This window comes from Candidatus Chryseopegocella kryptomonas (genome assembly GCF_001536065.1).
Taxonomy (GTDB): domain Bacteria; phylum Bacteroidota; class Ignavibacteria; order Kryptoniales; family Kryptoniaceae; genus Kryptonium; species Kryptonium kryptomonas.
Window position 1 is genome coordinate 1 of sequence record NZ_CZVW01000006.1, and the last position, 115,343, is coordinate 115,343.

General features: G+C 36.6%; 98 protein-coding genes and 2 tRNA genes (1 of these 100 running past the window's edge). 80 read left to right on the forward strand and 20 right to left on the reverse strand.

The features are described from left to right. The first annotated feature begins 470 nt into the window (after nucleotides 1–470). From AWW83_RS03395 to AWW83_RS03480, 18 genes are all read left to right on the forward strand, one after another. Nucleotides 471–2,582: a prolyl oligopeptidase family serine peptidase gene (locus AWW83_RS03395; RefSeq protein WP_092348530.1), complete on the forward strand. Its 2,112-nt coding sequence runs from the start codon at nucleotides 471–473 to the stop codon at nucleotides 2,580–2,582. Nucleotides 2,583–2,711: 129 nt separating this feature from the next. After that, complete coding sequence (gene radA / locus AWW83_RS03400; protein WP_092348784.1) at nucleotides 2,712–4,088, forward strand: DNA repair protein RadA; 1,377 nt, start codon at nucleotides 2,712–2,714, stop codon at nucleotides 4,086–4,088. Nucleotides 4,089–4,105: 17 nt separating this feature from the next. Continuing rightward, the gene (locus tag AWW83_RS03405; protein WP_143713875.1) at nucleotides 4,106–4,405 is read left to right on the forward strand and encodes a PQ-loop repeat-containing protein; all 300 of its coding nucleotides are present in this window, start codon (nucleotides 4,106–4,108) and stop codon (nucleotides 4,403–4,405) included. Beyond that, nucleotides 4,365–4,985, forward strand: a complete 621-nt coding sequence (gene rdgB / locus AWW83_RS03410; RefSeq protein ID WP_092348533.1) for an RdgB/HAM1 family non-canonical purine NTP pyrophosphatase — start codon at nucleotides 4,365–4,367, stop codon at nucleotides 4,983–4,985. The genes AWW83_RS03405 and rdgB overlap by 41 nt, the downstream gene beginning before the upstream one ends. Nucleotides 4,986–4,995: 10 nt before the next feature. Further along, nucleotides 4,996–6,291 (forward strand): glutamate-1-semialdehyde 2,1-aminomutase, encoded by a 1,296-nt coding sequence (hemL, locus tag AWW83_RS03415; RefSeq protein WP_092348535.1) that lies wholly within the window; start codon nucleotides 4,996–4,998, stop codon nucleotides 6,289–6,291. Between the two features lie 77 nt (nucleotides 6,292–6,368). Further along, on the forward strand, nucleotides 6,369–9,572 hold the full coding sequence (locus AWW83_RS03420; RefSeq protein ID WP_092348538.1) for a VPS10 domain-containing protein: 3,204 nt from the start codon (nucleotides 6,369–6,371) through the stop codon (nucleotides 9,570–9,572). Nucleotides 9,573–9,626: 54 nt separating this feature from the next. After that, nucleotides 9,627–11,696, forward strand: a complete 2,070-nt coding sequence (locus AWW83_RS03425; protein ID WP_092348541.1) for a TonB-dependent receptor family protein — start codon at nucleotides 9,627–9,629, stop codon at nucleotides 11,694–11,696. Nucleotides 11,697–11,772: 76 nt separating this feature from the next. Further along, a complete protein-coding gene (locus AWW83_RS03430; RefSeq protein WP_092348544.1) occupies nucleotides 11,773–12,783 on the forward strand; it encodes a TRAP transporter substrate-binding protein in 1,011 nt (336 codons plus the stop codon). Further along, nucleotides 12,783–13,268, forward strand: a complete 486-nt coding sequence (locus tag AWW83_RS03435; protein ID WP_092348547.1) for a TRAP transporter small permease — start codon at nucleotides 12,783–12,785, stop codon at nucleotides 13,266–13,268. Before AWW83_RS03430 ends, AWW83_RS03435 begins: the two co-directional genes overlap by 1 nt. Before the next feature lie 8 nt (nucleotides 13,269–13,276). Continuing rightward, nucleotides 13,277–14,542, forward strand: a complete 1,266-nt coding sequence (locus tag AWW83_RS03440) for a TRAP transporter large permease (RefSeq protein WP_092348550.1) — start codon at nucleotides 13,277–13,279, stop codon at nucleotides 14,540–14,542. A gap of 80 nt (nucleotides 14,543–14,622) precedes the next feature. After that, a tRNA-Ser gene (locus tag AWW83_RS03445) sits at nucleotides 14,623–14,706 on the forward strand. Nucleotides 14,707–14,816: 110 nt separating this feature from the next. Next, nucleotides 14,817–15,602 carry a DUF2249 domain-containing protein gene (locus AWW83_RS10175; protein WP_092348553.1) on the forward strand — a complete coding sequence of 262 codons (786 nt, stop codon included), beginning with the start codon at nucleotides 14,817–14,819 and terminating at the stop codon, nucleotides 15,600–15,602. An 11-nt stretch (nucleotides 15,603–15,613) separates the two neighbouring features. Then, the gene (locus AWW83_RS03455; RefSeq protein WP_092348556.1) at nucleotides 15,614–16,693 is read left to right on the forward strand and encodes a hypothetical protein; all 1,080 of its coding nucleotides are present in this window, start codon (nucleotides 15,614–15,616) and stop codon (nucleotides 16,691–16,693) included. A gap of 20 nt (nucleotides 16,694–16,713) precedes the next feature. Continuing rightward, the gene (locus AWW83_RS03460; protein WP_092348559.1) at nucleotides 16,714–18,117 is read left to right on the forward strand and encodes a hypothetical protein; all 1,404 of its coding nucleotides are present in this window, start codon (nucleotides 16,714–16,716) and stop codon (nucleotides 18,115–18,117) included. Between the two features lie 76 nt (nucleotides 18,118–18,193). Further along, nucleotides 18,194–21,853, forward strand: a complete 3,660-nt coding sequence (locus AWW83_RS03465) for a tetratricopeptide repeat protein (RefSeq protein WP_092348562.1) — start codon at nucleotides 18,194–18,196, stop codon at nucleotides 21,851–21,853. Between the two features lie 17 nt (nucleotides 21,854–21,870). After that, nucleotides 21,871–23,019, forward strand: coding sequence for a hypothetical protein (locus AWW83_RS03470; protein WP_092348565.1), 1,149 nt, complete (start codon nucleotides 21,871–21,873; stop codon nucleotides 23,017–23,019). A gap of 1 nt (nucleotide 23,020) precedes the next feature. Beyond that, nucleotides 23,021–24,043 carry a GTPase ObgE gene (gene obgE / locus AWW83_RS03475; protein WP_092348569.1) on the forward strand — a complete coding sequence of 341 codons (1,023 nt, stop codon included), beginning with the start codon at nucleotides 23,021–23,023 and terminating at the stop codon, nucleotides 24,041–24,043. Next, on the forward strand, nucleotides 24,036–25,178 hold the full coding sequence (locus AWW83_RS03480; protein WP_092348573.1) for a galactokinase: 1,143 nt from the start codon (nucleotides 24,036–24,038) through the stop codon (nucleotides 25,176–25,178). Before obgE ends, AWW83_RS03480 begins: the two co-directional genes overlap by 8 nt. A 1-nt stretch (nucleotide 25,179) precedes the next feature. On the opposite strand, the gene AWW83_RS03485 is transcribed toward AWW83_RS03480, so the two are convergent. From AWW83_RS03485 to AWW83_RS03500, 4 genes are all read right to left on the reverse strand, one after another. Continuing rightward, on the reverse strand, nucleotides 25,180–27,402 hold the full coding sequence (locus AWW83_RS03485) for a carbohydrate binding family 9 domain-containing protein (RefSeq protein ID WP_092348575.1): 2,223 nt from the start codon (nucleotides 27,400–27,402) through the stop codon (nucleotides 25,180–25,182). Nucleotides 27,403–27,528: 126 nt separating this feature from the next. Continuing rightward, on the reverse strand, nucleotides 27,529–29,697 hold the full coding sequence (locus AWW83_RS03490; protein ID WP_092348578.1) for a TonB-dependent receptor: 2,169 nt from the start codon (nucleotides 29,695–29,697) through the stop codon (nucleotides 27,529–27,531). A 67-nt stretch (nucleotides 29,698–29,764) separates the two neighbouring features. Beyond that, nucleotides 29,765–30,091 carry a hypothetical protein gene (locus tag AWW83_RS03495; RefSeq protein ID WP_092348581.1) on the reverse strand — a complete coding sequence of 109 codons (327 nt, stop codon included), beginning with the start codon at nucleotides 30,089–30,091 and terminating at the stop codon, nucleotides 29,765–29,767. Between the two features lie 63 nt (nucleotides 30,092–30,154). Beyond that, on the reverse strand, nucleotides 30,155–31,075 hold the full coding sequence (locus AWW83_RS03500) for an amidohydrolase family protein (RefSeq protein WP_092348584.1): 921 nt from the start codon (nucleotides 31,073–31,075) through the stop codon (nucleotides 30,155–30,157). Nucleotides 31,076–31,437: 362 nt separating this feature from the next. On the opposite strand from AWW83_RS03500, the gene AWW83_RS03505 reads away from it, so the two are divergent. The 3 genes from AWW83_RS03505 to AWW83_RS03515 all read left to right on the forward strand — a co-directional run bounded on the left by AWW83_RS03505 (nucleotide 31,438) and on the right by AWW83_RS03515 (nucleotide 34,684). Further along, nucleotides 31,438–31,857, forward strand: coding sequence for a hypothetical protein (locus tag AWW83_RS03505; RefSeq protein WP_092348587.1), 420 nt, complete (start codon nucleotides 31,438–31,440; stop codon nucleotides 31,855–31,857). Nucleotides 31,858–31,956: 99 nt separating this feature from the next. Then, a complete protein-coding gene (locus AWW83_RS03510) occupies nucleotides 31,957–33,573 on the forward strand; it encodes a hypothetical protein (RefSeq protein WP_143713877.1) in 1,617 nt (538 codons plus the stop codon). Then, nucleotides 33,521–34,684, forward strand: coding sequence for a T9SS type A sorting domain-containing protein (locus AWW83_RS03515; protein WP_092348593.1), 1,164 nt, complete (start codon nucleotides 33,521–33,523; stop codon nucleotides 34,682–34,684). Before AWW83_RS03510 ends, AWW83_RS03515 begins: the two co-directional genes overlap by 53 nt. Before the next feature lie 50 nt (nucleotides 34,685–34,734). On the opposite strand, the gene AWW83_RS10120 is transcribed toward AWW83_RS03515, so the two are convergent. The 3 genes from AWW83_RS10120 to AWW83_RS10215 are packed head-to-tail and all read right to left on the reverse strand — an operon-like array spanning nucleotide 34,735 to nucleotide 36,423. After that, complete coding sequence (locus AWW83_RS10120; RefSeq protein ID WP_268761451.1) at nucleotides 34,735–34,866, reverse strand: hypothetical protein; 132 nt, start codon at nucleotides 34,864–34,866, stop codon at nucleotides 34,735–34,737. Continuing rightward, a complete protein-coding gene (locus AWW83_RS03520) occupies nucleotides 34,866–36,296 on the reverse strand; it encodes an SLC5/6 family protein (RefSeq protein ID WP_234697235.1) in 1,431 nt (476 codons plus the stop codon). Before AWW83_RS03520 ends, AWW83_RS10120 begins: the two co-directional genes overlap by 1 nt. Further along, nucleotides 36,241–36,423: a hypothetical protein gene (locus AWW83_RS10215; protein WP_420021877.1), complete on the reverse strand. Its 183-nt coding sequence runs from the start codon at nucleotides 36,421–36,423 to the stop codon at nucleotides 36,241–36,243. The genes AWW83_RS03520 and AWW83_RS10215 overlap by 56 nt, the downstream gene beginning before the upstream one ends. Nucleotides 36,424–36,620: 197 nt before the next feature. Here AWW83_RS10215 and AWW83_RS03525 point away from each other — a divergent pair, with 197 nt between their 5' ends. The 8 genes from AWW83_RS03525 to AWW83_RS03560 all read left to right on the forward strand — a co-directional run bounded on the left by AWW83_RS03525 (nucleotide 36,621) and on the right by AWW83_RS03560 (nucleotide 45,343). Next, the gene (locus tag AWW83_RS03525; protein ID WP_092348596.1) at nucleotides 36,621–37,487 is read left to right on the forward strand and encodes a Cof-type HAD-IIB family hydrolase; all 867 of its coding nucleotides are present in this window, start codon (nucleotides 36,621–36,623) and stop codon (nucleotides 37,485–37,487) included. A gap of 3 nt (nucleotides 37,488–37,490) precedes the next feature. Beyond that, entirely contained in the window at nucleotides 37,491–39,824 is a 2,334-nt protein-coding gene (locus tag AWW83_RS03530) for an HD family phosphohydrolase (protein WP_092348599.1), read from the forward strand. Further along, nucleotides 39,811–40,764, forward strand: a complete 954-nt coding sequence (xerD, locus tag AWW83_RS03535; protein WP_092348602.1) for a site-specific tyrosine recombinase XerD — start codon at nucleotides 39,811–39,813, stop codon at nucleotides 40,762–40,764. The genes AWW83_RS03530 and xerD overlap by 14 nt, the downstream gene beginning before the upstream one ends. 21 nt (nucleotides 40,765–40,785) lie before the next feature. Further along, complete coding sequence (locus tag AWW83_RS03540; protein ID WP_092348605.1) at nucleotides 40,786–42,171, forward strand: M20/M25/M40 family metallo-hydrolase; 1,386 nt, start codon at nucleotides 40,786–40,788, stop codon at nucleotides 42,169–42,171. 125 nt (nucleotides 42,172–42,296) lie between these two features. After that, on the forward strand, nucleotides 42,297–42,710 hold the full coding sequence (gene speD, locus AWW83_RS03545) for an adenosylmethionine decarboxylase (RefSeq protein WP_092348787.1): 414 nt from the start codon (nucleotides 42,297–42,299) through the stop codon (nucleotides 42,708–42,710). Next, complete coding sequence (gene speE, locus AWW83_RS03550) at nucleotides 42,694–43,581, forward strand: polyamine aminopropyltransferase (RefSeq protein WP_268761452.1); 888 nt, start codon at nucleotides 42,694–42,696, stop codon at nucleotides 43,579–43,581. The genes speD and speE overlap by 17 nt, the downstream gene beginning before the upstream one ends. 15 nt (nucleotides 43,582–43,596) lie before the next feature. Then, nucleotides 43,597–43,917, forward strand: coding sequence for a hypothetical protein (locus AWW83_RS03555; RefSeq protein WP_092348608.1), 321 nt, complete (start codon nucleotides 43,597–43,599; stop codon nucleotides 43,915–43,917). Then, entirely contained in the window at nucleotides 43,895–45,343 is a 1,449-nt protein-coding gene (locus tag AWW83_RS03560; protein WP_092348611.1) for a DUF2851 family protein, read from the forward strand. Before AWW83_RS03555 ends, AWW83_RS03560 begins: the two co-directional genes overlap by 23 nt. 12 nt (nucleotides 45,344–45,355) lie before the next feature. Here the strand turns inward: AWW83_RS03560 and AWW83_RS03565 are convergent, their stop codons facing one another. From AWW83_RS03565 to AWW83_RS03575, 3 genes are read right to left on the reverse strand one after another with little or no spacing between them, the layout of a single operon-like run. Then, nucleotides 45,356–46,117, reverse strand: a complete 762-nt coding sequence (locus tag AWW83_RS03565; RefSeq protein WP_092348614.1) for an ABC transporter ATP-binding protein — start codon at nucleotides 46,115–46,117, stop codon at nucleotides 45,356–45,358. Continuing rightward, nucleotides 46,114–47,088 carry a fibronectin type III domain-containing protein gene (locus tag AWW83_RS03570; protein ID WP_092348617.1) on the reverse strand — a complete coding sequence of 325 codons (975 nt, stop codon included), beginning with the start codon at nucleotides 47,086–47,088 and terminating at the stop codon, nucleotides 46,114–46,116. Before AWW83_RS03570 ends, AWW83_RS03565 begins: the two co-directional genes overlap by 4 nt. After that, entirely contained in the window at nucleotides 47,085–48,281 is a 1,197-nt protein-coding gene (locus tag AWW83_RS03575) for a metallophosphoesterase (protein ID WP_143713878.1), read from the reverse strand. The genes AWW83_RS03570 and AWW83_RS03575 overlap by 4 nt, the downstream gene beginning before the upstream one ends. 138 nt (nucleotides 48,282–48,419) lie before the next feature. On the opposite strand from AWW83_RS03575, the gene AWW83_RS03580 reads away from it, so the two are divergent. Next, the gene (locus AWW83_RS03580; RefSeq protein WP_092348622.1) at nucleotides 48,420–49,259 is read left to right on the forward strand and encodes an inositol monophosphatase family protein; all 840 of its coding nucleotides are present in this window, start codon (nucleotides 48,420–48,422) and stop codon (nucleotides 49,257–49,259) included. Between the two features lie 5 nt (nucleotides 49,260–49,264). Here AWW83_RS03580 and AWW83_RS03585 read toward each other — a convergent pair whose 3' ends face one another. Continuing rightward, on the reverse strand, nucleotides 49,265–52,702 hold the full coding sequence (locus AWW83_RS03585) for a hypothetical protein (RefSeq protein ID WP_092348625.1): 3,438 nt from the start codon (nucleotides 52,700–52,702) through the stop codon (nucleotides 49,265–49,267). Between the two features lie 105 nt (nucleotides 52,703–52,807). Between AWW83_RS03585 and rfbB the strand changes: the two genes are divergently transcribed. From rfbB to mnmA, 6 genes are read left to right on the forward strand one after another with little or no spacing between them, the layout of a single operon-like run. Continuing rightward, nucleotides 52,808–53,830 carry a dTDP-glucose 4,6-dehydratase gene (rfbB, locus tag AWW83_RS03590; RefSeq protein WP_092348628.1) on the forward strand — a complete coding sequence of 341 codons (1,023 nt, stop codon included), beginning with the start codon at nucleotides 52,808–52,810 and terminating at the stop codon, nucleotides 53,828–53,830. A 15-nt stretch (nucleotides 53,831–53,845) separates the two neighbouring features. Further along, nucleotides 53,846–55,204: a nucleotide sugar dehydrogenase gene (locus AWW83_RS03595; protein ID WP_420021878.1), complete on the forward strand. Its 1,359-nt coding sequence runs from the start codon at nucleotides 53,846–53,848 to the stop codon at nucleotides 55,202–55,204. 6 nt (nucleotides 55,205–55,210) lie between these two features. Then, entirely contained in the window at nucleotides 55,211–56,884 is a 1,674-nt protein-coding gene (locus AWW83_RS03600) for an SLBB domain-containing protein (protein ID WP_092348634.1), read from the forward strand. Nucleotides 56,885–56,901: 17 nt separating this feature from the next. Continuing rightward, nucleotides 56,902–57,075 carry a hypothetical protein gene (locus AWW83_RS09950; protein WP_200753990.1) on the forward strand — a complete coding sequence of 58 codons (174 nt, stop codon included), beginning with the start codon at nucleotides 56,902–56,904 and terminating at the stop codon, nucleotides 57,073–57,075. Next, nucleotides 57,044–57,829, forward strand: a complete 786-nt coding sequence (locus tag AWW83_RS03605) for a DMT family transporter (protein WP_092348638.1) — start codon at nucleotides 57,044–57,046, stop codon at nucleotides 57,827–57,829. The genes AWW83_RS09950 and AWW83_RS03605 overlap by 32 nt, the downstream gene beginning before the upstream one ends. Before the next feature lie 45 nt (nucleotides 57,830–57,874). After that, complete coding sequence (gene mnmA / locus AWW83_RS03610) at nucleotides 57,875–58,981, forward strand: tRNA 2-thiouridine(34) synthase MnmA (protein WP_092348641.1); 1,107 nt, start codon at nucleotides 57,875–57,877, stop codon at nucleotides 58,979–58,981. Here the strand turns inward: mnmA and lptB are convergent. Continuing rightward, a complete protein-coding gene (gene lptB, locus AWW83_RS03615; RefSeq protein WP_092348644.1) occupies nucleotides 58,978–59,772 on the reverse strand; it encodes an LPS export ABC transporter ATP-binding protein in 795 nt (264 codons plus the stop codon). The two genes, mnmA and lptB, sit on opposite strands and share 4 nt — an antisense overlap. After that, nucleotides 59,741–61,018, reverse strand: coding sequence for an OstA-like protein (locus AWW83_RS03620; RefSeq protein ID WP_159421098.1), 1,278 nt, complete (start codon nucleotides 61,016–61,018; stop codon nucleotides 59,741–59,743). Before AWW83_RS03620 ends, lptB begins: the two co-directional genes overlap by 32 nt. Nucleotides 61,019–61,150: 132 nt before the next feature. Here AWW83_RS03620 and AWW83_RS03625 point away from each other — a divergent pair, with 132 nt between their 5' ends. The 32 genes from AWW83_RS03625 (at nucleotide 61,151) to rlmD (ending at nucleotide 92,981) form a co-directional block, all read left to right on the forward strand. Next, nucleotides 61,151–62,332 (forward strand): cytochrome-c peroxidase, encoded by a 1,182-nt coding sequence (locus tag AWW83_RS03625; protein WP_234697236.1) that lies wholly within the window; start codon nucleotides 61,151–61,153, stop codon nucleotides 62,330–62,332. Nucleotides 62,333–62,356: 24 nt separating this feature from the next. After that, nucleotides 62,357–63,508, forward strand: coding sequence for a metallophosphoesterase family protein (locus AWW83_RS03630; RefSeq protein WP_320409421.1), 1,152 nt, complete (start codon nucleotides 62,357–62,359; stop codon nucleotides 63,506–63,508). A gap of 27 nt (nucleotides 63,509–63,535) precedes the next feature. Continuing rightward, nucleotides 63,536–64,147 carry a c-type cytochrome gene (locus tag AWW83_RS09955; protein ID WP_200753989.1) on the forward strand — a complete coding sequence of 204 codons (612 nt, stop codon included), beginning with the start codon at nucleotides 63,536–63,538 and terminating at the stop codon, nucleotides 64,145–64,147. A 186-nt stretch (nucleotides 64,148–64,333) separates the two neighbouring features. Continuing rightward, nucleotides 64,334–64,915, forward strand: a complete 582-nt coding sequence (locus AWW83_RS03640) for a flagellar basal body-associated FliL family protein (RefSeq protein ID WP_092348653.1) — start codon at nucleotides 64,334–64,336, stop codon at nucleotides 64,913–64,915. Between the two features lie 11 nt (nucleotides 64,916–64,926). Then, nucleotides 64,927–65,919: a flagellar motor switch protein FliM gene (fliM, locus tag AWW83_RS03645; protein ID WP_092348655.1), complete on the forward strand. Its 993-nt coding sequence runs from the start codon at nucleotides 64,927–64,929 to the stop codon at nucleotides 65,917–65,919. A gap of 2 nt (nucleotides 65,920–65,921) precedes the next feature. After that, a complete protein-coding gene (gene fliN, locus AWW83_RS03650; RefSeq protein ID WP_092348658.1) occupies nucleotides 65,922–66,272 on the forward strand; it encodes a flagellar motor switch protein FliN in 351 nt (116 codons plus the stop codon). 1 nt (nucleotide 66,273) lies between these two features. After that, a complete protein-coding gene (gene fliO / locus AWW83_RS03655) occupies nucleotides 66,274–66,618 on the forward strand; it encodes a flagellar biosynthetic protein FliO (protein ID WP_092348661.1) in 345 nt (114 codons plus the stop codon). Further along, nucleotides 66,619–67,380 (forward strand): flagellar type III secretion system pore protein FliP, encoded by a 762-nt coding sequence (gene fliP, locus AWW83_RS03660; protein ID WP_092348664.1) that lies wholly within the window; start codon nucleotides 66,619–66,621, stop codon nucleotides 67,378–67,380. Nucleotides 67,381–67,404: 24 nt separating this feature from the next. Beyond that, entirely contained in the window at nucleotides 67,405–67,674 is a 270-nt protein-coding gene (fliQ, locus tag AWW83_RS03665) for a flagellar biosynthesis protein FliQ (protein ID WP_092348667.1), read from the forward strand. A 3-nt stretch (nucleotides 67,675–67,677) separates the two neighbouring features. Continuing rightward, nucleotides 67,678–68,451 carry a flagellar biosynthetic protein FliR gene (gene fliR, locus AWW83_RS03670; protein WP_092348669.1) on the forward strand — a complete coding sequence of 258 codons (774 nt, stop codon included), beginning with the start codon at nucleotides 67,678–67,680 and terminating at the stop codon, nucleotides 68,449–68,451. A 1-nt stretch (nucleotide 68,452) separates the two neighbouring features. After that, nucleotides 68,453–69,526 (forward strand): flagellar biosynthesis protein FlhB, encoded by a 1,074-nt coding sequence (gene flhB / locus AWW83_RS03675; protein ID WP_092348672.1) that lies wholly within the window; start codon nucleotides 68,453–68,455, stop codon nucleotides 69,524–69,526. Continuing rightward, nucleotides 69,526–71,580: a flagellar biosynthesis protein FlhA gene (flhA, locus tag AWW83_RS03680; protein WP_092348675.1), complete on the forward strand. Its 2,055-nt coding sequence runs from the start codon at nucleotides 69,526–69,528 to the stop codon at nucleotides 71,578–71,580. Before flhB ends, flhA begins: the two co-directional genes overlap by 1 nt. A gap of 130 nt (nucleotides 71,581–71,710) precedes the next feature. After that, complete coding sequence (locus tag AWW83_RS03685; protein WP_092348678.1) at nucleotides 71,711–72,709, forward strand: hypothetical protein; 999 nt, start codon at nucleotides 71,711–71,713, stop codon at nucleotides 72,707–72,709. Nucleotides 72,710–72,739: 30 nt separating this feature from the next. Next, a complete protein-coding gene (locus tag AWW83_RS03690) occupies nucleotides 72,740–73,504 on the forward strand; it encodes an RsmE family RNA methyltransferase (RefSeq protein ID WP_092348681.1) in 765 nt (254 codons plus the stop codon). Nucleotides 73,505–73,506: 2 nt separating this feature from the next. Continuing rightward, nucleotides 73,507–74,274 carry an ABC transporter ATP-binding protein gene (locus AWW83_RS03695; protein ID WP_159421099.1) on the forward strand — a complete coding sequence of 256 codons (768 nt, stop codon included), beginning with the start codon at nucleotides 73,507–73,509 and terminating at the stop codon, nucleotides 74,272–74,274. Nucleotides 74,275–74,286: 12 nt separating this feature from the next. Then, the gene (locus tag AWW83_RS03700; RefSeq protein WP_143713880.1) at nucleotides 74,287–75,858 is read left to right on the forward strand and encodes an aldehyde dehydrogenase family protein; all 1,572 of its coding nucleotides are present in this window, start codon (nucleotides 74,287–74,289) and stop codon (nucleotides 75,856–75,858) included. A 45-nt stretch (nucleotides 75,859–75,903) separates the two neighbouring features. Further along, nucleotides 75,904–77,610 carry a gamma-glutamyltransferase gene (ggt, locus tag AWW83_RS03705; protein ID WP_092348690.1) on the forward strand — a complete coding sequence of 569 codons (1,707 nt, stop codon included), beginning with the start codon at nucleotides 75,904–75,906 and terminating at the stop codon, nucleotides 77,608–77,610. Nucleotides 77,611–77,692: 82 nt separating this feature from the next. After that, a complete protein-coding gene (locus AWW83_RS03710) occupies nucleotides 77,693–78,100 on the forward strand; it encodes a hypothetical protein (RefSeq protein ID WP_092348692.1) in 408 nt (135 codons plus the stop codon). After that, nucleotides 78,101–78,856, forward strand: coding sequence for a potassium channel family protein (locus AWW83_RS03715; RefSeq protein WP_092348695.1), 756 nt, complete (start codon nucleotides 78,101–78,103; stop codon nucleotides 78,854–78,856). A gap of 19 nt (nucleotides 78,857–78,875) precedes the next feature. Then, nucleotides 78,876–79,547 carry a heavy metal response regulator transcription factor gene (locus AWW83_RS03720; protein ID WP_092348697.1) on the forward strand — a complete coding sequence of 224 codons (672 nt, stop codon included), beginning with the start codon at nucleotides 78,876–78,878 and terminating at the stop codon, nucleotides 79,545–79,547. Nucleotides 79,548–79,551: 4 nt separating this feature from the next. Next, entirely contained in the window at nucleotides 79,552–80,973 is a 1,422-nt protein-coding gene (locus AWW83_RS03725; protein ID WP_092348700.1) for a sensor histidine kinase, read from the forward strand. Nucleotides 80,974–81,083: 110 nt separating this feature from the next. Further along, complete coding sequence (locus tag AWW83_RS03730; protein ID WP_092348703.1) at nucleotides 81,084–81,581, forward strand: hypothetical protein; 498 nt, start codon at nucleotides 81,084–81,086, stop codon at nucleotides 81,579–81,581. 99 nt (nucleotides 81,582–81,680) lie between these two features. Further along, nucleotides 81,681–81,902, forward strand: a complete 222-nt coding sequence (locus tag AWW83_RS03735; RefSeq protein ID WP_092348706.1) for a hypothetical protein — start codon at nucleotides 81,681–81,683, stop codon at nucleotides 81,900–81,902. A gap of 253 nt (nucleotides 81,903–82,155) precedes the next feature. Beyond that, entirely contained in the window at nucleotides 82,156–82,629 is a 474-nt protein-coding gene (locus AWW83_RS03740; protein ID WP_092348709.1) for a ribosome maturation factor RimP, read from the forward strand. A 27-nt stretch (nucleotides 82,630–82,656) separates the two neighbouring features. Next, nucleotides 82,657–83,943, forward strand: coding sequence for a transcription termination factor NusA (nusA, locus tag AWW83_RS03745; RefSeq protein WP_092348712.1), 1,287 nt, complete (start codon nucleotides 82,657–82,659; stop codon nucleotides 83,941–83,943). Between the two features lie 6 nt (nucleotides 83,944–83,949). Beyond that, nucleotides 83,950–86,865: a translation initiation factor IF-2 gene (gene infB / locus AWW83_RS10180; protein WP_092348715.1), complete on the forward strand. Its 2,916-nt coding sequence runs from the start codon at nucleotides 83,950–83,952 to the stop codon at nucleotides 86,863–86,865. 31 nt (nucleotides 86,866–86,896) lie between these two features. Next, on the forward strand, nucleotides 86,897–87,292 hold the full coding sequence (gene rbfA, locus AWW83_RS03755) for a 30S ribosome-binding factor RbfA (protein ID WP_092348718.1): 396 nt from the start codon (nucleotides 86,897–86,899) through the stop codon (nucleotides 87,290–87,292). Next, nucleotides 87,261–87,971 (forward strand): tRNA pseudouridine(55) synthase TruB, encoded by a 711-nt coding sequence (truB, locus tag AWW83_RS03760; protein WP_092348721.1) that lies wholly within the window; start codon nucleotides 87,261–87,263, stop codon nucleotides 87,969–87,971. The genes rbfA and truB overlap by 32 nt, the downstream gene beginning before the upstream one ends. Beyond that, on the forward strand, nucleotides 87,940–88,899 hold the full coding sequence (locus tag AWW83_RS03765) for a bifunctional riboflavin kinase/FAD synthetase (protein ID WP_092348724.1): 960 nt from the start codon (nucleotides 87,940–87,942) through the stop codon (nucleotides 88,897–88,899). The genes truB and AWW83_RS03765 overlap by 32 nt, the downstream gene beginning before the upstream one ends. 19 nt (nucleotides 88,900–88,918) lie before the next feature. Next, nucleotides 88,919–89,188: a 30S ribosomal protein S15 gene (rpsO, locus tag AWW83_RS03770; RefSeq protein ID WP_092348727.1), complete on the forward strand. Its 270-nt coding sequence runs from the start codon at nucleotides 88,919–88,921 to the stop codon at nucleotides 89,186–89,188. 24 nt (nucleotides 89,189–89,212) lie between these two features. Next, entirely contained in the window at nucleotides 89,213–91,435 is a 2,223-nt protein-coding gene (locus AWW83_RS03775; protein WP_092348730.1) for a polyribonucleotide nucleotidyltransferase, read from the forward strand. 115 nt (nucleotides 91,436–91,550) lie between these two features. Next, nucleotides 91,551–92,981, forward strand: coding sequence for a 23S rRNA (uracil(1939)-C(5))-methyltransferase RlmD (gene rlmD, locus AWW83_RS03780; protein ID WP_092348733.1), 1,431 nt, complete (start codon nucleotides 91,551–91,553; stop codon nucleotides 92,979–92,981). Between the two features lie 44 nt (nucleotides 92,982–93,025). On the opposite strand, the gene AWW83_RS03785 is transcribed toward rlmD, so the two are convergent. Next, nucleotides 93,026–93,520 (reverse strand): Spy/CpxP family protein refolding chaperone, encoded by a 495-nt coding sequence (locus tag AWW83_RS03785; RefSeq protein WP_092348736.1) that lies wholly within the window; start codon nucleotides 93,518–93,520, stop codon nucleotides 93,026–93,028. An 81-nt stretch (nucleotides 93,521–93,601) separates the two neighbouring features. On the opposite strand from AWW83_RS03785, the gene AWW83_RS03790 reads away from it, so the two are divergent. From AWW83_RS03790 to AWW83_RS03830, 9 genes are all read left to right on the forward strand, one after another. Then, on the forward strand, nucleotides 93,602–94,858 hold the full coding sequence (locus AWW83_RS03790; RefSeq protein WP_092348739.1) for an amidohydrolase family protein: 1,257 nt from the start codon (nucleotides 93,602–93,604) through the stop codon (nucleotides 94,856–94,858). A 60-nt stretch (nucleotides 94,859–94,918) separates the two neighbouring features. Then, nucleotides 94,919–96,151, forward strand: a complete 1,233-nt coding sequence (gene thiI / locus AWW83_RS03795; protein WP_092348742.1) for a tRNA uracil 4-sulfurtransferase ThiI — start codon at nucleotides 94,919–94,921, stop codon at nucleotides 96,149–96,151. After that, nucleotides 96,099–97,235: a M23 family metallopeptidase gene (locus tag AWW83_RS03800; RefSeq protein ID WP_234697237.1), complete on the forward strand. Its 1,137-nt coding sequence runs from the start codon at nucleotides 96,099–96,101 to the stop codon at nucleotides 97,233–97,235. Before thiI ends, AWW83_RS03800 begins: the two co-directional genes overlap by 53 nt. Next, nucleotides 97,236–98,147 (forward strand): NAD(P)-dependent oxidoreductase, encoded by a 912-nt coding sequence (locus AWW83_RS03805; RefSeq protein WP_268761454.1) that lies wholly within the window; start codon nucleotides 97,236–97,238, stop codon nucleotides 98,145–98,147. A gap of 12 nt (nucleotides 98,148–98,159) precedes the next feature. Beyond that, nucleotides 98,160–99,194 carry a glycosyl hydrolase family 18 protein gene (locus AWW83_RS03810; protein ID WP_092348751.1) on the forward strand — a complete coding sequence of 345 codons (1,035 nt, stop codon included), beginning with the start codon at nucleotides 98,160–98,162 and terminating at the stop codon, nucleotides 99,192–99,194. A gap of 15 nt (nucleotides 99,195–99,209) precedes the next feature. Further along, nucleotides 99,210–101,225 carry a S9 family peptidase gene (locus AWW83_RS03815; protein ID WP_092348754.1) on the forward strand — a complete coding sequence of 672 codons (2,016 nt, stop codon included), beginning with the start codon at nucleotides 99,210–99,212 and terminating at the stop codon, nucleotides 101,223–101,225. Nucleotides 101,226–101,290: 65 nt separating this feature from the next. Next, complete coding sequence (locus AWW83_RS03820) at nucleotides 101,291–102,619, forward strand: M16 family metallopeptidase (protein ID WP_092348796.1); 1,329 nt, start codon at nucleotides 101,291–101,293, stop codon at nucleotides 102,617–102,619. Further along, nucleotides 102,616–104,109, forward strand: a complete 1,494-nt coding sequence (locus AWW83_RS03825) for a M16 family metallopeptidase (protein WP_092348757.1) — start codon at nucleotides 102,616–102,618, stop codon at nucleotides 104,107–104,109. Before AWW83_RS03820 ends, AWW83_RS03825 begins: the two co-directional genes overlap by 4 nt. Before the next feature lie 38 nt (nucleotides 104,110–104,147). Next, nucleotides 104,148–105,212, forward strand: a complete 1,065-nt coding sequence (locus tag AWW83_RS03830; protein WP_092348760.1) for a radical SAM protein — start codon at nucleotides 104,148–104,150, stop codon at nucleotides 105,210–105,212. Between the two features lie 4 nt (nucleotides 105,213–105,216). Here AWW83_RS03830 and AWW83_RS03835 read toward each other — a convergent pair. Next, nucleotides 105,217–105,291, reverse strand: a tRNA-Arg gene (locus AWW83_RS03835). 131 nt (nucleotides 105,292–105,422) lie between these two features. On the opposite strand from AWW83_RS03835, the gene AWW83_RS03840 reads away from it, so the two are divergent. From AWW83_RS03840 to ftsE, 3 genes are read left to right on the forward strand one after another with little or no spacing between them, the layout of a single operon-like run. Continuing rightward, nucleotides 105,423–106,748, forward strand: a complete 1,326-nt coding sequence (locus AWW83_RS03840) for a M24 family metallopeptidase (RefSeq protein WP_092348762.1) — start codon at nucleotides 105,423–105,425, stop codon at nucleotides 106,746–106,748. Next, complete coding sequence (locus tag AWW83_RS03845) at nucleotides 106,745–107,497, forward strand: class I SAM-dependent DNA methyltransferase (protein WP_092348765.1); 753 nt, start codon at nucleotides 106,745–106,747, stop codon at nucleotides 107,495–107,497. Before AWW83_RS03840 ends, AWW83_RS03845 begins: the two co-directional genes overlap by 4 nt. Further along, nucleotides 107,490–108,149, forward strand: coding sequence for a cell division ATP-binding protein FtsE (gene ftsE, locus AWW83_RS03850; RefSeq protein WP_092348768.1), 660 nt, complete (start codon nucleotides 107,490–107,492; stop codon nucleotides 108,147–108,149). Before AWW83_RS03845 ends, ftsE begins: the two co-directional genes overlap by 8 nt. 56 nt (nucleotides 108,150–108,205) lie before the next feature. Here ftsE and AWW83_RS03855 read toward each other — a convergent pair whose 3' ends face one another. From AWW83_RS03855 to AWW83_RS03875, 5 genes are all read right to left on the reverse strand, one after another. Continuing rightward, a complete protein-coding gene (locus AWW83_RS03855; protein WP_092348771.1) occupies nucleotides 108,206–109,507 on the reverse strand; it encodes a GAF domain-containing sensor histidine kinase in 1,302 nt (433 codons plus the stop codon). A 65-nt stretch (nucleotides 109,508–109,572) separates the two neighbouring features. Beyond that, entirely contained in the window at nucleotides 109,573–110,610 is a 1,038-nt protein-coding gene (locus tag AWW83_RS03860; RefSeq protein WP_092348773.1) for a tetratricopeptide repeat protein, read from the reverse strand. Nucleotides 110,611–110,866: 256 nt separating this feature from the next. Then, nucleotides 110,867–111,424, reverse strand: a complete 558-nt coding sequence (locus AWW83_RS03865) for a hypothetical protein (protein ID WP_092348776.1) — start codon at nucleotides 111,422–111,424, stop codon at nucleotides 110,867–110,869. Nucleotides 111,425–111,983: 559 nt separating this feature from the next. Next, a complete protein-coding gene (locus AWW83_RS03870; RefSeq protein WP_092348778.1) occupies nucleotides 111,984–113,399 on the reverse strand; it encodes a sigma-54 interaction domain-containing protein in 1,416 nt (471 codons plus the stop codon). Continuing rightward, nucleotides 113,392–115,343, reverse strand: partial view of a serine/threonine-protein kinase gene (locus AWW83_RS03875; RefSeq protein WP_092348781.1) — the 3' portion only. It continues 1,522 nt past the right edge of the window; 1,952 of the gene's 3,474 nt are visible here — the last part of the coding sequence; the start codon falls outside the window, past its right edge; its stop codon occupies nucleotides 113,392–113,394. Before AWW83_RS03875 ends, AWW83_RS03870 begins: the two co-directional genes overlap by 8 nt.

Genomic DNA, 115,343 nt, shown 5'->3' on the forward strand with positions numbered 1-115,343 from the left:
ATTAACAATCTCGCCTGCGCCTCTTGTATTAATCTTAAAGTAAATCATAACACCTGTAATATACAAGGGATTGAAACATAATAAACCTCGCCTATTCAACCGACAATGTAAAATTGTGTGAATTGAACCTGTGAGGGATTGAAACGATATACACTTGCGATTGAATCCGCAGGTGCTAATGTGTGTGAATTGAACCTGTGAGGGATTGAAACAATGAAACGGGAATTATTTTTAGTTCTCCGTTTAGTGTGAATTGAACCTGTGAGGGATTGAGATTTTATTAAACGATTTTAACTTCCACTACATTTCTCACGCTGAATTTTTCCTTTAATCTTAATTCCTGCCAATAAAATAAGATCGTTAGCAAAATCTCCCCACCAAACCAAATTGGAAATTCCTTGCATATCAAACTTGAATTTTTTAAGTTTCAAAACAGAGCGCAAAAATAAAAACAAAATTCTTCAAAAGCCATGGCGAAAAAACTTTTACTCCTAACTTTGCTCTTCACTGCGTTAACACTTTCACAAAAATTAAATTACCCACCGACGAAAACAGTTGATGTAGTTGATGATTATCACGGCGTTAAAGTCGCCGACCCGTATCGCTGGCTTGAAGATTTTGAATCGGAAGAGGTGAAACAATGGGTTGATGCTCAAAATAAAATCACATTTGATTTCGTTCGCTCCGTCCCGTTTTATGAAAAAATTAAATCAAGATTGACTGAACTGATGAATTATCCCAAATACTCCGTCCCTGTGAAAGCAGGAAGCAAATACTTTTTCTTCAAAAATGATGGATTGCAGAATCAATCCGTTCTTTATGTGAGAGATGGTTTGAGGGGAAAAGATATGCTTGTGGTTGATCCGAATAAATTCAGTGAAGATGGAACAGTTGCTTTGATGAACATTTCATATAGTAAAGATGGGAGATTTATCGCTTATGGTGTTTCCGTAAGTGGTAGCGATTGGCAAGAAATTAAAATAAAAGATGTTGTGACGGGAAAAGATTATGACGAAGTTTTAAAATGGTGTAAATTTTCAAGCATTGCGTGGTTGCCGAATAATTCGGGCTTTTATTACAATCGTTTCCCCGAACCCGGAACTGTTCCAAAAGGTGAGGAAAACAGCCACAATAAAGTTTATTTCCACAAACTTGGAACTCCACAATCAGAAGATAAACTCGTTTATGAAAGACCAGATGCAAAGGAGTTAAACTTTTATCCGAGAATTACAGAAGATGGGAAATATCTAATTTTAACTGTGACACACGGAACAAGTCCGAAAAATAGAATTTATTATCGTGAGTTAAACAGCGATGGCGATTTCATTCGTCTGCTTGATGAAGCGGATGCAAGTTATGATTTTGTCGGAAATAAAGGAAGCGTCTTTTACTTTGTTACAGATTTAAATGCCCCGAAATATAAAATCATTGCAATTGATGTTAAGAATCCGGATAGAAAGAACTGGAAAGATGTGATTGGTGAGGATAAAAAAGCAGTTATCGCAGATGCAAGAATAATTAACAATCAATTTGTCATCGTTTACACCGAAGATGTCAAACATAAAATTAAAATTTATTCGCTTGATGGAAAGTTTATTAAGGAGATTAAATTGCCGGAGGCGGGCAGTGTTTCAGGTCTATCCGGGAGGCAGGATGATAAAGAAATGTTTTTTGGCTTCACATCTTTTTTGCATCCGATGAATGTTTATAGATATGATTTTGAGACGGGGAAACTTGAATTATTTTTTGAAACGAAGTTGAAAGGATTTGATCCGAAGGATTATGAAGTGAAACAAGTTTTTTATGAGTCAAAAGATGGAGTTAAAGTTCCGATGTATATTGTTCATAAGCGAGGGATAAAACTTGATGGAAATAATCCTGCGTTGCTTTATGGTTATGGTGGATTTAACATAAGTATAATGCCATCGTTTTCGGCGGTGAGATTGCTCTGGCTTGAAATAGGCGGTGTTTATGCAGTGGCGAATTTAAGAGGTGGAAGTGAATACGGAGAAGAATGGCATCAGGCAGGAATGCTTGATAAAAAACAAAATGTGTTCAATGATTTTATCTCTGCTGGTGAATGGTTGATTAAAAACGGTTATACGAATTCAAAAAAACTTGTCATAAACGGGCGAAGTAACGGTGGATTGCTTGTTGCAGCGTGTATGGTTCAGAGACCAGATTTATACGGTGCGGTTGTTTGCGAAGTTCCGGTAATTGATATGTTAAGGTATCATAAATTTACAGTTGGGAGATATTGGATTCCGGAATATGGCAATGCGGAGGCAAATCCAGAACATTTCAAATTCTTATACGCATATTCACCGCTTCACAATGTTAAAAAAGGCGTTGTTTATCCACCGACAATAATCACGACTGCGGATCACGACGATAGAGTTGTCCCACTTCACGCATATAAATTTACTGCAACTTTGCAATCTGCGAACGCAGGGGATACGCCGATACTTTTGAGGGTTGAAACGAAAGCAGGGCACGGTGCTGGAAAACCAACATCAAAAATAATTGAGGAACAATCGGATATTTACGCTTTCGTTTTTAAGGTTCTGGGGATTAATTATTGATTTTATTATTTTGCCCCTCTCTGCTTTTTGCAGGGAGGGGTCATCAAAGCGGAAATTAAACTTGTTTAATTTCAAAAGCGGGGTTATATTTATTTGGTTTTCGCTGAAAATTTAAAATTCTTGTTTAAGATGGCAAAGCAAAAAACACAATTCGTATGTCAAAACTGCGGTTATATCTCGCTAAAGTGGATGGGGAGATGCCCTGAATGCAATGAATGGAACACAATGGTTGAGGAAATAATAATGCCAGAGGATAAAATTCAGGAGCAGATTTCACTTTTAAAGCCACCTGCAATAGCAGTTGACCTTGAAAAAGTTGATCTAAAAGAAGAAGAAAGGATAAAAACGGGGATAAATGAGTTTGATCGTGTTCTTGGTGGAGGTATCGTGCCAGGTTCGGTTGTCTTAATTGCGGGAGACCCAGGCGTTGGTAAATCAACTCTTATGACACAAATTGTTCCGGGGTTGAAAGGGAAAAAAGTTCTCTATGTTACTGGTGAAGAATCAGTAAAGCAATTGAAACTTAGAACGGAAAGATTAAATTTTCCAAAGTCATTCCAATCAAAAAATTTTCTCGTCCTTGCGGAGACAAATTTAAACCTTGTTATAAATGTGATTGAAGAGGTAAATCCTGATATAATCATAATTGATTCAATTCAAACGATGTACAGACCCGAGCTTGAAAGTGCTCCCGGAAGCGTGAGTCAGGTTCGTGAATGTGCATCTGTTCTTATGCAACTTGCGAAAAATACGGGTAAATCTATTCTTCTTGTCGGGCATGTGACGAAAGACGGTTTGATCGCGGGTCCAAAGGTTCTTGAACATATGGTTGATACTGTTTTGCAATTTGAGGGCGAAAGGCATCAGGCATATAGAATTTTGCGAGCTGTGAAAAATAGATTTGGCTCAACGAATGAGATTGGAATTTTTGAGATGACGACGGAAGGATTGAAAGAGGTAAAAAATCCATCTGAAATTTTTCTCTCTGAAAGAACTTTTGGAGTTTCGGGTTCATCGGTTGTTGCGTGTATTGAAGGGACAAGACCTCTTCTTGTTGAGGTTCAGGCGCTTGTTACCCCGGCAAGTTATGGAACTCCGCAGAGAACATCAATTGGTTTTGATTATCATCGCCTTTCTGTGCTTCTTGCTGTCCTTGAAAAGAAAGTTGGCGTTAGGTTAAGCGGAAATGATGTTTTTATAAAAATTGTGGGTGGATTGAGAATTGACGAACCTGCGATTGATCTTGGAGTTGTGACAGCAATAGTTTCAAGTTTGAAAGATATTCCTGTTGATTCTCAATCCGTAGTTGTTGGTGAAGTTGGTCTTGCGGGTGAAGTCAGATCGGTTACGCAAATAGAGAAAAGAATTCAAGAATCAGCAAAGCTTGGATTTAAAAAGATCATCATTCCGAAAAATAACACGCGTGGTTTAAAAATTGACGCAGAAATTGAAATCGTTGGCGTAAGAAAAGTAAATCAAGCACTTGAAGAACTTTTGAACATTTAAAACAAAAAAGGCAAACGATGAAAGAAGCTCTTGGTTTAATTGGGCTTATCGCAATTGTAATATGCTGGATTCCTCAAACTTATGAGTCCATAAAACGTGGTTATACGAATATGAACCTTTATTTCCTGCTAATATATTTCATTGGAAGTTTATCGCTGACAATTTATGCTATTGGAAATTTTGTTTTCTTCACGCTTAATTTTCTTGCATCAATTGGAAGTTTGATAAATTTATACTTCAAATTTTTCCCTCGTGTAAAAATAAATCCAGCTGAAAATGAAAATAGTCCTTGCAACGAGAAACAGGCACAAGGTTGAGGAGATAAAGCAAATTTTGAAAATTTATCTTCCGGATGAGATTTATTCAGGACTTGAAATTTTAAGCACTGCTGATTTCCCAGAAATTCCCGATATATACGAGGACGGTAAAACATACTATGAGAATGCTTCAAAGAAAGCAAGGATAGTTCATAAATTTACAGGTCTTCCCTCCGTTGCTGATGATAGCGGGATTGAGGTGGATTTTTTAAATGGGGAACCCGGCGTTATATCCGCAGTTTATGCCGGTGAAAATGCAACCGATGATGAAAACAACAGAAAACTTTTAAAACTTCTTGAAGGAGTTCCAATTGAAAATAGAACAGCTCGTTTTAGATGTGTGATTGTTTATGTTGATGGTGATGTTGAGAAAATTTTTGAAGGCGTGACCGAAGGTAAAGTTATATTTGAACCGCGCGGGGATGGTGGGTTTGGATATGATCCGCTCTTTGTTCCGGATGGATTTGATTTAACATTTGCGCAGATGCCAAAAGATTTGAAAAATAGGATAAGTCATAGAGCGAAAGCAATTAAAAAATTTGCGGAATTCATTTCGGAAATTTTGCAAAAACAAAATTGAGAAATTTTTGATGAAGACGGGCAAAAGCAAAAATCTTTATTCAAAGGCGTTAAGTTTAATGCCCGGGGGTGTGAATTCACCAGTCAGGGCTTTCAAGGCGGTTAATTCAAATCCATTGTTCATAGCAAAAGCGTCGGGTTCAAAGATATGGGATGTTGACGGGAATAAGTTTATTGACTATGTTATGTCTTGGGGTCCGCTTATACTTGGACATTCACATCCGGAGGTTATATCTGCTGTTAAAAATGCTTTGAAAAACGGAACAAGTTATGGCGCTCCAACGGAAATTGAAGTTAAAATGGCTGAATTGATCAAAAAGATGATTCCGTCAATTGAACTTGTTAGAATGGTTAACTCTGGGACGGAAGCGACGATGAGCGCAATTCGGCTTGCGAGAGCTTACACGGGAAAAAAGAAAATCATAAAATTTGAAGGTTGTTATCATGGTCATGCAGATAGTTTCCTTGTAAAAGCTGGTTCTGGCGCTACAACTCTTGGAATACCGAGCAGTCCCGGTGTCCCAAATGAACTCGCATCGCTTACTTTGAATGCAAAGTTTAATGATATTGAATCAGTTCAAAAACTTGTTGATGAAAATAAAAATGAAATTGCTTGCATAATTGTTGAGCCGGTTCCGGGGAATATGGGGGTTGTTTTGCCAAAAGATGATTTTTTGAAAAAGCTTCGTGAGATTTGTGATCGTGAAAATATAGTTTTGATTTTTGATGAAGTTATAACGGGATTTCGTCTTGCTCCCGGGGGTGCGCAAGAGTTATTTGGAGTTAAACCTGACTTGACAACGCTTGGGAAAATTATAGGTGGTGGATTTCCTGTTGGAGCTTATGGCGGGAAAAAAGAAATTATGCAATTAGTTGCACCATCAGGACCTGTTTATCAGGCAGGGACGCTTTCAGGAAATCCAATCGCAATGACTGCTGGATATACAACTTTGAAAATTTTATACGAAAAAAGAAAAACGATTTATAAACAACTTGATTCAAAAGCGAAGTATCTTGCCGAAAGATTCAGAGAAATTGCAGATAAAAATGGTGTAAAGGTTCGGGTCAATCAAATTGGCTCAATGATGACTATTTTCTTTTCGGATGGCGAAGTTTATGATTATGAGTCGGCTTTAAAATCGGACACAAAAAAATTTGCAAAATTTTTCAACCTTATGCTTAAAAATGGAGTTTATCTCCCGCCGTCGCAGTTTGAAGCGATGTTTTTGTCAACCGCACATACAGAGCAAGACATTGAAAAAACAATCAAAGCATTTGAGAAAGCGATCAAAGCTCTTTTAAGTTAATAGCCATTGGAACATTTCGCTTTCTTCATCTCGTCAAATTATTTTGAATTTATCACAAACAAAATCAAGGTGTTAAGATGAGAGTAAAAAATTTACTGTTTTTGTTTGGGTTTATTCTTCTTTTTTCATTTGTTTCATCTTTTGCGCAGAAAAAAACTGAGCCAGTAAAAGCGCAACCATTTAAATACGACACGAGTTTATATCGTGCTATGCAGTGGCGTGAGATTGGACCGTTTAGAGGTGGAAGGTCAATAGCAGTTGCAGGTCATCCTGAACAACCTTTGACTTATTATTTCGGTGCAACTGGCGGTGGTGTGTGGAAGACGGAAGATGGTGGCGCCACATGGGTAAATGTTTCAGATGGATTTTTAAAGTCAAGTTCTGTCGGTGCAATCGCAGTTGCTGAATCTGATCCAAATGTAATTTATATTGGAATGGGTGAGTCGTGTCTGAGAAACAATATAATCATTGGAGATGGGGTTTATAAATCCGAAGACGCTGGGAAGACATGGAAACATCTTGGACTTGCTGAAACGAAAGTTATATCAAAGATTCGCATTCATCCGAAAGATGAAAACATTGTTTATGTAGCTGCGCTTGGTAATCCATTTGCACCATCGCCAGAACGAGGTGTTTATAAATCAACAGATGGCGGTAAAACATGGAGAAAGGTTTTATACAAAGATGAAAAAACAGGAGCTGTTGATTTATCAATTGATCCAACGAATCCGAGAGTTATTTACGCTTCAATGTGGGAAGTTTATAGAAACTTTTGGACGCTTTCAAGTGGTGGTCCAGGAAGTGGGCTCTGGAAATCAACAGACGGTGGGGAAACATGGTTTGAAATTTCAAATAATCCGGGCTTTCCAAAAGGGATAAAAGGCAAAATTGGGGTTTCGGCATCACCTGCAAAACCTGGACTTGTCTGGGCTCTTGTTGAAGCGGAAAATGGTGGACTTTTCAAATCGGAAGATGGTGGCGCAACATGGAGAAAAGTTAACGACGACAAAAGGTTATGGGAAAGACCTTTTTATTATATGCATGTTTTCTCTGACCCGAAAAATCCAGATGTCGTTTATGTTTTAAATGTTCAATTTTTAAAGTCAATTGACGGAGGGAGAACTTTTACAACTGTGAGAACCCCGCACAGCGACCATCACGATTTGTGGATAAATCCGAAGGATCCAAATATAATGATTCACGCAAGCGATGGAGGAGCTTCTGTTACATTTAATGGGGGTTTAACATGGACCGAGCAAGATTATCCAACCGCACAATTTTACCATGTCACAATTGACAGTCAATTTCCATATTACATTTACGGGGCTCAACAGGACAACACAACTGTTGGAATTGCAAGTAGAACAACGGGTTTCGGAATAGATAGAACAGATTGGTTTCCTGTTGGTGGAGGCGAAAGTGGTTATATTGCAGTTAGACCAGATGATCCGAATATAGTTTATGCGGGAAGTTATGGTGGACTTTTAACAAGATTTGATAAAAGAACTCGTGAAATTAAAAACATAAGCGTTTGGCCAGAGACACCAATTGGAGCCGGAGCGAAAGACATAAAATATCGTTTCCAGTGGACTTATCCAATTGTTATTTCACCTCATGATCCAAATGTTTTATATGTTACGGGAAATCATGTTTTCCGAAGCACGGATGAGGGGATGACATGGGAAGTTATAAGCCCTGACTTAACAAGAAATGATACTTCAAAGATCGGTCCATCGGGTGGACCAATAACAAAAGACAACACGACGGCGGAGTATTATTGCACTATTTTTGCTTTCGCAGAATCTCCCGTCAAAAAGGGAGTTCTCTGGGCTGGCTCTGATGATGGGCTAATTCATGTTTCAACGGATAACGGGAAAACTTGGACAAATGTAACTCCGAAGGAATTACCAGAATGGAGTTTGATAAGCATAATTGAGCCATCGCCTTTTGACGCTGGGACAGCATATGTGGCTGCGACGAAATATAAACTTGGTGATTTTAAACCGTATATTTTCAAAACCACAGATTACGGGAAAACATGGAAAAAAATTGTGAATGGAATTCCAGATGGACACTTTACACGAGTTGTTCGCGCCGATCCGAATAGAAAGGGTTTGCTTTACGCTGGGACTGAATTCGGTATTTATGTATCTTTTGATGATGGCGAAAACTGGCAAACGCTTCAACTCAACCTTCCAATCACTCCAATTTATGATATTGCGGTTCATCCAAGAGAGAAAGATCTTGTCGTTGCAACGCATGGGCGTTCGTTTTGGGTTCTTGATGATTTAACACCGCTTTATCAGATAAACGATGAAGTTGCAAAGTCAGATGTTTATCTTTTCAAGCCTCGCGATACATACAGGATGCGCGGAGGTGGTGGTTTTAGGGTTCCAGGTGCAACAGTTGGGCAAAATCCGCCGAATGGCGTTATTGTTTATTATTATTTCAAAGAAAAACCCAAAGACGAAGTCAAACTTGAATTTTATGACGAAAAAGGAAACTTGATAAAATCATTTTCAAGCAAAGCCGAAAGACCGGAAGGAGAACAACCCCAACAGGAAGAATTCTTCATGTTTGGTGCAGGTCCTCGCGCTGAAAGAGTTCCCGTGGAAGCGGGGATGAACCGATTTGTCTGGGATATGCGCTATCCTGATGCTGAAAACTTAAAAGACATTCGTTTCTGGAGCTGGGGTGGGACGACAAGAGGACCTGTTGCAGTTCCCGGAAAATATCAAGTTAAACTCACAGTCGGTGGCAAAACATTAACACAATGGTTTGAAATTAAAAAAGACCCGAGGATAAAAACAACGGATGAAGAATTTAAAGAGCAATTTGAACTTTTGATCAAAATCAGAGATAAACTCAGCGAGGCAAATAAAACAGTTAACACGATAAGAGACATAGTTAAGCAAATTGACGAATTAACACAGAGATTAAAAGGCACACAAAACGATGAAAAAGTTAGAAAACTTGCGAAACCTTTGAGAGATAAACTTACATCAATTGAAAGCGAAATAACACAAAATAAAGCAAGAAGCTCACAAGACATTTTGAATCATCCTGTTAAATTAAATGGAAAACTTGCTGCACTTGCAAGTGCAGTCGCAAGCGCCGATTCCAAACCAACCAAACAAATGTATGATGTCTTTGATGACCTATCAAAACGACTTGATGTCCAACTTAACAAGTTTAAGGAAGTGATGGAAAGGGATATACCTGAATTTAATCGTGCAATTAAAGAACTTGACATTCCAGCGTTAATAATTGAGAAGAAATAAAACAACCGGGGGCTTATTGCCCCCGGCTAAATAAAAATAAATCCAGGAGTGGGGATGAGAAAACTGTCTCAAATTTTTTTGTTCTTTATTCTTTATCAATTTGTCCTCTCTCAACAAAACGACACAATAAAAACTTATTATCTCGGCGAAGTTGAGGTTACGGCTTATCGTGCTGGTGGAGAAGTTTTAAATCTTCCGATGTCAGTAAGTTTGCTTGATTTTTCTGATTTTGCTTTGAAAAGGAAGATGGATTTATCTGATGTGATGAATTTTGCTCCCGGCATTCTCGTTCAAAGCAGGTCGGGTGGAGGCGATGTAAGGTTGACAGTTCGTGGATTCGGCGCTCGTGGCTATGGAGATAAATCAAACGCAGGAACAATAAGAGGGATAAAACTTCTGGTTGATGGATTCCCGATAACAGAGCCAGATGGAAGAACATCAATTGATTTTGTTGATTTGCTTTCAACAGAGAGAATAGAGATAATGAGAACCAATGCTTCAGCTTTATTTGGAAATGCTTCGGGTGGAATTATAAATTTTGAAACTTTTGATGTGAGAAACTCATTTGCAGAAGCAATTGGTATGTATGGAAGTTTTGGACTTTGGCAAACTAATTTTAAAGTGGGTGTAAAGTTTGAAACAGGTGATGCAATTTTAACTGGGACAATTAAAAACTTTGACGGATGGCGTCAAAATAGCTCAAACCAGAAAAAACAAATATATTCAGTCATCAAGACAAGAATCGCAAAAGAAACACAACTTAAAATTATCACAGGCTTCGTTTCAAATCTTTTTTATATCCCTGGACCTTTGACCATTGAACAGTTTAATTCAAGCCCAGCACTTGCAAATCAAACTTACTTCAATCGCAAAGAGCGAAGATATAACAGAATTGGGAAAATTGGATTAAATTTGACATCACCGCTTGCAAAAAATCATATTTTTGATTTAAGGATTTTCTTTGAGCCGAAAGTTTTACAAAGATCAGAAAGGGGAACTTTCCGGGACTTCAATCGCTACTTTTTTGGTTCTGGATTTACCTATCAATTCTATGCTGATGAGATTCCGTTCAGACCTAAATTTATTTTAGGGTATGACGACTCTTATCAAGATGGAACGATTCTTTTTTACAATCTCAAAGATGGTGAAAGAGGTGATTCCTTGAGAACGAATAAAAGAGAAGGAGGTAGAACAGGTGGATTTGTCCTGAAACTTGAACTTAACCCTGTTAATAACTTTTCCATCTCTTTTGGAGGTAGATATGATTTCCACAATTACATAAGTGAGATTTACCCTGCGGGCATAAAACGAATCACGCAAAAAGATGTGTTAAGGATGAGCAAATTCACCCCGTATTTTTCTATGCTCTTTAAAGCTGGTGGAGATAATTCAGTTTACTTTACATTAAGCGGTGGAGTTGAAGCTCCTGCATTTAATGAGGTTGACCCACCACCGGAGTTAAAAGATGTTTCACTTAATCCGTTGCTCAAACCAATGTCGTCTCAAACATTTGAATTTGGCTGGAAAGGTGTCAAAGCATTCAAAAATTCTATTATGTCAAACTTGATTTATTCTGTCTCTTTTTTCAGAATTGATGTTAAAAATGAGATAGTCCCGTATAACAACGGAAGTTGGTTTTTCTCCGCTGGTGAATCAAGAAGATATGGAATTGAAATAAGTAATTCTGCTAAATTTTCAACATTTATTGATTTCACTTTTGTTTTGACTTATTTAAGCGCAAAATATCTTAGATATGAAAACGACCTTGGAAATCTTTCGGGTAAATTTGTCCCCGGCATTCCGCGACTTTGGGGAAGCGCAGGGTTGAAAATTAATTTAAAACCATTTGTAATAAATCCAGAGCTAATTTATGTCGGAAGATATTTTGCAGATGATTTAAACGAGCTTGAAATTTCACCTTATACACTTCTTAACATCTCGCTTGGTTCTGAATTTTCAATTTCAAGCATAAAAGCTTCCATAACTGCTGGGATTGAGAATTTGTTTAATAAAAAATATATTTCATCTGTTTTCATAAATCCCGAGAGGAAGCAACCATACGCTTATATTGAGCCGGGACTTCCAAGAAACTGGTTCATCAGTTTTTCATTTGTTTATTTTTGATCGGGGAATTTGATTTTTTGTGTTGCTCGTGTTAGATTAAACTTGTAAATTTTGAGAAAAAATAAAAAATGCAAAGATGAAGTTAATTGTAAAACTTTGTGGATTGCTTCTGTTTTTAAATTTTGCTCTCTCACAGGAATATCTCATAAAAGTTGCGACAATTGCACCTGATGGAAGCACATGGATAAATGTTCTTAAAGAATACGATGCACAAATAAGAAAAGAAAGCAAGGGACGAATCGGTTTCAAAATTTACGCCGGTGGTGTTGCTGGGGATGAAATTGATGTTTTGAAAAAAATTAGAATCGGACAATATCACGCTGGTGGATTCACAGGCGTTGGCATAGGTGAAATTGCTCCAAATTTGCGAATCCTTGATTCCCCTTTTCTGTTCAAAAATTATGATGAGGTTGATTACATATATCAAAAATTTAACGATGAATTTGAGAAGGAAATTGAAAAAGGTGGTTTCGTTTTGCTTGGATGGGCAGAAGTTGGATTCATATATACATTCACAAAAACACCAATTTATGGCGTTGATGATTTGAAGAAAATAAAAATGTGGGCGTGGCAGGGAGACCCAATCGCAGAAGCTGCTTACAAAGTCATCGGTGTAACCCCAGTTCCCCTTTCAATTACGGAAGTTTTAACATCCCTTCAAACCGGGATAATTGATGGAGTTTATGGTTCACCGCTTTCAATGCTTGCAACACAATGGTTCACAAGGGTTAAATACATGCACAATGTCCCGCTTTCCGATGCTTCCGGAGCGCTTCTTATTTCAAAAAGATATTTTGATTCGTTGCCAAAAGATTTACAGGAAATTTTATTGAGAAATGGCAGAAAATATATGCGTAAACTTGTTGAATTGAGCAGGGAGGAAAATAAAAAAGCGATAGAGGTGTTAAAGAAAAATGGCATCGTTATAACTGAGCCACCTTCAAAGAAATTACTTGATGAATATGATGAGATCGGAAAAAAGGCAAGGAGAATGCTCGTTGGAAAAGTTTTCAGTGAGGAGTGGTTGAATAAAATTGAAAAAGCACTTGAAGAATACCGTAAGACAAATCAAAAAGTGTCAAATTGATGAAACTTTTTGATGTAATTGACGAGGCGCTCGCAAAAATTGAAATGGTTTTGTTAACATTACTTCTTTCGTTGATGCTTTTGGTTGGATTTGTTCAGATTATCTTGAGAAATTTTTTTGAAACCGGTTTTTTATGGGCTGATCCATTTTTGAGATATACAGTGTTATGGCTTGCTTTTATAGGGGCTTCGCTTGCTACAAGAGAAGACAGACACATAAACATTGATGTTTTGACAAGATTTCTAACACCAAAATTAAAGAAGTTAACTTCTATACTCACAAGATTTTTTGCCCTCGCTATTTGTGTTATACTTTTAAAAGCATCTGTTAATTTCATAAGAATGGAGATTGAATTCCCTCAAGATGTTTTTCTTGGGATAAAGAACTGGCAGGTTGAAATAATTATCCCAATTGGTTTTAGTTTGATGAGTTTTAGATTCTTTGTGCGAATTTTGAAGTTATTGCTTATCAAAAATATTTTCTAAATTTTTAAATGCTTAATTTTATTCTGATACTTTTGTTCGTTCTTTTTGCGTTGTTTAGGACACCTTTATTTGCGGTTATATCGGCGATTGCGATTTTAAGTTTTTTAACGGCGCAGACGGACCTTTCGGCGATTATAATTGAAATGGTTCGGCTTGCGAATACCTCTACTTTAATTGCTATACCTCTTTTCACATTTGCTGGTTACATTCTTGCCGAAAGCAACACACCGAAGCGACTTGTTAATTTAACACAGGCGCTATTCGGCTGGATTCCGGGCGGACTTGCCATAGTTGTTCTCGTTTCATGCGCTGTTTTTACAGCTTTTACAGGTGCATCTGGAATCACAATCGTTGCTCTCGGTGGTCTTGTTTTTCCGGCGCTCATAAAAGGAAATTATTCGGAGAAATTCTCACTTGGGCTTGTGACAACATCTGGAAGTTTGGGACTTCTTTTCCCCCCGAGTTTGCCTCTGATTTTATATGCTCTTGTGGCTCAAGTTGATGTTGATAAATTGTTCATCGCTGGAATTATACCCGGGACATTGCTTATAGTTCTTCTTTCAATTTATAGCATTGCAAGAAATTATAAATCAGGCATAAAGATACAAAAATTTTCATTTAGAAATCTCTGGCGCGCGACAATTGATGCAATCTGGGAAATTCCGCTTCCGTTCATAATTATCGGTGGAATTTATGCTGGACTTTTTACGGTGATTGAGGCATCTGTTATAACTGCTGTTTATGTTTTGATAGTTGAGTTCTTCATTTATCGCGATTTGAATTTTAGAAAAGATTTGACAAGAATTATGAAGGAGAGTATGATTCTTGTCGGTGGAATTTTGATTATTCTTGCGTCTGCGCTTGGGTTGACAAGTTATCTCATTGACGCACAAGTTCCGATGAAAATTTTTGAATTCATTCAAAAGTATATTTCAAGCAAATATGCATTTTTACTTCTTTTAAACATTTTTCTTCTCGTTGTTGGTATGCTGATGGATATATTTTCAGCTATAATAGTTGTCGTCCCGATTATAACTCCGATTGCAATGAAATTTGGTGTTGACCCGGTGCACCTCGGCATAATTTTTCTTACGAATCTTGAGATTGGTTATCTTACGCCACCCGTCGGTTTGAATCTTTTCATTTCAAGTTTTAGATTTGAAAAACCGATAATAAAAATTTACACTTCAACGCTTCCATTTATATTTATTCTTCTCATAGCCCTTCTTCTTATAACCTATATCCCCGAAATTTCACTTTTTCTTGTTAAGTGAGAAAATATCTTGTTTGGGAAACTCTGTATGTAAAACTTGATTTTATTTCCCCGTTTTTATAAATTTATAATCGGAAAATTGGAGGGTTAGCCTAATTGGTAAGGCGGCGGTCTTGAAAACCGCTGGGCTTCGCGCCCTTGGGGGTTCGAGTCCCTCACCCTCCGCTTCACTTCCTACCTTAAATTTCATACTTTAATGTCTGATTTTTTTGACTTAAATCAATTTTTTACACCCGCAAATTTTTTATAATACAGAAAAAAAATCAAGGTTAAAAATGACAGCAACGCAGCAATTGAAAAAGGAACATCAAGCGATTCGCCTCGCTTTAATTTTTCTTGAAATGATAAGAATTCAAATTGAAAACAATAAAACAATTGATGTGGAAAAGATTGAGAAACTATTGGAATTTTTTAAAGTTTTTGTTGATAAATGTCATCATGGAAAAGAAGAAAACTTCCTTTTTCCAGAACTTGAGAAGGTAGGTATCCCAAAAGAGGAAGGACCAATTGGGGTGATGCTTACAGAACATCAATTTGGGCGGGATTATATCCGCATAATTGAGGAAAACTTACGAAGTTATAAAATGAACCCCGATGAAAATACAATTAAAAAAATTTCTGAAGCGATAAAAGGATATGTTGAACTTCTTGAACAGCACATCTACAAAGAAAACAATGTTTTGTTTGCAATGGCGGATATACATTTTTCCGAAAAATTACAAGAAGAATTGTTTGAAAAGTTTGAAGAGTTTGAGTTGAAAGAAATCGGTCCTGGGAAACACAATGAATTTCATCACATGCTTGATGAAATGAGGGATAATTTGCTTGGAAAAACCAAAATTCTTGATGTTCGCGAGATTCCGCCTGTTCAAAGGCATGGAATTATACTTAGCGAATTTGACAAATTAAACATCAACGAAAGTTTATTTCTGGTGAATGACCATGACCCAAAACCCCTTTATTATCAATTTCAAGCGGAAAAGGAAGGAAAATTTAACTGGGAATATCTGATTTCTGGACCGATAATGTGGGGTGTTAAGATAACAAAGACAAGTAATTAACAGGTGTTAAGATGGAAAGGAATATACTGCGTGGGTCAATGTTAATTGGAATTTTATCGTTTGTTTTAGCAGTTGTGCTGGGCGTTTGGCGTATCGCACTAACTCGGGGCTTTGAACTGCCTTCAATTCCAGATATATTTCCACCGCATGGAAATTTGATGGTTGGGGCTTTTCTTGGGACATTGATAATTTTTGAAAGAATGTTTGCTCTCCCCGTAAAATGGCTCCTCTGGGTTCCATATATTTGGGGATTATCTGCAATTGCAATTCATACAGATTTAATTTATTTCAAAGTTCTGAGCCTGCTTGCTCTTTTAGGTTGGGGAATTCACAGATTTATCGCATATAGAACATTTAAACATTTTGGAATTCCGCTTATTGAATTTTTATCGTATGTTGTTTTATCTGTTGCGTTGTTTAATCAAAATGGTCTTGCTGGAAGCGTTGAATCTGCGCTTGCTGGATTGTCATTTGCCATAGCTGTGATAGGTGTTGAGAGGATTGAGTTAACGCTAAGTTCGGAAAAGAAAAGTGCAAAAATTGTCTATGCTCTTTTGATAGTTTATCTTTTGGTTTTGGTTTTGAATTTATCTTTTTACAATCTCCCAATTCAAATTTTTGGTTTTATGTTAATTTTTGTTGCTTTGGGAATGATTTACAATGACCCGGTTGTGATTTCTGCTTTTAGAAGAAGCAGATTACCTCAAACACCTTTGCATAAATTTTCAAGAGAAACATTGTTTGTGGGATACTTTTGGCTTTTTCTTGGCGGATTGTTTTTGATTTTTTGGGATTTTATGCCGATGCAAAAAGATGTCGTTTATCATTCAATTGGGCTTGGTTTTATATTCACAATGATTTTATCACATGCGCCTGTTGTTCTTGGTTCAACTCTTTCAAAGATGCCGAAGAAATCACCATCGCGTTTTTTGTTTTATGCGTTTCAAAGCATGACATTGATAAGAATTTTAGCGGATATATTCGTTTCAAATTTTGTTGAGCTGTGGATGTGGTCTGGCTGGATAACGGGGACTTTACATTTTGTAATTTTCATAGCTTACATTTTAACAGTTTTGAAAAGTTTTAGCTAAATCAAGCAAATGGTTTTGTAATGAAGCAGATACATCAGGAGTTTGAAAAGGGATTTATCTGGTGGGCAATTGGAATTGCGGTCTTTGGTGGTTTTATGCTCGGGGGGCATATTGCGATGCAGATTGGATTTGATATGGGACTTCCACAAGCACTTGATGTATGGATTCAGGTTCACGGTCATCTTCAACTTGTTGGTTGGGCTGGATTGTTTATAATGGGAGTGAGTTTGCATTTCCTCCCAAGAATGGCAAGCGTTCCAGTTCAGAAGAGAAATACTTTGAAATTGATACTTTATCTTACTGTTTTGGGGCTTTTGCTCAGGGCAAATTTTGAGTTCTGGAAAGCGTATGTTGATGATGAAAATTTTGTAAAAGTTTTTGAATACGCTTCAAGGTTTGGAAACATCGTTGAGTTTGTTGGGATAATTTTTTATATCTTTGTTTTGTTGAAGACATTTCTAAAAGCGTCGGATTTTAAGAAGCGTGGCTTTGAAATTGTTAAACCATTTTTCATTCTCTTTTTGCTCGGTTGGTTGATATATTCGCTTGTTCAAGCATCAGCAGTTTTATTTGAAAGATACGAATGGATCGTATGGAATAAATGGAGCATTTGGGTTTTTATGAACTTTACACTTTTCCCGATTTCATTTGCCTTTTCAATTTTAAATTTTCCGCTTTACATACATCTTAAACCGCCAGCAAAGTCAATAAAGTATCTTGGATATGCTTATCTTATCTCTGTCTTAACACACGCATTTGCTTTGCTTCCAACTTGTGAAATAACGATGCCATTTGATTTTAATTTTACTGCGTTGATTGTTGATTTGCTTATCATCGCTTTGCTTTTTAATTCTGGAATAATTCAAAGGATATTCTTGCCTGATCTTGAACTTTCAAAATCGCCTTTCTGGAGGAGGGATAGAATTGAAGAAAAAGGTTCAAACTTGGAAAGAAAGCCGAGAAGAGGTTATTCTGACTATGGGGAATTTGGAAGGTTTGAACTTTTAATTTATTCTGCCTATGTGTGGCTTTTGATTGGTTTATTTCTTGACATTTTAGCACGGGTTTTTATGCTTGCTGGGCTTAACATTCATTACGGCGAAGATCCAGTGAGGCATTCTTTTTTTGCTGGATTTATAACTCTTTTAATTCTGGGAATGGCGCAAAGAATGTTGCCTGGATTTATGCACAAAAGTAAAATTGCAAACACAAAAATTGTATTCTGGACATTTATCCTCGGGAATGTGTCGGTTTTCTCAAGAGTTGTTCCGATGCTTGTCCCTCTTTATCTTTCAGGTTCAATGTGGATTTTTACAAAAATTATGCTTTATCTTTTCGGTGTATCTGGATTTATTGCGATTGCGTCAATAATTTTGCTTTATGTGAATCTGTGGAAAACTTTAAAAATGGGGGAGAATGTTTGATTGTCCTGCCTTTGAAATTGCTTAAAACTTGAATAAATGTTAAATTTTTTCAGAATCAAAACAAATCAAGATTGCTATGCGCAGGATTTTAAGCGTTTGGCTTGTTTTATCTTTGATTTTTACTTTTCTCGCACATTCGCAGGATACAAAAGAAAATGCGGAATTTAAACTTGCGATAAATTTATACAACGAGGGATTTTACGACCTTGCAATTTCACAGTTAAAAAAGTTTATTGACTCTTACCCAAATAGTCCACAAGTTGCGGAGGCACAATTTTATCTTGGCATGGCTTACTTTAAACTCCGAAAGTTTGAAGATGCGCAGATGGTGTTTCAAAATTTTGCTCTTTCAAAACCAACACATCCAAGGGCTGTTGAAGCGCTTTGGAAATCCGCAGAATGTTTCGTTGAAATGAAAAAATATAAAGACGCTGGCTCTGCCTTTGAAAGAGTTAAACTTTTTTACCCCAAAAATCAAATTGCTCCGAAGGCATTGATTGAATCAGCAAAATACTTTGAACTTGCTGACGATATTCAAAATGCGAAAAAAGTCCTTCTCTCATTGGTTCAAGAGTATCCTGATAATGAATACTTTTACACTGCACGATTTAAACTTGCCGACATCCTTGTTAAAGAAGGAAATCTTGAAAAAGCGTTGATTGAATACAGAAAGATCGCAAGTGAAGTTGAGGATAAAAATTTAAAATTCAGAGCATATCTTAACATTGCAAAAACTAATCTTGCGCTTGGAAAAAGCGAAGAAGCGGAGAAAACACTTCTTGAAATCACTTCGCAATCTGGTTTAAATTCCGAAATAATCGCTGAATCTTATTTTGAACTTGGGAAACTTTCCGCTGAATTTGGCGAATATGAAAATGCAATAAATTACACGCTCAAGGCAAAATCTTTTATAACGCAAAGTGATACAAACGAGAATTTAAAAATTTTAAAACAGAAAATTTCGCTTCAACTTGCAAACTATTACTTTAACACTGCGGATTATCAAAGTGCGATAAAACTTTACAATGAAATTTCAGATTCTATCTCCGAAACAAGTCCAGAGATATGGTTTAACACTGCGGTTGCATTTGACAAGATTTTGAATTATCGGAAGGCGAACGATCTTTATCAAAAAATCATTGATTCTGACACAAATTCATTGAGGCGTTCAAGGGCGATTTTAAATTTTGCCGAAAATTGCTCTCGCATTGGGGATTTTGGAAAGGCAGTTGATTTATACAAAATGTATCTTGCTTCTTATCCAACAAGTGAGTTAATTCCAGATATTCTGTTTCGGCTTGGGATTTTATACGAAGAAAAAATTGGCGATTATAAAAATGCAGTTTTTTATTACACTGACCTGATAAACCGCTTTCCAAAAAGTAAATATGTTGATGAGGCAATTTATCACATTGGATTATGTTATGAGAAACTTGGCGATGTTGACGATGCTATTTCAAGTTTTGAGACGCTGACGAAAAATTACAAATCTTCCGAACTATATGAAGATGCTCTTAACAAAATTGAAACATTGAAAAAATTTCACATTCAGCGAAAAGATGATTATGTTAATTCACTTATTGGTCTCGTTGCAGATATCCTTGTGGGTAAACCCAAAAATGAGTTAATTTTTAAACTTGCGGACATTTACAATTTCTATCTAAAAGATTATTCAAATGCGTTAAAATACTATGACCTTGCTTTGTCGCTTGGCGGGTTTGAGCCATCGGTGATTGCAAAAATTGGTTATGAAAAATCCGTTTGTGCTTATAATCTTTTTCTTGAAAATAAATTAAATTCTGACAGCGCAGTGAGCATAATCCGAGGTTTTGTGGATTTAAAAGATGGCGTTGAAGCAGATGAAATTGACAGCGCTGTTTTTTATCTTTTTAAAATTCAAGTTTCTGGATTAAGTCAAGATGGAAGACGGAAGATTGCGGAAGAATTCAGGACAAAGTATCCAAGTTCAAAATTTTTCGGTCTCTTCACAATTGAAGTTTTAAATTACTATTTTTCAAACGAAAACTGGAACGAAGTTATAAAAGTCGCAAATGAAAATTTCAACAAATTTAATCAGGAGCATATACCCGAGGTTTTGTTTAAGCGTGCGTATGCTTATTACAAAATCGGGGATAAACAGAAAGCGCTTTCGGATTTAAATTTACTTTTTGGGAAATATGCTCCATCCCAGTATGATGCGAGGGCGATGGATTTGCAGGCGCAAATTTTCAAAGAGTTGAAAAGTTATGTTGAAGCGATAAAAGTTTTGCGTGAAATTGAGAAAAATTATTTTTATGTCGGGCTTGCTGAAAATGTTAAGTTGAAAATTGCGGATATTTACTTTGAATCAGGCGATTATATAAAAGCGATAGATGAATACAAGAACTATCTCTCGCAGGATGAGTTGGTTCGTTTTGAAAGAGAGCCCGAAGTTGTCTTTAAAATTGCATCTTCTTACCACAAGCTTGGTGACTTTTCAAATGCAAAGAGATACTACAAAATTTATCTTTCAACTCCGAAGCCAGCTCCAGGTTTGACGCTTCAAGCAATTTTGCCACGCATAGGCGAGGTTTATTATGCGCTTGGGAACATTTATAAGTCTGAAGGTGTAGGTGAGAAAGCGGTTTATTATTTTGAAAGAGCGGGAAAATTCAGCACAACGCTTGGTAAGAAAGTAATCTTTGAAACCGCACAAATGCTTTTTGATGCCGAAAGATATGATGAGGCGTTGAAAAAATACAACGAAGCTTTAAGATATGCTCAAAGTGATAGCGATCGTGCTTTAATTCAGTCAAAAATTATAACTTGTTATTTCAGAATGAACGACATAGACAACGCAAACAAAGGTGTTAATTCATTTCAAAAAGCATTTTCAAAACTTGACATAAAAAATTATCTTGCGGAGTTTCAGATTGAGCTTGGGGGTTATTATTTCAGAGGTAGAAATTTTGAAAATGCGAGAAAAGTTTTCAATGAAGTGATAAAAAATTATCCCGATACAAAATTTTCCTACCTTGCTCAATACTGGCTTGCGAAGATTGAGGAGTATAACGGTAATGTTGAAACTGCTGTTAAGTTGCTTCTTGAACTTAACAAAAAACCGCTTGATAAAGACACAAGATTAAGAGTTAATCTCTCGCTTGGAAACATTTACTTCAAACTTGAAAAATATGACTCTGCGACGATTTATTACAGATTTGTAGTTGAGACAGCAGATGAGCCAAAAATTCTTCAATCTGCTATGAGCAATCTTCTTGAGTGTTATGATGAACTTGGTTATTATGAGCTTGCTATTGGGATTGCAAGAAGATACATTGAGAAGTTTCCAAACGCTGAAGATGTGATTGATAAAAAGATCAAAATTGGTGTGATGTATGAGATGCTTGGGAATTATGACCTTGCGCTTTCTTATTTTCAGAGTTTGCTTGAAGAAGCAGATAAAGACCTTGAAGCGGAGCTTCATTATTACATTGGCGAGGTTTTATATTACAAAGGTGAATATGAACAGGCGATCCTTGAGTTTTTGAAAGTTCCTTATCTTGTTACGAAGAAGACGAGAATTGACTGGACTGCGAACGCTTTTTACATGGCTGGACAATCTTATGAGAAGATGAAAAAATATGATCAAGCGATAAATATGTATCAGCAGATAATTGACAGACCTGGGATTGATCCTATTTTCAAAGCAGGAGCACAAAAAGAGATTGAGCGAGTTAGAGCGATTTTAAAACAATAAAAAATCTGGATTAAAAAATGTTTGAAACAGAGCTTCAAAATACGAAGCAAAAAATTTTTTCCCTTGCGTCGGGAAAGGAGCAAATTTCGCTTATGGAAATTTTAAGCTGGCAAATACCTCAAGCGGTGAAAGATTATTTCAATATCTTCGCCGAAAGAATTTTAAGCGAAGAAATTTTGAATGTTTTATATTCAAGAAGATTTGACCAAAATAATCCGGAGTTTGTTGAAGCCCGGAAGAAATTAACGAGTTCTCTTAAAAATGCGATTTTGTTCAACCGTTCCGAGTTTGAAAATGCTGTTGACAAGGCGGTTAGATTTGCGATAAACTTTGTGTTAAGACCTGAATGGACTCTTGCGAAGATAATTTTCAAAAATGATTCTGTAAAAACAAAAGAGCAAATACTTGAAGCGTTTGCAAATTTTAATGAGTATGCTTATTACAAAAAATTGATTGAAAAAATTTTCACAAAGTATCAATCCGAAGAGATCAAACTTGAAGTTTTTCAGCGACTGCTTCGCAAAATTGATGAAGAAGTGATGAGAAATGTTTCTATTGGAGATTTAATTTCAATTGTTGAGCCGGTGTATAACTTTTTCAAATTTGCGAATGACTCCGGGCTTGTCCCAGCAAGTGCACTTGTGATTTTCTTTAACGATAAAGGAGCCGAAAGCATAGTTAAAGAAATAGAACTTGAAAGAGACCTTCACGGAAGAGCTAAATTTTCTGTTTCCGATCTTGAGATAATTTTGAAACGGGTGCTTAAGGTTTCGGAAGTAGAAGAAAAAGCGGTAGAAGAAAAACCAGTTGAAGTTGAGCCAGAAGTTGAAAAACCTTTGGTGGTGAAAGAAGAGGCAAAGAAGGAAGAAATTAAAGAGGAAGTTGAAGAAAAAATTGAACCGCAATCTGAACCAAAAGTTAAACTTCCGGATTTAAATTCATTGCTTGATGAAAAGATGAGGGAGAAATTTGTTAGGAAGATTTTCAAGCGCGATGAAACGAGGTTTAATGAAGCGATAGAAAAACTTAACACAATTCCGACTTGGAAAGATGCATCGGCATTTATTGATTCAATTTTTGTTGAATTTGAAATTGACCCTTATTCAGATGAAGCAATTGAATTCACAGATTTTGTTTATAGAAGATATTCTACTTGGGTGAAGTGATATGCTTTTGATAGATTATGCGAAAATCTATGTTAAAGCAGGTGATGGTGGCAATGGTTGTGTGAGTTTCCGGCGGGAAAAATATGTCCCAAAAGGTGGTCCTGATGGTGGAGACGGTGGAAAGGGTGGAGATGTGATAATACGCGCGGATAGAAATCTTTCAACCTTGCTTGATTACAGATACAAAACATTTTACAGGGCTGAAAACGGCGGGCACGGAAGAGGAAAAAATCAACACGGCAAGGACGGTGAAGATGTCGTCTTACTTGTCCCGTGTGGAACGGTTGTAAAAGATGCCCAAACTGGCGAAATAATCGCAGACCTTGTGAATCACGGTGATGAAGTCATTGTCGCCCGTGGTGGAAAAGGTGGAAGAGGAAACGCACGATTCGCAACTCCGACAAATAGAGCGCCAAGATTTGCTGAAAAAGGTGAAAAGGGGGAGGAAAGGGAAATTGAGCTTGAACTTAAACTCATCGCTGATGTTGGTTTGGTTGGGTTTCCAAATGTTGGAAAATCAACCCTTATTTCAAAAATCTCAGCAGCAAAACCAAAAATTGCGGATTATCCATTCACCACGCTTCAACCAAATCTTGGAATTGTAAGATATGATGAGTTTAAAAGTTTTGTCGTTGCTGATATGCCGGGATTAATTGAAGGAGCTCACGCAGGCAAGGGGCTGGGGATACAATTTTTGAAGCATATTGAACGAACAAAATTGCTTGTGATTATGATTGAATGTGTAAGTCCCGATCCAATGAAAGATTATGAAACGCTTTTAAACGAAATGCGTCTATTTTCGCAGGTTTTGCTTGAAAAGCCACGCATAGTTGCAATTACAAAAATTGATCTTGCGGATAAAAGTTTGAGAAAAAAACTTGACAGAGTAAAATTTGAAGACAATATACCAATTGTAAAAATCTCTGCCATCACGGGTGAGGGTTTGAAAGAATTGATTGACCTTATGTGGTCGGAGCTTGAAAAAATAAAAGAAAAAGAATCTATTTCGGCTCAAAATGATTGAGACGCTTCATAATCAGGTTTTTTATGAAAAGCCAGAAGTTGTGAGCTCTGCTCCAGCGACGATAAATTTAATGGGAGAATATACGCAAAGAAATGGTGGATTTGTGTTCTCAATCGGTGTAAATCGCCGTGTCTATGTGAGCATATCTTCAAGAATTGATGAAAAATTTTTGATTTATTTTGATCGTGATATTGCGATTGAAAGTTTTACGAAAAAATCGCTCTCAAAAATTTCAAAAGGTGAAAGGTCTGCAATTGTCAAAGGGATCATCAAATCTTTTCTTGATAGTGGTTTTGATCTTTTCGGGCTTAACATTTGCATTGCTACGGATATACCTACAACTATGGAAATTGGGAATTTGCCCGCAACTATAGTTGCTTTATCTTTCGGAATTCGCCATTTGCAAAATTTTGACATTGAAGACATTGATCTTATCCAATTGTGTGAAAAGGTGAATAAGTATCTTTTATCTTCTTATGTAAATGTTTCTGATTGTATTGCTTCCGCAATGGTAAGGGATAATGCTGGGATTTTTGTTGATTGCAGGACATTTAAATATGAATATGCCCCAATTTCAAAAGGATTAAAAATTTTGATAATTGATCCCGGGCGAAAAGACGCCTTCACCGGTGAAGATTTTTTAAAGCGTGAAAAAGAATGCAAAGAAGCACTTGATATAATTTCAAGTGTTAACCCCAAAATTAACTCACTTCGTGACTTAACATTTGATGAAGTTTCAAAATATGCAAACTTCCTTGAAAAAAGTTCAATTAACAGAGTCAGATATGTTGTTGGTGAAAATGAGAGGACATTAAATTTTGTCATTGCCCTGAGACGGCGAAATTTTTCAATGCTTGGGAAACTTATGTTTGATTCACATTTGAGTTTAAGAAATGATTATGAGATGTCGTCAGATGAAATTGATGCAATTGTTGATATATCTGCCACGATTGATGGCGTTGTTGGTGCTAAAATTTATGGTTTTCGTTCCGGAGTTGTGGCTATTGCGTTGAAAGAAAAAACAGGCGAGGCGATAAAAATTATATCGGACGAGTTTCAAAAATTATTCGGAAGAAAAGTTAAAATCTATGTTACCTCGCCAGAAAATGGAGTTGAAGTAAGCTCAAAAAGTTAAATCAATTACGCCAGAGATATTGAACTTTTAAAAAGAACTCACGATTTGTCTGCCTCACGCCATAAGGTTCTTCGAAGTCAATCATATCAAGAGTTGAACCGATGTAAAAAATTGTGAATGGATTAAGTTTAAAGCTTAACAATGGAAAAACCTGAACAGAACCGCTGAATGAATTATACTGCGTTATCAATCGCACGAACAGATTCGGATTAAACTGATAGATTCCAACAAGCCCAGTTATATAGCCGTCGTAAAATTTTTCTTTCGTTTCAATATCTTTCAAATTCGCTTTTTGATACCAGATAGAAATTTCAATTTTATCTGTTGGTTTAAGTTTAAACCATGCGCCGAGTTCTGTCCCTAAACCAAGTTTTGGCTCATCCGTGCGATAAATATATTTCCCATATGAGCCGTTAAATTGCAAACTTAAAAATCCAGTTGGGGTAGAGTAAATGTTTGCAAAAATACGATGAATGTTTCTGAATCTATGATTTCTGAAAATTTCATCGTTTAATGGAAGAAATCCAATGAATACATTTGTTTGAGTTTTTAATTGTCCGCCAATCCCAAGCATGAACCATTTTTCTTTCTGCGCCCCGAAATAATTAAATCTAATCCCGCCCTCGGCTGTTAAAAATGCAATGTCTATAAATGAATTTTTGGGATAAAGTGTAAATTGATTCTCAATAGTTAAAACTCTCCCGTTGTTTGATGTGACAAAACCTAAATGTGGTTGAAATGTTGGTGAAAGGTCGCGGTAGGAAATGTCAAGTTCGTGATGTTTTGTGTTTCTTGTAAATCTCAAAATTACTCCTGTCCCAGAATATCTTTCACCGTTAAATGTTGCATCAAAGTTTGAATTTCCAAATTTTCTTGTGCTTGAAAATATGTCAGAGTTATTTATCTCTTTCGTCAAACTGTAAAGAATTTGCCCCCTGAAATAATAGCTCTTCCAGAAAAATAAACTCCAATCAACACCACCGACATAATTATACGCATCGTTTAAATTTCTCGTCGTCAAAAGAAAACCTGCATAAGATTGTTCGCCGAAGTCGTATCTAATTCGTCCGATGTTTGAGAGTGATTTTAAATTTGTTGAGATCGTTGAACTCTCTTCTTCACCTGGAATAATAAATGTTGTATTTCTGTCAAGTGATGAAAGATAGGCAATGGTTATTTTATTTGACTTTTGTTTCAATTTCAAAGCAAAGAGTGGATTGTTTATCATTCTTGAATAAAATGCATTTATCGGCGTTCTAAAAATTTCCGCACCTTCAAGAAAGAAAGGTCTCTTTTCGGGATAGTAGAGCGCAAAAGTCGTATTTACATTTATCTGATATGCGTCGCTTTCAACTTGGCTGAAATCCGGATTTAAAACGCCTTCAATTGTAAGTTCAGGATTTGGAGATATTTTTACGCCACTTCCAAATCTTCCTTTTATCGGCTCGTTTTTAAATTCAAGTGAAGGATCATAATCTTTTAGAAAGCCAGATTGATAACCCATTGCATAAGGTAAAATTTCAATTAAGCTTGTTGAAGTAATTTCATCAAGTCCCGTTAATTTCCCGCCTTGACATAGAAGGCATGGATTGTTTTTATCAAAAGGTGTCCATGAGAAGATAAATCTACTTTTGCGAGGATAATTTCTTCCGATTAAAATGTTCCATTCGTGATTTTTCTTTTTCGGAAATCTCAAACTTTTAAATGGAATTGCAATTTCAACAGTCCAGCCGGAGTCATTTACGAAGCCAGCCGAACGCCAGATAAAGTCAAAACTCATATCTTCTGAATTCCCAGCTCTTATGCCATCTCCTTGAATTCCGTATGGATTTACCGCAAGCTCGTATGCATTCTGATTGTCTCCGTATGTGTCAATTATTAAAATGATGAAGTCATCTTCCCAGATTTTATCTCTGTCTGTTAAGTGTGCTCTTATTTCTTTCGGGTTTGTGTCATAGCATATGAATCCGAAGTAAAAATTTTCATTGTCGTAAAGAACCATCGCTGTTGTTTTTTGAAGTGCGGGTTCGTTGTCGGTGATTTGAACTTCGTAGTTTAATTGAACTTTTTCTGCTATTTCCCAAGATTTTTCATCAAGTTTTCCGTCAATTTTAATTGGTTCGTTAGTTTTAAGGGCTTTGATTTTGTATTCGTTTTGTGAAATTGCAGGATTTAAGAAGGTGAGAAGAGAGATAAAGATGATTAGTTGTAGATGTTTTGACATTTCACAAGGTTTCGTTTTGTTTGCGATTTTATTTCGGTATGTTTTTACGAAAGGCGGGATTTTAAAGTTACAGATGCTGAAAAATCAAAAAACCTCCCCAGATGGGGAGGTTTATGAATGAGTTAATCAAAACAGAAGATGATAAATCAAGCTTACATTTCGCCCCGGCATTGGAGCAAAACTTTTTATCCTTGAAAGATGATCGTAATATGTTTTATTTGTTAAGTTTTCAATGTTAAGATTTATCTCATGTGCAAGTCCGAAGGAAATCAATCTCAATCCAAAATGCAAATTTATAATCCCATAGCCGGGCGTTCTCGTTTCATCCGGGGCGATTTTATTTTGCGATGAAACTAATTTAATTTCAGCTCCAAAATTATATTTGCTCGTTCTATATTCAATCCCAATAATACCTCTCAACGGTGGGATGAACGGGAGGTATTCGTCAACATCTCTTTTTTTACCTTCAACATAATCAACAAGAATTGATGTGTTAAGATGTCTTATCGGCTCAAATTCAAATTTTGCTTCAAAACCACGCAAAACAGAGTTTGAAGATGTGTATCCATAAATTGGAAGCCCAGATACACTGTCAACCTCGCCAGTGTTATATGGATAGACGAAGTTATTGATGTAGTTCAGAAAAAGCGAAACATCAACATTTGATCTTTGCGTCAGCCATCTAAATGAGAGATCAACCTCGTTTGATATTTCCGCTTTTAAATCAGGATTTCCAACTTCAAAACTTAAAGTCCCAAGGTGTGGTCCATAGGCAAATAGCTCTTGCAGTGATGGAATTCTGAACCCTCGGGAGAAACTTAAAGTTAAATTCATCGGATCGGCGAGTTTATAAACAAATCCAGCAGATGTTGAGAAGACGCTGAAATTTTTAACTTGAGATGGCGCATTTTCAAATTCTTTTGACTTAATGCGAGCGAAATCGTATCTTACGCCAGTTTGAATTGTTAATCTGTTAAGTTCAAGTTCTTCGTAAAGTATTAAAGAAGCAAGATAAAGGTTTGCATCCGCAAAAAATTTCTCTTCGCCTGTGGTGCTGTAATTTTGATACATAAAGCTTGAACCAAGCATCCCGGATAAATTCCCAATTTTTGCATGTTTTAATTTCAAATCAGATGTTAGCGTCCTCGTTTTTATGTGCGTTGCAATTTCTCCATTTTCAAGTTCCCTGTGGTCGTAATCAGTTTGATTAATTTGCAATTCAATACCTTGAATTTTTGAATTTTCAAATCCAAGCTCGGATTTAAAAGCAAATTTGTTTCTGTTTATCTTAAATCTTGGATGTTCTTCATCTTCAGTTGGGACACCGTAATTACCTTGATAATTTCTGAAAGCAAATCCAGTTGTTAAGTTTTTTGCGTGATAAGCTATCCCGATTGAAGATGTCAAGTTTTCAGATTCTGTGTTGTTGAGCGTTCCAATTGGAGTTTTCGTATCGCCGTTTTTTCTGTATCCAAATTCGCCTCTAAAACCAAAATTTTTAATTCCATAATCAAACGCACCTGAGCCAGATAAAGACGAATTGACACTTGAACCAATCAATCTCATAGAACCACGGAGTTTATCGTGAACTGTTTTCGGTATGTCTTCTGAGATTATGTTTATTGCACCGCCAACGGAATTAGTCCCGTAGAATAAACTTGCTGGACCGCGGATTACCTCAATTCTTTCAACTGATGTTGGTTCAAAAGAGATAGCGTGATCTGGCGATAAATCAGAAGCGTCTCCTATTCTCACGCCGTTTTCAAGTATTAAAATTCTTGTGCCCGTTAGCCCACGTATCACAGGTCGTCCGACATTTGAGCCGTTAAATTCAAGATTTATCCCTGGTTCATATGAAAGCGTCTTTGCAATGTTATCGCTCAATCTTAAACCAAGTTTGTCTTCATCAAGCACTGCGATTGGTTGATGTATTTCAAATGCACTTCTTTCATACATCGTTCCTGTAACCACAACTCCGGGGAGTGAAATTGCAGTTTGCTCAAGCTCAATGTTTAATTCAACTGTTTCATCATCTTTTAAATTTATCTTCTTTTGTGTTTTTTTATAGCCGACATAGCTAACTTCAATCGTGTAATTTCCCGCTGGGACTTTGTTGATGATGAAAGTTCCATCGTTTTTAGTGATCGTTCCTCTTTTGAGTTCAATGAGATGAACATCGGCGAAAGGAAGCGGTTCTTTCGTGGTTTTGTCTATAACTTTGCCTTTAATTGTTCCCTGCGCAAATAAATTTATGTGAAAGAATATAATAAGCCCAAACAAGATTATTTTTCGCATGGCTTTGAAAACCAAATTTTGTTTTTAAAAAATTTTTTTCAGAGAAATGAAAAAGTTTAAAGATGGATTACAAAACTGGGGGAGCACGCTTTAGGATTGAAAGATAGTTGAGAGGTTTTGGGAAAGGTAAAATCTCAGCAGTTGAAATGTTTTCTGTCTCAGCTGTAAAATCTAAAGTGTAAATTTTTGAAGAGAGATGGTTTAAATTAAGCGATGTTAAAACGCAGGCAAATTCGGAATTTAAACCGGGATGAAATTTGTGGTTTATGCAGTTGTGTTCGGTTATTTGCTTTGAATCGTGGCTTAAATGAAAATGAAAGTTAAGTCCGACATAAACAAGTCCAACAAGATAAATCGCAAGCGTAAGCAATATGTAAATTTTTCTTTGCTTCAAAGTCAGCCAAATTTGTTTTGTTATTCAAAATTTTTAAACACAGTTGCGAAAATTCTTGTTCCATCAAATCTCAAGGATGCGTTTTAAATTTCCGGAAAGTATTTTTTGAATTTCTTCATCTGTTAAACCAAGTTCGTTCATTATCTCAAGCTGTTGATTTAAGATGTCAATTCTATATCCACGAGGGAAAACACCGCTGTCCGTCCCAAAAATAATTCTATCAACCCCGAAAACATCAATCGTCTTTGCGAAGACATCTTTGAGATCAATTTTATAAGGTAAAACTTTTATCCAAGAATTTGAGCTTGATGTATCAACATAGACATTTTTACATTGAGAGCCGAGCATTAAAACTTCGCGCAGGTATCCAGCGCCAAAGTGTGGTATTATGAAGTTAACATCCGGATATCTTACTGCAACTCTGTGAAGGTCGGTTGGATTGCTGTATGTCCCATCAATTTGGTCGTTTAATCCAATTGCTTCGCGAATGGGTATTTTCAAAATTCCAAAATGTGTGAAGACGATGATTTTATATTCTTTTGCGATCAAATAGATTTTTTCAAGCAATTCATCATAAACGTGTATATGATAAAGTGCTGGAAAAAGAATAATTCCCTTCATCCCCATATTTTCAACTGCGTGCTTTATATTAGATTCAACTTCCGATGAGAGTGGGTTTATTGTGATAAAGCCGATAAATTTATCCGGGAAAGCCGAAATTGCGGTTGCCACGGAAAGCGCATCTTCTGGAATGCTTGCAAATAGAACAAGTTTTGAAATTTTATATTTTTCCATTTCCTCAATCCATCGTCTTGCGAGTTGCACGGGACTAACTGGTGGGGTTTCTATTCCGTATTTTTCTTTAAGATTTGAAAATTCTTCGCTCAATGGTGTTTCTTTTGTCTTCATTCTTATGAGAGTTTTGAAGAAGTTAAATGAGAAAAAGTGAACATGGGCATCCCAGATTTCAAATTTTTCCGTCATTTTAAACTCCAGAAATTTTTTCTTTTGTTCAGTTTTAAAATATCAAAATCAAAGGAAGTTTTCAAATGGTCGGTAAAAAAATAAAAAAAGACCGCTGGCGCTCGGGGACACACGCCAGCGATCCCGGCGGGAAAGGAAACGGGGATGATTATGCCTCGCTATAAATATAATAAATCAAAAATCTTTTGTCAAGGGTTTCGGGCTATTTTTTGAGGTCATTTTAAAATTGGCTCTGCAAAGCCCTAATGAATGTGGATTTGAAATGATTTTTAAAAAGTCAAAATTTTCTGCCCAAAATCCTTGCTTTTTAAAGCATCGGCTTTTATTTTTGAATTAAAAGCAAAAATTAATTTTCCCCGAATATGTTGAAAAACGCACTTTCTTCTTGGTCCCTAATTCTGGTGATTACTATTTTAATTTTTGGCTGTGATAAACCGAGAGATTTGATCACGCCGACGCATATCGGAAGAGTTCCAGATGTTAAGAATTTAAGTGTTACTGTTGGGAAAACGCCAACTGGAAAATATCTTGTTCTTTTAAACTGGAGTTATGATGACAATGGAAATTTGCGTGAGTGGGAAGTTTACAGATCTTTGCGGGATACAACAGGTGGAAATTACTCATTTCTCCAACCGCCTGTCAAAATCCCAAGTTACGCTGATTCAACAATTCCAAGCTTCGCTGAAGATAGTATATTTGTCTACTACAAAGTTATCCCGGTTGGAAATGATAGATTTCTTGGGAAACCCGGGATAGAGCGTGTAACTCTTTACAAAAAATAAAAATCAAAAAGAGGTGAAAAATCATGCGTAAAATTACGGGCTTAATTCTGGCTTTCCTGCTTTTATTTGAAGGAAAGGTCTTTTCCCAATTTGCACCACTTGATACATCAACACCACAAGTGGTTTACAGTTGATAATACACCAAATCTCGCTGGTGGACAAACAAATTGGGAGGTTGACCGTGATTCAACCGATGGATATTATGAGAAAGAGCCGAGCACAGTTGGAAGCGGTCAACCTGGACCTGGATGGTTTACAAACACAGGTTCAGCAAATGTTGGACCCGACCACAGGAGAACCCCATACACAGCAGGAAGTCCATCTGGAGCTTGGGCAAAGTATATTTTCAACATTCCAACACAAACACAGCAAAACATTCTTGACACGGATGATTATTACATTCTTTACTACTATCTTCAACAGAGTGGGAATGCATCTCCAAATTGTTATATAACAGTTGAGAGATTTGGTGAGGGTGTTTATGCTGATTCTTTGAGACATAATCAGATGTTAAATGGTGCTGGACTTCCGACTTTACAACAAGCGGGTTTGTGGCGTCCAACGCAAAGTGGTGCAGATGGTTCATGGTATCCACTTACGATTTTGAGATTAAACGCTGGAGCTCCTGTTATTGTGACAATTGGTGCTGACACATTAACACCTGCATTTTTGAGGGTTGATGCTGTTAGAGTTTTAAGAAGCAATCTTCCAAGGGATCTTGAATTTGGTAGGCGAATGAAGGGTAATCCATGGCAGGTGACAAATCCTGATACGACGAGACCGAATATGGATCATTTCGCACTTTACAGAGTTGGAGAGGTTTTCCCTGAGGTTACAGCTGGAGAGACAGCTGAGAAAAAGGTGAGATTGTTTAACCTTGGGGATAGCGTTTTGACTATTTACAATGTTTATGGACACACTGGAAGATTCTACACGAATGATCCTATGCCAATAAGGATAAATCCGGGAAGTTATTATGATTTGACGATTGTGTTCAGACCTTATCAGGAGGAGTTTATTGTTGATTCACTTGCGATAGAAAGCGACGACCCAGAGGAACCAGTTGCATATCTTCATGTTGCTGGACAAGGTTTAAACTATAATTTCATAATGAATGCAAGCGATGGGAGTGAGCCACATTGGAGAGCTCCTGGTGGGGATCAAGTTCTTTATCAAGAGACACCTGCTGGATGGGTGAATTCAGTTGCAAGTCCTTATCCATTTCCAATCCCCGGAGGCAATAGAAACAGCAGGGTTTACACTGGGACGGGTCAGATACCTTATGCGATTTATCAGTTTGTGATTCCTGATACGCTTGGTGGTGATTACATACTTGAGTATTCAGGACCTGCTGGTTCACCAAACGCAGCGACAGCAGCACAGATTGATGTTGTCACGCCATTTTTTGCTGATACACAGAGGGTTACAGGTTTTAATCAGAGACAGGTTACAACCGCTCTTGTTTGGGCGCAGATTGGTGGACCTGGTTTTACATTTAAGTTAAACCCTGGAGGACCGACGCAGGTTATATTCAGCAACCCTGGGCAGGCATCTGGTAATTTCCTTAGGACTGATCTTTTAAGAGTTAGAAAAGTCCCAACACATCCTCAGATAACTGTTGCTCAAAGAACGATCGCATTTGGTGAAGTTGCGGTTGATTTAATTGAGAGAGAATTGCAAGGTAATTACAGAAGAACAAATTACAATTGGAAGTAATGGTGAGAGATCGCTTTGGATTTATGACATTCATTTTGCGGATACTTCCGGAATTTTCAGAATCATAAATATGCCAAATTTACCACTTGAGCTTCCTGCAATAAATGGAAAGTTTAACCTAATCGTTGAGTTTGCTCCGAAAGATTTAAGAACATATGTTGATACCCTTTACATTGTTTCAAACTCAAAGTATGACAGCGTTTTAACTTTAATTTTCACCGGCACAGGCAGAGGTACGCTTGTTTATGCTGATAACGATGTTGAAGGAGAATTTTATGCGCAACCAAGCATAGTTGATTATGTTTATCCGCCAGTTGATACAACTTATAACAAATGGAACAGGATAACAGGAAGCGGAATAAATAATTCAAGATTGCTTGCTTATATCTATGGAGCTCCAAATGCGTTTGCAGAATGGTATCCGTTTATACCAATGAGAGAAGGTGCTTCTGAGGTTGATAGTTTTGATGTTTATGCAAGAACCGGGCTTGCAGCAAGTAATTCAACCCCAAGAGCAAGATATTTGATTTATCAACAGGGTGGCGCTCAACCCGAGACAGTAATTGTTAGTCAACTTGGCGTTGAGAGAATTTACCTCGGCAGATTTCAATTCAGACGAGGTGGACGCGACTTTACAATGGGCTCAAAACAAACAGCGATCTTTGGTTATATCCGGCTTGAAAACGATACAGCTCTTGTGAATGCATATTACGCTGATTCACTTTTAAATAGAGCAAAGCAAGATAGTTTTGTCATAAGAGCAGATGCAATTGAAATAAGAGAAGCTCCAAAACCAGTTACAAAAGTTCAAATTGCTGGCAATGAAATTCCGAAAGAATTTTATCTTGCGCAAAATTATCCGAACCCATTCAACCCGACAACAGATATTGAATTCTCTATTCCAGTTGCTGTGAATGTTGAGATAAAAATTTATGACATACTCGGCAGAGAAGTTGCAGTTTTGATAAACGAATTCTTACAGCCCGGAAAATATAAAGTCAGATGGAATGGAACAGATAAAAATGGTGCAACAGTTTCGTCTGGTGTTTATTTCTATGTGATGAAGGCGGGTAAATTCGTTCAAACGAGGAAGATGATGTTGATTAAGTAAAAATTAAAGCCCGGGTGTTAAGCCCGGGCTTTTTGTTTTAAATTAACTTTTCATTCCTCGTCTTGATCGTTATCATATCTTGTTTTTGTTCTTAGAACTTTTGCGAAGCAGTAAATTGTCAATGTTGCAACAATTCCCCACGCAAGTGTCATAAAGATAATTCCTTCCGTTGTTAATTTCATTATATTTCTCCAGCTTTTGTTTTTTCTCGTTTTGCCCAGGCGGTTTTAACCATTAAAATTATGATTAGGAAGATCAAAAACATCAAAGCTCTTGCGCCCCATCTATATGGTATATCTTCTGGCTTAACATCTTTCATTAAAAGCGTTGGTATTGCATCTTGAACGAGCCAGTTTACCATGATGAAAAGGAGATAAAGAGGAGTTATGTATTTGATGATGTAGTAAAAAATTCTCGGCACTTTAATATCAGCGCCTTTTGTTATTTCAGCCCAGCCTTTATCCATCCCAAATATCCAAGCGAAAATTATAATCTCAAACAAAGCAAAAAGAACAAGTCCAAAAGTTCCAGCCCAGTAATCCATTTCATCAAGGAAGCCATGTTTTAAGAAAAACACAACAAATTGTATTGCGATGAAAACAGAGAAACCGATCAAAGTTGTCGCTCTGGCGTGTGAAATTCCGAATTCTTCTTTTAGAAATGCTATCAAAGGTTGAGCCATTGCAACAGATGAAGTTATCCCTGCGAAGAAAAGGAGCAAAAACCAAAGAAAACCAAAAAATTCTCCAAATGGAAGTTTTTGAAAAATTATCGGCATTGATACAAAACCAAGGTTAAATGCACCGCCTTTGGCGATTTCCTGTGTCGTTTCTATTCCAAAGAAAGCAGCTGCAACTGGAATCGCAATGCTTGCTCCAAGAATTACTTCAACGAATTCATTTGTTGAAGCTGTTGAAAGACCGCTTAAAGCGATGTCATCTGTTTCCCTTAAATAACTTGCATAAGCTTGCAATGTTCCCATTCCGACGCTCAATGTGAAGAAAATTTGACCTGCAGCAGCAAGCCAGATTTTTGCATCACCAAGTTTTGAAAAATCAGGATTCCATATAAAAGCAAAGCCACTTTCAACGCTCCAATCAGGATGATTGACTGGATCAGGTGTCCCAAGCGTCACAACTCTTATGACGAGAACTATTGCAAACAGGAAAAGCATTGGCATTGCAATTTTAGCAAGCATTTCTATGCCCCGTGATATTCCACGATAAAGAATGAAAAAGTTGAGAAACAGGGTTACACACATAAAAAGGTATGCGGGGAGAATGCTTTGGAAATAATTTTTCTCAATTCCTTGATAACTTTGCAAGAAGCTTCGCATCGTGTCAAATGTTGTTTCGCCAAAATATGCTTTCGTTATTGAGAAGAAACTAAATGCAAGCGTCCACGATTCAATGTATGTGTAATAAACCATTATTACCGTTGATATAAAAAGCCCAAGTGCTCCAAGATACTTTGATATTGGAGCTTTCCACATAGCGTCAAACATTCCGGGTGCGCTTCCGTGACCGAATTTACCGCCGTATCTTCCGATAGCCCATTCAACCCACATCAATGGAATTCCAAGAAGTAGAAAGGCAACGAAATATGGAATCATAAAAGCCCCCCCCTCCGTTTTGTGCAGCTTGAACTGGGAATCTGAGAAAGTTCCCCAGTCCAACTGCATTTCCCGCCATTGCGAGAATTAATCCGATTCTTGTCCCCCAGCGTTCTCTTTTTGCCATTACGCCTCCTTATTTGTTAGTTTTCGTTTCGTCCGGGTTTTGAAAATTTTTTGTTTCCAAATTTAAACAAATGATAAAAACTTTAAATCAAATTTTCAAGTAAAAGTGCATTACTTCGCCTGCCTATGTTAATTTTCCCGTTTGTTCTTTCTTACTTTTTTGTTAAATTTTAAAAAAAAGAAAAAGCAAATTGAGAATTGAAAAAGATTGAACTTGACGAGCTTAAAAAAAGATTGAAGCAAGTTAAGCTCGTTGCCTGTGATATTGACGGCACATTGTTAAGTTCAGACAATCAAATAGGCGAGGGCACAATTCAACTGGTAAATGAATTAAAAAATTACGGAGTTAAATTTACTCTCATCACTGGGCGTGTTCATTCCGCTTCTGTAAAATATGCGAAAATGCTTGGGGTTGATGATCCAATTGTCTCTCTAAATGGTGCGCTTGTGAAATTTCCTGAAGGAGAAACTATAAAAGCATTTTATCTTCCAGAGAAAAAAGTTTTAAAGGCGCTTGAACTTGCAGATAAATTTTTCGTGAATATACTTTTTTATTCCGAAGATAAAGTTATTTACACTCCTGAAAATACAATTTTCCCATCTTACATCGGAAATCTTGAAGCGGAAACGATGGAAGTTGATTCATATTACGATTACACAGATAAAGTTTTGCGTGTCGTTTTAAGTTCAGACCGAAATTATATCCTTCACAAAATTGCACATAAACTTGAACCGCCTTTGTTCTCAAATATATCAACTTCAATTTATCCATCTCTTAAATACGACAGGTTAACATATCTTGAAGTAAAGCGACGAGGAATTTCAAAAGCGACGGGCTTAAAATATGTCAGAAAATTTTTTAAATTGAAGCGTAGTGAAGTTGCTGGCATAGGTGATTTTTATAATGACATTGAATTTTTAAAAAAGGTTGGAGTTGCGGTTGCTATGAAAAACGCAGTCGCAGAAGTTAGATTTAACGCCGATTATGTCACAACGAAGACAAATGATGAAGATGGTGTAAGTGAATTTCTTGAAATTCTACTTGATGCAAAAAAATTGAAATAACTTATGAAAATTCCTTCGCTCAAAATATCATCTTTATTCCCGAAAGACCTTGCTCTTAAAGTTTTGATGTTTCTTGTTATCCCAATTTCTGTCGTGGTTCTTTTCCCAAGTCCTTACGCTTTTGAATATAAATATGAAGTTGGAAGTGTATGGCTTTATGATGATGTCGTTGCTCCTTTCTCATTCCCAGTTTATAAGGATGAAAAGCAATATCAGGATGAAGTTAAATCCGTCTATTCAAAAGTTTATTTCATTTTTGATGTTGACACACAGGTTTATAGAAATCAAGTTAGAGAGTTTGAAGATTTTATAACGAATTTGAAATCATACCTTGATTTGAAGAAAAGTTATCAGGTGAAAATAAATCGTGGTGTCAGCACAAGTTCATTGAAGCAGGATTCCATTGAGATTGAGCGATTGAAAAATTTATTGCTTGAAAAAGTAAATGTTTATGAACTTGAAAAAATTGAGTCGTTAAATAAAATTGGGTATTTTGAAATTGGCAAGTTTAAAGTTTTGGGACAAGCGTATCTTTCAATGATTTATCAGCCAGCGGGTGTGCTTTCCATACCGAGGGCAAATTTGAACAGAAATGAGATTGTTTTAAGAAAGGGTAAGTTTGAAGAAATTTACAAAGAGGGAAAATTTTACGATTTGAGCGAATGTTGGAATCTTGCCAAAGATTTTGTCAGGAAAAATTTTTCGGAGTTTGAAGAAGTTGACACTGCTGGATTTGATTTAGTTGCAAAAATTTATTATTCGTTTGTTAGACCAAATTTAATTTTTAATGAGAAAGAAACGAATGATTTGATTGAGCGAGAAAAAAGTAAAGTGTTGAAAACCGTTGGGGTTGTGCGTGAAAATGAAAAAATAATATCAAAACACGAGATAATAACGCCAGAGATATATCTTAAACTTGAATCTTTGAAAAAGGCACAAAAAGAGCGTGGAATTGGCACGGGCAAAATTCTCAAAGATTTGGGAAGATTTATCTTAACAGGATGTGTTTTCGCAATTTTCTGGATTTATCTGTATATGTATCGCAAAAGGATTTATTTTGACAACAAGTTGATCGCATTGATAACCGCATTGTTCTTGTTTGAAATTTTGCTTGCGTTTTTGGTGGGGAAAATAAAAGTTACAAGTAGCGATGTAAATTATCTTGTCCTTATTCCGACTTTTTCAATGTTGATGACGATAATTTTTGATTCAAGGGTTGCATTTTGGGCGACTTCTGTAATTTCGTTTATCACGGGGTTCGTTCTCGGATACAGTTATGATTTTGCGGTTTCGTCTTTTGTTGCTGGAACTGTTGCAATTTATTCTGTGAGAAGCATTGCAAATAGAATGCAAATTTTCAAAAGTTTTGTCTTCATATTTTTTGCTTATGTTTTCGTTGTGCTTGGTTTTTCGTTTCAAAAATATGAAAGTGTGAATTATTTGTTTGTTAAACTTGGTTTTGTCACAGCGAATTCTTTGCTTTCTCCAATTTTTACATACGGTCTTTTGATTTTCTTTGAGCGAATTTTTGGAATTATGACAGAGATTACGCTTCTTGAACTTTCAGATTTCAATCATCCGCTTTTGCGTGAATTACAAGCACGGGCTCCTGGGACATTCCATCATAGCATTGCTGTTGCAACACTTGCAGAATCCGCAGCTAAAGCCATAGGGGCAAATCCAATTCTGGCAAGAGTTGGAGCATATTACCACGATGTTGGAAAAATTTTAAATCCTGAATTCTTCATTGAGAATCAAATGGAGTCGGATAAACTTCACGATTCAATAACCCCGGAGCAAAGCGTTCAAATAATAATTTCGCATGTGGAGGAAGGACAAAAACTTGCGAAAAGATATAAGCTTCCATCCGAAATTATAAAGTTTATTCCTATGCATCACGGAACGACGCTTGTTGCGTATTTTTATGGCAAGGCATTAAAAAGGCGTGAGCTTAAAGATGTTGAAATAGAAGAAAGCAATTTCAGATACAAGGGACCAAAGCCGGATTCAAAGGAAACAGCAATTGTTATGCTTGCTGATTCAGTTGAGGCTGCTGTTCGTTCGCTTGATGATAAGACGCCGGAAAACATTGAAAAAATTGTTGAGGCTATATTTGAAAACAGAATTGAAGATGGACAACTTGACGAGTCAAATTTAACATTCAAGGACATTGAAGAGATAAAGAAAACATTTATTCAAATGCTCGTTAATCTTTATCATCCACGTGTTAAGTATCCAGCGCAAGAGGAAATTTTGAAAGAGAAATCAGAGCGAACCCCGGAGCCGAAAGCGAAATCAAAAAAGAGAACGAGAAAAGTTAAAAATGGCGGGGATTGAGAGCAAATATATTGTAAGCGAAGCGCTGTTAAGAATTAAAAGCGAGGTCTGGAGAAAATTTTTGACTCATTTTTTGAAATCAATTGAAATAGAAAAGGGCTATTCAAAAAATACTGTTGATTCATATTCAATTGACTTGATTCGTTATGTGTTGTTCCTTGAATCAAACGGGATAAATCATCCTGATGAAGTTGAAGAAGCAATCGTTAGAAATTATATTCGGGAACTTGGCTTAATTGGTTTGAGTCCGTCAAGCATTTCAAGAAATGTTGCGTCAATAAGAAGTTTCCATAAATTTTTACTCGTTGAGTCATATTCAAAAGTTTATCCTGTTGAGAACATTGAACATCCACGTGTTAAAAAGAAAATGCCGGAAGTTTTGACAGTTGATGAAGTTTTTCAACTCCTTGAACAACCAGACACATCAACACTTATGGGCATAAGAGACAGAGCAATTCTTGAGACGATGTATGCGACGGGGGTTAGAGTTTCTGAACTTATAAATTTGAGACAAACGGATTTATTCTTTGATATGGAAATATTAAGAGTTATGGGAAAAGGTTCAAAGGAAAGATTAGTTCCGATCGGCAAAGTTGCAATTAAGTGGATTCGTGAATATCAGTTGAAAGTTAGACCGAAACTTGTTAAAATAGGTAGTGGAGATGTTCTTTTTTTAAGCAGATTAGGAAAAAAATTAACACGGATGAGCGTGTGGAAATTGGTAAGAAAATATGCTTTGATGGCTGGGATAAGAAAAAAAATTCATCCACACACATTAAGACATTCTTTTGCAACGCATCTTCTTGAAGGAGGTTCTGATTTGAGATCGGTTCAGGAAATGCTTGGACACGCAAGCATAACAACGACGCAAATTTACACACACATAAGCAATGAAATGTTAAAAGAAATTTATCGGCTTTATCATCCAAGGTCAAACTAAAAACAAAAATGGAGAGAAGATATGGCAGGGCAACTTCCAAACTGGGAAAACATAGTTGAAAAACTTAATAGTTATGTTGATGATGTCAGGAAAGAATTTGAGCAAATGCTTGGTGAAATTGTTGAAGTTCCAACAATAAGTATGGATCCATCTTACAAAGGTGAGATTGAGAAGGGCGCTGATCTTGCGGTTGAATTTTTGAAGAAGTTTGGCTTTGAAGCAAAGAAATGTCAGACCCCAGGAAATCCCGTCGTTTTAGGTTCTTACATCACAGATCCGAAGAATCCAACAGTTGCAATTTACAATCATCTTGATGTTCAGCCAGCTGGTGGTCCGGAATGGGTTCGTGAGCCGTTTAAATTTACAATTGAAGATGGAAAATACTATGGTCGTGGGACAACCGATGACAAAGGTCCAGCTCTTACAGCATTGTTCGCAGCTCGTTTTGCAGTTGAGAATGGAATCCCAATAAACATTAAGTTTATCTGGGAATTTGAAGAAGAAAATGGAAGCCCAAACTTTGAATATTTCATCAAGAATTATAAGTCGGATTTAAAAGTTAACTCTGTTCTTGTTTCCGATACTTTGTGGATTTCACCGCAGAAACCATCCATTCCTTATGGTTTGAGGGGTCTTCAAGGTGCACGGCTTGTGCTTGAAACAGGAACGAAAGATGTTCATTCTGGAACAACGGGCGGAGCTGCACGCAATCCAATCGGCGAACTTTGTCAATTGATCTCACAGCTTTATGATGCTAAAACAGGCAAAGTGAAAATCCCGGGATTCTACAAGGATGTCAAAAAGCTCACCGACGCAGAGTTGAAGAACTTTCTCGCTTCAGGGTTTGATGTGAAAAGATGGATACAGGTTTACGGATTTAAGAGCATAAGGACGAAGAATAAAGCAGAGATTTTGAGGAGAATTTGGGCTGAACCTACATTTGAAGTTCATGGAATTGTCGGTGGTTATACAGGACCTGGGATAAAGACAATTGTCCCGCCAAGAGCCGAAGCGAAGATAAGTATGCGACTTGTGCCAGATCAAAAACCTGATAAAGTGTTTAAGCTTTTAAAGGATTATGTTAAGAAGTTAAATCCGGATGTTCAAGTTATAAAAGAAAATTCGCTTGAGCCGTATTATGGTGAATTCACCGGACCTTATGCGGAAGCAGCTGTGAAGGCACTTGAATTTGGTTTCGGTTTGAAGCCAGCGTTCATAAGAGAAGGCGGATCAATTGGTGCAGTTGTCACGATGAAAAAGCATTTGAAAGTTCCAATTGTCTTCATCGGTTTAAGCTTGCCTGAACATGGTTATCATGAGCCGAATGAGAATTTTGACTGGAGACAGGCATCCGGTGGAATGAAGACATTTGTTAAGTATTTCTATGATATTTCACAGATAAAGTGAAAACTTTAGCAGAGGGGCTTTCGTATGAAAGCCCCTTTTTCGTTTCAAAACTTGAAACTTAACAAAAAATTTATTATTTATTATTGTGTTTTTTAGAATTGTCAAACTCTAAAAAACAGGAGGAGGTGAAATTGAAAGCGTTAGGCAGGCATCTTTTGATTGAACTTTTCAACTGCGACAGAAAACTTTTAAACGATGTCGCTTTTGTTGAAAAGACGCTCACCAAATCTGCTGAACTTGCGGGAGCAACGATCGTAAAAACTTTTTTTCACACTTTTAATCCACACGGAGTAAGTGGGGTTGTTGTAATCGCAGAATCGCATCTTACAATTCACACCTGGCCAGAATATGGATATGCAGCGGTTGATGTCTTTACATGTGGTGATGATGTTGACCCGTATGTTAGTTATCAGTATTTGAAGGAGAAATTCAAAGCCAAAAGTGCCTATCTTATGGAGGTAAAACGCGGGCTTGCTGACAACATTAACAACACGATTACAAAGAAAATAACAACAGGAGTTCTTGCAGGAGAAAAGTGAAGTAAATACTGATATTCCAAATAGTAGTAGGAAACAGGACTACTGGTTTACTGAATATGGTCCGACGAATACCGCTATATCTTTAAGGGTGAAGTACAAACTTTTTGAAAAAACAACTCCATATCAAAAAATTGAAATTTTTGAGTCATACGATCACGGCAGAGTTATGGCTCTTGATGGATTTATTATGCTTACTGAAAAGGATGAGTTTATTTATCACGAGATGATAGCACATGTTCCACTTTTCACACATCCCGAGCCAACTTATGTTCTTGTCATCGGCGGAGGAGATGGCGGTGCTGTAAGAGAAATTTTAAAACACGAAACAATTAAAAAAGTTGAACTCGTTGAAATTGATGAGGAAGTTGTCAACGCAGCAAAAATTTATTTCCCTCAGGTGGCATCACATCTTGATGATGATAGAGTTGAAATAAGTTTTCAAGATGGAATTGAATTCGTCAAAGGTAAAAAGGGAGTTTATGATGTAATTTTGATAGATTCTCCCGATCCAATAGGTCCAGCGGTTGGACTTTTTGAGGAGAGTTTTTACAAAGATGCTTTCTCTGCTTTGAACGATTCAGGTATAATCGTTGCGCAGGCGGAATCACCTTTTGTTTTTCCAGATCTGATAAAGCAAATAAATTCAATTTTCAAAAAGTATTTCCCAATAGTTCGCTTTTATCTTGCAAATGTTCCAACCTATGCAAGCGGGGTTATAAGTTTTGTCCTTGGCTCAAAAAAATTTGACCCCATAAAAGATTTCAATCCGAATAGAGTCAAGAAAATTGTTCAAAGTTTAAGGTATTACAACGATAAAATTCACATCGCTTCATTTGCTCTTCCGAACTTCTTTGAGAATTTGCTTAAATAAAGATTCACGCAACGGGTGGATTTCAAAGTTGCATACATAATTTTGATTTTGACACTTTTTTTATCTTGTAACGCTGAGAAAGGAAAGGGCACTGATAAAAAAATTGTTCAAACATACGCAGAAATTTTATTCTTGACCGAAAAGTTTAGAAATGATTCAATCAAACTTAAACAGGAAATAGATTCGCTTTTGAAGTCAAATAACTTGACAATGAGCCAGGTTGATTCTATCACCGCTGAATATAGCAAAGATCCGAAGAGATGGGCGGAATTTTTTGATGAAGTTAAAAAACATCTTGACGAGAAAAGTTTAAATGCGCAGAAAAAATATAGATGAAATATCTCTTTACTCAATCTGGCTTTCCCACGCTGGGAAATTAAAACTCAAAACAAAAAACTCCGATGAGATAGAAATCCTTGATACGGGAGAAGTTAACACAACAGATGGAGCTGATTTTACTGACGCAAAAGTAAAAATTAATGGAAAAATTTATCGTGGTGATGTTGAGATTCACATAAAAGCATCGGACTGGAAAAACCATAAACATCATCTTGATGAAAGATATAACACGGTCATCCTTCATGTTGTTCTTCACGATGACACAGGAGATGGCTTTGTTCAGACGGTTTCGGGTAGAAAAGTTTTAACTGCAGAGATTGAAAGTGATGAAATTTTACATGGGAGAATCACGAAAAATGACAAGATAAAGTGCTATGGCGTCAATAAAATTGTTTCGGTTGAGGAGAAATTAAAATGGATTAAAAATCTTGGGCTTACGCGTTTGTTTTTTAAAGCGAGAAATTTAAGCGAAAGATTGAGCGAGATAATTGATGAAAATTTCTTTTTAATTTCCGACTCCCCGAAAGATTATTTTCCAACCTATCAAAGTTATTCGCTTTATCAACTTTCACACAGATTTGTCTGGGATCAGCTTTTATATGAGAAGGTTATGGAGGCACTGGGCTATTCAAAAAATAAATTGCCCTTTCAGAAACTTGCACAAAATTTAACATTAAAATTTATCTCCGAACATTCGTTTGCACATTCGTATGAGAAACAAATTTTAAGAATTCAAGCACTTCTCTTCGGTGTGGCTGGATTTATTGATCATTACTCCGGGAAAAAACTTGATGCGGAGACAAAACTTTTCATTGACGAACTTAAAAAAGAATGGATGAACGTGCGTGGTTATTATCATCGTGAGGTTTTACATCATTCGGAATGGCATTTTTCATCTGTCAGACCAGCAAATTCTCCAGCATTTAAACTTGGTGGCGCTTCGGTTTTAATCTGGCGGATGATACACGAAGATTTTTACGCTCAGTTAAACGAAATTATTATTTCAAATTTGGATGTTTTTGAAAAAGTTAAGCGACTTGAAAATCTTTTCCGCGTTAAGTCGGAAGGATACTGGGAAACACATTATAACTTCGGCAAATCTCGTGGGGTTAAAACTGATTATATGGTTGGAATTTCAAAAGCGCGTGAGATAGTTGTCAATGCGGTTTTGCCAGTAATGATGACATTTTCAAGAATTTTCAAAAACAGGGAACTTGAAAAGAAAGTAATTGAGATTTACAAAAATTTTCCGAACCTTTCAGCAAACTGGATCACCGCAAAACTTGAAGATGAGCTTTTCTTCGGGAGAGTTAAACTTTCTTCTTCAGGTTTGACACATCAAGGCGGGATACATCTTTTCAAATTTTACTGCTCAAACTCACTCTGCAATGCCTGCGCCATCGGTAATAAACTCTTTTTGTAATTTTGAGTGAATTTATTTTGTTCGGTTTATGAAATTTTGAATTTTTTCAACTTGCTCCACGCTTTCTGTCAATTTTGAAAACGCATCGCTTAAATTCTGGGCATTTGAAATTTTCAATATCTCTTCAATCGTTCCGCTTGCAACAATTTTACCGCGATTTATTATGATCAATTTATCGCAAATTTTTTCAATCACATCAAGAAGATGAGATGAGTAAAAAACAGTTCGTCCGTTTTGAGCAAGTTTTTTAATGAACTCTTTGAAGATTTTAATTGCATTTGCGTCAAGACCGTTTAACGGCTCATCAAGAAATAAAACTTTTGGATTATGCATCAATGCGGAGATTAAAAATATCTTTTGCTTCATTCCCTTTGAAAAACTTAACATCGGCTCATTTTTGAATTCATAAATTTCAAAAAGTTCCATAAGTTCAAATATGTTCCTTGTGATTTCAGATTCACTCATTCTGTAAATTTTACCCACAAATGTGAGAAATTCAACTGGCGTTAAAGTTTCAAATATCGCACCTGACTCGGGAACATAGCCAATGATTTTTTTTACATCGTCTGGATTTTCTTTGACATTTATTCCATCAATATATGCTGTTCCGCTTGTTGGTTTAATTATCCCTGTTAAAATTTTTATCGTTGTTGTTTTTCCTGCTCCGTTTGGTCCAATGTAACCGCAAATTTCTCCTTTACGCACACTAAAACTTATATTGTCCAGAACAAGTTTTTTGTCAAAGTATTTTATTAAATTTATTGCCTCAATCATCTTACGCTGACGGTGAAATTTCTTATCTCGCTTATTGAATTTATTATGTTTTCGCTTTTTGAAAAAGTTGCAATCTTCCAGAAGTAGGTTCGTCCGTTGTAGAGTGAAGGACCTGTGTAATTTACAGAAATTGTGTCAGATTGATTTTGTCCGTAAATGATTTTCTTCCAAATTTCATTTCCATATTTTGATGTTGAAAGAAAAATTATGTATCCGTTTGCATTTTCAACTTTTTTGAATTTGAATGTTGGGTCGTATCCAGTTATTGAATTATCGTTAGGTTCAATTAGCTCTGGTGTTTTTAAAATTATGTCGTCGTCTTCAAAGCTTGGTTTGCTTTCAAGTCCGCCTTTATCAACTGCAACTATTTTGTAGTAATATCTTTGATTCATTGAAAGATTTAATGTGTCGCGGAAAAAATTTGTTTCAGAAGTTGCGATTAAATTTGAATCGCCGGGTGTAAAGTTGGGTTTGTTTGCTCTGAAAATTTTGTAAAGTTTTATGTCTCCATCGGGGTTTTTATACCAGTTCAGATTAAAGTATATTCCATCTGGATCATTGTGGGCGAACACAGCAAGTCCAAATGGTTGAGTGGGGGGATAGATGTTAACTGGTTTTGCGCTGACAATTGAACTTGGTTCACTTTCGTTTCCGGAGTTATCAACAGCAGTTATGTAGTAAAAGTAAGTTGTGTCATAATCAAGCTCTTTGTCTGTGAAGATATTTTCTGTTGATTTACCGACCAAGTGAAACCTTATGCTATCGGTTCCGCGATAAACTTTGTAAAATGACAGGTCTGGTTCTCTATTATTTTGCCAGATGAGTATGACCATACCATCGCCTGCAAAATAAACATAAAGACCTTGTGGTGGTGAAGGTGGGGTTTTATCAGGTCCTGTGATCTCATCCATTTGTCTTGAACAACCGGAGATTAAAATGATTAAACCAAGAACGAAAATGAAGTTTCTCATTTAACTTTTGAACGAAGTTTTATTATCGTTACCTCAGCTGGGGCATTAAGTCTAATTGGAGCAAGTGTAAAGCCAAGCCCATTGTTTACATTTATCAACATTGAATTAAAGCGATAATCACCCGAGACATATTTTGTTTCAACTCTTGAAGGGACTATTTTAAAACCGAAAATTGAAAAGGTCACCTGTCCTCCGTGCGTGTGTCCAGCAAGAAAAATTTTATAACCATTTTCATGTGCAAGTTCAACAAGATTTTCAGAAGGTTGATGTGTGATTAAAATTTTAAGGTCCGCATTATTTTCGCTCAGTAAAGAATTTAATGTCTCAAAATTGGGTCTTTCGCTGTAAATGTTTGTGATGAATGTAAGCGTAAGGTTTGCGTTGTTTATTTTTAGTCTCAAATTTTCGTTTGAATAAAGTTTTAATCCATATTTTTGCATTTCGCTTTTTATGTTCTCAATTCCAGCCCAGTAATCGTGATCACCTATGCAAGCGTAAAATCCAGATTTTGATTTTATCTTTGATAACATCTCAACAGCGATGGGGATGTGTTCAGTCCCGTATGTGACCATATCACCTGTGAAGATTACAATATCAGGGTTAGTGGAATTGACGATGTCAATATATTTTTGAATTTTTTCTCTTTTGGTTCTTGCGTCCGCCTGTATGTCGCTTATGTGAACGATTTTAAAATTGTTAAGTGAAGGATGGAGATTTTCAATTTCAAAATCAATTGTTTTCTGTTTTATAGCATTTGTGTCAATGTAAATTTTAATTCCGGAGTATATCGCACTTGTGAGAGCAATTAACAAAGTTAACCTCGGCAAGATGGAATTTATCTTAGCTTGCAGATTTGATGTCGCAATTAATGATGAGATGATCTTTACTATGTCAATTGCAAGGAGTGGGAAGAATGTTTGGACTGCGAACACAAGCCCGAACCAAAATGGATAGGTAAATAAAACATCAAAAATTTTGTTTCCAAATCTAAATGATGAGATCAAACTTTGCAACCCGAGAAAAAATCCAATCAAGCCAACCAAGGGATATGAGACAAGATATAACGGAATGAAGATCGTGAAAAATTTTAAAATGCTCTGATTCGGATTTATTGTTTGTTTAACTGCGGTTGAGATTTTAAGTGTCAAGTAAGAATAGATCAAAATCAACAACCCAAGCAGAAGCAATGTCATTCTCAATACCCAGGGCAAGTTCAGTGTGATAAATTTGTTTTTGTTTCCTTAAAATTTTAAAAATTTGTGCAGATAAAAACAAATTTCGTTTTTTATTTTGAGTTTTTTTGATAATTTCTCACAAAAAAACAAGTTAAGGTGAGTTATCAAAGCGAGCTTGAAATAGCAATTGCGTCGGCAATTGAAGCTGGAAAAATTTTGAAAAATCATTTTGAAAATAGAGATAAACTTCAAACGCAGTATAAGAGTAAATCGGGGCGTGGAAGCCCAGTGACAAATGCAGATTTTGAATCAAATGAACTTTTGAAAGGAAAAATCACCTCAAATTTTCCGGATGACGGTTGGCTTTCGGAGGAGACAACCGACGATGAAACAAGATTAAGCAAACGCAGAGTTTGGATCGTTGATCCGCTTGATGGAACGAATGATTTTTTAAATGGAATTCCAGAGTTTTCCATTTCAATTGCACTTGTTGAGGATAAAATTCCAGTGCTTGGAGTTGTATATAATCCAGTAAGTGGGGAGCTTTATTTTGGCGTTAAAAATGAAGGAGCATTTTTATTGAAAGCAAAAGATGAAAAATCTTTCAGAAACTCAACCGCTCAAAGGCTTAAACTTAACAATGTGCGAAAAACTACCGCCGAAGCGTCGGTTATTGTCAGTAGGAAAGAAATTAACAAAGTTGAAAAGGTTAAACTTCTTGCTTCAAAATTTGGTCAAGTTAAATTTAGAGAGAGCATAGCTTATAAAATTGTGAGTGTCGCAAGTGGTTGGGCGGATGCTGTTGTGAGCATTTTTGATAAAAGCGAATGGGATTTAGCAGGCGCTCACATCATAGCTGAAGAAGCAGGTCTTAAAGTCACAGATTCTCACGGTGGTAAAATTTTTTATAACGAAAAAAATGTCCGAAAACCCGGTGTAATCATCGCAAATGAATTCTTGCATGATGAGATTTTGAGAATTTTAAAATCCGAATGAAATCATCAAAAATATACTCTCACCTCCGCTTGTGCTATGTGGACAATTCCGCTTGATGTAAAGCGACCGTTATAATTTCCTCCAATTTGAATGTAATCCCCAACGCTATATGAAACATTCAATCTCATGAAAACATTTTTGCCAGTATAATTTCCCTCAACAAGTTCGTATCCCGGCGTCCCGATGATGTTTTGTGTTGTGACCTCATTTCTTTCAACTTCAAAATCAATTCTTCCCTTATTCATCAAAAGCCAACTTATCTTAACACTTTGGCGATTTAAGTTCGCGCTTTTCCCGCTTATATCTTTGTTTCTTCCAGTGCCAGTTTTAAAACTTAATTCAATGTAATTAAATGGCTTATAAAAAATTTCAAGGTTCAAACTCTGCCCGCTTATGTCAAATGATTCATCTTCCCTGAATCCGCCGATTGATTTTTTGCTTTTTATCAATCCCTCCATCTGAAACCCAAGATCATACTCGGGATACCATCTCACTCTCAAAGAATTTTCAACGCCAGATGTTTTTTTCTTCGCTATGCTGTAACTGTACATTGCACCTGATTTTAAAAATCTGTATCTCACAGAAAATTTTCGGTTGTTTTCAAAAAGATATACATCCTGTCTGAATGTCATTGAACCGCTGATTGTCTTGTCCTCGCGTTGAAAATATCTCAAATTCAAAAGATAAATTTTTTCCCAATTTTCCAAACTATTTTCAGAAACTTGGAAGTATGTATCTGCTGAGATAGATGAAAGAATTTTTGAAATTGTGGTTTTAATCGTGAATAATCTTTCGGGATAGAGTCTTAAATTAAAGCTTGCGTCAACATTTGCACTTGGTATCATCTTATCGCCCGGAAGCGTGAGCAGAACATAGTCGCCGTCAAATTTTGTCCTTTCAAATTCGTTTGGGTCTTGAATTCCATTGTTGTTTAAATCTCCGATGTATCTGTAATTTCCAGTTCCACGTTGAACTTTTATAAATACTGGCTCAAGTTGTGAGATCATCTTTGTCATTGCGCGATAGATGAAACTCGTTCTAAATGCTCTGTTTAGAAACTCAGCTTTTCCCTGAAACCTTGCGAGAACATTGTTGACGCTTTTGCTTGATGAATCTGGGTTCACATAGATTTTTTTGTTAAGTGTTAAGTCAGCGTTTATGCTTAACTCTTTGCTTTCAAAGTTTGCTCTGTAATTTTGATTTCTCATTATGCTTGAGCGGGCGTAATTTCCATTTCTTACGACATCGTCAAATCTTAGCTCATAGGAAAATCCAGTTTTAAATTTTTTTAACGAAAATTCAACGCCGGGCACAAGCCGTAAAAACCTGAAACTTGCTGGATTTAATTCGCCATTGTTTAAAATTTCTCGCAATTCCATTTCATAATTCACAAATGGGATCACAAAACCAAATTTGTAATTTGCAAGACCTTTATTTCTGAGCCATTTTGAGTTTGTTTCAGTTGATTTTGAGATTAAAATTTCTGCGGTGTTATCAATTTTTGGTGCGTTATCTTCACCAAGTTTTAATTCAATCACGCCTCTGTCTGTTTTGAATTCGTTTTCGTTTCTCAACTGTCCATATCCAAAGTTTATTTGACTTTTCTTGAAAATTTCAAAGCGAAGAGAAGATTCAATTATTGATTCGTTGAGTTGTCTGATTTCGTCTATGTTCCATTTTCTGTTGAATTCAACGACATCAAATCTATCAATTCCGATGAAATTTTTATTTTTTTGTCTTTGAAAGATGTTAAACTCAATCTTTCTTAATCCTTTTTCCGAAATTTCACCTGTTGAATATTCAAGCCCGTATTTGAAAGCAATCCCTTTGTTGTTTGCGTCATCAATTGCGGAGAATTGATTTTGGTCAAAATTGCTGAGTGCGGTTTCAAAAAATAGATTAAAATTTCCGGCTTTGTATTTTCCTTTTAAATCAAAAAGTTGTAAAGATTGTGGCATTGGCAAAAAAATAAGCGGAAGATAATCACCTTTACCTCGTCCGACGAATTCATATTTTCCAATTCCTTTTCGTATATAATCACCTTTTCCAAAGCCAACATAGGAAAAACTAACGGAGTAAAGCGCCTGCTTATCCCCGGGCGAATAGACGAAAATTTCATATTTTGTTGAGTCAATTATCGTATCTTTTTTCACATATTGACCTTTCCCAATTCCCTTTGCTGAATCAAATCCGACGAAATTAACTCCGCTTTTTACTGCTTTTAAATTGTCATCTCCGCTTGAACTTAAAATTTCAATGTCCGACGGTGAGAGCACAAAGTCAATCGGTGCATTTTTGTTATCGGAGTCGTAAAAATATGAAAAGGATAAATTCAATTTATCTTCAAGGATCAGGTTATCGGATGTAAAAGCGAAAAAATTGCGAGCGTATTTTCTGTCAGTGTATTGGAAATCAACTGTTATTCTTGAAGCCGATGTTATCAAACGATTTGGAGTGAAAGTTATCTCTGCTGTTGAATAGTCAATTATGTAATCGTTGCTTTCACCTCGCGTCATTAGTTGCCCATCAATATAAACTTTTTCAGTTCCAGCTATGACAATTATATCTTTTTCACCATTTTGACCTGTCAATCTGTATGGACCTTGAACCCCATCAATGCCGTTGAAATAATTTGTTGCAAATTTTCCGCGTGAAGATGCGATTGCAATTGTGTTTTTGGTTTTGAAATTTTCAAACTCATAATTTGATTGAAATTTTCCGCCTTGCAATCTTCTTCTCACGCCTGCAAACTCCGGCGTCTCTGAAAAGTACAAACTTTGTTCATCGCTTATCCCATATCCAATGTCATAATCTCCGAAGATAGCAAATAAATTTTTTGATCTAACCTGAATAAAAATTTTGTCAATTTCCTGCAAAGTTTGCGTGTTCCCTTCCGGCTGAATTGGAATGTTTTCATCTGTAAGTGATGCAACAACCTCAATATCTTTTGTCAGATTTCCCGAAAGTTGAAGGTTAAATCCAGATTGAAGCGTAAGATCACGATTGCTCCCCAATGTAAAACCCCGAACTATGCTTCCATTTTTTCGGATGTTTCCGATTAATGCTGGATTTTCGTTTTTTTCACTTTTGAAATTTTCTCCGCTGGCTCTGGTGCTGTCTTTTATTTCTGTCTTCGTGTATTTGTAAAATGTTTTCCCAATTGGAATTGTTTTGTAAAATGCTTTGAGTTTGATTTTTGATGAATCAAGATTTGACCTTATTGATTTAAGTAGAAAAATTTTACCGCTGTTGTAGTCAATCAGATAATGAATCCCGCGGACGAGTTCTGTTGTGTCAATTTTCAAAATCTCACTTTTTGGAATGATAAAGCCATTCGGCAGATTTACAATGGAGTCGTTTTTTGAAATCTCAATTTCAAAATTTCTAAGCTGAGCATAACACAAATTTAACGAGAGAATAAAAATGCAAAACGCAACGCGCATAACGGGAGTAAATTGAAGATTGATTTTTTGAACGCATTTTCATAGATTTAATATGATTTGAGCTTTTCACAAGTCAAAAATCAAATTAAGAAGGGATTTTTTTAAATGCAAAGCATACTTATAACCGGTGGCGCTGGATTTATAGGCAGTAATTTTGTAAAGTATATCCTTCAAAATTATCCCGATGTCAGGGTTGTAAACCTTGACAAACTCACATACGCTGGGAATCTGGAAAATTTGAGAGATGTTGAAGATAACCCGAATTATCATTTTGTCAGGGGTGATATTTGCAATCAAGAGCTTGTTGAGTATGTAGTTCAAAAATTTGAGGTTGATACAATCGTGAATTTTGCAGCAGAATCGCATGTTGATAGAAGCATCCTTGGACCTGAAATTTTTATCAAGACAAATGTTTTAGGGACGCAGGTTCTTCTTGAAGTTGTGAAAAAATTTGGTGTTAAGAAATTTATTCAAATTTCAACTGATGAAGTTTATGGCTCGCTTGGACCTACGGGTAAATTTACCGAAGATATGCCACTTTCACCAAATTCACCTTATGCAGCAAGTAAAGCAAGCGCTGACCTTCTGTGCAGAGCTTATTACAAAACATTTGGTGTTCCAGTGATCATAACAAGATGCTCAAATAACTTTGGACCTTATCAATTTCCCGAGAAACTTATTCCACTTATGATTATAAATGCATTGAACGATAAACCTTTGCCAGTTTATGGCGATGGGAGAAATGTTCGGGACTGGATTTATGTCATTGATCATTGTAGAGCTATTGATTTTGTAATTCAAAAGGGAAAAGTTGGCGAAATTTACAACATCGGGGCAAGCAATGAATGGCAGAACATTGACATTGTTAAATTGATTTTGAAAAAGCTTGGGAAACCTGAATCTTTGATCAAATTTGTCAAAGATAGACCCGGGCACGATAGAAGGTATGCGATGGACTGGAGTAAGATAAAGCGAGAGCTTGGATGGGAGCCAGTTTATAGTTTTGAAGACGCGATCACTGAAACAATCAACTGGTATATTCAGAATGAAAGCTGGTGGCAAAGGGTGATTTCAGGTGAGTATCAGAATTATTACCAGCTCTGGTATGGCGAGAGATTGAAAAATTAAATCATCTGTGTGAGTGTGGATTTAAAAGAGAAGATAATCAAGAGGAAAGCAAGAATAGGTGTTGTCGGGGTCGGATATGTTGGACTTCCACTTGCAGTTGAGTATGCTTCAAAAGGTTTTACGACTGTTGGAATTGATATTGACAAAATGAAAGTGGAAAAGTTAAACAAGGGGGAAAGTTATATTCTTGATGTTGATTCAGAAAGATTGAAAAAACTTGTCCGTAGCGGAAAACTTTCCGCTGTTGATAATTATTCCTGCATTGATACGCTTGATGTGATTTTCATATGTGTTCCGACGCCGTTTAAAGAAAATAAAGAACCGGACATTTCGCACATTTTAAACTCTGCCGAAGAGATTTCAAAAAAGTTAAAGCAGGGACAACTTATAATTTTAAAAAGCACGACATTTCCGACGACAACTGAAAAATATGTCTTACCGGTTCTTGAAAAAAGCGGTTTGAAAGTTGGAAAAGATTTTTTCCTTGCGTTTTCTCCTGAAAGAATTGATCCGGGGAATAAAAAATGGACTCTTGTGAATACCCCAGTAATCGTTGGTGGAGTTACACAGAAATGCACCGAGCTTGCAGAACTTGTTATAAAACAGGTTTCAAAAAATGTCCATTGTGTTTCTTCACCGCGAGTTGCGGAGATGGCCAAATTGCTTGAAAACATTTTCAGAAGTGTTAATATCGCTCTTGTGAATGAACTTGCACAATTGTGCGATAGAATGGCTCAAAAGGGGAATGGCGAGATTGATATATGGGAAGTGATTGAAGCTGCTTCAACGAAGCCATTTGGTTTTATGCCGTTTTATCCAGGTCCTGGAATTGGCGGACATTGTATACTCGTTGATCCGTATTATCTTTCGTGGCTTGCGCGTGCATATGATTTTCACACAAATTTCATTGAACTTGCAGCTGAGACAAATGAATCAATGCCGTTTTATGTTGCGAATTTGATCTTGAAGGAGTTAAGCAAAATTCCCAAAACATTGAAAGATGCGAAAATACTTTTTCTTGGCGTTGCTTTTAAGAAAAATGTTGATGATACGCGTCTTTCACCGGCTTTGAAAATTATGGAGATACTTTTAAATGAGGGTGCGAAAAATTTATTTTATAACGACCCGTTTGTTCCAGAAGTTGAAGTAAATGGATTTGAATTCAAATCAATTGAACTTAGCAAAGAAACATTGCGTGATTTTGACATCATTGTGATAACGACAGATCATAGCGTTTATGATTTTGAATTTATTGTGGGAAATTCAAAAGTTATAATTGACACAAGAAACGCAACTGGCAAAGTTAAAAATTGCAATGCGAAAATAGTTAAACTTGGTGCTGGTGTGAAAAATTTAAATGAAAACAAATTCTAAATCGTCATGCGAAAGTTTATCTTTGTGATTTTTCTTCTGAACATTAATTTTCTTTTCTCTCAAATTCCCGAGTTAAAACCGGAGGCAACTTCAAAACTTGGGATAAAGTTTGATGACCTGACGAAACAATTTCAAACATTGCAATATCCAGTTCTTGACCCGAACATTTTCTCACTTGAAAAGCCGATTGATCCCGAAACTTACATTGTTGGACCTGGGGATATTTTAAGTGTTAATATATGGACTTCGCCTCCATTGAGTTTTACAATTCAGGTCACGCTTGAAGGAACTGTTATAATTCCGACGGTTGGCGAAGTTCCCGTTGCAGGGCGGACGCTATCAGAAGCGAAGAAAAGCATAATTCAAAAAGTTAAATCAAAATACATCGCAAGCGAGATAACAACCACATTGATAGCACCGCGTTCTTTTAATGTAACTGTTACAGGCTATGTTTTAAACGAGGGCAAGTATAAAGTTCGCTCAATAGATAGAGTTTCAAATGCTGTTATACTTGCTTTTATGCCAGTTGATTCACTGCAAATGCTGAGACGTTCAACTGCAATTGATAGTGTTAACCTAAGAAAAATTACGCTCAAAAGGAGCGGAGATCAAATCAATGTTGATTTAAGAAAATACTTTGCAACGGGTGATGATAAATATAATCCTTATCTTCTTGAAGGTGATTGGATAATTGTCCAAAGGCGCGATCCGAATTCATTTATTGCAATTTATGGCGCTGTGAATAAGCCCGGGGTTTATGAGTTTGTTGAAGGTGATAAATTATCTGACATAGTTAAAATTGCAGGTGGAACAATTGAAAGCGCAGATTTGGAAAATGTTCAAATTTTGCGACTTGATGAAGAAGGAAAGTTGCGTGAGAAAATAAATGTAAATTTGAAAAAAATTTTAAACGAAGAAGCCCCGGATGTTAATCTTGAAGTTGGAGATAGAATTTTTATCCCCGAGAAAAGGACATTAAAACAAAATTATAAAGTTACAATTCTTGGCGAGGTATCAAATCCAGGAACTTATCCAATTTCAAGAAATGGAACAAGGTTAAGCGAGATTTTAAACGATGCTAAACCGACGAGATATTCAGACTTAAAAAATGCTATTGTGATTAAAGAAGCAGTTAACAGTCCTGTTGCTGAGAAAGTTGACTCTTTATTTCCGTTGTTGTTTTTGAAAAATTTTGGTTTTCCGGGCTCTGATTCAATTTACTTCGTTTATGAAGTTAATGCCATCAAAGATTTGAAATTTAGGTCTATTGACCTTTCCAAAGTTGTTTCGGGCGAGGAAGATTATGAATTGCAGGATGGTGATTTAATTTACATTCCCCCAAAGTATGACCTTGTTTATGTTTTCGGACAGGTTAATAATCCCGGGTTTGTGCCTTATGAGGAAGGCAAAAGTTATAGGGATTATATTTTGAAAGCTGGTGGATTTTCGCAACTTGCAAGAAAAGGTGATGTCAAAATCATAAAGCGAAAAACTTACATTTGGTATGATGCGGATAAGACAAAGATTGAGCCGGGAGATTTTATTTTCGTTCCGAAAAAAATTGTGCGTGAGCCAATTTATTACTGGAATCTTGCGAAGGATATAATTTTAACGGTCGGTGCAATTGCTTCAACAGTTGCGACAGTAATTTTGATTTATAACCAAATCAAAACGAAATGAATAGATTTTTGGAATAGATGAAACAGCAATACAGAGCCGAACTTCTTCTGCTTTTAATCACATTTATCTGGGGCGGGACATTCAGCATAGTTAAAACTGCGCTTGAAAATGCCTCGCCTTTAATTTTTTCTCGGGATAAGATTTGGAATTTCAACGATTTTGTATTTTTTCTTTTTTCCTTATTCAGTTAAGGATTTTGATCGTCAAACTTTGAAGCATGGTTTTGTGATTGCTTTTTTTCTCTTTGCTGGATTTGCTTTTCAGACAGTTGGATTGAAATATACCACCGCTTCAAAGTCCGGTTTTATAACAGGTATGCTTGTCATCTTTACTCCACTTGCGCAAGTGTTAATTGAGAAGAAACCACCGAAACCGGGCAATTTAGTCGGCATTGTGCTTGTGACATTTGGGCTTTTGCTTCTTACATCAAAAGAGAGTTCAATTGAAAATTTTGTTTATTCGCTCGGGCGTGATTTTACGATAGGAGATTTTCTGACGCTTCTGTGTGCGATTATGTTTGCTCTTTACATTGTTTATCTTGACATTTATTCAAGACAACATCAAACAAGCAAACTTGTCTTTATTCAGCTTGCGGTTACATCAATTTTTTCGTTTTTGATTTCGCCAATTTTTGACGATGTGAAATTAAAATTTGATCTTCAACTTGGGATCGCTCTTTTATACACTTCCATTCTTGCGACGATATTTGCAACTTACATTCAGACCGAGTATCAGAAATTCACGACCCCGACGAGGGCAGCAATAATTTTCACAATGGAGCCAGTTTTTGCGGGGATTATAGCCAGGATATTTTTAGGTGAAAAATTTGCTCCGCTTGCGGTTCTGGGGTCAGCTTTGATGGTTTCAGGACTTTTGATTTCGGAGCTTTCGGATGTGATCTTTGGGAATGGGAAATTTTTCAGAAATTTTTTGAGAAGAAATTAAGTTTTATTTTAAGAAATGAAACCGAAAACAAAATTTTTTAAATAGATGCGAAATCCAAAGGACATAACCGTTGTAGTTGCAATGAGCGGTGGAGTTGATTCGTCGGTTGCTGCTGCAATTTTAAAAGAGCAAGGATACAATTTGATAGGGATAACGATTAAAACATATAACTACGAGGACATTGGAGTTCAAAACGAACATAGTTGTTGTTCTCTTGAAGGAATTAACGACGCAAGGATGGTTGCGACAAAACTTGGCTTTCCACATTATGTGGTTGATTTGACAAAGGAATTTCATCGTGAAGTCATAGATTACTTCATTAAAGATTATCTTGCTGGTAGAACTCCAAATCCGTGTGTTATCTGCAATAGGAAGATAAAGTGGGAAGCGTTGATAAAGAAGGCGCTTTCATTGGGAGCTGATTACATAGCGACGGGACATTATGCGAGAATTAAGTTTGATGAAACGAAAGGAAGGTATATCCTAATGCGTGGGGTTGATTCAAGCAAGGATCAGTCATACGCTCTCTGGGGATTAACGCAGGAAAGTTTGAGCCGGACAATTTTTCCGCTTGGTGAACTTACAAAGCAGGAGGTTAGAGAACTTGCGAGAAAATATGGCTTGAAGATTGCAAACAAGCCAGAAAGTTTTGAGATTTGTTTTGTTCCGGATAATGATTATACGAAGTTTCTTGAGAAAAATGTTGATGGTCTTGCTGAAAAAGTCAAGGGTGGTGATATTGTTATGGATGGGAAAGTCATAGGCAAGCATCGTGGTTATCCATTTTATACCATTGGACAGCGTAAGGGACTTGGTGTTGCTCTTGGTTATCCGGTTTATGTCATAGGAATTGATCCTGTGGCAAATGTTGTTGAAGTTGGCACTGAAGATAAACTTTATCATAATGCTTTAATTGCTGGAAATGTTAATTTGATTTCGGTTGATAAAATTGAAGATGGGATGAAGGTTCTTGCAAAGATAAGATATTCAGACGAAGGGACATTGGCAATGCTCAAAAATTACGGAGATGATAAAATTCTCGTTGAGTTTGAGAAGCCAAAGCGTGCAATTACACCGGGACAGTCGGTTGTGTTCTATGATGGCGATGTTGTCGTCGGAGGCGGTATAATTGAGAAGGCAATTGATGTTTAATATCTATCAAGTTTGAATTTTTCCCCAAGATATAACTTTCTTGCTTCGGGGTCGTTTGCTAAAAATTCCGCTGTTCCTTCTTTTAAAATTTGTCCTTCAAATAGAAGATATGCTCTGTCTGTGATTGAAAGCGTTTCGTGGACATTGTGGTCGGTGATCAAAACACCAATGTTTCTGTTTTTTAGATTTGCAACTATGTTCATTAAATCTTCAACAGCGATCGGATCAATTCCAGCAAATGGTTCATCAAGCAAAATAAATTTCGGATCTGTTGCAAGCGCACGTGCTATCTCTGTCCTTCTTCTTTCTCCACCGCTTAACATATAACCTTTGCTTTTCCTTATGTGAGCGATTCCGAAATCTTCAAGCAATTTTTCAAGTTTCTCTTTTCTTTGTTCTGGTGTTAAATCCATAACTTGCAAAACTGCCATTATATTTTCTTCAACTGTTAACTTTCTGAATATGCTTGCTTCCTGCGGTAGATAACTTATCCCCAATCTTGCTCTTTTATACATTGGCATTCGTGTTATTTCAATGTCGTCAATGAAAACTTTTCCAGCGTTTGGCTTTATCATTCCGACGATCATATAAAAAGTTGTTGTTTTCCCTGCGCCGTTTGGTCCAAGAAGTCCAACAACTTCGCCTTGTTTTACTTCTATGCTGACATTTCTTACAACATATCTTTTTTTGTATCTTTTGTAAAGTGATTCTGCTCTTAAAACGCTGTTGTTTGATGTTTTACCCGCATCTTCTCTTTTTTCATTTGACCCAAACGATTTCAAGTTTAGCATTTTTCTCTGGTTTTCTTTTGATGTAGTTAAATCCTTCAAGATTAAAGTTTGATTCTTTCCCTTGGACAAGTTCTTCGGGGTAATAAACTCCTTCAATCCCGCCTATGATTTTTATCCTGTGCATTTTTCCGTCTTTGAACTTAATCCAGACGCTGTCGCCACTCACATAATTTACGCCGTTTGGTTTTCTTTCGTTTGTTTCATCGGTTTCAAAAATATAATACAAACTCATTGCGTTTTTTTCAACATAAACTTCGTCAATTTTGTTTTCTTTAAATTTAATTCGCATCGTTTTTCCTTTCAATTGATTGAATCTTTCTGGGTAAGATGAATCTGCGGGGTCAATTGCAAACGCCGAGCCATAGACATAAACTTCGTCAATTCTTCTATCTTTCAACTTAACAACTATTGAATCGCCCGAGATTTGGCTGTTTTCATACCATACAACTGGATTTCTCCACAGGATTATCAGTTCTTTTTTATCGTAGTAGAAAACATCACCGCAAACTGCGGAAAGATTTCCACGCACGATTATAACGCTATCAGTTGCTGAAAACATGCTTATGTTTGTATCACGAAATGCCTCCATAAACTTGCCGATCACGATCAAAGTGTCAATTTCTCCACTTGATGAAGTATCAATTTGAACAAGTTTCGGGTTATTTTTTATAACGCTGTATTTTGTGCTATCGTAGTTTTCAAAATATCCGCCGTAGATTGTGATGTTGTTTTCAAGATTTGTGATTGCTACATTGCCAACCGCAATTGATTTTTTCTCTGTGCGATAATAAAAGAGTTGTTCTGCGGTTATGATCGTTGTTGAGTCAACAAGTTTAACATTTGATTTGAAGTTTGCGATTTTTTTCTGTGCGTCGTAGTTTCCGTAGTTTGCTTCAAGCGTTGTTCTTCCATCTGTGAGTTTAACATTGCCTTCGCATAATGCAATTTTTTTATCCCCAAGATAAACTCCCTGATTTGCTTCAAGGATCAGTGTATCCTGTTTTACCTTCAAATTTCCGTATGCTTCAATTCTATTTTCATCAACATACTGGATTGCTCTATCACACCAGACATAGATATTTTCGTGTTTTAGATGGACATTCCCGATGAGTTCTCTTACAGTTTTTGAGTCAAATTTTTTGCCGACTAAACTATCAGCGTGGATTAGTTCAACGAGTTTCTTTTGCTGTGAAAAAAGTTGAAGCGTTGCAAACAGACAAACAGCGATGTATTTAAGACATCTCAAGGCGATGAAAAATTTTGCTTTTTGTTTTTATAATTTGGTCAAAATTTTCTCAAATAGCAAAAAGAATCTTGCTTTGTTGGGGGTGATGAAGATGGAATAAACGGACTGGGTTATTTGTCTTATAAAGTGAAGATGAAAAATAAAATTCAAGCGACGACCATGCAAAGGTTGAGAAAATTTTACCAATTGGTTTTGCTTTTCGTCGTTTTCATTCTTTCATTTACCTTTTTCACAGAAAGACAGGCAAAGTCAAGTGCAAAAGTAAGTTATGAAGTTAAAATTCCACTTGGCATTCCGAAAGATTTGTGGGAAATTTTTGTCCCGCCAGATAATCCGATAACCCCTGAAAAAGTTGAACTCGGGAGGAAATTGTATTTTGACAAGCGACTTTCGGTTGATAACACAGTTTCCTGCGCAACCTGTCATGATCCGAAATTTGCTTTCACAGATGGGAAGAAAGTAAGTGAAGGTGTGAGGGGTCAAAAGGGGGCAAGAAATGCTCCGACGGTTTTGAATGCTATGTTTTTTGAGCAACAATTCTGGGATGGTAGAGCCCCAACGCTTGAGGAACAGGCGAAACAACCGATAATCAATCCAGTTGAAATGGGGATGCCAGATCATGATGCGGTTGTTAAGAAATTAAAAGGAATTCCAGAGTATGTGGATGCGTTTAAAAAAGTTTTCGGTGGTGAGATAACAATTGACAGAGTTGCACAGGCGATCGCCGCTTTTGAGAGAACTCTTTTGACTGGAAATTCACCGTTTGACAGATTTATTGCTGGTGATCAAAATGCAATAAGTGAATCAGCAAAGCGTGGGTGGCAACTTTTCCAAGGTAAAGCAAGATGTATAACCTGCCACGAATTTAACCGTTCAAATCCTTTCTTCACGGACAACAAATATCACAACATTGGCGTTGCGATGAATAAAGAGGGATTTGCTGAACTTGCCAGAAAAGCCGAGCAACTTGCCAAGCAGGGACAACTTGATAAGAGAAAACTTGACGAACTTGCGCTTGATCCAGCATATTCAGAGCTTGGGAGATTTCTCGTGACATTTAACCCCAAAGATATTGGTGCTTTTAAAACCCCAACTTTGAGAAATGTTGAACTTACAGCTCCATACATGCACGATGGTAGCGAAGCAACTCTTCTTGATGTAATTAAATTTTATAATCGTGGTGGAAATGAAAATCCAAATCTTTCTGGCGAGATGAGACCGCTGAACTTGACAGATGAAGAGATGAACGATCTTGTGGAATTTTTGAAGACGCTTACAGGTGAATTTCCAAAAGATTTTCCAGAAAACAAATAACAAACAAAAGGAGGTGCAATCATTATGCCGAAAATGCCAAGCGAGAGAAAAGAAGAGCAGTATTTGAAGGAAAGAGAGGAATTTTTCAAGATGTTGCCGAAGTTGAACCGAAGGCAATTTCTTAAAGTTGCGATGGCATCTGCTGCGGTTGCGCTTGCAAAAAATCAGTTCCCACCGCATTCCTTCCAAATTGTTGAAGCAGTTGAAGCAAAACAGGGCGGTGGAACGGAGGTCAAATTTAGATTTGCTTATATTTCGGACACGCATCTTTATGAGCGAAAATTGAACGAAAGATTTGTGAGAGCAGCTTTAAAAGCAGTTCAAGATGTAAATGCCCTTGACCCACAGCCAGATTTTGTTCTCTTCGGTGGGGATCTTGCACAACTTGGTCAACCAGAGGAGTTAAAGCTTGGAAAGGAAATTTTAAGCGAACTCAAACCGAAACTTTATATGATGGTTGGAGAACACGATTGGTATCTTGATCTTGGAGAAAAATGGATTGAGCTTTTCGGTCAACCGTATTATTCATTTGATCATAAGGGAGTGCATTTTATTGTGTTAAATTCTGTGCTTGTTGATGATTACTGGACTGAGTCAAAGATGACGCCGATGGAAAGAATGAAGTTTATGGCTCAACTTGACAATCCGAAAGGAAGACCGTTTACGGTTGGAAGAGGTTATGGTGATGTTGGTAAAAAGCAATTTGAATGGTTAAAACAGGATTTAGCGAAAGTTTCAAAGGATACACCGATAGTTGTGTTTTCGCATTCACCACTTTACAAGTATTACAAGCCGTGGAACTTCTGGACAGATGATGCCGAAGAGGTTCAAGCATTGCTTAGACCATTTAAGAATGTCACCGTTATCCACGGTCATACGCATCAACCAGTTTTCAACAAGATCGGAAACATAAACTTTTATGGGATGCTTTCAACCGCCTGGCCTTGGCCATATGCTCCAACGGGACTTCCAAAACTGACAATTAAAATGAACAGGGCAGATCCATTTGATCAATTTGATGGTTGCGGTGATGGAACTGTTGAGGTTCTCGCAAATGGAAAAGCAAATAAAATTTATAACCTTTGGAGCAGAGAACCGATGAAAGTCACCGCAAGATATCTTGAATCAGGTGGAAAGGAGGAAGTTCCACCAGTTCCAGCTGATCCATCGTTTTAAAAATAAAATTTTAAGGAGGAATTTGTTATGCTGAAAAAATTTTTCACCCTGTTTCTTCTTGTTGTGGTTGCAATTTTCTTGACTGGCGAAAATGATTTAACCGCAATTGAAGGTGGCAAAGATGGGAAAAAATCAGATAAGAAGGTAATAACTGCGTGTGATGGTAAAACACAGGTCGTTTTAAATGATGTAAGCAAAAATGAAGTTATGCCAAAAGAAAAAGCGCAAGAAGTAGCAAGTATGCTTCTTGCTACTTATCAACAGCAGAAGAAATATCAATCAACCAAATTCACACGCAGAGATTCATTGATATGGGAAAGGGAACTTAAAGCTATGATTGAGGAAGGTTACAAATGGTTTCATGATCCATCGCTTGGGACAAATGGAATTTCCTGTGATATGTGCCATCCCGATGCAACTGATACACATCCTGAGACATACCCGAAGTTTCAGATTCAGCTTAAAAAAGTTGCTTTGCTTCGTGATATGATCAATTGGTGCATTGAGAATCCTATGGAAGGCAAACCGTTGAAAGAGGATGACCCACGTTTGAAGGCAATGGAGGCGTATATAATTTGGGCTCGTGCAAATCAAGACCCACGACCGCAGGCTAAAACACTCAACCCCGGGAAGAGATAATCCCCGCAAAGCCCCGGCTTTAAGCCGGGGCTTTTTTATTTCCTGTCCAATAATCTCATTCATTTGAAGAATATTAGCCAGCAAGATTTCCCACTCCCATTTTAAATTTCAAATTTGACGAAAAATTCAAATGGCACGGGCTTTGATTTTATTTTTCTTTGAAAGTTAAATAAAATCGGCTTGAAAATGGCAGACAAAGTTCAACTTCAGCAGCAACAGGTTCAGCAAAGTCAAAACGAAACTTCGCATAAGGGAAGTAAAAGGACGATCTTTTTCGTTGCTATTCCTATTGTGCTACTTCAAATAATTATCGCTTATCTTCTCGTTCTTGATTTAAACTCAAAAAGTAATGCAGGGCAAACAGAATCAAATGTCAAAAAAGAAAACACGCAGAAAGAACAAATCCAAGAAAGAAAAGTTGCGGATGATTATAAAATCACTGAGTCAGAATATGCAATCTCACATCCGGAGTTTCTCTTTGTTGTTAAGGATTTAATCGTCAATCCAGCTGGGACTGGGGGATTAAGGTATCTTTTAACAAGCGTTGGAATAGAAGTCACGAATGAAAAAGCATTTGCAGAGATTCAAAGTAAGGAAGTCATTGTAAATGATATTTTGATAAATGTTTTATCAAGCAAGACACTTGAAGAATTAAGCGATGTGACGAAGCGAAAAGACCTGAGGCGTGAAATAGCTAAAAAAATTGATGAGATATTAACACAGGGAAGAGTTCAAAATGTTTATTTCAGCAAATTTATAATTCAATAGGTTGAACTATTATGCCTGAAATTTTATCGCAGCAGGAAATAGACAGTTTGCTTGCTGGTTTAAGCGCAGGCAAATCTCCTGGCGAAGTGATTTCAAAGCAGGAAGAGAAAGAAATTGTCCCTTATGAATTCAGGCGACCGAGCAGAGTTTCAAAAAATCAAATCAGAACAATTCAAACAATCCATCAAAATTTTGCAGAAGCCCTTGGATATTATCTTACGAGCCGACTTCAAACTCCAGTTACAATTCAAGTTGAGAATATTGATCAACTTTTTTACTCCGAATATATACTCTCAATTGAAAAGCCAAGCGTTATATTCACGCTTGACGCCGGAGATGGACGAGGTGAGATAATTTTTGAAGTTGGACTTGAACTTTCATTTGTCTTGATTGAAAGATTGCTTGGTGGTGGGGATTTGAATGGTTCGGGAAATAAAAAATTTTCAAGGGCTTTGACACAAATTGAGCAAAGTTTAATCCGTGGCATAGTTGAACGTTCAACTTCCGAACTTGAAAAAGCATGGAGCATAATTGATAATTTCAAATTCAAAATCACAAAATACGAGAGTGATCCCGACATAGTTCAAGTTGCTCCATCAAGCGAAATTGTCCTTGTCATATCTTTTATCGTATCACTTGCTGATAAGAATTACAGAATGAGCATATGTTATCCTGTTTTCGTGATTGAAGATTCGCTTGCAAAGATGACGCTTCAAAAATTTATGGGCATAAGAAAACACACAGCAGAAGAATATTCAAAATACATCGCTGAAAAGATCAAAACCACAAGAATACCTATAAGCGTTGAACTCGGGCAAAGCGAAATTTCAATTTCTGATCTCATAAATTTGAGCCCGGGTGATATAATTTTGCTTGACACAAGGATTGATTCAGAGGTTAAAATTTTTATCGCAGGGAAATTGAAACTTTACGGAAAACCCGGAGTTTATGGAGGGAAAAAAGCTGTTAAAATAACAAGAATTGCAAACAATGAAGAGGTCTAACTATGGAGAAGGAGCAAGAAATTAAAAACGCAGAATTTCAAAATTTTGAGAATCTGCCACAACAAGAAACATCAAAAGAAAAAATTATAAATAACAAACTTGAACTCCTCCTTGATGTGACATTGCCTGTTTCAATTGAACTTGGTAGAACAACGATGGTCATAAAGGATATACTTGAACTTGATCGTGGTTCTGTGATTGAACTTGATAAACTTGCAAGTGAGCCAGTTGATGTGATCGTCAATGGCAAAAAAATTGCAGAAGGTGAGGTCGTCGTGATTGATAAACATTTTGGGATTAGAATTACGAATCTTGTTGCAGTTGAAGAGAGAATAAAAAATGTGAAGAAGTGAAATGAGTTGGGTGATCGTCAAGACATTTTTATCCTTTGCTTTGATACTTTTTCTTATGGCTGTTTTGTTTTACGCTCTGAAAAAATTTTATCCAAATTTTTCAGGTTCTTCCCAACAAGGTCTTATTATGCGAATTTATGGAAAATTGCAGATTCAACCGAGAAAATCAATTTACATTGTCAGAGTGTTAAACAAAGTTCTGGTTCTTGGAGTAAGTGAAAATTCAATCAGCGTTTTATCCGAGTTGAATGAGCCAGAAATGATCAGGGTTCTTGACGAGATTTATTCTTCTGGTGTGAAGAAGAATGGAAAATTTATTATTTCAAAAAAGGGAGGTGCTGTTTAAATGCGTGTCTTTTTCTGGTTTCTTATCTTTTTGTTTCTTGTTTCTGGGTTAAATGCACAAACGAAATCAAGTGAGCAAATTTCATTTCCAATCCCAAAGATAACGGTTGAGGTTGGGAAAGCGGATAAATCTGGCGATGTTGCGGTGACTTTACAGATTTTGTTTTTGATGACAATTCTTTCGCTTGCCCCTGCAATAATTATATTGACGACATCTTTCACAAGGATAATTGTTGTTTTTCATTTTTTGAAGCAAGCGTTGGGAGTTCAACAAATGCCACCAAGTCAGGTTCTTGTGGGGCTTGCTTTGTTTCTTACATTTTTTATAATGGCTCCCGTGTGGGAAAAAATTAACAACGATGCGATACAACCATATCTTAAAAATGAAATCACGCAGGCACAAGCTTATGAAAAAGCTGTAAAACCAATTCGTGAATTTATGTTTAAACAGGTTCGTGAAGATGACCTCGCTCTTTTTGTTTCAATGGCAAATCTGCCTAAACCAAATAACAGAGATGAAATCCCAACATATGTTCTTATCCCAGCATTTGCAATAAGTGAGTTGAAAATTGCTTTTCAAATTGGTTTTTTGATTTACATTCCATTTTTGATGATTGATCTAATCGTTGCAAGTGTGCTTATGTCAATGGGAATGATTATGCTTCCGCCAGTTATGATTTCATTGCCATTTAAAATTTTGCTTTTCATTTTGATTGATGGTTGGCATCTTGTTGTGCAATCTTTGATTCAAAGTTTTCGCTGATGTCAAATTAAAAAGTAATTTAAAATGACAGAACAATTTATAATTCATCTTGCGAGAGAGACATTTTTCACTGCTTTTCTCGTTTCAGCGCCCGTTTTAATCGCATCTGCAATAGTCGGACTGATAATTTCAATTTTTCAATCTGCAACATCAATAAATGAGATGACCTTGAGCTTTGTCCCAAAACTTATCGTCATAGCTGTTGTCCTTGTGATTGCTCTTCCGTGGATAATTGATGTAATGATAAGTTTCACAAAAGAATTATTCAATCAAATTCCAAACATCGCAAGGTAAATTATGGAGTTTTATTTTTCAACATTTTACGCTTTTGTTTTGATTTTCGTCAGAGTTTTGAGTTTGCTCTCAAGCGCACCATTTTTCGGACATTCATCAGTGCCGTTTCAATTGAGATTCTGGTTGAGCATTTTTTTGAGTTACATTTTTCTTCTCATCGTTGATTCTGTAAATTTGAATTTGTCTGTTGAAATTCTTGGTTTCATAATTCTTGTCGTGAAGGAAGTTATGGTTGGGTTGATAATTGGGTTTTCAAGTTGGGGAATTTTTTACGCTGTTCAATTTGCTGGGCATTTGATAGGTTTTGATATTGGTTTTTCAACTTCAACCGCCTTTGACCCTGAACATTCAGAGCCAATGCCGACATTGAGTCAATTTAAAAATTACTTTGCACTTGTGATTTTTCTTATGTTGAACGGACATCATTTTTTGATTCAAGTTTTGAAGTCAAGTTTTGAGATAATTCCAGTGTCAAGTTTTTCTGTTAGTTTTGGACTTGTGAATTGGGGGACGAAGTTGATCACTTTCGTCTTTATCTCTGCTGTTAAGATAAGTGCGCCAATTCTTATTGCTTTGTTTTTGACCGATATAACTATTGGAATTTTGTCAAGGGCATTTCCGCAGATGAACATCTTTATGTTTGCTTTTTCTGTCAAAATCATCATTGGTTTTCTTGCGATGATGATAACGATGCCGTTTTTTGTCTTTGTCTTCAAAAAACTTCTTTTCTCTTTTGAAAACAATTTGATTGATCTTTTAAAATTAATCAGTGCTTGAAATGGCGGAGGAATTTCAAGAGCGAACTGAACAAGCGACGCCAAAACGAAGAGAAGACGCAAGGAAAAAAGGTAAAGTCGCAAAAAGTTATGAGTTAAGTTCAGCAATTGTTCTGTTAACTTCTTTAATTGTTTTCTATTTCGGCGGAAATTATGCATACGAGAAAATCGCAAACTTTACAAAATATGTGCTTTCAAATTCTTATGCGATTGAAATTTCAAGGGATAAAATTTCAAATTATGCTGGGAGCGTTTTCGCATTTTGGGGGCTTAACTTTCTTCCGTTTATAATTTTTCTTATGCTTGTCGGAGTTGGTGCAAGTGTGGCGCAAACGGGCTATGTTTTTACACTTGAATCGTTGAAATTTGATTTTGAAAAGTTAAACCCCGCAAGCGGGATAAAGAAAATTTTGTTTTCAAGAAGAAGTTTATTTGAACTTGCGAAGGGATTTTTCAAAATTGGCGCACTCGGTTTAACCGCTTACATTGTTTTGAAAGGGCTCGTTGATGATGTGTTAATTCTTATTGATTCAGACATTGCAGATGTTGCTGGATTTATCGCAAGGTCAGGGTTTTCGCTTATGCTTAAAACAGGGCTGGTTTATCTTTTAATTTCAACTTTTGATTTTGCATTTCAAAAGTGGGAATACGAAAGGGAGTTGAGAATGACAAGGCAGGAAATAAAAGAAGAGATGAAGGAACTTGAAGGTGATCCGCTTATCAAATCAAGAATCAGAAGAAGACAAAGAGAGATTGTGCGGATGAGAATGATGCAAAAAGTTCCAAAGGCGGATGTAGTCATAACAAACCCGACGCATATTGCGGTTGCATTGAAATATGAAGCAGAAAAAATGAATGCTCCAAAGGTCGTCGCAAAAGGAGTTAATTTGATTGCAGAAAAGATAAAAGAGATTGCAAAGGCAAACGGAGTCCCGATTGTTGAAGATAAACCACTTGCACAAGCACTTTATAAAATGGTTGACATTGATGAAGAAATTCCACCGCAACTTTATAAAGCGGTTGCGAAAGTTCTCGCTTATGTTTTCAGTTTGAAAAAGAAAGATAGAAAAGTTTAATGAAAAATCTTGCAAGAAATACGGATGTTTTGCTTGCCGTTGCGGTTATATCAATTCTTGTCTTTATGATTTTGCCATTGCCACCTTTTTTGCTTGATATTTTAATTGCATTTAACATCACCTTTTCAATCGTCGTGCTTTTGATCTCAATGTATATCACAAGTCCACTTGAACTTTCTGTATTTCCGGGGCTTTTACTTATCCTTACGCTTTTCAGATTGAGTTTGAATGTCGCTTCGACGAGATTAATCCTTGCAGATGGATATGCTGGAAAGATAATTTTTGCTTTTGGTTCTTTTGTCGTAAAGGGAAATTATGTTGTTGGTTTTGTCGTGTTTTTAATTCTTGTTGTAATTCAATTTGTCGTGATAACGAAAGGTGCAGGTAGAATTGCGGAAGTTGCTGCAAGATTTACGCTTGATGCAATGCCCGGGAAACAGATGAGCATTGATGCGGATTTAAACGCAGGGCTTATAACCGAGGACGAGGCAAGACGAAGAAGAGAGCTAATTCAAAGGGAAGCGGAGTTTTACGGGGCTATGGATGGCGCAAGTAAATTCGTTCGTGGCGATGCAATCGCTGGATTGATAATAACTGTTGTGAATATAATCGGCGGTTTGATAATTGGTGTATTACAGCGTGGTATGAGCTTTTCCGAAGCACTTCAAAATTACACTCTTCTCACGATTGGAGATGGGCTCGTTTCACAAATTCCAGCTTTGATAATTTCGGTTTCCGCTGGAATGGTCGTGACAAGGAGTGCTTCTGGAAATCAGTTTGATGTTGAGATAAAAGGACAAATTTTTCAAAGACCTAAAGCATTGTTAATTGCTTCTGGAGTTCTTGCATTTTTTGCAATTGTTCCGGGTTTGCCAATGCTTCCGTTTCTTGTTTTATCTGTTATAAGTGGTGTTGCAGGTTATTTTGGGACGAAGGCTGAAAAAGAAAAAACACAACCTGTTGAAGCAAAGCCAAAGCAAGTTCCACAACAAGAGGAAAAAGTTGAAAAGTTGATCCAAGTTGATCCAATTGAAGTTGAAATTGGTTATGGCTTAATTCCACTTGCGGATGAAGAACAGGGAGGGACTTTATTTAAGCGAATCATCGGCGTAAGAAAACAGCTTGCGCTTGAACTTGGCTTAATTGTTCCGCCGATAAGAGTAAGGGATAACATTTATCTTGAGCCGAATGAGTATGTCATAAAGATTCGTGGAAATAAAGTTGCAAGTGGTGAAGTAAAACCGGGTTATTATCTTGCGATGAATCCCGGGACAGCAATTGATGAAATTCGTGATGCGATAAAAGTTAAAGAACCAGTTTATGGATTTGATGCTTATTGGATTCCTTCACATAGGAAAGAAGAGGCTGAGGTTATGGGATATACTGTTGTTGAGCCGGTTTCTGTTATCGTAACTCATTTAATGGAAGTTTTGAGGAAGAATGCTGGAAGAATTTTGAGCAGGCAAGATACGAAGACATTAATTGAAAATCTTCGTGAAGATTATCCAGCTCTTGTTGAGGAGATAACATCTGATGTCCTTCCCATAGGAACAATTCAAAAAGTTTTGCAAAATCTTTTAAACGAAGGAATCCCGATCCGTGATATGGTTACAATTCTTGAAGCGTTGCTTGATTATTCAAGGGTTACGAAAAATGTTGATGTTTTGACCGAATATGTGAGGCATTCTCTTTCTGAAACGATCGCACGGCTTTATCAGGACGAAAGCGGTGTGATCCACGCAATTCAACTTGATCCAAGAGTAGAAGAGATTATAACTCAATCTTTACAACAGACGAGCTCTCAATCCACACCGACGCTTGGTCTTCCACCAGAGGTGATTCGTGCGATTAATTTGAGTTTGGATGAAAACATAAAAAAAGCTAAAAGTTTGGGTTATCAGCCTGTTGTCATATGTTCAGCAACGGTTCGGCTTTATTTTTATCGTTTAATTCATTCAACATTTCCGGATGTAAGCGTGATCTCATACACGGAACTTCCAACAGATGTTGATATAGAAATCATCGGTCGTGTAAAAATTAACAACAATGTTTAATGCCAAACTCACACCTTGCTTTTCTTCTCTATTTCGTATGACCAGTGCTCCAACCCCAACAAATCAAGAGCGACTTCGCTTGATAAAGAGATTTTGTGAAGTTAAATTTAAGATAAAAATTGAGTTTTAAATGAAACCCTCAAAAGTAATGTGCAATCTTCTTGCTCTGTTGATTGCAAGCGCAATTTCAATTTCTCAAACTAAAATCAACGGCTTTTTCCAGTATTCTTATCTCGTTGAATTTAAAAATGTAAGAAAAGAGACATTTATTCCGGGGACAATCAATTTGAGATTTAGCAGTTCGCTCGCCAAACAAATCAGATTAGAGCTTCAGGTCGGGCTTAAAGAGATGGATTTTAACAAATTTTTAAAAGATTATTTTATTGAGATTTTTGATCCGATCCCGGGGTTAAAAGGATTAGAAATCAAAGCAGGTCAGTTTAAGTATTACTGGTCAATTGAGAGGAAAGAATCTTCAAGCGATCGGAGGACAGTTTATCGTTCTCAGGTAGTTTCTGCTCTTGTTGCGGATAGAGACCGTGGAGTTGAAGTTTCTTATACCGGTTTGGAAAATTTTCGCTTCGCTCTTGGCGTGTGGAATGGTGAGGTCGTTTATAAAAATGCAGGGACAGTTTTTGAGACAATTGATTACACAAGAAACATGGACGACTCCGACACGAAGAAAGATTTAACTGCATTTGCAAGTTATGATCTTAAAATTTCAAGTGGAAATGAATTAACAATCAACGCTGGCTATTTAAATGGCTCAAATGGGAGGATGGGGATAGCGAAAAAGATAAGATACGGATTTGGTTTTGACGGTCATTTTGTAAATAAAAATTTACATTTTAGAGGCGAGTTTATAGGTGGAAAGGATGATAACATCAAAAAGTTGGGATATTATCTTCAACTCAGTTACAAAATTTTTGACTATTTTGAGCCAGTTCTGAAATATGATCTCTGGGATAGCAACATTAATTTGGCTGGAGAAAGTAAATGGTTGACATTTGGAGTTTATTCCAAAGTGATGGAGTATTTGGTTTTTAGATTTAACTATGTCAGAAAAATTGAGGAAGTAGTTGATATTAAAAATGACGAGATTGTGTTTATGATTCAGGTGAAATTTTGATTTGATTTTGCAACAAAAGAAAAACTTTAGATGGAAAGTTTTTTCATTGAGCCGAAAAATGTAAAGAAGAATCGGGCATTTGTAAATGGTGAGGAATTCCATCACCTTGTCAGGGTATTGCGTAAAAAAGTGGGTGAATTAATTTATCTTTTTGATGGAACTGGAAAAATTTACACGGCGAGGATTACGAAGATAACAAAAGATAATGCGGAGTGCGAGATAATTGAGGAAAATTTTATGAGAGGCGAGTTAAATGTTGAAATTGCGGTTGGGCAGGCGCTTTTGAAAAATCCAGAGAGATTTGAGTTCGCACTTGAAAAATTGACCGAAATTGGAGTTAGGCAAATAATTCCAGTTCTCACGGAAAGAGTTATTGTTTCAAAAAATCCAAAAGATATTTCACCAAATAAAATAGAGAGGTGGCGAAAGATAATTCTTTCGGCGTGCAAACAATCAAATCGTGCGTTTATACCCGAACTTTTTGAGCCAGTTGTGTTTGAAGAGTTTATTTCGTTGGAAAAATACGAGAAAAAAATTATTTTTCACGAAAGCGAAGTTAAATCTTTAAACAGAGTTCTTTTGTATGATTATCTGAAAAATTTGAAAAATGTTGGCTCAATTCTTCTTGCAATTGGTCCAGAAGGTGGCTTTACAGATGAAGAGATTGAAAAAGCAGTTGAATCAGGCTTTGATGTTGTCTCGCTTGGTTGCAGAAGATTACGCTCTGAAACATCAAGCATTGTTTCCGCAGGAGTTATATCCCAGTTTTTCATTTCGGAAACAAAAAATTTATAAGTTTGGAGAAGATAAGAGCAAATAATTTAAAGAAGTATTTTCGCACTGGAAACAGGATTATAAAGGCGGTTGATGGAGTTGATATTGAAATAAATGAGCGTGAAATTTGCGCTTTAGTCGGTGAATCGGGAAGTGGGAAATCAACGCTTGGGAAATTGATTTTGAGAATAATTGAACCTGATGAAGGTGAGATATTTTTCAATGGAATTGATATAACTAAACTTGACAAATCTAATTTGAGGGCTATGCGAAAGAAAATGCAAATGATTTTTCAAGATCCATTTACGACATTTAATCCGATTTACAAAATCGGGAATCAAATTTTTGAAGCGATCAAATTTCATAAAGTTGTTGAAGATAATCTTGTTGAGGATTATGTTGTTCAACTTATGAGGGTTGTTGCTCTTCATCCTGATACACTTAAAAAATATCCATCGCAATTGAGCGGGGGACAACTCCAGCGTTGTGCAATTGTAAGGGCAATTTCTTTACAGCCAGAGTTTTTAATTTGTGATGAAATTGTTTCTTCGCTTGATGTATCAGTTCAGGTTCAGATAATTGAACTTTTAAAGGTTTTGAAAGAGGAGTTTAAATTGACTGTTTTATTTATTACGCACGACATCGGAGTTGCGAGAAGAATCGCAAACAGGGCTTTCGTTATGTATTCTGGAAAAATAGTTGAAAAAGGTGCGATTGAAAAGATATTTTATGAACCGAGCCACGAATATACAAAAAAATTGCTCGGTTCGGTTTTGAGCATAAAAACATAGGTGAGAGATGCAATGAAGTTAAAATCAGTAAACCCAGCAACGCTTGAGGTTTTGGCTGAAATTGACACAACGCCTGTTGAAGAAGTTTTTGAAATTTCAAAAAAGGCACAAGAAGTTTTCAGAAAATGGTCAGCGACGACAATTGACGAGAGATTGAAACTTTTGAAAGATGCAAGAGATATTCTTTACAGAGAAAAAGATGAAATTGCAAAGTTGATAACGCTTGAAAATGGAAAGCCAATCCTTGAATCATATTCAATGGAGATTTTCCCAACGCTTGATCTTTTTGAGTTTCACATTAAAAATGCGAGGAAAATTTTAAAGCCGAGAAAAGTTCGCTCTCAAATTCCATTGTTCTGGTTAAAACGAAACTATATTCATTTTGAACCACTTGGAGTTGTTGCGGTTATTTCACCGTGGAATTATCCCTTGCTTCTTCCAATTGCTCCGATAATTTCTGCTCTTGTTGCGGGCAATTGCGTGATTTTCAAACCATCGGAATATACAAGTTTGATTGGGTTGAAAATTTATGAAATTTTCAAAGAAGCAGGTTTTCCAGATGGAGTTTTTAACATTGTGGTTGGTTTCGGCGATGTAGGGGAAGCGCTTGTTAATTCGCACATTGATAAAATTTCGTTTACCGGAAGCACAAAGACGGGCAGAATAATAATGCAAAATGCTGGTAAAAAGCCAATACCTGTGACGCTTGAACTTGGTGGAAAAGATCCGATGATTGTTTTTGATGATGTTGATATTGATCTTGTGTCAAGTTCTGCGGTCTGGGGTGCTTTTGCAAACGCTGGACAAACATGCGTCTCGGTTGAAATTTGCTATGTTCAGGAGAAAATTTTTGATGACTTCGTTGAAAAAGTTGTTGAAAAAACAAAGAATCTTAAAATTGGCAACGGACTTGACCCAGATGTTGAAATTGGTCCTATAAATAACGAAAGACAATTGATGATAATTGAAAAGCAAATTGAAGATGCAATCTCAAAAGGAGCAAAAATTTTAACAGGTGGGAAAAGAATTTATCCGAAAGATAAAAACGGAAATGAATTAAAAGGTTATTTCTTTGAGCCAACGGTGATAACAGATGTTGATAACTCAATGCTTCTTATGAGGGAGGAAACATTCGGACCTGTTCTTCCAATTGTTAAGTTTAAAGATGAGGATGAAGTTATTGAAATGGCTAATTCAAGTGAATATGGACTTTCAGCAAGCGTATGGACGAAAGACAAAAAGAGAGCAAAGAGAATAGTTGAAAAGATAAAATCAGGTTCTGTTCTTGTAAATGAGTGTGTTGTTCATTACGGTGATGCGAAAGCACCGTGTGGCGGTGTTAAGTCAAGCGGTTTCGGCAGAGTTCATTCTGAATTTGGAATTTATGATATGGTAAATGTTAAGTTTGAAAGTTTTGACTTTGTTTCGCCTTATCGGCTGTGGTGGTTCGGGTATGATGAAAAACTTCTTGTGACGATAAAAGATGCAATTTCTTTCCTTTATTCACCATCCCTGTTTCAAAGGTTAAAATCATCCCTTTTTCTTGTCCCAAATTTATTTAGGAAAGAGAAAAGCAAAATTTAAACTCGCATATCTTTTGAATTATCAAAAACAAACTTCGGTTCAAAAATGAGAAAGTTATCCTTGTTGTTTTTAATTTTTTCTCTTTTTGCAGTTCAGATTTTAAATCTTTCAGAGCTTGAATCTGCATCAAGAAAACCCGTAAAGGCATTTAACGGTATGGTTGTCTCTTCTGATTCGCTTGCGACGAAAGTTGGCGTGGAAATTTTAAAAAAGGGTGGAAATGCGGTTGATGCAGCTGTTGCAGTTGGATTTGCACTTGCGGTGACCTATCCGCAGGCTGGAAACATTGGCGGTGGTGGATTTATGGTGATAAGAATGGCAAATGGTGAAACTGTTACAATTGATTACAGAGAGAAAGCACCGTTAAAGGCACATAGAGATATGTTCCTTGATGAAAAAGGAAATTTCGTCCCAGAGAAAAGTCAAATTGGGCATCTTTCCGTTGGTGTTCCGGGCTCTGTTGCAGGTTTGCTCCTTGCACTTGAAAAATATGGAACAATGTCAAGAAAAGAGGTTTTAAATCCGGCGATTGAACTTGCTGAAAAAGGTTTTATCGTAAATGAGGGACTTGCTAATGCTTTTAGAAATGCTTTTGAGCATTTTAAAAAATTTCCAAGCACGATGAAATACTTTTCAAAGAATGGCGAACCATACAAAGCGGGCGATAAACTTGTGCAGAAAGATCTTGCTAAGGTTTTAAAGTTGATAAGAGACAAAGGAAGGGATGGATTTTACAAGGGCATGGTTGCGGATTTAATCGTTTCTGAAATGAAAAGAGGTGGAGGATTGATAACTTATGAAGACCTTGAAAATTATCAGCCGGTGATAAGGAAACCTGTTGTCGGAAATTATCGTGGTTATGAAATTATATCAATGGGTCCGCCAAGTTCTGGGGGAGTTTGTTTGATTGAACTTTTGAACATACTTGAAAATTTTGATTTGAAAAAATATGGTTTTGGCTCGTCTCAAACAATTCATTATTTAGTTGAAGCGATGAAACGAGTTTATGCTGATAGAGCGGAATACCTTGGGGATCCTGACTTTGTTCAAATTCCGATTGAAAAACTTCTTTCAAAAGAATATGCAAAGGAAATCGCAGATGAAATTGACACTTTATATGCTACGCCGAGTTCAAAAATTATTCGCTCTGTTTCACCATCTCCCGAGGGAGTGCATACAACTCATTATTCCATCGTTGATAAATGGGGAAATGTTGTTGCGGTTACGACGACAATTAACAGTTATTTCGGCTCAATGGTTGTTGTTGATGGTGCGGGGTTCTTTTTGAATAATGAGATGGACGATTTCAGCGCAAAGCCAGGCGCACCAAATCAATTTGGATTGCTTGGAAGCGAAGCAAATTCAATTCAACCTGGGAAAAGAATGTTAAGTTCAATGACGCCGACAATAGTTTTAAAAAATGGTAAGCCGTTCCTTGTTCTCGGCTCTCCAGGTGGTTCAACAATTATAACATCAGTTTTGCAGGTGATTTTAAATGTAGTTGATTTTGGAATGAATATTCAAGAAGCAGTTGATGCGCCACGGATACATCATCAGTGGTATCCAGATGAAATTTATTATGAAAGGCGGGGATTGGTTTTTGATGTAATTGAAAATTTGAAAAAGCGGGGGCATAAACTTGTTGAAAGGCATGGATTTCAGGGTGAAGTTCAAGCAATTTTGATTGATGAAAACGGTGTTAAATATGGCGCTGCTGATCCACGTGGATATGGACTTGCAATGGGGTATTGAGCAATTTCGGAAGTTTGATTAAATTTATTAAAAATTAAAGCGAGGCAAGTTATGAGGTTCAAGATTTTTTTTCATTTTCGTTTTGCTTTTTCAAAACCACCATCTTTACGGACAAGTTGAAAAGGAAACAGACAGATTGAGGTCAATAGAATTACGGCTTGAAAGATTGGAAGCCACGCTTAACACTTTTATGCAACAGGTGGATAAAAGATTTGAGCAGATTGACAAAAGAATTGATGATTTAAACCGCAAGATTGATCATTTTATGACATTTTTATGGATAATTTCTGGAATTTTTACTGCAATTATGATTGCTGCGATTGGTTTTGCGATATGGGACAGGCGAACCGCAATTTACAGGGCAAAGCAGGAAGTGATTGAAGAGGTTGATAGAAAATGGAATCTTACAAATGTTGTGAGGGCGCTTCGTGAATATGCACTTGGAGATCAACGTCTCGCTGATATTTTGAAAAAATATGGTTTGATGTAAATGCTTCAAAATCTTTTCAAAATTTTTCGCTTTATTTTCATTGCAATTTTGCCACCTTTGATTTTTCTTGTTTTGTTTTTCGCTGTTTCAATGGTCGTATATAAAAATCTTGAAAAAGACATATCTTGGGTTGATGCTTTTTTCTGGATAACGCATCCGCACGCAATTTCTGAACATAGAAAGGATTTGACGAAGTTATTTGCTTTTGTCGTTTATGTCGGAATCTTCTTTTTTCAAGTCTGGTTCATTGAAAGAATTCTCGTGAATATATTCAGTGGGGAATTAAAAATACTTTGGAGGAAGCGTATGAGTGAAGTGGCAATTTCAAAACTTAAAGATCACTATATAATCATTGGCTATGGTCAGGTTGGAAGAACGGTCGTTGATGAACTTGTTAAATTGAAACTTCCATTTGTTCTTGTTGAGACAAACGAAAGCATTGTTAAAGAACTTTTGAGAGAAGGAATCAACGCAATTCAGGGTGATGCGAGGAGAAGAAGTGTTTTGATAAGTGCTGGAATTGAAAGGGCAAAGTTTATTTGCACATTGATTGATAACGATGCTGACAATCTTTACATAACTATAACTGCAAAAATGTTGAATCCAAACATAAAAATTATCTCAAGGGCTGGAAATTTAAGATATGCGGAGGCGATGAGAGGTGCTGGAGCAGATGAAGTGGTTGTGCCAGAATATGAGGGAGGAATGGTTGTCGGAAGGATAATTTCAAGATATGAGAAGTTGAAGGAGTTGTAAAATAAAAAATCTTGGGGTTATGAAGATACTTTTAGTTGAAGACGAGAAAAAAGTCGCAAGTTTCATAAAACGAGGGCTTGAAGAGGAACATTTCACAGTTGATGTCGCTTATGATGGTGAAAGCGGTGAATTTATGGCTTTGACATCGGAATATGATTTGATAATTCTTGACATACTTCTCCCAAAGAAAAACGGACTTGATGTTTTAAGAAGTATAAGGGCAAATAAAATTAACACTCCTGTTTTAATTTTGACTGCAAGAGGTTCAATTGATGATAAAGTTGAAGGTTTAAACAGTGGGGCTGACGATTATCTCACAAAACCATTTGCTTTTGCTGAACTTCTTGCGAGGGTAAGGTCTCTTTTGAGAAGGGCTTCGCCTGAAAAATCAAACATTATAAAAATTGCTGACCTTGAACTTGACACAGTTAAACACATCGCAAAGCGTGGGGATAAGATAATTGAATTAACCGCACGAGAATTTGCTTTGCTTGAATATATGATGCGAAACAAAGGCAGAGTTTTAACCAGAACGATGATAGCAGAACACATTTGGGATTATCACTTTGACACTGGTTCAAATATAATTGATGTTTATGTGAGAAGATTGAGAAAGAAAATTGATGAGGGTTTCCCCAAGAAGTTAATTCGCACAATTCGTGGCGTTGGTTATGTAATTAAAGAGGATTGAGAATATGTTAAGTTCAATCAAATTAAAACTTTCAATTTTATACTCTCTTGCTTTGCTTTTTTCTCTTGCGATTTATGGGGCGCTTGCTTATTTCTATATGAGGAAAAATCTCCTTGATGGGCTTGATAATTCGTTGAAATCGGAGATAAAATGGATAAAAGATGCGGTTGAGCCGAAGATTTCAAATTTTGAGATTATGGCAAACGAACTTGAAGAAGAACAAGTGGCGGATTCAACGCTTGAAGATGAAATTTGGGATATGATTTATGAGCATTCGCTTTTGAGCGCAAAGAAACAATTTATTCAAATCAGAGATAAAAATGGCAAAGAAATTTACAGATCGTTAAGTTTGGGGCAACTTGATTTACCGCTTGATTCGGTTAAAGAGACGAATCAAATTTTCCTTTTTACTGTTGATAAATTTAATTCGCACAAAATTAGATTGGCTGTTTTAAAGTCCGAATATCTTCAACTTGGAGTTGCATATCCAATAGATGAAATAGACCACGCATTGGCGAATCTATTTAGAATTCTCGTTTTGTTAATCCCAGTTGCTCTTTTGATCTCAATTGTTGGTGGAATTTTTCTGGCTGGTCGTTCATTAAAACCAGTTGATGATATTGTTAAAACCGCAAGAGAAATAACCGCTGGAAATTTAAGCAGACGAATTCCAGAACCAAGATCAAACGATGAAATCGCACGCTTGATAAAGACATTGAACGATATGATTGATCGGCTTGAAAAATCATTTGAGCGAATGAAACAATTTTCCGCAGATGTATCTCACGAATTTAAAACTCCTTTGACGATAATTCGTGGTGAAATTGAACTTGCTCTTTCTGGAAATAAGAGAGCAAACGAGTTGAAGAAGACACTTGTTAATATACTTGATGAGGTTGTGCGACTTTCAAATATGGTTGATGATTTGTTAACACTTTACAAATCAGATGTCGGGCAGATTAAATTTGACTTCAAAGAAATTGAACTTGATGTGTTACTTAAAGATTTACTTGATGATGTTGCAGTTCTTGCCGAGGGAAGTGGAGTTAAAATCAAAGTTGGAAAACTTGAAAAAGCAGTTGTAAGCGGGGATGAGATGAGGTTAAAGCAGTTGTTTTTAAATTTGATTGACAACGCTATAAAGTATAACAAAATCGGTGGTGAAGTTTTAATTTCAGTTGAAAATAAAAATGGATTTGTTGAGGTATCAATAAGTGATACGGGCATCGGGATTCCAGATGAAGAGATAAATTTGATATTTGAGAGATTTTATCGTGTTGATAAAGCAAGAAGTAGAGGTGGCGTTGGACTTGGTCTTTCTATAGCAAAATGGATAGTGGAATCGCACAATGGTAAAATAGAAGTTGAAAGTAAACTCGGACAGGGGAGTAAGTTTAAAGTTATTTTGCCGAGTGTTGAAAAATAAAACCTCAAGATGCGATTTAATGCAATAGGGCGTAAAGAGATGAAAAAAAAGTTTGATTTTGTATATTAAAGTGCAAAAATAAATTTCAAAAACAAAATTTGGGTTTAAAAATGAAGCGTTTAATTCTCATCGCAGTTGCTTTTATTACCATTTTTAATTTTCTCGCATTTTGTCAGGGGGAGAGCACAAAATCTAAACAGTCAAAACCTGAGATTATCGTTTTGCCTGAACATGAGAGAAATTTTGAAAGGTTGATAAACTGGCTCCAAACAAACGCTTTGTTTAAAGATAAAACGAGTTTTATCCAATCAATTCGTGAAACTTTTAATTTTGCTAAAACAGGAAACTTGGAAAAATATGCTTATTGGTTGAAGATTTTTAATTCCGAACTTTCAAAGTTAGATACGCTTGAGATGAAGGAGTTATTAAATTTTGCTTTATCATCTTTAACTCCGGTTAAAAGCAAGGAAGTATTGCCTGCAGAAGTTCCAGGTTGTGGGGCTGATTGTTTGTTAACTTCTTGCAGAATCACCTGTCCTTCTGGAACAAAGCCGAAATGTCAATGTCATTTCTTTTTCGCAGATTGTGGATGTGAGCCGTATCAATAAAGATGAAAAAAGTTTAATTTTATTTTCATCTTGTGTTAATGTTGGGTTTGTATATTAAAGTGCAAAAATAAATTTCAAAAACAAAATTTGGATTTAAAAATGAAGCGTTTAATTCTCATCGCGGTTGCGTTAATTTTGGGGTTAAATGTTGCTGTATTCTCACAGCAGACGCAACAGCAGGCGCAACCCCAGAAGCCGGCAGTAACTCAGGAAAAGAAAGCCGAGGCGGATACGGCTAAGAAGGCGGTGAAGAAAGAAGCAAAGAAGGCGAAAAAGGTGAAGAAGGAAAAGAAAGAAAAAGAGCCGAAGCCCGGCAATTAATCTGATGTAAGCCCCGACCCAATGGCGGTCGGGGTTTTTTGTAAAAAACGGAGGTGCTACATTTGTATGGTTATACTTTTCACGCTTTCACAACTTGAACTCACCGGCGCTGAGGGGCATACCTGTTAAAAGGGCAGGGTGAAATTTGGAATTTCAAATGGCTTTTTTTATATTTTTAAAAAACTAAATCCTCAATGGTGGGTTTTCCCCAAAAGGGACCCAGCTTCGGGAAACCCACTATTTTTTTTGAGTTATGATAAATTTTGATGAGTTAAAGTCAAAAATCAGAGAAATAGTTGTGCCGATAATTGAAGGCGCTGGAGCTTACCTGGTTGATATCAATTTCAAAGGTATAGGGCGAAATCTTACGCTTGAAATTTTTGTTGATACAGATGACGGGATAACTGTGAAAAAATGTGAGGAGATAAGCAGGCAAATTTCAGATGCACTTGACTTTTATGACCCGATACCTGGAAGATACCGGCTTGAGGTTTCTTCCCCGGGTGTTGGTGTGCCTTTTAAAGTTAAAAGACAATACTTAACAAACACAGGAAGATTTCTGCGTGTAAAATATATTGACCAAAGTTCGGGTCAAGTGATTGAAATTATGGGAAAACTTGTTTATGCTGATGACGAAAAAGTTAAAATTGAGATTAAAAGCGAAAAAGATCCGATTGTTTTGACCTACGAGCAAATAATTGAAGCAAAAACTGAAATTGTGTGGTAATAAAATCAAAATTAAAAAACCCGGAGTATGAATCGCGAAATAGTTGAAGCATTCACGCAACTTGCAAAGGAGAAAAAAATTGAAAAAGATAAAATTGCTTTTATCCTTGAAGATGTCTTTAGAACGCTCGTTAAGAAAAAATATGGAGATGATGCTGAATTTGATATAATCGTCAATATGGAAAGAGGAGACATTGAAATTTACCTTATGAAAGATATAGTTGATGTTGTTAAAGATCCTTTGAGACAAGTTTCGCTTGAGAAGGCTAAGGAAGTAGACCCAACGCTTGAACTTGGCGAAAAATTTGTTGAAAAAATTGAATTGAAAGATTTTGGTTTAAGATTGATTTCGCAGGCGAAGCAGCTTTTTATTCAGAGATTGAGCGAGTTTGAACGTGATTCAATTATGAGGGAATATGAACAGCATAAGGGTGAAATTTTAATTGGTGAAGTTTATCAAATTTACACTGGCAAAGATGGTAAACCTGAGGTAGTTTTTTTGATGCACAATAAAAATGAGCTTATTTTGCCAAGAAGCGAGATGATACCCGACGAGAAATACAGGAAGAATGAAAGTTTGAGAGTTCTTGTAAAAGATGTTAAACCACCAAATCCAAGGGACGAACGCAGAGGCGGTGGAAATCCTCAAATAATTGTTTCAAGAGCTGATCCACAATTTCTTGTTAAACTTTTTGAGCTTGAGATTCCGGAGGTTTATGATGGTGTTGTGGTCATAAAGAATGTTGCTCGGATTCCGGGCAAAAAATCAAAGGTTGCGGTTGCTTCAACTGATGAAAGAGTTGATCCTGTTGGAGCGTGCGTCGGAATGAAAGGCGTAAGAATTCATTCAATTGTTAAAGAACTTAACAACGAAAACATAGATGTCATAGCATACAGCGATGACCCGGCTATATTCGTCGCAAGAGCATTGCAACCGGCGAAACCGAAAGGAGTTGAGATAGATAGAGAGAAGAGAAGAGCAATAGTTTATGTCCCGCCTGAGGAAGTTTCAGCAGCTGTTGGGACTGATGGAATAAATGTAAAACTTGCATCTGAGCTGACGGAGTATGATATTGAAATAGTTTCAACCGAAGGAGAGAAAAAAGATGTTCAGCGAATTGTTCGCTTGTCGGATTTGAAAGATCAAATTGGTGAGGAAATTTATCAACGTTTGAAAGATGCAGGAATTGAGACGAACAGAGATTATCTTGCTCTTTCAGATGAAAATATAAAGTCAATTCTTTCTGGATTGCAAGGGGTTGACGATAAAAAAATAAAACGTTTGAGAAACATAATAAGAAAAGCTTCAAGGTAAAAGATCATGGCAAAAAGAGTTTATAACATAGCGAAGGAATTAAATATATCGTCGGATGAGCTTGTGAGCTTTTTGCAAAAGCAGGGATTTGATGTGAAAAGCCATATGTCGCCAGTTGATGATAAAATGCTTGAAGTCATAAACAGGCATTATAAACACGAACGTGAATTAGCCGAGCGACAAAGGAAGAAAAAAGAACTTGTAATGAAGGAGGTTGAACAAATACCGAGCGAGACACCACAACAAGTTGCAGAACCAGAAGTTAGCACTGAAATTGTTGAACAGAAACAGGAGGAAATTACACAAGAAGTCACAGTTGAGGAAACTAATTTGACAGAGGAAATAAAACAAGAAGTTGAAACCGTCATCAAAGAGTTTGAAGAAAAAGTTGAACAACCTGTTGATGTTGCAATAGAAAAACCCGTTAAAGAAACACCCATTGAGACAGAGTCATCTGTAATTGAAGAAAAAATTGAAACGCCAGCGCCTGCAGTTGAGAAAGTTCCTGAAGTAAGCCAAGCTGAGGAAAAAGTTGAAAGTGTAACTGAACCTATCTCACAGGCAACAGAAAAAATAGAGGAGCCGATCGTTCAGGTAGAGGGACAAAAAGTTGAGCCCGTTGAAGGTGTAGTTGATACAGGCAGACCTGGCAAACCGGAGGGGATGGTTTATGTTGATTTTAAGGATAAGCATTTCAAAAAAGATAGAGATGAGAAGAGAAAAAGGTTTGAACGGGAGGAGGAACGAAGGAGGGAAAGAGATAGGAGAAAAGATAAATTTAGAAGGAGAAAAGGAGAGGGAAGATTTGAAAAGGAGAAACCCAGAAAGAAAGAAGAGCCAGTCGTTGAAGGCGTTGTTCATTCACCTGATGTAGAAGCCCTGAAAGAAGAGACGAGAAAGAAGAAACAGGCGAAAGAAAAAGAAGAAAAGAAGCGCAAGGTTGTTGAAATTGAAGATATTGAAATAAAGAAACCTTTGAAAAAGAGCAAACGCAGAATTGAAATTGACGAAGAAGAAATACGCAGGCGAATTGATCAAACGCTTGCTGAAATGGAAGATGCAGGACCTGATTTCAGGGAGATAATCAAAAAACGAAAGAAGAAAGAAAGACAGGAAAAAGAAGAAAGGAAAATAGAGCAACTTGAACGAGAGAAAAGAAAGATAAAAGTTGCGGAGTTTATCACTGTTAATGAACTTGCAAATTTACTTGGTGTTCCAGCAAGTGAGATAATCAAAAAATGTCTCGGTCTTGGGCTTGTTGTCTCAATAAATCAACGCCTTGATTTTGACACGATAACTTTAATTGCAAGTGATTATGGATTTGAAGTTGAGAGAGCAGAAGAATATCTTGAGGATTTAATTGAAGAAGAGCCTGATCGTCCTGAGGACCTTGAGCCAAGACCACCGGTTGTCACGATTATGGGGCATGTTGATCACGGTAAAACGACGCTTCTTGATTACATAAGACAGAGTAACATCGTCGCTGGTGAAGCTGGTGGGATAACTCAGCACATAGGTGCTTATCAAGTTACACTTCCGAATGGGAAGCAAATTACATTTATTGACACGCCCGGGCACGAAGCATTCACCGCAATGAGAGCTCGCGGTGCGCAAGTGACGGATATAGTTGTCCTTGTTGTTGCTGCTGACGATGCGGTTATGCCACAAACAGTTGAAGCGATAAACCACGCCCTTGCAGCTAATGTCCCGATTATCGTCGCGATAAATAAAATAGACAAACCAGAAGCAAATCCGGACAAAATTAAACAGCAACTTGCAGAGCGTGGAATTTTGGTTGAAGATTGGGGTGGAAAATATCAATGCGTTGAAATTTCTGCAAAATACGGAAAAAATGTTGATCTGTTGCTTGAAAAAATTCTCCTTGAAGCTGAACTTATGGACCTTAAAGCAAATCCAAAGAAGAGAGCTCGCGGTGTTGTAATTGAATCAAAACTTGACAAAGGACGTGGTCCGGTTGGAACGGTTCTCGTTCAAAATGGAACATTGAAAATTGGCGATCCATTCGTTGCTGGAACGACATTCGGGAGGGTAAGAGGTATGTTTGATGAAAGAGGAAATAGAGTTGAAATTGCAAAACCATCAACCCCGGTGCAGGTTATAGGATTTGATGAACTTCCGGAGGCAGGTGATTCATTTGTCGTCGTTGAAGATGAAAAGAAGGCAAGAGAAATCGCAAACAAAAGAGCACAACTAAAAAGAGAACAGACATTCAGACAATTAAGAGCTATTTCACTTAGCAAACTATCTGAACAAATTAAAGAAGGCAAGGTTAAAGAGTTACCCGTTATCATCAAAGCGGATGTCAATGGCTCGGTTGAAGCTTTGAGCGATTCTTTGATGAAACTTTCAACTGATGAAGTTAAAGTGAGAATAATACATAAAGCAGTTGGTGCAATAAGTGAATCTGATGTTTTGCTTGCTCAAGCTTCTGGAGCAATAATCATTGGCTTTAATGTCAGACCAACTTCAAGTGCGAAGAAACTTGCAGAAAGCGAAAATGTTGAAATACGACTTTACAACATAATTTACAATGTGATTGAAGATGTCAAGAAGGCGCTTGAAGGTATGCTTGAGCCAGAAAAAAGAGAAGAATTTCTCGGGACGGCTGAAGTCAGAGAAACATTCAAAATTTCAAAAGTTGGAACTGTTGCGGGTTGCTTTGTAACCGAAGGTAAAATTCCAAGAAATGCTTATGTAAGATTGATCAGAAATGGAATTGTGATTTATGAAGGTAAAATTGCATCGCTTAAAAGATTTAAAGATGATGTCAAAGAAGTTGAAGCAGGACTTGAATGTGGAATTGCACTTGAAAATTATAACGATATAAAAGTTGGCGATATAATTGAAGCGTTTAACATCCTTGAAGTGAAAAGAAAACTTGAAGAGGTGAAAAAGCAGTAAATTTCTTTGAACTTAAAGCGAGGGTTAAAAAATGAGCACGATAAGAGCGGAGCGAGTCGCTTCTTTGATCAAAGAGGAAGTTTCAGATATAATTTCAAAAGTTCTTGAACACGAAAGCGTTGGGTTCTGGACTGTTACAAATGTGAGGGTAAGCCCAGATTTAAGGTATGCCAAAATTTACATCAGCATTTACGGAGATAAAGTCACACAACAAAACACAATGAGAAAAATTGAATCGCTGAAAAAAACAATTAGACAACGGCTTGGTTCAAGATTGAGTTTGAGATTTGTTCCTGAAATTGAATTCTATCTTGATGATACGCTTGAACATGTTGACAGGATAAATGCTCTTTTAAAGCAAATTGAAGATAGGGAAAAGAACAACAGAAAAGGTGATGACACTGGCTCAGAGGATAAGGCAGGGTGAAATCATACTTGTAAATAAACCCGCTGGTTGGACATCTTATAAAGTTGTTGATAAAATAAAGCGATGGTTTAAGGTAAAAAAAGCAGGTCACGCTGGAACGCTTGACCCGTTTGCTGAAGGACTTTTGATAATTGCAACGGGAAAGAAAACGAAGGAACTTTCAAAGATTACCGAACTTGATAAAGAATACGAAGGAATTATGGAACTTGGAGCGATAACGCCAAGCCACGATCCCGAAACCGAAATAATTGAGCGAAAGCCAATTGATGGCATCACTGAGGAGATCATAAGAGATAATGTTAAGTATTTCATCGGGGAAATTGAGCAAATTCCGCCGATGTATTCCGCAGTTAAGTATAAAGGGAAACCACTTTATAAACTTGCTCGCAAAGGCATTGAGATTGAAAGAAAGCCGAAAAAAGTTAAAATTTTTGACTTTCAAATTCTTGAAGTTAAACTTCCAGAAGTTCGCTTTCGTGTTAGATGTTCAAAGGGAACTTATGTGAGAACGCTTGTCCATGACTTTGGACAGAAACTTGGTTGTGGTGCTTATTTGAAATCGCTTGTCAGAACAAGAATTGGAGGTTACAAGTTAGAAGATGCTTTAACAATTGATGAATTAAGGAAAATTTCAACCGAGAGAAAAGATGGGGATAGTGCGAAACATACGGAAAATTAACAAAGATTCAAATTCAGTTGTGACAGTTGGTGTGTTTGATGGAGTTCATATAGCACATCGTGAAATTTTGAAACGAATGGAAGAAGAAAAGAAGAAAACAGGCGCAAGAACTTTACTTGTTACATTTGATCCACATCCGCAGGAGATTCTCCGACCGAGAGAGAAATTTCAAATTTTGACAACAATTGATGAAAGAATTGAACTTTTGAAAGAGTATGACCTTGATATTGTCTTTGTTGTAAATTTCACGCTTGAATTTTCAAATATCACTGCTGAAGAATTTTGCAAAGATGTGATGCTTGAAAAAATTGGATTGAGAAAAGTTATAGTTGGTTATAATCATGCTTTCGGAAAAAATCGTGAAGGGAATCCAGAGAAGTTGAAAGAGTTTGGTGAAAGATATGGGTTTGATGTTGAGATTGTCCCGCAACTTCTTGTTGAGAATATACCTGTCAGCAGTTCAAAAGTGAGAAGCATTTTAAACAACGGCGATGTAAAACTTGCATCAAAATTGCTCGGAAGATATTATTTTATAAATGGAGTTGTCGTCCGAGGAAGCGGTCGTGGTAAAGAACTTGGAATACCAACTGCGAACATTGAGCCAAATTCAAGGAGAAAATTGATTCCTAAAAATGGAGTTTATGTCGTAAGGGTTACAATTGACAGAAAAAATTATTATGGCGTTATGAACATCGGATATAGACCGACATTTGAGCTTGATAGCGAAAGAGTTATGGAAGTGAACATATTTGATTTTGATGAGGAGATTTATTTCAAACATATCAAAGTTGAATTTATAGACAGGTTGCGGGATGAGATGAAATTTTCGTCTCCAAAGGAGCTTGTTGAACAAATCAAGATAGATAAGGAGAGAGCCTTTGAGATCCTTGAAAAGGAGTTTAAAAAAGAGGAAATTTTAAATAAGTAAAACAAAAAAATCGGGAGATATGCCATTGACGAGCGAACAGAAAAAGGAACTTATTAAAAAATACGGAAAACACGAAAAAGACACTGGTTCACCAGAAGTTCAAATTGCAATTCTTACAGCAAGAATTAACCAACTTGCGGAGCATTTTGAGAAGCATCCAAAGGATAAACATTCAAGGATGGGATTGATAAAGATGATAGGAAAGAGGAGACGGCTTTTAAGGTATCTTGAGAGAACAAATTATGAGAGTTACAAAAAAATTCTTGAGGAACTTGATTTAAGAAAATAAAAAATTAAGGTTGGTGGTGTGGCTATGTCGTATCTTAAGAAGGAAATTGAAATTGGTGGGCGAATTCTTTCTTTTGAAATAGGAAAGTATGCTAAGCAGGCAGATGGTGCAGTTATGGTAAGATATGCGGATACAATGGTTCTTGCGACTGCGGTTGCAGAAGAGGAGCAAAAAGAAGATATTGATTTTATGCCTCTTTCGGTTGAATATCGTGAGAAGACATCAGCAGCTGGAAAAATTCCAGGTGGATTTGAAAAGAGGGAGGGAAAGCCAACTGAAAAAGAAATTTTATCCGCTCGCTTAATTGACAGAGCATTGCGACCTCTTTTCCCGAAAGAATTTAGGTGCGAAACGCAGGTTACAGTCACCGTATTCTCATTTGATCTTGAAAATGATCCCGATGTAATTGGTGGAATTGCAAGCTCAACTGCGCTTATGATCTCTGATATTCCGTGGAATGGACCTATAGCTGAGGTAAGGGTTGGAAAAATTGACGGTGAATTTGTTATAAACCCGACGATATCTCAGCTTGAAAAGAGCGATCTTGATCTTGTTGTCGCTGGAACGATTGACTCAATCGTTATGGTTGAAGGCGAAGCGAAGGAGATTTCAGAAAAAGATATGGTTGAGGCGATAAAGTTTGCGCACGAATACATAAAAAAGATTTGTGAAGTTCAACTTGAAATTGCAAAAGAAATTGGAAAGCCGAAAAGAGAAATCGTTAAAGAGGAAATACCCGAAAGAATTTTAAATGATGTGAAAGAACTTGCTGAGGCACGGATTAAAGAACTTAACAGAACTCCGCTCAAAAAACTTGAACGAGCGGAGAAAATGGATTTAATTTTACAGGAGACGATTGAAGCTTTAAAGCAAAGATATGCATCTGAACTCGTCCAGGATGAAAACGGAAATCAAATTCCACTGCTTTCACTTTATCCGAAGCTTGAATTTTGGATTAAACAGGTGATTGAGGAAATTGAACGACTTGATATGAGATATATGGTTTTGAAAGAAGGCAAAAGAATTGACGGTCGTGGTTTAAATGATATTAGACCTATAACGGCGGAAGTTGGGGTTTTGCCCAGAACTCATGGCTCTGCTTTATTTACACGTGGTGAAACTCAATCACTTGCAACTGTTACGCTTGGAACGAAAATGGATGAGCAGTTAATTGATGGTCTTTTGCCTGAGTATACGAAAAGATTTATGCTTCATTATAATTTCCCGCCGTTTTCTGTTGGTGAAGTTGCTCCATTTAGAGGTCCAAGTAGAAGAGAAATAGGACATGGGAATCTTGCTGAAAGAGCTTTGAAAAATTTAATTCCGCCTGAAGAAGAATTTCCATACACGATAAGAGTTGTCTCTGATATTCTTGAATCAAACGGTTCATCATCAATGGCTACAGTTTGTTCTGGAACGCTTGCTCTTATGGATGGTGGAGTTCCGTTGAGAAAACATGTTGCAGGTATCGCCATGGGACTTGTCAAAGAAGGTGATGAAGTTGCAATCTTAACAGATATACTCGGGAACGAGGATCGGCTTGGGGATATGGATTTTAAGGTCGCTGGAACGCGCGATGGTATAACCGCATTTCAAATGGATATAAAGATAAGCGGTATAAGTTATGAAATTTTTGAGCGAGCTCTGGAACAGGCGAAAGAGGCAAGGATGAAGATACTTGACATACTTGAACAAACTATCCCGGGACCAAGACCAGAGGTTTCACCTTATGCACCTCGTCTTATGACAACGCGAATTCCTGTTGAAATGATCGGCTGGGTTATAGGTCCTGCTGGGAAAAATATCAAAATGATGAAGCAAGAATTTGGAACAGAAGTTTTTATTGAAGATGATGGTTTGGTTTGGATAAGTGGACCAAATAAAGAAGCGTGTGAAAAGGCAAAGCAAATGGTTGAGCAACTTGCGGAGGTTCCAGAGGTTGGAAAAGTTTATAAAGGTATTGTGAGGAAAATTGCTGATTTTGGAGCTTTTGTTGAAATTTTGCCGGGTAAAATTGGACTTTTGCATATCTCGGAGATTGATCATAAAAGAGTTGAAAAGGTATCAGATGTTTTGAAAGTTGGTGATGAAGTTGAAGTGCAGATATTAACAGTTGATGATATGGGTAGATTTACATTGAGCAGGAAGTCGCTTATTCCAAAGCAAGAAGCACCACAGAGACAGCAGACCACCGCACAACGCCAGCATACCGCTCACCAAACCACACAGCATAGAACGAGAAAATAAAATCTGTGGGTTTCCCAGAACCCACAGGTTGCTTCTTTTTTGTTTTTAATCGCCACCGCTTTAAATTTTCTCTGACATCAAAAATTTTTCACCAAAAAAGCAGTTGAAAGTTTAAATGTTTCAAATAGGGAGCGAAATTGAAGTAAAAATTGAAAAAACAGTTTTTGAAGGCAAGAGCATCGCAAGAGTCAATGGTTTTGTTGTTTTTGTCAGAAATGTTGTCCCCGGAGATGTAGTCAAAGTTAAAATCACGAAATTAAAGAAATCATACGCAGAAGCAGAACCAGTTGAATTAATTCAAAAATCAAGTTTAAGGGTTGAACCAAAGTGTAAATTCTTTGGCGTTTGCGGTGGTTGCAAATGGCAAAACCTTGAATATAATGCACAACTTGAATTCAAAAGAGACCATGTGATTGAAAGTTTTGAGAGAATCGGTGGTTTTAAAGGAATTGATGAAATTGTCTTGGGCACTCTTCCATCTGATGAAATCTTCTTTTACCGAAACAAGATTGAGTTCTCTTTCTCCGATCAAAGATGGCTTCTAAAAGAAGAAATTGAAAATATAGATGAAATTGACCGAAACTTTGCTTTAGGGTTTCATCTTCCAGATAGATTTGACAAAGTGCTTGACATTGACGAATGCTTTTTGCAATCGGAGTTAAGCAATGAAATTTTAAATTTCACACGAGATTATTTCAAATCAAAAAATATCCCGATTTATTCAAGCGAAAAAAACGAAGGTTATCTTCGTTTCCTTACGATAAGAGAAGGCAAAAACACAGGGGATGTGATGGTTAACCTTGTGACATTTGAAGATAACGCAGAAATAATGTCCGAATTCACAAATTCTTTGCTTTCAAAATTCCCCAATATAACAACAGTTGTGAATAACATCAATACTCGCAAGGCACAAATAGCAGTTGGTGAATATGAAAGAGTTTATCACGGCAATGGAACTATCACTGAAAAACTTGGGGATTACATTTTTCAAATCTCTTCAAACTCATTTTTCCAGACGAACACAAGACAGGCGGAAAAACTTTACAAAAAAATTGTTGAGTTTGCAAGCTTCAAACCCGATGATGTTGTTTATGATTTTTATTCTGGCACAGGGACGATATCAATTTTTGTGTCATCATTTGTTAAAAATGTCATTGGACTTGAACTTGTTGAAAGCGCTGTTGAAGATGCGTGGAGAAATGCAGAGATAAACAGGATCAAAAATTGTAAATTTATCGCTGGTGATTTAAGAGAAAAACTTTACACTGATAAATCTTGGATGCGTCAGACCCCAAAGCCAGATGTTATAATCATTGACCCGCCTCGTTCAGGTATGCATCCTGATGTTGTCAAAGCAATTTCAAGAATTAAACCCGAAAGAATCGTTTATGTGAGTTGTAATCCGACAACGCAAGCAAGAGATATAAAACTTTTGATTGAATACGAGCCAAATTATATGATAGAGCTTATACAGCCAGTTGATATGTTTCCCCACACATATCACATTGAAAGTGTAGCGCTTTTAAAATTATCCCGTGGTTTGTAAAAAATAAAAAACCTCCCCAAAATTTGGGGAGGTTTCAGTTGCTTTTACCAGCATCGGTGCAATCGCAACCCTCTTTTGGGTTTACCCCAGCCATAAAAACCATCACGAAAACCGAAACCAAATCCAAATTTTTCTCTCAAAATTTTTCTCTGTTCCGGAGTCAGAACCTGCTGAATGTTAAGCCAGTGATTTACCCTGTTTTTGTTGAGCTCTTTCATATAGCCAGAGATTTCATCAACCTTTTTGTCAATCGCTGACTTATCCGGCTTTTCGGATGAGAGGAGTTCTTGGAGTTCAATTCTTGCTTTGTTTAACTTGCTTGCAATATCAGTTTGATTTTTGCGAAATTCAAAAAATAGATTTTGAAGTTTTGATTTTTGTTCATCTGTAAGTTTGAGCTCATCATAAAGTCGGGTTATTCCTCTTTGCCATATACCATCGTCCGGAAGGAATCCAAACCTCGGACCAAACATTTGTGCGAATGAAGTTGATGCGATAAGTAGAAGTGCAACCGCTATTATTATTGTTCTTGCTTTCATGGCTTTTCTCTTTTTTGTTTTATCTTTGTGTCTTCACTAAATTAGATGTGATTTGAAACACAAAGGTTTAATTTTGAAGCGATGAGGATTTTTTATGCGAAATACATTTTGCCTGTGACTTCCGAGATAATTGAAGATGGTGCAGTTGTAATTGAAGGGAATAAAATCATTGATTTTGGGGCTCGTGAGGAAATTGATTCAAAGTATAAAATTGAGAAAAGGTTTGATTTGAAAAATGCTTTGATAATGCCTGGATTTGTCAATGCGCACACACATCTTGAACTTTCAAATTTAAAGTTTAAGGAAGCAAAAAGTTTTCAAGATTGGCTCTGGGAAGTTGTGAAAAAGCGAAACAAATTTTTCAAGGGTAGGTTTGCAAGTGTAAAATTTTTAAAATTTTTATCCGAGAGAAAATTTAAAAATGCTGTTAAGCGAAGAATTGATGAAGTTATAAACTCCGGGACAGTCGCAATTGGAGATGTTTCAAACACGGCGAAGTTGATAACACTGCTTTTGAGAGTTCCATTGAAAGTTCAAATTTTCATTGAGTTGATAGCCTTCAAAGAAGAAAGGGGTAGAGAATTTTTTGATGTTGTGAAAGATTTAATTGAAGATATAAACAACATTGTGCGAAAACATAATTTGCAGAAAGATTTTAAAGTTTCAATGTCTGCGCATGCTCCATATTCCGTATCTGAAGGACTTTTTAAATTGATAAAAAATTTCAATGGTTCATCAAAGACAAGCGTTCATCTTGCCGAGCCAGTTGAGGAGGTTGAGTTTTTGAAGCAGGGGACTGGATTTTTCCGCAATTTTTTAATTCAAAGAGATGCCTTTGATCCAAAATGGGAAGCGCCAGGAGTTTCGCCTGTAAAATATCTTGAGCAAATTGGTTTCCTTGATGAAAATACTCTCGCAGTTCATTGTGTCAATGTTGATGAAGAAGACATTGAAATTTTAAGCCGAAGGGGTGTGAGCGTTTGCACATGTCCGAGGAGCAATTTCTTTTTAAAAGTTGGCAAAGCGCCGGTGCGAAAATTTCTTGACAGTGGGATAAATGTTTGCATAGGGACGGATAGCATCGCAAGCAATCGTGATTTGAACATACTTCACGAGTTGAAGTTTGCACGAGAGTTTTATCCTGATGTAAGTGATGTTGAATTGATAAAGATGGCAACAATAAATGGTGCAGTTGCGCTTGGCTTTGGTGATTACTGCGGTAGCATTGAAAAGGGGAAAGATGCGGATTTGATTTATTTCATAATCCCAAAAGATTTAAAGAAAAGTGAAATTTACGATTTCATATTTCAGTCAAGTATCTGCGGGAGGTTGGCTTGACTTTTAACTCCGATTTGAGATATTTTTATTACCAGAAAAATAAACAGCCGAAAATTTCCGATGAGTTCAGCGGTTGTGATATGCCATTATCACGAGGTTGCGCTTAAACAACGAAATAGAGAAATTTTTGAGAAAAAATTGAGAACTAACATTGCTTTTATGCTTTCTGACATTGTTAAGCAAAATATGGTGATGCGAGGATATGGACGCTTGAAAATTGTTCTCCCATTTGGATTTGAAGAGACGGAAAAAGTTGAAATTGTGAAATCAAGATTGAGCAATGTTTTTGGATTGACGAATTTTGGGATTGGTGTCGTCACAGCGCTTGATATTGAGAAAATATGCGAGGCGAGTTTAAAGGTTTTGAAGAATAAAACTTTTAAGACATTTAGCGTAAAGACGAAAAGACAGAACAAAAGATTTCCTTTGAATTCCGTTGAGGTGAATCGTCAAGTTGGGGCTTATTTGCTTGAAGAGTTTAAGAATGAAGGTAAGGAAGTTAGCGTTGATTTAAAAAATCCAGATGTAAGCGTTCACATTGAGATAGTTGATAAGGAAGTTTATGTTTATGCTGATAGATTCAAAGGTCCGGGCGGGCTTCCGGTTGGTTCAAGTGGTAAAGTTGTCTCATTGCTTTCGGCTGGTTTTGACTCGCCAATTGCATCTTATATGATGATGAAGCGGGGGGCAAAGGTTATATTCGTTCATTATCACAGTTATCCATACACTTCTTACGATTCAATTGAGCAAGTTAAACAGTTGGTGAAAATCTTAACAAAGTTTCAATTCCATTCAAAACTTTTCATAGTCCCAATAGCGGAAGCGCAGAGAATCATCGTTTTAAATGCCCCCGTTGGTTTGAGGACAATTTTATACAGAAGATTGATGATAAAAATTGCTGAAAAAATTGCGGAGAAAGAAGGAGCGGAGGCACTTGTCACAGGGGAAAGTTTAGGTCAAGTTGCTTCTCAAACTTTGAGAAATATAAGAGTCATAAATCAAATCGCAACGTTTCCAATTTTGAGACCTTTGATTGGGATTGATAAAGAAGAGATAATTCAAAAAGCGCGTGAGATAGGAACATATGAAATTTCAAGTCAACCTTACGATGATTGTTGTAGTTTTCTAACGGGGAGACATCCTGAGACATGGGCTGATTTTGACGAGATATTTGAAGTTGAGAAAAAACTCAACTGGGATGAGCTCGTTGATATGTCGCTTTCAAATGCTGAAATTGAAAATGTCTATGCTGAATTTCTTAACAAAGATATACTTGAAAAAATTGAAGATTGAACGAGTGCTAAAAATTTTAACATTTTTTCTCATCTTCGCGCAATTGCTTTATTCCCAAACTTTTCGTTTAAAACGACCTGTTCCCGACCACATTCAAATCAATGGTTCTTATCTTTATGGTGAGCCAAACATTCGCGATCCCCAAAACAGGGCGCATGCTGGGGTTGATATCCTTGTAAGATATGACACAGTTTATTCTGCCTGTGATGGGATCATTTATTTTGTTGCTTATAATCCGTATGATACAGTTGGAGGTTTTGAACCAAACGGCGCTGGAAATTATATCTTCATCAAAGGACGATGGGAAGGGAAAGATTTATATTTGCTTTACGGACATCTATCAAAACCTTTGAAAAATCAAGGTGACAGTGTAAAAGCTGGCGAACCAATTGCAATTTCTGGCAACACTGGTTATTCAACTGGACCGCATTTGCATTTTGAAATTCGGCTTGGGACACCTCGTTTTGATGCATACAGGACAAGAAGAAACCCGGAACTATGGTTTTCAATGCGTGGAACAGGCGCAATTTACGGTAAAATTCCAAATGCACCGAATTCAACAAGGGTAGATATAAAGCCCGACCCGAAGCCGAGACCACCTTACACGACTTTCTCATACGCTTTGACTTACAATTTCAACGATCCTTACATCGGAAGCGATGATATTTATCAAGAAAATTACGCAATTGGTGAAGTAAAACCCGGAACTTACACGATAACAGCGTTAAATGAACTTTACACAAGAATTGTAACAGTAAGAGATGGTAAAGTTGTCTGCGCTGACCCAACAACTGAGGTTAAAGAAAGCGAAATAATTGCGGATAAATTTGAACTTTATCAAAATTACCCAAATCCATTTAATTCAAGCACCGTGATAAGATTTTATCTTCCGGAAGCAAGTCATGTTGTGTTGAAAATTTATGATTTGCTCGGTAGAGAAGTTAAAACGCTTGTTGATGAAGAAAAAGGAGCGGGGCTACATTACGCAATTTTTGACGCAAGCGGGCTTGCAAGCGGAGTTTATGTCTATACGATTTTTGCAGGTGAATATGTCGCTTCAAAGTTTATGATTTTTGTAAAGTGAATTTTACAAAAACAAAATTTCAAAAGTAAAATGAAAAAACTTGGTTTCATCGGTCTCGGGATAATGGGGGAAATGATGGCAAAGCGACTTTTGAACAATGGCTTTGAACTTGTCATTTACAACAGAACGAAAGATAAAATTTCAAAACTTGATGTTTCTGGTTTTACAATCGCTAATTCGCCATCTGAAGTTGCTAAAAATTGCGATGTGGTTATTTCAATGCTTGCGGATTCAAGAGCTGTTGAAGAGGTTGTTTTCGGGACAAATGGAATTTTCGCAAGCATAAGAGAAGGTTTAATTCATATTGATATGAGCACAATTTCACCAGCAACGACGAAAAAACTTTACAACGAATATAAATCTCACAAATCATATTTTATCCACGCTCCTGTTCTTGGGAGCAAAACTCAAGCAGGCGATGGAACTTTGTTGATTTTCGCAGGTGGTGATAAAGAGGCAATTGAAAAGTGTGAAGAAATTTTTAAAGTCCTCGGAAAAAGATTGTGGATTTTTGATTCCGTTGAAAAGGCGACAAATTTAAAACTTGCGATGAACTCAATGATTGCAACTATGATCATCGCACTTTCACAAGCATTTGTGCTTGCTGAAAAATCAGGTATTTCAAAAGAAACAGTTCTTGAAGTCCTTGAAAATTCCGCTCTAAATTCGGCAATGTATCAGAGTAAGGGAAAAACGATAATAGATGGAAACTTCGCACCGAACTTTTATGTCAAACACATATTGAAGGACATAAATCTTGCTCTTGAAACAGGTCAAGATTTGAAAGTTCCACTTCCAATTTTGAGTGCGATTCGTGAGCTTTATGTAAGTGCGATTTCAAAAGGTTATGAGAATGAGGATTACTCGGCTGTTTACAAAGTCATTGTTGAGTTTGCGGGTTTGAAAATTTAAAAAGAAGAAAATATGCGATTGAAAATTTTCGCTGTTTTAATTTTCATTTTCTCGTCTTGTGCGACTTTACGACCGCCGTTTGAGTATGAGCCAAAGGTTGTAATTGCATGGGTTGTCAAATCCGATAGCACAAGTTTTTTATCGCTTCAGAAAAATTCATCTCTTGTGTCAATAGTTTCGCCAACATGGTTGAGAATTGACAGCGTTGGGAATGTAATTGCAGATATAGATTCAGGGTTGTTAAATTTTGCACTTCAAAACGATCTTCCTGTTATGCCTCTCGTTGTAAATCACGGGTTTAGAGTTGATGTTGCGGAAGCCCTACTTTCAGACCCAAGGACGAGAGAAAGAGTTGCGGATTCAATTTTGAAATTTGTTCTTGATGGAAATTACATTGGAATAAATCTTGATTTTGAAGGTCCGTTCATCGGTGTTCGCGATGGATACACGAAATTTGTTGAACTTGTATGTGCAAAACTTCACAATTATGGAAAAATTGTAAGCGTTGATGTCGTCTCAAAGACACAGGAAAAATTTACAGGTTGGGCTGGGGTTTATGATTACGCAGAATTAGGTGAAGTCGTTGATTATTTTATCATAATGGCTTATGATTATTCAGGACGACTTGATCCGCCTGGACCTGTTGCGCCTAAATGGTGGGTTGAAGAGACGATAAAATTTGCAATTTCGCAAGGGATAAAACCACGGAAAATCATTCTTGGGATTCCTTTCTACGGAAGATGGTGGGTTGGAAATTCGCAAGGAAGAGGAATTTATTATCCCGAACTTCAAAAAGTTATAGCAAAATATAATCTGAAAAAGAAATGGGATGGGAAAGCGAAATCGCCTTATTTTAAATTCAAAGACGAAAATGGCGTTGAAAATGTGATTTACTTTGAGGATGAAAGAAGTTTGTCTGAAAAATTAAAACTTGTTGAAAAGTATGGACTTGCTGGAATTGCTATATGGCGACTTGATGGTGAGCCAGATGAATTTTGGAAGATTATTGAACTTAAACTCAAACCAAAAGGATTCTTAACAAACTAAAAATGGAGGTAAATTATGAAAGCAAAAAGATTTAAACTTTGGTTGCTTTTCTTAACACTTACTTTTTCAAGCCATTTGCTTTCGCAGGACAAATGGACGCCAGATGTAATGATAAAATTTAAGCGTGTTGGTGAAACAGCGATTTCTCCGGATGGAAAGTTAATTGCATACACTGTTTCTGTTCCTTTGATGGAAGGTGAAAAATCAGAGTATTTGACGCATATCTGGGTTGCTTCATCAGATGGAAAAATGAATTATCAATTTACATTTGGCGAAAAATCTTGCACTTCCCCATCTTTTTCGCCGGATGGAAAATATCTTGCTTTTCTCTCGGCAAGGGGAAGCGACGGCAAAAATCAAATCTGGATTTTGAGATTAACAGGCGGTGAAGCGGAGCAAATAACAAAAGTTAAGTCGGGCGTAATTTCATATCGCTGGGCTCCTGACTCAAAAAGAATTGCCTTCACAAGCGCTGATCCCGAAACAGAAGAAGAGATAAAAGCGAAGAAAGAAAAGCTTGATATGGTTGTCGTTGATAAAAATTATAAATATGCTCATCTTTACATCGTCTCACTTGAAAAAGATCAGAGAGGTGAGTATAAAGTTAAGCGTTTAACATCAGGTGAGTTTCACATAACATCTTTTGACTGGTCTCCCGATGGTAAGTTTATAGTTTTTTCACATCAAGTAAATCCAACCGCTGATGTATGGACAACCTCTGACATTTCAATAGTCCCATCTGATAGCGGAGAAATCAAGCCACTTGTTAAATGGAAAGGTTCAGATGCGAATCCAAGGTTTTCTCCAGACGGAAAATGGATTGCTTTTGAATCAGATGGTGGAGAAATAAAATGGGCTGGGTTAAGATATGTCTATGTGATTCCAGCAACTGGTGGAGAAGCAAAGAGGTTAGCGCCGACATATGATGAGAATTGCAGAATCATTGGATGGTCAAGAGATGGGAAAGAAGTTTATGTAAGTGAAGCATACAGAACTTCACAGCGGGTTTGGGCTTTGCCTGTTGATGGCGGGAAACCGAGAGCTTTAACTCCAGATGATGGAAATTACACAGGCGTTTCATTCAGTTATGATGGAAGCACAATGGCATTTGTCTATCAAAATCCCGAAATCCCGCCGGATGTTTATGTCACTTCATTAAAAAAGTTTGAACCGAAGAAATTAACCGATGTAAATTCTGATTTTCCGAAGTTGCCAATGGGAAAAACAGAAATTTTAAGATGGAAGTCAAAAGATGGAAAATTTGAGATTGAAGGGCTTGTAACTTATCCTGTGAATTATGAAAAGGGTCGCAGGTATCCGCTTGTCTTGCTTGTTCACGGTGGACCTGCTGGTGTTTTCACGCAAACTTTCACAGCTGCTGGTGCAGTTTATCCAATTCAAGCTTTTGCACAGGAAGGATATGTCGTCCTAAGACCAAATCCACGAGGAAGCAGTGGATACGGAAAAGAATTTAGATTTGCAAATTACAACGATTGGGGCTTTGGGGATTATGACGATTTGATGGCTGGTGTGGATAAGTTGATTGAAATGGGAGTTGTTCATCCAGAAAGTTTGTGCGTTGCTGGATGGAGCTACGGTGGATATATGACATCGTTTATCGTGACGAAGACGAAAAGATTTAAAGCAGCAAGCGTTGGAGCAGGCGTGACAAATTTAATTAGCTTCACAGGCACAGCTGATATTCCAAGTTTCTTGCCTGATTATTTCAGCGGTGAATTCTGGGATCGGCTTGATGTTTATATGAAACATTCGGCTATATTCAATGTAAAGGGTGTTACAACGCCAACGCAGATAATCCACGGTGAAGTTGATGTTAGAGTTCCAATTTCTCAGGGAAAAGAATTTTACAATGCTCTTAAAAGACAGGGTTGTCCAACCGAGATGATAATTTATCCAAGAACTCCACACGGTGTCCAAGAGCCAAAATTTATCGCGGACATTGGCAAAAGAATAATTTCCTGGTTTAACAAACACCTTGGAAGAGACGCGAAGTTAACAGGAGTGAAATGATTTTTGATATTTTCTCTTTTCAGATTAAAATTAAAACAAACACGCAAACAAAATTTGAAACTAAAATGAAAAAATCAATTTTCCTCGTTATGATGCTTTTGCTTTCCACCTTTTCAGTAGCTCAAAACAAAATTTTTCCGTTCAAAATTAACAAAGTTGTCCTTGACAATGGCTTAACAGTTTTATCTGTTCCCTTTGATTCACCTGGGATAATTGCGTATTACACTGTTGTCAGAGCTGGTTCAAGAAATGAAGTTGAGCCTGGGAAATCTGGTTTTGCGCACTTTTTTGAGCATATGATGTTCCGTGGCACGGAAAAATATCCTGAACAAGTTTACAATGATATCTTAAAACGGCTCGGCGCTGATTCAAACGCCTTTACAACCGCAGATTGGACTGCATATCACATCGTCGCAAGCAGTGACGCTCTTGAAACAATAATTGATATTGAATCGGATCGTTTTATGAATCTAAAATACACGGAGGAACAATTTAAAACAGAAGCAGGAGCAATACTTGGTGAATATAACAAAAGCGCTTCAAGTCCATTTCTTGCTCTTTATGAAAAACTTCAAGACCTTGCCTTTACAACTCACACATACAAGCACACGACAATTGGATTTCTTAAGGACATTCTTGATATGCCGAACCAGTATGATTACAGTTTGAAATTTTTTGATCGCTATTATCGTCCCGAAAATTGTGCAATTGTTGTGGTTGGAGATTTTGATCAAAATAAGTTGATTCAACTTGTCAAAAAATACTATGGAAACTGGAAGAGAGGAAATTACAAACCTGAAATCCCTGTTGAACCGCCGCAAACAGAAGAAAAAGTTGGTCATATCCCTTGGAAAGGTAAAACTTTGCCTTATCTTGCAATTGGGTATCACATTCCAGAATTTTCAACTAAAAATGTTGAACGTGCAGCGTTTGACTTAATTGTTGAACTTTTATTTTCAAAAACCGCACCGCTTTATCAAAAACTTGTCATAGAAAAGCAATGGGTTGACTTCATAAACGGCGATGCGCCAGACCGAAGAGATCCATTCCTGTTCATCATTATGGCAAGAATTAAAAATGAAAGTTTGATTGATTCTGTCAAGAATGAAATTTTCAATGCAATTGAAGAATTGAAAACAAAACCAGTTTCAAAGAAACGGCTTGATGAAGTCAAATCTTATCTAAAATACTCGTTTGCTATGTCGCTTGATAATCCAAATAGCGTCGCTTACACAGTTGGACATTATTTCCAACTTACAGGTGATCCAGAATCTGTCAATGAACTTTACGCTCTTTATGACAAGATAACACCGCAGGATATTATGAAAACCGCTCAAAAATATCTCACGCCTCAAAATAGAACAATCGTAACATTAACGGAGGAGAAAAAATGAGAGCAAAAAAATTAATTACTCTGATGATTTTATTCAGCGCATTTTCAATCGCCCAAAATTCGGAAATAAGGATTAAAGAACTTTACAGTCCAAATTATCCGATAATAACATTCAGAGTTATGATTGAAACGGGCTCAATAAATGACCCGAAAGGGAAAGAAGGTTTGAATGCTTTAACTATTTTGATGCTTGCGCAAGGTGGAACGAAGGAATTAACATATAAAGAAGTTCAAGAAAAACTTTACCCATGGGCAGCAAGGATAAACTATCAGTTTGACAAAGAGGTTAGCGTAATAATTGGAGAAGTGCACAGAGACCATATTGAAAAATTTTATAAAATTTTCTCCGATTTGATTTTGAATCCGAGATTTGATGAAGGCGATTTCAAGCGAAACAAAGATTTGCTTTTGAATTATATCAAAGCGACGATAAGAACCGGAAATGATGAGGAACTTGGGAAACAAGCACTCGTTTCGTTTATTTACGAAGGTCATCCTTATCAATCGCCTGAGTTTGGAACGGTGCAAGGGTTAAACAATATCACGCTTGAAGATGTTAAAGAATTTTACAAAAGATATTTCACACAGGGTAACATTGTCTTTGGAATTGCTGGTGGTTATCCTAAAAGTTTGATCCAGAGAATAAAAAAAGATTTCTCAAAACTTCCACCTGGAAAACCAGAACAAGTTGAACTCCCCGAACCAAAGCGAATCAACGGACTTGAATTTTTACTGATTGAAAAAGAAACACGTTCAACAGCAATTTCGTTTGGATTTCCAATCCCGATAAATCGCTCGCATAAAGATTTTTACGCATTGATGATCGCTAATTCATATTTTGGTGAACATAGGACATTTAACGGAATTTTGATGCAAAAGATAAGAGGACAGCGTGGTTTAAATTACGGAGATTATTCATATATTGAACATTTCGTTCAAGATGGGGGTTCAACTTTTCCAGTCCCGAACATTCCGAGACGACATCAGTATTTTAGCGTTTGGATAAGACCTGTTGAGAATAAAAACAGGCATTTTGTTTTAAGACAGGCGATAAGAGAACTTGAAATTCTTGTCAAAAATGGTTTAAGCAAAGAGGACTTTGAATCAACGAGGGAATTTTTACTTAACTATTCAAAGCTCTGGGTTCAAACGCTTAACAGACGCCTTGGCTATATGATGGACTCTGACTGGTACGGGATTGAGTATTTCATTGATAAAATTCAAAAAGAACTACCGAAGTTAACAGTTGAAGATGTCAACAATGCGATAAAGAAGTATCTCAATTTTGAAAACATAAAAATTGTCGCTGTCACGAAAGATGCAAATTCATACATGCAAGATTTGGTTTCAAATAAACCAAGCCCGATTAGTTATGTAAGCCCTGTTTCTCAATCAATACTTGACGAGGATAAAATAATTCAAGAGTATAAACTTAACGCAAAACTTGAAAATTTCCGCATTGTCCCTGTTGATGAAATTTTTGAAAAGTAAAAAAGTTATGGGCGGGGATTTTCCCGCCCGATTTTAAAATGAAAAAATGTGAAATTTGCGGTAGAGAAAAACTTGTTTCAAAAACTCTAAATGCTTGTATTGATTGCATCCGCTCAAATAAAAACAATGTCCTTGATAAAATTCTATCCATTCATAAAAAGACAAGGGCAGAATTTAACCTTACCTCTGAAATTCCATCTTCAAACTCGCTTAAAAGTGTTAAGTGTGAAATCTGCGAAAACAAATGCATAATCCCAGAAAATAGCTTTGGCTATTGTGGTTTAAGGATGAATATAAACGGAAAGCTTTCTCATCTCGCTGGAACTGCAAAAGATGGACTGCTTGATTGGTATTTTGATCCACTTCCGACAAATTGTGTCGCTGATTGGGTTTGCGATGGTTCTAAACAAAGGGGAATGAAAAATCTTGCGGTGTTTTATAGAAGTTGTAGTTTCAATTGTTTGTTCTGTCAAAACTGGCATTTTAGAGAAACAGATGTGAAGAGGGCGATGAAAATTTCATCTGACGAACTTGCAGATGTCGTTGATGAAAAAACATTTTGTGTTTGTTATTTTGGTGGAGATCCATCAACTCAAATAATTCACGCAATTAGAACATCAAAAATAATTCTGAAACGGAATAAAAACATTCGCATTTGCTGGGAGACAAATGGAAATATGAACAAAAAATTTCTTGATGTCGCTGTTAAATTATCTCTTGAATCAGGCGGATGTATAAAGTTTGATTTAAAGGCGTATAGCGAAAATTTAAACATTGCGCTTTGCGGTGTGAGCAATAAAAAAGTGCTTGAAAATTTTGAGTTTGCTTGTGGTTTTATAGACCAACGCCCCGAGCCACCGCTTGTTGTTGCAAGCACGCTGGTAGTCCCCGGATATATTGATGGTGAGGAAGTTTATAAAATTGCGAAATTTATAAGCGAAATTAACCCCGATATCCCATATTCGCTTCTTGCGTTTTATCCTCACTTTTATTTAAGCGACCTTCCAACGACAAGTAGAAAATTGATGACAGAGTGTTTCAACGCAGCTGTATCTGCGGGTTTAAGAAGAATTAACATCGGGAACATACATCTGTTAAGTTAAAAAGTGCCCCTGGCAGGACTCGAACCTGCGACACGCGGTTTAGGAAACCGCTGCTCTATCCATGCTGAGCTACAGGGGCGGGTAAATGCTTATTAAAAATTAAAAAATCAAACCCAAAAAATCAACCTTTGACACAATTTCAACTCTTTTGCTTTATTAAATCACATTTGCTAACTTAAAACCGAGAAAAACAAAAAAGGAAAATGGAAAATGCAAATTATTTTTGCACTGTTAATTCTTTTGCTTTTCAACATAAGCTCGTGCGTTAGGGAAACCCCTGTTCAAACGCCGAGAAAAATAAAACGCATGTCGCAAGAAAAATTTTTTGAGATCAAGAAAATTAAACTTGACAGATTTGTTCTTAAAACGATGAAAAATGAAAACATTGATATGTGGATTGTTCTAACCCGTGAGTATGCGGTTGACCCGCTTGCGAAAGATTTATCAGCCGATAAAGCAGTTGCAAAAACCGCTCTTATCTTTGTCAATGAAGATAAAAATCTCAAAAAAATCGCAATATGCGCAAGCTACGATGTTGACCCAATTCAAAAGTCCGGGATTTATGACACAGTGATTTCATATAAAAAGGAAGGTCTTGCTCCACATTTGAAAAAAATTGTTGAAGAGATTAACCCGAAAAAGATTGCACTTAACATCTCTGAGGATTCACCCATCGCGGATGGTCTTACTGCCAGTATGCTTGAATATCTTAAAAACACACTTGGTGAAAAATTTGCAAAAAGATTTATTTCCTCGGAAAACATTGTGATTGCTTACAGAAGTCAGCTATTGCCAGAAGAGATTGAAATAATGCGGGAAGCGGTGAAGATAACTGAAGAAATAATTTCAAAAGCGCTTTCAAATGAGGTGATAAAACCTGGGAAAACAACTGAGAAAGATGTTGCGAATTACATTAAGAAGTTGATGCGAGATTACGGCGTTGGTCCATCGTGGGAAGAAGAAAGCTGTCCAAGTGTTAACGCTGGAATAACGCGTGGTCATTCTGAACCATCGGATTATGTGATACAGCGTGGAGATTTGATAACGATTGATTTTGGGATAAATTTGAGCGGATATTGCACGGATATTCAGAGAACGGCTTATGTTTTGAGAGAAGATGAAACGCAACCGCCGGATTACATTTTGAAAATGTTTGAAACAAATGTTAAGTCAATTGAAGAAGGATTTAAAAAAATGAAACCTGGAGCAACTGGATTTGAAGTTGATAGTTCAGCAAGAGCTGTGATTTTGTCTGCTGGATATGAAGAGTATCCTCACGCAGCAGGTCATGTCATCGGTTATTCAACTCACGAAATAGGTCCGATACTTGGTCCAAATTGGAAAGATAGATACGGCAAGAAACCGTTTTATAAACTTTTGCCCGGGCAAATCTTTGCACTTGAACCGTCTGTTTATCTTTACAGCAAGGAAAGAAATGGATACTTAAGAATTGGGCTTGAAGAAGATGTTTTGATAACTGAAACTGGCGCTGAATTTTTGAGCACGCCACAAAAAGAATTAATCTTGATAAAATGATTCAAACTGAACCGTATACCGCACTTGCTGAAATTTATGACTTTGTGATGCGTGATGTCCCTTATAAAAGGTGGTCAAAATACATAACGAAACTGATGAAAAATTTTCAGCCGAAAGCAAAACGAATTCTTGATCTTGCCTGCGGGACAGGGACGATGATCTTGCTTTTGAAAAAACAGGGCTTTGAAGTTGATGGAGTTGATTCATCAGCGCAAATGATAGAAAAGGCAAAGATGAAAGTAAAAAGTGATGATGTTAAGTTTTTTGTCTCGGATATGCTGGATTTTAAAACGGATAAAAAATACGATGTTGCTTTGTGCCTTTATGATAGTGTAAATTATTTGCCACGAATTGAAAACTTTTACAAACTTTTTGAAAATGTTTGGGGTTCGCTTGATGATCAAGGGATTTTTATTTTTGACATTTCAACCGAGTATAATTCAATTCAGAATGCAATTTTGATGAATTTAAGCGAAAAACACCGCAATTTTAAATATGTGAGGCGAAGTTATTACTTGAGAGATGAGAGAAAGCACATAAACGAATTTGAGATTGAAATTAACGGAGAGAAATTTTTTGAAAGGCATGTTCAACAGATTTACAAAATTTCTGAAATTGAAGACGCAATTAAAAATTCTGGTTGTTTTGAGATGCTTGCTTGTTTTGATGATTTTTCTTTTGTTCAAGCAAGTGAATTTTCAGAAAGGGTTCATTTTGTTTTAAAGAAAAAGGAAAAACGAAATGGTTGAGTTTCAAAATGTATCCGTTTGGTTTGGAGATAATCTCGTGTTTAAAGATTTAAATTTCAAAGTTGAGGATGGCGAATTCGTTTTCATAACTGGACCAACTGGCTCAGGGAAAAGCACGCTTTTAAGGTTAATCTATATGGATATATTCCCAAATCGTGGTAGGGTTATCGTTGGAAAATTTGATTCAAAAAGAATAAAAAGAAGACAAATTCCGTATTTGAGAAGGCGACTTGGGATAATTTTTCAAGATTTTAAATTGCTTGATGATAGAAATGTTTTTGAAAATGTTGCTTTCGCTCTTTATGTGACAGGTGCGAAGAGAAAGGAAGTTAACAAAAAAGTTTTAATGGCTCTTGCAGAAGTTGGTTTAAGCCATAAGAAAAACAGCATGCCTGATGAACTTTCTGGAGGTGAGCAACAGAGAGTTGCAATAGCAAGAGCCATCGTCAATGAGCCATTTTTAATCCTTGCAGATGAACCGACAGGAAATCTTGACCCTGACACATCTTTTGAGATAATTGAACTTTTGATGAAAATTAATCTTCGTGGGACTTCCGTAATCATGGCAACGCATAATTATTCACTTATTGAGATGGTTAAAGGAGCAAAAGTTTATCAAATATCAAATTATGCTCTCGTTCCACGAAAATAAAAAAGGGAGGCACTTAGCCTCCCAATGTCCCCGAGCGCCGTTGAAACTTCTTCGTGTTAAGAATCAATCGGAATTGAAATTATAAATTCCGTTCCATTTCCAACTTCGCTTATTAACTCTATCTTTCCGTTGTGATTTTCAACTATTTTTTTGCAGATCATAAGACCGTAGCCGTGTCCTCCGGGTTTTGTCGTTAAGTTTATGTTAAAAAGTTTTTCTCTGACCTCTGGGGGGATGCCTGGACCGTTGTCAGCAACTCTTATCTCAACTCTGTTGAATTCTTTATCAAAATATGTCCTCGTTATTATTGTTGCATCTTTTCTTGCATCAGTTGCATTTTTGTAAAGATTTATCAAAAGTTGCTGTATCTGGAATGGATCAACATTTACAATCGGCAATTCAGGGTCAAGTTCTTCAATAAATTTAACAGTTGAATATCTTGACAATGGCTGGACAAATTGAATTGTGTCGCGGATTATGCTGTTTATGTCCGATGGCTGTTTGTTTGGCTTCATCTCGGCACTGTCAAGCAAACCTCTGATGAAGTATTTCATTTTATTTATGCCAGAAAGAAGAGATGAAAGGGAATTATTTAATCTTTCATCTTGTGAAATTTTTGTTATCTCACGCGAAATAAGTTTTGCATTGATGGAAATAATTGTGAGGTAATTTGAGAGTTCATGCCCTATTTCGGAAGCAAGCGCTCCACGTGTTGCCATTCTTTCTGCTTTTATCATCGCTTCATTTGCAGATTGTAAATCAGCATACGCTTTTGAAAGTTTTTCGTAAAGTTTAGCGTTTCTAATTGCAATTGCTGCATGACCAGCAAGTATCTCAAAAAGTTGAAGTATTTCATTTTTGTTAATTTCTGAAACACGATTGCTATCCACATAAACAACTCCAATTCTTTCTGAATCAACCGTAAGCGGAACACAAATTATTGTTTTTAAATTCAAAGCGACAACGCTTTCCTTTTTCATAAAGTCGCTGTAATTTAACACATCTTCAATTACTATTGGCTCGCCACTTAAATAAACATCATTTACTATGCTTTTGCTGTAGGAGATTGCCTCTTCGTTAATTGTTTCCCCCCTTGAGTTTCTCGCAAGAGCACATTTTAAAACTTCTTCTCCATTTACAAGAAACAAACATCCTTTATCAGCTTTTGCAAGCGAAATTAAATTGTCAAGAACTATCTTCAAAACATCTTCAAGTATGAGTGAGGAGTTTATGGCTTTGACTACATTAAGGATGATTTCAAGATTTCTGTGCTTTTCCCCCTCAAGCTCTTCAATTTTTTTCTTTACATCGGTGATTTTCTTTCTGACTTCTTCAAATATGTCCACATTTTCAATCATTTTGATTAAACCAAATTTAATTTTTAAAAGCCGGCGGTTCCACGAAGAACCGCCGGTTGATTAACTTAAGCTGATTTTAACGCTGTTAATTCTTCTTGGATTCTGGCGATGTATGATTTCACTTTTATCTTTTTAAAGTATTTCAAAGACGAGCTCAACGATTCACGCGCTTTTGCAATATCATCCTGCTTTTTATAAAGCTGACTCAATTCATAGTATGTTTCGCCGAGATTAAGCCAGTTTTTGAATTCAAGATTTAAATCAATCGCAGTTTTAAAATAGCTTTCCGCAAGATGTAAATTGCCTCGTTCAAGCTGAATAACGCCAAGAATTCTATATGCGTCTGCAATGCTTTGCCTGTCTCCAATTTTGTAAAATATATCAAGCGAACGGGTTGCGTAAGCGGTCGCCAAAGGTAAATCCTTCAAATGAACATAAGCATCAGCTTTCCCAAGATAAGCGAGAGCAAGCATATAACTATCTTCAAGTTTCTGCGCAAGTTCAATGCTTTTATCAAATTCATTTATTGCGTTTTTGAATTCACCTTTATGAATGAGCGTCATCCCGATGTTGTGATATGTTTGAGCAAGCCGCAAGGCATCGCCTCTTTTCTCAAGCCGTGGCAGTGCTTGCTGGAAATGAGATATCGCTTTATCCCAATTTCCACGCATGCTCTCAATTATTCCAAGGTTTATGTGAAGTCGCGCAATGAGTTCCTCATTTTTCGTCTTCTCAGCCTTCTTCAACGCTTGATTAAAATAACTCGTCCCGAAATCATAGCGACCGCTTTCGTAAAACGCTATCCCAAGACCATTTTCGCATAGCGCAACTCCATCCGTATTTTTCAACTTCTGGTAAATTTTCATCCCTTGTTTTAATGCTGATATAGCATCGTTCAATTCATTCTGCTTCGTTTTCACTTCGCCTAACTTTACATATGCCTTCGCTCTTGCTTCTTCAAATTCACGACCTTTTCCAGCTCTTTTTATAACCAGCAGAAAACAATTCTCCGCTTTATCAAATTCACCATATGTTAAACAAATATCTCCTATATCAAAACACATCTGAATGAACTTATACGGCTCAAGAATTTCACCGGACAAACTTAACAAAGTGTCAAATTTAATCTCGGCTATTATTTCATCTTGAATTTCGGGTTCAACTTGAACTTTGTCTTTTGCTTCTTTCAGATCAAGAACGAGATTTTCTTCTCGTTCTTTGATGCTCTCTTCAAATTTTTTTAAGGAAGTCGTCCCCGCAGTATCTGCGGGCGACGGCTACTATTTTATCAAAAAAGCTTGTTTTAATTCGCTTCATAGGTTTTTACCTCCTTATTGTAAAGGTTTTGATTAAAGCAAATTACCACGACCAACCATATCTTGAAAAGTGATTCGTCTGGAAGCTGATCGTTTGTTTCTTTGTATCAACTGTGACTGGGCTGTTAACATATTCCCAGTTTCCGGTTTCAGGATTATACCACACTGGCTTCAAATCATAAGGTGAACCGCCACCAAGATCAACCCCTGCATATGAAAGTGTAATAGTGACATTTTTGTTAAATGTCATGCTCGGGTTAAATTCAACCGCTGCATAATCTCCGCCGAGAACTTCAACTGTGACATATGTCGGCTCGCTTACCGCACCAGCAGGAATGTAAACTGAATTGTTATAGGTCTTTTTTCCTCCAACGGTTGCGTCATTATCCGGAAACACCCATTTGCCCGCAAATCCTTTCTTTGCAAGAAGTTCCTGCTTGAAAGCATCGTTCCATTTCAACAATTTAACCTGACCATCCCTGTTGACGATTCCCGGTTTTCCAGTTGAGAAACCAACCGGGTTATCTGCGCAGCTTGTTAAGAAGAAAGACAAGCTGATAACAACTAAAATGACGCCGAGTGTTGAGATAAGACGCTTCATGGTAACCTCCTGTTTTTTAGTTTGACATTTAGTTTGTGTTTAGAAAATTTTTAACAAGAAACACTCTTAACTAAAATACTCTTTCTGCGGTGCAGCAAATTCTTAAACCACAAATTGTTTTATACAAGTTTAAGTTGCATTCCGAAGCGACACACAATAACTTAAGTTTAACCTAATACGCGCCTATCATTATAGTTCCAAGAAATCACACGACAAATTCAATTTCATCTTGTTGAACAGATGCAACTTGCTAATTGATAAGTCTGAAATCACTTGCATTTAACAAAACGCACCACAAATTTTAACATTCCACTTTGTGAATGCAGGACATTCGTTTCAAATCATTACACATATCCATTTTTCTCCGATATGTAAAGAACGTAAAAGTTATTCACATTAATTTTTTGCAAAAATTATGCCATCAAATTCCCTCTTTAATGAAGTGATTGAAAAATAAAATTTTTGTTCCTGTAATTTTAACTTTTCGTTTTCTTAAAAAAGGCGGGGTTTGGTAAAATTGTAATACCTTGTTGCAACGAAATGTTGCAGTTGTAATAAACTATTTCATCGGGTGTATGTAATACTTCTGAATCAGGCGGTCAAGTCGTGGGCGGGAGATGCCAAGTATCCTTGCAGCTTGAGATTTATTCCAGGACACGCGCGCAAGAACCGTTTTTATAACCTCACGCTCAAAATTTTGCAAACTTGCTGATTCAAATGGTAATGATATATGTATGTTTTGTGATGCTTCCTCGGATATATTTATCGTCATTTTCTTCTCAACAAAATTTTGGAAATCTTCCGGCGTAAGATATTCATTGTTTGTCAATAACACGGCTCTTTCTATTACATGCCTTAACTCACGAACATTTCCAGGCCAAGTGTAATTTCTGAAAAAAGCTTTCGCCTCCGGGGATAAACCACGAACCTTTGGAAGATTTTTTCTGTAAAGTTCATTGAATTCTTTTATGAAGTGCTCCGCAAGGATGAATATGTCATCGCCCCTTTCACGAAGCGGTGGGAGATGAATCGGCAAAAGCATCAACCTGTAATATAAATCCTTTCTAAACCTATTTTCACGAACGAGCAACTCAAGATTTTGATTTGTAGCTGCAATTATCCTTCCTTCAAATTTCAATGTTTCAACTCCACCAACTCTTCTAAATGTTTTATCTTCAATTACCTTCAAAATTTTCGCTTGCAAATTCAACTCAAGGTCTCCTATTTCATCAAGCACAATTGTTCCACCATTTGCAATTTCAAACAAACCCGCTTTTCTATCTTTCGCATCTGTAAAAGCTCCTTTCTCATGTCCAAATAGTTCTGACTCAAGAAGTGTCGCAGGCAAAGAAGCACAATTTATCTCAATGTAAGGTCTTATCTCGGAATATGTGTTTTGATGAATAATGCGAGCAAGAAGATTTTTACCTGTCCCAGTTTCACCAGTTATTAAAACAGTTAAATCTTTATGTTCAATCGCTTTTTTAACAAGCGCCATAACTTCCTGCATTTTCGGCGAATTACCAATAAACTTGCTGAAATCAAATTGCTCTTTTCTTATGCTGAGAAGTTTCTCAGCATCTAATTTCCTTCTCCAATCAAGCGCTCTTTCTCTTATAAAATCGGAAAATGTTGTGCTATCCTCAGGCATTGAAAAGTAGGATGACACGCCTGACTTTATCAACTTAACTGTCAAATTATACGACTTAACATAATCAACACAAGCAATGTTCTGCGTTGAGAAATTTTCAATTCCCAGATCAAGCAGTGTCTCATCTCCACGATTTGAAATTACACAAATTAAAAGGTCTGGATTCCGAGATAAAAACCTTTTCATAGAGTTGTAAGATGTGAGCAAAGTAATGTCAAAATAACCTTCTTCAACAGGTATAAACTTTCTTATGTCTTCAAGTGTCGCCTTGCTTGTGCCTGCGAGAAATATTCTAAATTTCTGGCTCAATTTTTCTTCAAACATTTAATTTTTGCAGCAGGTTGTAAAATTTTTCATTCTCAACATCTTCAACATACGCCTTCACAAACTTAGGAATTTTAATCCTTCTTATCAATTCATCAAAGCTCAACAAACTCTGTTCAAAATACTGCAAGAACTTAACATCAATTCCTCTATTTTTGTAATACTCTGCAATTTTAAGATAAAGTTTCCATCTGAACTCCGCAAATTCATCCCTAAGTTCATCGGTTGATTCGTTCAAATATCTAAACGCAAGCATTTTATCTTTACTCTCGTATAGAAGCGCAAGCAGAAAGAAAATCATTGATTTTGAAACTCTGTCATCCGCAAGTTTCAGTAGGAGCTCAATGTTTTCTGGAAGTTTAAACTGTTCTGATACATAACTTAATTTGAGCATAGAAATTAAAATTTTCAAGTGTAGTTCTTTTTCTCGTCTTACAAGCTCATTTCTTTCAATCTCAGCAAGCATTGATTCTGCCCTATCAAAATTTTTCTTTTTCATTTCAAGAATAGCAATTTGAAAATCAAGCCAATGCTTTGGCAAGTTCGGACATTTTTCAGATATCTCATTTAGAATTAATTCTGCGCTGTTTAAATCTCCAATGTTTAAGTAAAGTGAGAGAAGCAAAAAATTTGCCTCGCAGATCCCATCTTGATTTTTTGATAGCTCGTGCAATCTTTTGGCTTCATTTATATTTTCGTATGCCTCCGCAAGTTTAAATTCTTCAATGAGAACCTCCGCAATATTCCCCAAAGCGTTTGCCATTCCCGGGACATCGTTTAATGTTTTGTATATTGAAAGTGCTTTTTGATAATTTTCAACCGCCTTTTCAAAATTTCTTCTTTTAAAATGGCTTATTCCAATGTTGTTATATATGTGTGCATTCTGAATTATGTCGCCGATTGATTCCGAAATTTCAAGTGCTTTCTTCCAGTATTTTATTGCTTCGTCGTGTTGACCGATGATGCTATAAAAATTTGCGATGTTATTGTATCCAGCGATCGCTTTGCGGTTATCTTTCTTTGATAACCTTTGTTCCAAACTTAACTCAAAATATCTCCTTGCATTTTTTTCTAAACCTTTCATCTGCGAAGTTATCCCAAGCCCAGCGTAAAAATCACCAAGCGTTTCAGTTTTAGCAAGAAGTTTAATTATTTTCTCGCTTTCAAATGATTTTAATATCAAAAATGCATTTTCAATTTCTCCGCTTGAAGCGTAAATTTGTGAAAGTTTAACTGCAACACGAACTTTTTCATAAGGTGTTTCTGCATTTACAAATGCGTTTTTTAATATCTCCATTGCTTTCCCTGTTTCACCAAGATGAAAATATGCTTGAGATTTCATCTCAAGAGATTGAAGATCATCTGATTTTTGGAGGATGTTAATTGTTTCACTATAATTTCCAATTTTCAGATTCAAATCTGCGAGTTTTATGGTGAATGTTTCCTTCAAGTAATCAGGCAAAAGTTCAAAAATTTCCACACAAAGGTCAATTGCTTTTTTAAACTCGTTTTTAAAAATCAATTTTTCAATTCCTTTCTCTGCGAATTTTTCAATTCCAGTTTTATCTTTTGCTTTAACAAAATGATGTAAAATTTTGTCAGTGTTTTCTTCCCAGTTTGGCTGGTTGAGATAAATTATCGCATAGTTTAGATGAATTTTTCGGCGTGTTTCTGGATCAATTGTTTCATCAATGTAATTTTTCAACGCCATGTAAGATATGCATATCTTCTCATTCTCAATTTTTATGAAGCCAGACCTTTGAAGTTCGTTTAAATGTAAAGTTATATTTTCGCAGAAAAACTCGTTCAAAATTTTTATTTCAACGGGTTCTTGTCCCAAACTTAATATCTCAAGGATTCGCTTTTGTGTTTTTGATAGATGACTGATCTGGTTGAGAATTTCATCAAATTTTATTTTTGCTATTTGTGAAATTAAGTTTGGGT

Bases quoted from the DNA above. Each gene is read 5' to 3' on its own strand.
- AWW83_RS03460 (WP_092348559.1), top strand. From the start codon at position 16,714: ATGAAGCAGATACATCAGGAGTTTGAAAAGGGATTTATCTGGTGGGCA.
- thiI (WP_092348742.1), top strand. From the start codon at position 94,919: ATGAGTTCAGCGGTTGTGATATGCCATTATCACGAGGTTGCGCTTAAA.
- xerD (WP_092348602.1), top strand. From the start codon at position 39,811: ATGGCGGGGATTGAGAGCAAATATATTGTAAGCGAAGCGCTGTTAAGA.
- AWW83_RS03775 (WP_092348730.1), top strand. From the start codon at position 89,213: ATGTCGTATCTTAAGAAGGAAATTGAAATTGGTGGGCGAATTCTTTCT.
- AWW83_RS03625 (WP_234697236.1), top strand. From the start codon at position 61,151: ATGAAAAATAAAATTCAAGCGACGACCATGCAAAGGTTGAGAAAATTT.
- rdgB (WP_092348533.1), top strand. From the start codon at position 4,365: ATGAAAATAGTCCTTGCAACGAGAAACAGGCACAAGGTTGAGGAGATA.
- rfbB (WP_092348628.1), top strand. From the start codon at position 52,808: ATGCAAAGCATACTTATAACCGGTGGCGCTGGATTTATAGGCAGTAAT.
- AWW83_RS10175 (WP_092348553.1), top strand. From the start codon at position 14,817: ATGACAGCAACGCAGCAATTGAAAAAGGAACATCAAGCGATTCGCCTC.
- AWW83_RS03865 (WP_092348776.1), bottom strand. From the start codon at position 111,424: ATGAAGCGTCTTATCTCAACACTCGGCGTCATTTTAGTTGTTATCAGC.
- truB (WP_092348721.1), top strand. From the start codon at position 87,261: ATGACACTGGCTCAGAGGATAAGGCAGGGTGAAATCATACTTGTAAAT.
- AWW83_RS09955 (WP_200753989.1), top strand. From the start codon at position 63,536: ATGCTGAAAAAATTTTTCACCCTGTTTCTTCTTGTTGTGGTTGCAATT.
- AWW83_RS03855 (WP_092348771.1), bottom strand. From the start codon at position 109,507: ATGATTGAAAATGTGGACATATTTGAAGAAGTCAGAAAGAAAATCACC.
- fliR (WP_092348669.1), top strand. From the start codon at position 67,678: ATGGAGTTTTATTTTTCAACATTTTACGCTTTTGTTTTGATTTTCGTC.
- AWW83_RS03725 (WP_092348700.1), top strand. From the start codon at position 79,552: ATGTTAAGTTCAATCAAATTAAAACTTTCAATTTTATACTCTCTTGCT.
- AWW83_RS03600 (WP_092348634.1), top strand. From the start codon at position 55,211: ATGCGAAAGTTTATCTTTGTGATTTTTCTTCTGAACATTAATTTTCTT.
- AWW83_RS03425 (WP_092348541.1), top strand. From the start codon at position 9,627: ATGAGAAAACTGTCTCAAATTTTTTTGTTCTTTATTCTTTATCAATTT.
- AWW83_RS03465 (WP_092348562.1), top strand. From the start codon at position 18,194: ATGCGCAGGATTTTAAGCGTTTGGCTTGTTTTATCTTTGATTTTTACT.
- AWW83_RS03540 (WP_092348605.1), top strand. From the start codon at position 40,786: ATGGCAGGGCAACTTCCAAACTGGGAAAACATAGTTGAAAAACTTAAT.
- AWW83_RS03480 (WP_092348573.1), top strand. From the start codon at position 24,036: ATGATTGAGACGCTTCATAATCAGGTTTTTTATGAAAAGCCAGAAGTT.
- obgE (WP_092348569.1), top strand. From the start codon at position 23,021: ATGCTTTTGATAGATTATGCGAAAATCTATGTTAAAGCAGGTGATGGT.
- AWW83_RS03765 (WP_092348724.1), top strand. From the start codon at position 87,940: ATGGGGATAGTGCGAAACATACGGAAAATTAACAAAGATTCAAATTCA.
- AWW83_RS03685 (WP_092348678.1), top strand. From the start codon at position 71,711: ATGAAACCCTCAAAAGTAATGTGCAATCTTCTTGCTCTGTTGATTGCA.
- AWW83_RS03735 (WP_092348706.1), top strand. From the start codon at position 81,681: ATGAAGCGTTTAATTCTCATCGCGGTTGCGTTAATTTTGGGGTTAAAT.
- AWW83_RS03570 (WP_092348617.1), bottom strand. From the start codon at position 47,088: ATGAGAAACTTCATTTTCGTTCTTGGTTTAATCATTTTAATCTCCGGT.
- hemL (WP_092348535.1), top strand. From the start codon at position 4,996: ATGAAGACGGGCAAAAGCAAAAATCTTTATTCAAAGGCGTTAAGTTTA.
- AWW83_RS03700 (WP_143713880.1), top strand. From the start codon at position 74,287: ATGAAGTTAAAATCAGTAAACCCAGCAACGCTTGAGGTTTTGGCTGAA.
- fliO (WP_092348661.1), top strand. From the start codon at position 66,274: ATGAGTTGGGTGATCGTCAAGACATTTTTATCCTTTGCTTTGATACTT.
- AWW83_RS03715 (WP_092348695.1), top strand. From the start codon at position 78,101: ATGCTTCAAAATCTTTTCAAAATTTTTCGCTTTATTTTCATTGCAATT.
- AWW83_RS03490 (WP_092348578.1), bottom strand. From the start codon at position 29,697: ATGCGAAAAATAATCTTGTTTGGGCTTATTATATTCTTTCACATAAAT.
- AWW83_RS03485 (WP_092348575.1), bottom strand. From the start codon at position 27,402: ATGTCAAAACATCTACAACTAATCATCTTTATCTCTCTTCTCACCTTC.
- AWW83_RS03455 (WP_092348556.1), top strand. From the start codon at position 15,614: ATGGAAAGGAATATACTGCGTGGGTCAATGTTAATTGGAATTTTATCG.
- flhA (WP_092348675.1), top strand. From the start codon at position 69,526: ATGAAAAATCTTGCAAGAAATACGGATGTTTTGCTTGCCGTTGCGGTT.
- AWW83_RS09950 (WP_200753990.1), top strand. From the start codon at position 56,902: ATGAAACAGCAATACAGAGCCGAACTTCTTCTGCTTTTAATCACATTT.
- fliP (WP_092348664.1), top strand. From the start codon at position 66,619: ATGCGTGTCTTTTTCTGGTTTCTTATCTTTTTGTTTCTTGTTTCTGGG.
- fliM (WP_092348655.1), top strand. From the start codon at position 64,927: ATGCCTGAAATTTTATCGCAGCAGGAAATAGACAGTTTGCTTGCTGGT.
- AWW83_RS03440 (WP_092348550.1), top strand. From the start codon at position 13,277: ATGCTTAATTTTATTCTGATACTTTTGTTCGTTCTTTTTGCGTTGTTT.
- AWW83_RS03435 (WP_092348547.1), top strand. From the start codon at position 12,783: ATGAAACTTTTTGATGTAATTGACGAGGCGCTCGCAAAAATTGAAATG.
- AWW83_RS03690 (WP_092348681.1), top strand. From the start codon at position 72,740: ATGGAAAGTTTTTTCATTGAGCCGAAAAATGTAAAGAAGAATCGGGCA.
- AWW83_RS10120 (WP_268761451.1), bottom strand. From the start codon at position 34,866: ATGAAATTAACAACGGAAGGAATTATCTTTATGACACTTGCGTGGGGA.
- AWW83_RS03640 (WP_092348653.1), top strand. From the start codon at position 64,334: ATGGCAGACAAAGTTCAACTTCAGCAGCAACAGGTTCAGCAAAGTCAA.
- AWW83_RS03870 (WP_092348778.1), bottom strand. From the start codon at position 113,399: ATGTTTGAAGAAAAATTGAGCCAGAAATTTAGAATATTTCTCGCAGGC.
- AWW83_RS03585 (WP_092348625.1), bottom strand. From the start codon at position 52,702: ATGCGCGTTGCGTTTTGCATTTTTATTCTCTCGTTAAATTTGTGTTAT.
- fliN (WP_092348658.1), top strand. From the start codon at position 65,922: ATGGAGAAGGAGCAAGAAATTAAAAACGCAGAATTTCAAAATTTTGAG.
- AWW83_RS10215 (WP_420021877.1), bottom strand. From the start codon at position 36,423: ATGGCAAAAAGAGAACGCTGGGGGACAAGAATCGGATTAATTCTCGCA.
- AWW83_RS03520 (WP_234697235.1), bottom strand. From the start codon at position 36,296: ATGATTCCATATTTCGTTGCCTTTCTACTTCTTGGAATTCCATTGATG.
- AWW83_RS03430 (WP_092348544.1), top strand. From the start codon at position 11,773: ATGAAGTTAATTGTAAAACTTTGTGGATTGCTTCTGTTTTTAAATTTT.
- AWW83_RS03820 (WP_092348796.1), top strand. From the start codon at position 101,291: ATGAAAAAATCAATTTTCCTCGTTATGATGCTTTTGCTTTCCACCTTT.
- AWW83_RS03505 (WP_092348587.1), top strand. From the start codon at position 31,438: ATGTTGAAAAACGCACTTTCTTCTTGGTCCCTAATTCTGGTGATTACT.
- AWW83_RS03470 (WP_092348565.1), top strand. From the start codon at position 21,871: ATGTTTGAAACAGAGCTTCAAAATACGAAGCAAAAAATTTTTTCCCTT.
- AWW83_RS03500 (WP_092348584.1), bottom strand. From the start codon at position 31,075: ATGACGGAAAAATTTGAAATCTGGGATGCCCATGTTCACTTTTTCTCA.
- AWW83_RS03720 (WP_092348697.1), top strand. From the start codon at position 78,876: ATGAAGATACTTTTAGTTGAAGACGAGAAAAAAGTCGCAAGTTTCATA.
- AWW83_RS03815 (WP_092348754.1), top strand. From the start codon at position 99,210: ATGAAAGCAAAAAGATTTAAACTTTGGTTGCTTTTCTTAACACTTACT.
- AWW83_RS03845 (WP_092348765.1), top strand. From the start codon at position 106,745: ATGATTCAAACTGAACCGTATACCGCACTTGCTGAAATTTATGACTTT.
- AWW83_RS03420 (WP_092348538.1), top strand. From the start codon at position 6,369: ATGAGAGTAAAAAATTTACTGTTTTTGTTTGGGTTTATTCTTCTTTTT.
- AWW83_RS03630 (WP_320409421.1), top strand. From the start codon at position 62,357: ATGCCGAAAATGCCAAGCGAGAGAAAAGAAGAGCAGTATTTGAAGGAA.
- nusA (WP_092348712.1), top strand. From the start codon at position 82,657: ATGAATCGCGAAATAGTTGAAGCATTCACGCAACTTGCAAAGGAGAAA.
- AWW83_RS03785 (WP_092348736.1), bottom strand. From the start codon at position 93,520: ATGAAAGCAAGAACAATAATAATAGCGGTTGCACTTCTACTTATCGCA.
- lptB (WP_092348644.1), bottom strand. From the start codon at position 59,772: ATGCTAAACTTGAAATCGTTTGGGTCAAATGAAAAAAGAGAAGATGCG.
- rpsO (WP_092348727.1), top strand. From the start codon at position 88,919: ATGCCATTGACGAGCGAACAGAAAAAGGAACTTATTAAAAAATACGGA.
- AWW83_RS03730 (WP_092348703.1), top strand. From the start codon at position 81,084: ATGAAGCGTTTAATTCTCATCGCAGTTGCTTTTATTACCATTTTTAAT.
- rlmD (WP_092348733.1), top strand. From the start codon at position 91,551: ATGTTTCAAATAGGGAGCGAAATTGAAGTAAAAATTGAAAAAACAGTT.
- AWW83_RS03395 (WP_092348530.1), top strand. From the start codon at position 471: ATGGCGAAAAAACTTTTACTCCTAACTTTGCTCTTCACTGCGTTAACA.
- AWW83_RS03740 (WP_092348709.1), top strand. From the start codon at position 82,156: ATGATAAATTTTGATGAGTTAAAGTCAAAAATCAGAGAAATAGTTGTG.
- AWW83_RS03575 (WP_143713878.1), bottom strand. From the start codon at position 48,281: ATGACATTGCTTCTGCTTGGGTTGTTGATTTTGATCTATTCTTACTTG.
- ftsE (WP_092348768.1), top strand. From the start codon at position 107,490: ATGGTTGAGTTTCAAAATGTATCCGTTTGGTTTGGAGATAATCTCGTG.
- flhB (WP_092348672.1), top strand. From the start codon at position 68,453: ATGGCGGAGGAATTTCAAGAGCGAACTGAACAAGCGACGCCAAAACGA.
- mnmA (WP_092348641.1), top strand. From the start codon at position 57,875: ATGCGAAATCCAAAGGACATAACCGTTGTAGTTGCAATGAGCGGTGGA.
- AWW83_RS03830 (WP_092348760.1), top strand. From the start codon at position 104,148: ATGAAAAAATGTGAAATTTGCGGTAGAGAAAAACTTGTTTCAAAAACT.
- AWW83_RS03405 (WP_143713875.1), top strand. From the start codon at position 4,106: ATGAAAGAAGCTCTTGGTTTAATTGGGCTTATCGCAATTGTAATATGC.
- radA (WP_092348784.1), top strand. From the start codon at position 2,712: ATGGCAAAGCAAAAAACACAATTCGTATGTCAAAACTGCGGTTATATC.
- AWW83_RS03810 (WP_092348751.1), top strand. From the start codon at position 98,160: ATGCGATTGAAAATTTTCGCTGTTTTAATTTTCATTTTCTCGTCTTGT.
- AWW83_RS03790 (WP_092348739.1), top strand. From the start codon at position 93,602: ATGAGGATTTTTTATGCGAAATACATTTTGCCTGTGACTTCCGAGATA.
- infB (WP_092348715.1), top strand. From the start codon at position 83,950: ATGGCAAAAAGAGTTTATAACATAGCGAAGGAATTAAATATATCGTCG.
- rbfA (WP_092348718.1), top strand. From the start codon at position 86,897: ATGAGCACGATAAGAGCGGAGCGAGTCGCTTCTTTGATCAAAGAGGAA.
- AWW83_RS03560 (WP_092348611.1), top strand. From the start codon at position 43,895: ATGCGCAGAAAAAATATAGATGAAATATCTCTTTACTCAATCTGGCTT.
- fliQ (WP_092348667.1), top strand. From the start codon at position 67,405: ATGACAGAACAATTTATAATTCATCTTGCGAGAGAGACATTTTTCACT.
- ggt (WP_092348690.1), top strand. From the start codon at position 75,904: ATGAGAAAGTTATCCTTGTTGTTTTTAATTTTTTCTCTTTTTGCAGTT.
- AWW83_RS03530 (WP_092348599.1), top strand. From the start codon at position 37,491: ATGAAAATTCCTTCGCTCAAAATATCATCTTTATTCCCGAAAGACCTT.
- AWW83_RS03825 (WP_092348757.1), top strand. From the start codon at position 102,616: ATGAGAGCAAAAAAATTAATTACTCTGATGATTTTATTCAGCGCATTT.
- AWW83_RS03565 (WP_092348614.1), bottom strand. From the start codon at position 46,117: ATGATTGAGGCAATAAATTTAATAAAATACTTTGACAAAAAACTTGTT.
- AWW83_RS03840 (WP_092348762.1), top strand. From the start codon at position 105,423: ATGCAAATTATTTTTGCACTGTTAATTCTTTTGCTTTTCAACATAAGC.
- AWW83_RS03800 (WP_234697237.1), top strand. From the start codon at position 96,099: ATGTCTATGCTGAATTTCTTAACAAAGATATACTTGAAAAAATTGAAG.